97 protein-coding genes and 2 tRNA genes (1 of these 99 cut by a window edge) are annotated in these 115,343 nt (G+C 71.2%); 52 read left to right on the top strand and 47 right to left on the bottom strand.

What is annotated here, in order from left to right; all coding sequences use genetic code 11:
• The 3 genes in view from ettA to ABD366_RS34465 are tightly spaced (each overlapping or abutting the next) and all read left to right on the top strand, a layout consistent with a single transcriptional unit that may run on beyond the window.
• On the top strand, positions 1-631 hold the final stretch of the coding sequence (ettA, locus tag ABD366_RS34475) for an energy-dependent translational throttle protein EttA (RefSeq protein WP_324769387.1). The gene continues 1,034 nt to the left of window position 1, outside the view; 631 of the gene's 1,665 nt are visible here — the last part of the coding sequence; its start codon lies beyond the left edge, outside the window; the stop codon is at positions 629-631.
• On the top strand, positions 631-1,056 hold the full coding sequence (locus ABD366_RS34470; RefSeq protein ID WP_324769386.1) for an acyl-CoA thioesterase: 426 nt from the start codon (positions 631-633) through the stop codon (positions 1,054-1,056). The genes ettA and ABD366_RS34470 overlap by 1 nt, the downstream gene beginning before the upstream one ends.
• The gene (locus tag ABD366_RS34465) at positions 1,053-1,739 is read left to right on the top strand and encodes a DUF8010 domain-containing protein (protein WP_324769385.1); all 687 of its coding nucleotides are present in this window, start codon (positions 1,053-1,055) and stop codon (positions 1,737-1,739) included. Before ABD366_RS34470 ends, ABD366_RS34465 begins: the two co-directional genes overlap by 4 nt.
• A gap of 467 nt (positions 1,740-2,206) precedes the next feature.
• Here ABD366_RS34465 and ABD366_RS34460 read toward each other — a convergent pair whose 3' ends face one another.
• From ABD366_RS34460 to ABD366_RS34440, 5 genes are all read right to left on the bottom strand, one after another.
• The gene (locus ABD366_RS34460; RefSeq protein ID WP_324769384.1) at positions 2,207-3,169 is read right to left on the bottom strand and encodes an ABC transporter ATP-binding protein; all 963 of its coding nucleotides are present in this window, start codon (positions 3,167-3,169) and stop codon (positions 2,207-2,209) included.
• Positions 3,166-3,324 carry a hypothetical protein gene (locus tag ABD366_RS34455; RefSeq protein WP_324769383.1) on the bottom strand — a complete coding sequence of 53 codons (159 nt, stop codon included), beginning with the start codon at positions 3,322-3,324 and terminating at the stop codon, positions 3,166-3,168. The genes ABD366_RS34460 and ABD366_RS34455 overlap by 4 nt, the downstream gene beginning before the upstream one ends.
• Positions 3,321-6,050 (bottom strand): FtsX-like permease family protein, encoded by a 2,730-nt coding sequence (locus tag ABD366_RS34450; RefSeq protein WP_344443078.1) that lies wholly within the window; start codon positions 6,048-6,050, stop codon positions 3,321-3,323. The genes ABD366_RS34455 and ABD366_RS34450 overlap by 4 nt, the downstream gene beginning before the upstream one ends.
• A 1-nt stretch (position 6,051) precedes the next feature.
• On the bottom strand, positions 6,052-9,393 hold the full coding sequence (locus ABD366_RS34445) for an FtsX-like permease family protein (RefSeq protein ID WP_344443076.1): 3,342 nt from the start codon (positions 9,391-9,393) through the stop codon (positions 6,052-6,054).
• Between the two features lie 177 nt (positions 9,394-9,570).
• Positions 9,571-9,975: a globin gene (locus tag ABD366_RS34440; RefSeq protein ID WP_324769901.1), complete on the bottom strand. Its 405-nt coding sequence runs from the start codon at positions 9,973-9,975 to the stop codon at positions 9,571-9,573.
• A gap of 104 nt (positions 9,976-10,079) precedes the next feature.
• On the opposite strand from ABD366_RS34440, the gene ABD366_RS34435 reads away from it, so the two are divergent.
• Positions 10,080-11,087, top strand: a complete 1,008-nt coding sequence (locus tag ABD366_RS34435; protein ID WP_324769903.1) for a methyltransferase domain-containing protein — start codon at positions 10,080-10,082, stop codon at positions 11,085-11,087.
• 391 nt (positions 11,088-11,478) lie between these two features.
• Here the strand turns inward: ABD366_RS34435 and ABD366_RS34430 are convergent, their stop codons facing one another.
• From ABD366_RS34430 to ABD366_RS34415, 4 genes are all read right to left on the bottom strand, one after another.
• On the bottom strand, positions 11,479-12,753 hold the full coding sequence (locus ABD366_RS34430; protein WP_324769904.1) for an FHA domain-containing protein: 1,275 nt from the start codon (positions 12,751-12,753) through the stop codon (positions 11,479-11,481).
• Between the two features lie 58 nt (positions 12,754-12,811).
• The gene (locus ABD366_RS34425; protein ID WP_324769906.1) at positions 12,812-14,155 is read right to left on the bottom strand and encodes a vWA domain-containing protein; all 1,344 of its coding nucleotides are present in this window, start codon (positions 14,153-14,155) and stop codon (positions 12,812-12,814) included.
• Between the two features lie 102 nt (positions 14,156-14,257).
• Positions 14,258-15,556 (bottom strand): PP2C family protein-serine/threonine phosphatase, encoded by a 1,299-nt coding sequence (locus tag ABD366_RS34420; protein ID WP_324769908.1) that lies wholly within the window; start codon positions 15,554-15,556, stop codon positions 14,258-14,260.
• Positions 15,557-15,560: 4 nt separating this feature from the next.
• Entirely contained in the window at positions 15,561-17,807 is a 2,247-nt protein-coding gene (locus ABD366_RS34415) for a serine/threonine-protein kinase (protein ID WP_425577002.1), read from the bottom strand.
• Here ABD366_RS34415 and ABD366_RS43630 point away from each other — a divergent pair.
• Complete coding sequence (locus tag ABD366_RS43630) at positions 17,782-18,057, top strand: hypothetical protein (RefSeq protein WP_425577001.1); 276 nt, start codon at positions 17,782-17,784, stop codon at positions 18,055-18,057. The genes ABD366_RS34415 and ABD366_RS43630 overlap by 26 nt on opposite strands.
• A 175-nt stretch (positions 18,058-18,232) precedes the next feature.
• Here ABD366_RS43630 and ABD366_RS34410 read toward each other — a convergent pair whose 3' ends face one another.
• The 12 genes from ABD366_RS34410 to ABD366_RS34355 form a co-directional block, all read right to left on the bottom strand.
• Complete coding sequence (locus tag ABD366_RS34410; protein WP_324769910.1) at positions 18,233-19,555, bottom strand: coiled-coil domain-containing protein; 1,323 nt, start codon at positions 19,553-19,555, stop codon at positions 18,233-18,235.
• A 77-nt stretch (positions 19,556-19,632) separates the two neighbouring features.
• Entirely contained in the window at positions 19,633-20,673 is a 1,041-nt protein-coding gene (locus tag ABD366_RS34405; protein ID WP_324769911.1) for a glutamate ABC transporter substrate-binding protein, read from the bottom strand.
• A 14-nt stretch (positions 20,674-20,687) separates the two neighbouring features.
• On the bottom strand, positions 20,688-22,142 hold the full coding sequence (locus ABD366_RS34400) for a hypothetical protein (protein ID WP_324769912.1): 1,455 nt from the start codon (positions 22,140-22,142) through the stop codon (positions 20,688-20,690).
• A gap of 434 nt (positions 22,143-22,576) precedes the next feature.
• A complete protein-coding gene (locus ABD366_RS34395) occupies positions 22,577-23,551 on the bottom strand; it encodes an N-acetylglucosamine kinase (protein ID WP_324769914.1) in 975 nt (324 codons plus the stop codon).
• Entirely contained in the window at positions 23,548-24,813 is a 1,266-nt protein-coding gene (locus ABD366_RS34390) for a 6-phospho-beta-glucosidase (protein WP_324769915.1), read from the bottom strand. The genes ABD366_RS34395 and ABD366_RS34390 overlap by 4 nt, the downstream gene beginning before the upstream one ends.
• 29 nt (positions 24,814-24,842) lie before the next feature.
• Positions 24,843-25,742 (bottom strand): carbohydrate ABC transporter permease, encoded by a 900-nt coding sequence (locus ABD366_RS34385; protein WP_324769916.1) that lies wholly within the window; start codon positions 25,740-25,742, stop codon positions 24,843-24,845.
• A 3-nt stretch (positions 25,743-25,745) separates the two neighbouring features.
• Positions 25,746-26,681: a carbohydrate ABC transporter permease gene (locus ABD366_RS34380; protein WP_324769918.1), complete on the bottom strand. Its 936-nt coding sequence runs from the start codon at positions 26,679-26,681 to the stop codon at positions 25,746-25,748.
• A gap of 45 nt (positions 26,682-26,726) precedes the next feature.
• Positions 26,727-28,064, bottom strand: coding sequence for an ABC transporter substrate-binding protein (locus ABD366_RS34375; protein WP_324769919.1), 1,338 nt, complete (start codon positions 28,062-28,064; stop codon positions 26,727-26,729).
• Between the two features lie 50 nt (positions 28,065-28,114).
• Positions 28,115-29,281: an ROK family transcriptional regulator gene (locus ABD366_RS34370; RefSeq protein ID WP_324769920.1), complete on the bottom strand. Its 1,167-nt coding sequence runs from the start codon at positions 29,279-29,281 to the stop codon at positions 28,115-28,117.
• Between the two features lie 146 nt (positions 29,282-29,427).
• The gene (locus ABD366_RS34365) at positions 29,428-30,027 is read right to left on the bottom strand and encodes a Uma2 family endonuclease (RefSeq protein ID WP_324769921.1); all 600 of its coding nucleotides are present in this window, start codon (positions 30,025-30,027) and stop codon (positions 29,428-29,430) included.
• A 172-nt stretch (positions 30,028-30,199) separates the two neighbouring features.
• Positions 30,200-30,376 carry a DUF397 domain-containing protein gene (locus ABD366_RS34360; RefSeq protein ID WP_324769923.1) on the bottom strand — a complete coding sequence of 59 codons (177 nt, stop codon included), beginning with the start codon at positions 30,374-30,376 and terminating at the stop codon, positions 30,200-30,202.
• Between the two features lie 3 nt (positions 30,377-30,379).
• Complete coding sequence (locus tag ABD366_RS34355) at positions 30,380-31,228, bottom strand: helix-turn-helix domain-containing protein (protein ID WP_324769986.1); 849 nt, start codon at positions 31,226-31,228, stop codon at positions 30,380-30,382.
• Between the two features lie 248 nt (positions 31,229-31,476).
• On the opposite strand from ABD366_RS34355, the gene ABD366_RS34350 reads away from it, so the two are divergent.
• From ABD366_RS34350 to ABD366_RS34340, 3 genes are read left to right on the top strand one after another with little or no spacing between them, the layout of a single operon-like run.
• Positions 31,477-31,962 carry an ATP-binding protein gene (locus ABD366_RS34350; RefSeq protein WP_324769924.1) on the top strand — a complete coding sequence of 162 codons (486 nt, stop codon included), beginning with the start codon at positions 31,477-31,479 and terminating at the stop codon, positions 31,960-31,962.
• Positions 31,959-32,336: a type II toxin-antitoxin system RelE/ParE family toxin gene (locus ABD366_RS34345; protein ID WP_324769925.1), complete on the top strand. Its 378-nt coding sequence runs from the start codon at positions 31,959-31,961 to the stop codon at positions 32,334-32,336. Before ABD366_RS34350 ends, ABD366_RS34345 begins: the two co-directional genes overlap by 4 nt.
• Complete coding sequence (locus ABD366_RS34340; RefSeq protein ID WP_324769926.1) at positions 32,333-32,737, top strand: helix-turn-helix domain-containing protein; 405 nt, start codon at positions 32,333-32,335, stop codon at positions 32,735-32,737. Before ABD366_RS34345 ends, ABD366_RS34340 begins: the two co-directional genes overlap by 4 nt.
• 70 nt (positions 32,738-32,807) lie before the next feature.
• Here the strand turns inward: ABD366_RS34340 and ABD366_RS34335 are convergent, their stop codons facing one another.
• The gene (locus tag ABD366_RS34335; protein WP_324769927.1) at positions 32,808-33,344 is read right to left on the bottom strand and encodes an HNH endonuclease; all 537 of its coding nucleotides are present in this window, start codon (positions 33,342-33,344) and stop codon (positions 32,808-32,810) included.
• 274 nt (positions 33,345-33,618) lie between these two features.
• Between ABD366_RS34335 and ABD366_RS34330 the strand changes: the two genes are divergently transcribed.
• Positions 33,619-34,695, top strand: a complete 1,077-nt coding sequence (locus ABD366_RS34330; protein WP_324769928.1) for a mechanosensitive ion channel family protein — start codon at positions 33,619-33,621, stop codon at positions 34,693-34,695.
• A gap of 25 nt (positions 34,696-34,720) precedes the next feature.
• Here the strand turns inward: ABD366_RS34330 and ABD366_RS34325 are convergent, their stop codons facing one another.
• From ABD366_RS34325 to ABD366_RS34315, 3 genes are read right to left on the bottom strand one after another with little or no spacing between them, the layout of a single operon-like run.
• A complete protein-coding gene (locus tag ABD366_RS34325) occupies positions 34,721-36,088 on the bottom strand; it encodes an FtsX-like permease family protein (RefSeq protein ID WP_324769930.1) in 1,368 nt (455 codons plus the stop codon).
• Entirely contained in the window at positions 36,085-36,837 is a 753-nt protein-coding gene (locus ABD366_RS34320) for an ABC transporter ATP-binding protein (protein WP_324769931.1), read from the bottom strand. Before ABD366_RS34320 ends, ABD366_RS34325 begins: the two co-directional genes overlap by 4 nt.
• Positions 36,834-37,376 (bottom strand): PadR family transcriptional regulator, encoded by a 543-nt coding sequence (locus ABD366_RS34315; RefSeq protein WP_324769932.1) that lies wholly within the window; start codon positions 37,374-37,376, stop codon positions 36,834-36,836. Before ABD366_RS34315 ends, ABD366_RS34320 begins: the two co-directional genes overlap by 4 nt.
• Positions 37,377-37,647: 271 nt before the next feature.
• Here ABD366_RS34315 and ABD366_RS34310 point away from each other — a divergent pair, with 271 nt between their 5' ends.
• Genes ABD366_RS34310 through ABD366_RS34300 form a run of 3 tightly spaced genes read left to right on the top strand, consistent with a single transcriptional unit; the run spans position 37,648 to position 40,168 of the window.
• The gene (locus ABD366_RS34310; protein WP_324769934.1) at positions 37,648-37,860 is read left to right on the top strand and encodes a hypothetical protein; all 213 of its coding nucleotides are present in this window, start codon (positions 37,648-37,650) and stop codon (positions 37,858-37,860) included.
• The gene (gene malQ / locus ABD366_RS34305) at positions 37,857-39,908 is read left to right on the top strand and encodes a 4-alpha-glucanotransferase (RefSeq protein ID WP_324769935.1); all 2,052 of its coding nucleotides are present in this window, start codon (positions 37,857-37,859) and stop codon (positions 39,906-39,908) included. Before ABD366_RS34310 ends, malQ begins: the two co-directional genes overlap by 4 nt.
• A gap of 20 nt (positions 39,909-39,928) precedes the next feature.
• On the top strand, positions 39,929-40,168 hold the full coding sequence (locus ABD366_RS34300; RefSeq protein ID WP_324769936.1) for a hypothetical protein: 240 nt from the start codon (positions 39,929-39,931) through the stop codon (positions 40,166-40,168).
• Between the two features lie 67 nt (positions 40,169-40,235).
• Here ABD366_RS34300 and ABD366_RS34295 read toward each other — a convergent pair whose 3' ends face one another.
• Entirely contained in the window at positions 40,236-40,817 is a 582-nt protein-coding gene (locus tag ABD366_RS34295; protein WP_324769937.1) for a TetR/AcrR family transcriptional regulator, read from the bottom strand.
• A 127-nt stretch (positions 40,818-40,944) separates the two neighbouring features.
• Between ABD366_RS34295 and ABD366_RS34290 the strand changes: the two genes are divergently transcribed.
• The 4 genes from ABD366_RS34290 (at position 40,945) to ABD366_RS34275 (ending at position 45,430) form a co-directional block, all read left to right on the top strand.
• Positions 40,945-42,414, top strand: a complete 1,470-nt coding sequence (locus ABD366_RS34290) for an FAD-dependent monooxygenase (RefSeq protein ID WP_324769938.1) — start codon at positions 40,945-40,947, stop codon at positions 42,412-42,414.
• Positions 42,415-42,441: 27 nt separating this feature from the next.
• Positions 42,442-43,704, top strand: coding sequence for a sensor histidine kinase (locus ABD366_RS34285; RefSeq protein ID WP_324769940.1), 1,263 nt, complete (start codon positions 42,442-42,444; stop codon positions 43,702-43,704).
• Positions 43,668-44,312, top strand: coding sequence for a response regulator transcription factor (locus tag ABD366_RS34280; protein ID WP_324769941.1), 645 nt, complete (start codon positions 43,668-43,670; stop codon positions 44,310-44,312). Before ABD366_RS34285 ends, ABD366_RS34280 begins: the two co-directional genes overlap by 37 nt.
• Before the next feature lie 128 nt (positions 44,313-44,440).
• On the top strand, positions 44,441-45,430 hold the full coding sequence (locus tag ABD366_RS34275; protein ID WP_324769942.1) for an alpha/beta fold hydrolase: 990 nt from the start codon (positions 44,441-44,443) through the stop codon (positions 45,428-45,430).
• On the opposite strand, the gene ABD366_RS34270 is transcribed toward ABD366_RS34275, so the two are convergent.
• Positions 45,427-45,900 carry a GNAT family N-acetyltransferase gene (locus ABD366_RS34270; RefSeq protein WP_324769944.1) on the bottom strand — a complete coding sequence of 158 codons (474 nt, stop codon included), beginning with the start codon at positions 45,898-45,900 and terminating at the stop codon, positions 45,427-45,429. The genes ABD366_RS34275 and ABD366_RS34270 overlap by 4 nt on opposite strands.
• 33 nt (positions 45,901-45,933) lie before the next feature.
• Between ABD366_RS34270 and ABD366_RS34265 the strand changes: the two genes are divergently transcribed.
• Both ABD366_RS34265 and alc read left to right on the top strand, forming a co-directional pair.
• The gene (locus ABD366_RS34265; protein ID WP_324769946.1) at positions 45,934-46,839 is read left to right on the top strand and encodes a LysR family transcriptional regulator; all 906 of its coding nucleotides are present in this window, start codon (positions 45,934-45,936) and stop codon (positions 46,837-46,839) included.
• 85 nt (positions 46,840-46,924) lie between these two features.
• On the top strand, positions 46,925-48,067 hold the full coding sequence (alc, locus tag ABD366_RS34260; protein WP_324769947.1) for an allantoicase: 1,143 nt from the start codon (positions 46,925-46,927) through the stop codon (positions 48,065-48,067).
• Positions 48,068-48,499: 432 nt separating this feature from the next.
• Here the strand turns inward: alc and pepN (ABD366_RS34255) are convergent, their stop codons facing one another.
• Positions 48,500-51,073, bottom strand: coding sequence for an aminopeptidase N (pepN, locus tag ABD366_RS34255; protein ID WP_324769948.1), 2,574 nt, complete (start codon positions 51,071-51,073; stop codon positions 48,500-48,502).
• A gap of 131 nt (positions 51,074-51,204) precedes the next feature.
• Between pepN (ABD366_RS34255) and ABD366_RS34250 the strand changes: the two genes are divergently transcribed.
• Positions 51,205-51,717: a DUF1203 domain-containing protein gene (locus tag ABD366_RS34250; protein WP_324769949.1), complete on the top strand. Its 513-nt coding sequence runs from the start codon at positions 51,205-51,207 to the stop codon at positions 51,715-51,717.
• A 96-nt stretch (positions 51,718-51,813) separates the two neighbouring features.
• Here the strand turns inward: ABD366_RS34250 and ABD366_RS34245 are convergent, their stop codons facing one another.
• On the bottom strand, positions 51,814-52,833 hold the full coding sequence (locus ABD366_RS34245; protein WP_324769951.1) for an aspartate-semialdehyde dehydrogenase: 1,020 nt from the start codon (positions 52,831-52,833) through the stop codon (positions 51,814-51,816).
• Positions 52,834-53,017: 184 nt separating this feature from the next.
• Here ABD366_RS34245 and ABD366_RS34240 point away from each other — a divergent pair, with 184 nt between their 5' ends.
• Positions 53,018-53,533 carry a sigma-70 family RNA polymerase sigma factor gene (locus ABD366_RS34240; protein ID WP_324769952.1) on the top strand — a complete coding sequence of 172 codons (516 nt, stop codon included), beginning with the start codon at positions 53,018-53,020 and terminating at the stop codon, positions 53,531-53,533.
• 1 nt (position 53,534) lies between these two features.
• Complete coding sequence (locus tag ABD366_RS34235; protein ID WP_324769954.1) at positions 53,535-54,251, top strand: hypothetical protein; 717 nt, start codon at positions 53,535-53,537, stop codon at positions 54,249-54,251.
• A 72-nt stretch (positions 54,252-54,323) separates the two neighbouring features.
• Here the strand turns inward: ABD366_RS34235 and ABD366_RS34230 are convergent, their stop codons facing one another.
• On the bottom strand, positions 54,324-57,650 hold the full coding sequence (locus tag ABD366_RS34230; RefSeq protein WP_324769955.1) for a S8 family serine peptidase: 3,327 nt from the start codon (positions 57,648-57,650) through the stop codon (positions 54,324-54,326).
• Positions 57,651-57,997: 347 nt separating this feature from the next.
• Between ABD366_RS34230 and ABD366_RS34225 the strand changes: the two genes are divergently transcribed.
• Entirely contained in the window at positions 57,998-58,447 is a 450-nt protein-coding gene (locus ABD366_RS34225; RefSeq protein WP_324769956.1) for an NUDIX hydrolase, read from the top strand.
• A gap of 250 nt (positions 58,448-58,697) precedes the next feature.
• On the top strand, positions 58,698-60,455 hold the full coding sequence (locus ABD366_RS34220) for a TIGR03767 family metallophosphoesterase (protein WP_324769957.1): 1,758 nt from the start codon (positions 58,698-58,700) through the stop codon (positions 60,453-60,455).
• A gap of 7 nt (positions 60,456-60,462) precedes the next feature.
• Here the strand turns inward: ABD366_RS34220 and ABD366_RS34215 are convergent, their stop codons facing one another.
• Together ABD366_RS34215 and pepN (ABD366_RS34210) are read right to left on the bottom strand one after the other, a co-directional pair.
• Positions 60,463-61,530: a hypothetical protein gene (locus tag ABD366_RS34215; RefSeq protein ID WP_324769959.1), complete on the bottom strand. Its 1,068-nt coding sequence runs from the start codon at positions 61,528-61,530 to the stop codon at positions 60,463-60,465.
• 210 nt (positions 61,531-61,740) lie between these two features.
• The gene (gene pepN, locus ABD366_RS34210; RefSeq protein ID WP_324769960.1) at positions 61,741-64,320 is read right to left on the bottom strand and encodes an aminopeptidase N; all 2,580 of its coding nucleotides are present in this window, start codon (positions 64,318-64,320) and stop codon (positions 61,741-61,743) included.
• A 169-nt stretch (positions 64,321-64,489) separates the two neighbouring features.
• Here pepN (ABD366_RS34210) and ABD366_RS34205 point away from each other — a divergent pair, with 169 nt between their 5' ends.
• Complete coding sequence (locus ABD366_RS34205) at positions 64,490-65,131, top strand: mycothiol-dependent nitroreductase Rv2466c family protein (protein ID WP_324769961.1); 642 nt, start codon at positions 64,490-64,492, stop codon at positions 65,129-65,131.
• 2 nt (positions 65,132-65,133) lie between these two features.
• Here ABD366_RS34205 and ABD366_RS34200 read toward each other — a convergent pair whose 3' ends face one another.
• The 4 genes from ABD366_RS34200 to ABD366_RS34185 all read right to left on the bottom strand — a co-directional run bounded on the left by ABD366_RS34200 (position 65,134) and on the right by ABD366_RS34185 (position 69,233).
• The gene (locus tag ABD366_RS34200; protein WP_324769963.1) at positions 65,134-65,349 is read right to left on the bottom strand and encodes a hypothetical protein; all 216 of its coding nucleotides are present in this window, start codon (positions 65,347-65,349) and stop codon (positions 65,134-65,136) included.
• Positions 65,350-65,487: 138 nt separating this feature from the next.
• A complete protein-coding gene (locus ABD366_RS34195) occupies positions 65,488-66,138 on the bottom strand; it encodes a superoxide dismutase (RefSeq protein ID WP_324769964.1) in 651 nt (216 codons plus the stop codon).
• Between the two features lie 175 nt (positions 66,139-66,313).
• The gene (locus ABD366_RS34190) at positions 66,314-67,711 is read right to left on the bottom strand and encodes an amino acid permease (protein ID WP_324769965.1); all 1,398 of its coding nucleotides are present in this window, start codon (positions 67,709-67,711) and stop codon (positions 66,314-66,316) included.
• A 142-nt stretch (positions 67,712-67,853) separates the two neighbouring features.
• A complete protein-coding gene (locus tag ABD366_RS34185) occupies positions 67,854-69,233 on the bottom strand; it encodes an amino acid permease (RefSeq protein WP_324769967.1) in 1,380 nt (459 codons plus the stop codon).
• 282 nt (positions 69,234-69,515) lie between these two features.
• On the opposite strand from ABD366_RS34185, the gene ABD366_RS34180 reads away from it, so the two are divergent.
• A complete protein-coding gene (locus ABD366_RS34180; RefSeq protein ID WP_324769968.1) occupies positions 69,516-70,121 on the top strand; it encodes a biotin transporter BioY in 606 nt (201 codons plus the stop codon).
• A gap of 4 nt (positions 70,122-70,125) precedes the next feature.
• On the opposite strand, the gene ABD366_RS34175 is transcribed toward ABD366_RS34180, so the two are convergent.
• The gene (locus ABD366_RS34175) at positions 70,126-71,535 is read right to left on the bottom strand and encodes an FAD-binding oxidoreductase (RefSeq protein ID WP_324769969.1); all 1,410 of its coding nucleotides are present in this window, start codon (positions 71,533-71,535) and stop codon (positions 70,126-70,128) included.
• 57 nt (positions 71,536-71,592) lie between these two features.
• Positions 71,593-72,375: a hypothetical protein gene (locus ABD366_RS34170; protein WP_324769970.1), complete on the bottom strand. Its 783-nt coding sequence runs from the start codon at positions 72,373-72,375 to the stop codon at positions 71,593-71,595.
• Between the two features lie 149 nt (positions 72,376-72,524).
• Between ABD366_RS34170 and ABD366_RS34165 the strand changes: the two genes are divergently transcribed.
• Positions 72,525-74,918, top strand: a complete 2,394-nt coding sequence (locus tag ABD366_RS34165; RefSeq protein ID WP_324769971.1) for a serine/threonine protein kinase — start codon at positions 72,525-72,527, stop codon at positions 74,916-74,918.
• 92 nt (positions 74,919-75,010) lie between these two features.
• On the opposite strand, the gene ABD366_RS34160 is transcribed toward ABD366_RS34165, so the two are convergent.
• On the bottom strand, positions 75,011-76,435 hold the full coding sequence (locus ABD366_RS34160; RefSeq protein ID WP_324769972.1) for an amino acid permease: 1,425 nt from the start codon (positions 76,433-76,435) through the stop codon (positions 75,011-75,013).
• Between the two features lie 186 nt (positions 76,436-76,621).
• On the opposite strand from ABD366_RS34160, the gene ABD366_RS34155 reads away from it, so the two are divergent.
• The gene (locus ABD366_RS34155) at positions 76,622-77,104 is read left to right on the top strand and encodes a ribose-5-phosphate isomerase (protein ID WP_324769973.1); all 483 of its coding nucleotides are present in this window, start codon (positions 76,622-76,624) and stop codon (positions 77,102-77,104) included.
• Between the two features lie 116 nt (positions 77,105-77,220).
• On the top strand, positions 77,221-78,051 hold the full coding sequence (locus ABD366_RS34150; RefSeq protein ID WP_324769974.1) for an Fpg/Nei family DNA glycosylase: 831 nt from the start codon (positions 77,221-77,223) through the stop codon (positions 78,049-78,051).
• Here ABD366_RS34150 and ABD366_RS34145 read toward each other — a convergent pair.
• A complete protein-coding gene (locus tag ABD366_RS34145; protein WP_324769975.1) occupies positions 78,048-79,277 on the bottom strand; it encodes a GNAT family N-acetyltransferase in 1,230 nt (409 codons plus the stop codon). The genes ABD366_RS34150 and ABD366_RS34145 overlap by 4 nt on opposite strands.
• 140 nt (positions 79,278-79,417) lie before the next feature.
• Between ABD366_RS34145 and ABD366_RS34140 the strand changes: the two genes are divergently transcribed.
• Positions 79,418-80,590 carry a PP2C family protein-serine/threonine phosphatase gene (locus ABD366_RS34140; RefSeq protein ID WP_324769977.1) on the top strand — a complete coding sequence of 391 codons (1,173 nt, stop codon included), beginning with the start codon at positions 79,418-79,420 and terminating at the stop codon, positions 80,588-80,590.
• A 265-nt stretch (positions 80,591-80,855) separates the two neighbouring features.
• Here the strand turns inward: ABD366_RS34140 and ABD366_RS34135 are convergent, their stop codons facing one another.
• Positions 80,856-82,037, bottom strand: coding sequence for a cation:proton antiporter (locus ABD366_RS34135; protein WP_324769978.1), 1,182 nt, complete (start codon positions 82,035-82,037; stop codon positions 80,856-80,858).
• A 241-nt stretch (positions 82,038-82,278) separates the two neighbouring features.
• Between ABD366_RS34135 and ABD366_RS34130 the strand changes: the two genes are divergently transcribed.
• From ABD366_RS34130 to ABD366_RS34120, 3 genes are read left to right on the top strand one after another with little or no spacing between them, the layout of a single operon-like run.
• Positions 82,279-83,088 carry an ABC transporter ATP-binding protein gene (locus ABD366_RS34130; protein WP_324769979.1) on the top strand — a complete coding sequence of 270 codons (810 nt, stop codon included), beginning with the start codon at positions 82,279-82,281 and terminating at the stop codon, positions 83,086-83,088.
• Entirely contained in the window at positions 83,088-85,538 is a 2,451-nt protein-coding gene (locus ABD366_RS34125; protein WP_324769980.1) for an ABC transporter permease, read from the top strand. The genes ABD366_RS34130 and ABD366_RS34125 overlap by 1 nt, the downstream gene beginning before the upstream one ends.
• Before the next feature lie 27 nt (positions 85,539-85,565).
• Positions 85,566-86,006, top strand: a complete 441-nt coding sequence (locus ABD366_RS34120; RefSeq protein ID WP_324769981.1) for an HD domain-containing protein — start codon at positions 85,566-85,568, stop codon at positions 86,004-86,006.
• On the opposite strand, the gene ABD366_RS34115 is transcribed toward ABD366_RS34120, so the two are convergent.
• Positions 86,003-87,196 carry an acyltransferase family protein gene (locus tag ABD366_RS34115; protein ID WP_324769982.1) on the bottom strand — a complete coding sequence of 398 codons (1,194 nt, stop codon included), beginning with the start codon at positions 87,194-87,196 and terminating at the stop codon, positions 86,003-86,005. The genes ABD366_RS34120 and ABD366_RS34115 overlap by 4 nt on opposite strands.
• 668 nt (positions 87,197-87,864) lie before the next feature.
• Here ABD366_RS34115 and ABD366_RS34110 point away from each other — a divergent pair.
• Positions 87,865-88,059 (top strand): hypothetical protein, encoded by a 195-nt coding sequence (locus tag ABD366_RS34110; protein WP_324769983.1) that lies wholly within the window; start codon positions 87,865-87,867, stop codon positions 88,057-88,059.
• 88 nt (positions 88,060-88,147) lie between these two features.
• On the opposite strand, the gene ABD366_RS34105 is transcribed toward ABD366_RS34110, so the two are convergent.
• A tRNA-Gly gene (locus ABD366_RS34105) sits at positions 88,148-88,218 on the bottom strand.
• A 174-nt stretch (positions 88,219-88,392) separates the two neighbouring features.
• Between ABD366_RS34105 and ABD366_RS34100 the strand changes: the two genes are divergently transcribed.
• From ABD366_RS34100 to clpX, 5 genes are all read left to right on the top strand, one after another.
• Positions 88,393-88,469: transfer RNA gene (locus ABD366_RS34100), tRNA-Pro, on the top strand.
• A gap of 173 nt (positions 88,470-88,642) precedes the next feature.
• Positions 88,643-90,025 carry a trigger factor gene (gene tig, locus ABD366_RS34095; RefSeq protein WP_324769984.1) on the top strand — a complete coding sequence of 461 codons (1,383 nt, stop codon included), beginning with the start codon at positions 88,643-88,645 and terminating at the stop codon, positions 90,023-90,025.
• 336 nt (positions 90,026-90,361) lie between these two features.
• Positions 90,362-90,967 carry an ATP-dependent Clp protease proteolytic subunit gene (locus ABD366_RS34090; RefSeq protein ID WP_324766919.1) on the top strand — a complete coding sequence of 202 codons (606 nt, stop codon included), beginning with the start codon at positions 90,362-90,364 and terminating at the stop codon, positions 90,965-90,967.
• A gap of 70 nt (positions 90,968-91,037) precedes the next feature.
• Entirely contained in the window at positions 91,038-91,697 is a 660-nt protein-coding gene (locus tag ABD366_RS34085; RefSeq protein ID WP_164303251.1) for an ATP-dependent Clp protease proteolytic subunit, read from the top strand.
• Between the two features lie 156 nt (positions 91,698-91,853).
• Positions 91,854-93,140: an ATP-dependent Clp protease ATP-binding subunit ClpX gene (gene clpX, locus ABD366_RS34080; protein WP_324766896.1), complete on the top strand. Its 1,287-nt coding sequence runs from the start codon at positions 91,854-91,856 to the stop codon at positions 93,138-93,140.
• An 82-nt stretch (positions 93,141-93,222) separates the two neighbouring features.
• Here the strand turns inward: clpX and ABD366_RS34075 are convergent, their stop codons facing one another.
• Positions 93,223-94,191, bottom strand: coding sequence for a hypothetical protein (locus ABD366_RS34075; protein WP_324766897.1), 969 nt, complete (start codon positions 94,189-94,191; stop codon positions 93,223-93,225).
• Positions 94,192-94,306: 115 nt separating this feature from the next.
• On the opposite strand from ABD366_RS34075, the gene ABD366_RS34070 reads away from it, so the two are divergent.
• On the top strand, positions 94,307-96,964 hold the full coding sequence (locus tag ABD366_RS34070; protein WP_324766898.1) for a valine--tRNA ligase: 2,658 nt from the start codon (positions 94,307-94,309) through the stop codon (positions 96,962-96,964).
• Positions 96,965-97,035: 71 nt separating this feature from the next.
• Here the strand turns inward: ABD366_RS34070 and ABD366_RS34065 are convergent, their stop codons facing one another.
• Together ABD366_RS34065 and ABD366_RS34060 are read right to left on the bottom strand one after the other, a co-directional pair.
• On the bottom strand, positions 97,036-97,599 hold the full coding sequence (locus ABD366_RS34065) for a hypothetical protein (RefSeq protein ID WP_324766900.1): 564 nt from the start codon (positions 97,597-97,599) through the stop codon (positions 97,036-97,038).
• A gap of 79 nt (positions 97,600-97,678) precedes the next feature.
• Positions 97,679-98,686, bottom strand: coding sequence for a rod shape-determining protein (locus tag ABD366_RS34060; protein ID WP_324766902.1), 1,008 nt, complete (start codon positions 98,684-98,686; stop codon positions 97,679-97,681).
• A 65-nt stretch (positions 98,687-98,751) separates the two neighbouring features.
• Between ABD366_RS34060 and folC the strand changes: the two genes are divergently transcribed.
• From folC to ABD366_RS34010, 10 genes are all read left to right on the top strand, one after another.
• Positions 98,752-100,287: a bifunctional tetrahydrofolate synthase/dihydrofolate synthase gene (gene folC / locus ABD366_RS34055; protein WP_324766903.1), complete on the top strand. Its 1,536-nt coding sequence runs from the start codon at positions 98,752-98,754 to the stop codon at positions 100,285-100,287.
• A 6-nt stretch (positions 100,288-100,293) separates the two neighbouring features.
• Positions 100,294-100,638 carry a DUF4233 domain-containing protein gene (locus ABD366_RS34050; RefSeq protein WP_324766904.1) on the top strand — a complete coding sequence of 115 codons (345 nt, stop codon included), beginning with the start codon at positions 100,294-100,296 and terminating at the stop codon, positions 100,636-100,638.
• Positions 100,639-101,400: 762 nt separating this feature from the next.
• Entirely contained in the window at positions 101,401-101,814 is a 414-nt protein-coding gene (gene ndk, locus ABD366_RS34045) for a nucleoside-diphosphate kinase (protein WP_324766905.1), read from the top strand.
• 399 nt (positions 101,815-102,213) lie between these two features.
• Positions 102,214-103,233 carry a rod shape-determining protein gene (locus tag ABD366_RS34040; protein ID WP_111668333.1) on the top strand — a complete coding sequence of 340 codons (1,020 nt, stop codon included), beginning with the start codon at positions 102,214-102,216 and terminating at the stop codon, positions 103,231-103,233.
• 118 nt (positions 103,234-103,351) lie between these two features.
• Positions 103,352-104,302, top strand: coding sequence for a rod shape-determining protein MreC (gene mreC, locus ABD366_RS34035; RefSeq protein WP_324766907.1), 951 nt, complete (start codon positions 103,352-103,354; stop codon positions 104,300-104,302).
• A 19-nt stretch (positions 104,303-104,321) separates the two neighbouring features.
• On the top strand, positions 104,322-104,996 hold the full coding sequence (mreD, locus tag ABD366_RS34030; RefSeq protein WP_324766909.1) for a rod shape-determining protein MreD: 675 nt from the start codon (positions 104,322-104,324) through the stop codon (positions 104,994-104,996).
• 104 nt (positions 104,997-105,100) lie between these two features.
• A complete protein-coding gene (gene mrdA, locus ABD366_RS34025; protein ID WP_324766910.1) occupies positions 105,101-107,281 on the top strand; it encodes a penicillin-binding protein 2 in 2,181 nt (726 codons plus the stop codon).
• Positions 107,282-107,287: 6 nt separating this feature from the next.
• Positions 107,288-108,487, top strand: a complete 1,200-nt coding sequence (gene rodA, locus ABD366_RS34020) for a rod shape-determining protein RodA (RefSeq protein WP_324766911.1) — start codon at positions 107,288-107,290, stop codon at positions 108,485-108,487.
• 166 nt (positions 108,488-108,653) lie between these two features.
• A complete protein-coding gene (locus ABD366_RS34015) occupies positions 108,654-110,168 on the top strand; it encodes a CYTH and CHAD domain-containing protein (protein ID WP_324766912.1) in 1,515 nt (504 codons plus the stop codon).
• A 40-nt stretch (positions 110,169-110,208) separates the two neighbouring features.
• Entirely contained in the window at positions 110,209-112,191 is a 1,983-nt protein-coding gene (locus ABD366_RS34010) for a TIGR03960 family B12-binding radical SAM protein (protein ID WP_324766913.1), read from the top strand.
• Positions 112,192-112,263: 72 nt separating this feature from the next.
• On the opposite strand, the gene ABD366_RS34005 is transcribed toward ABD366_RS34010, so the two are convergent.
• Positions 112,264-112,851: a TerD family protein gene (locus ABD366_RS34005; protein WP_324766914.1), complete on the bottom strand. Its 588-nt coding sequence runs from the start codon at positions 112,849-112,851 to the stop codon at positions 112,264-112,266.
• Positions 112,852-112,979: 128 nt separating this feature from the next.
• On the opposite strand from ABD366_RS34005, the gene ABD366_RS34000 reads away from it, so the two are divergent.
• From ABD366_RS34000 to ABD366_RS33990, 3 genes are all read left to right on the top strand, one after another.
• Entirely contained in the window at positions 112,980-113,981 is a 1,002-nt protein-coding gene (locus ABD366_RS34000; RefSeq protein WP_324766916.1) for a hypothetical protein, read from the top strand.
• A gap of 46 nt (positions 113,982-114,027) precedes the next feature.
• The gene (locus tag ABD366_RS33995) at positions 114,028-114,810 is read left to right on the top strand and encodes a TIGR03936 family radical SAM-associated protein (RefSeq protein ID WP_324766917.1); all 783 of its coding nucleotides are present in this window, start codon (positions 114,028-114,030) and stop codon (positions 114,808-114,810) included.
• Positions 114,811-115,053: 243 nt separating this feature from the next.
• Positions 115,054-115,343: hypothetical protein (locus tag ABD366_RS33990; RefSeq protein WP_344443137.1), on the top strand; the 290-nt coding region annotated here is incomplete at its 3' end.

The raw sequence follows: 115,343 nt of genomic DNA, 5'->3' as shown, positions 1-115,343 counted from the left end.
GCGCAACGGCATCGTCGGTGTCATCGGCCCGAACGGTGCCGGCAAGACCACCCTGTTCAAGATGATCCAGGGCCTCGAGACGCCGGACTCCGGTGACATCAAGGTCGGCGACACCGTCAAGATCTCGTACGTCGACCAGAACCGCGCCAACATCGACCCGAAGAAGACTCTTTGGGCCGTGGTCAGCGATGAACTCGACTACATCAATGTCGGGCAGGTCGAGATGCCTTCGCGGGCGTACGTGTCCGCCTTCGGCTTCAAGGGCCCGGACCAGCAGAAGCCCGCGGGCGTGCTCTCCGGTGGTGAGCGCAACCGCCTCAACCTCGCGCTCACCCTCAAGCAGGGCGGCAACCTGCTGCTCCTCGACGAACCGACCAACGACCTCGACGTCGAGACCCTCAGCAGCCTGGAGAACGCGCTGTTGGAGTTCCCGGGTGCCGCGGTGGTCGTCTCTCACGACCGTTGGTTCCTCGACCGGGTCGCCACGCACATCCTCGCGTACGAGGGTGACTCCAAGTGGTTCTGGTTCGAGGGCAACTTCGAGTCCTACGAGAAGAACAAGATCGAGCGGCTGGGTGCCGACGCGGCCCGTCCGCACCGCGCCACCTACAAGAAGCTGACCCGCGGCTGATGGCTCGCCACGTATACGCCTGCCCCCTGCGCTGGGCGGACATGGATGCGTACGGCCACATCAACAACGTGGTCTTTCTTCGGTACCTCGAAGAAGCGCGGATCGACTTCCTGTTCCGGCCGGACAAGGACTTCCAGCAGGGGTCCGTCGTGGCGCGCCATGAGATCGACTACAAGCGGCAGCTGGTCCACCGGCACGCGCCGGTGGACATCGAGCTGTGGGTGTCCGAGATACGGGCCGCTTCGTTCACGCTCACGTACGAGGTGAAGGACGCGGACGTGGTGTATGTGCGGGCGTCGACGGTCGTCGTGCCGTTCGACTTCGAGGCACAGCGGCCGCGCCGGATCACCGCGGAGGAGCGGTCGTTCCTGGAGGAGTACCGGGACGACCGCGCCGACGGCGGTGCGGGGGCGCTCGCCGCATGAGTGCGCCCGTTCTGCATTTCGCCGACCGGGGGGAGGCGGCGGACGTCGCCGCCTTCCTCGGCCGGCTGCTGCACTACGACAAGGCGGCCGCCGTACGTCTCCAGGCGCAGGCCGGCGGGCAGGCGCTCGCCGTGTTCGGGCGGCCGCCGTCGTTCGAGGTGCTGGCGATCCGTACGGCACGGCTCCTCAAGCCGTACGAGAACGGGATCGACGACGCGCTCGATGTGACCGTGTCGGCGGGGGAGTTGCTCGACTCCGTCGACGAGGGCGCCGCCACCGCCGTGGTCCCGGCGGCCGTCACCGGTCCGCCGTGGGCCGGGGTCCTGCCGCCGCGCGGCGGATGGGAGCGGGTCTCCGGGTTTCCGGGGGCCGAGGCGCTGCGTGGCCTCGTGAAGGTCGCCGTGGGTGAATTCCGGGCGCGCGTCGAGGAGTTGGCGCCGGAGGCGCGGACCCGGGCCGGGCTCGACGGGATCGGGCGGGAGATCTGGTCCCGGGAGATCGGCGGCAGCGGGGTGCCTGTGCGGCTCGCGCATGCGGCGGCCTCGCTCGGCTTCCTTCGGGGTGACCTCGTCGATCTGCTGGCGGCGGGGGCGTGGGTGCGGTTGCGTACTCCGTACGGGTCTGTGGCGTTGCGGCGGGGTGCCTCCGGCGGTCTTGGGGGGCTTGCGGTCAGCCCCGTCTGAGCGGTTTGCCCCGGGTGGGGCGGGGCGGTTTCGCGGCCGCGGGTCCGGTGGGGCTTCTCGCGCAGTTCCCCGCGCCCCTGGGATGCGGTTTGTTGGCTGCGGGCCGGTGGGGGCTGGTCGCGCCGTTCCCCGCGCCCCTGAGATGCGCATTGCGTGCACCCTCTCATCGGACGCGCGCCCCCATGGGGCTGCGGCGAAGCCGCACGCTCCAGGGGCGCGGGGAACGGCGCGAGCAACCACGGCGGTGCCGCACTCGACGGTGGTCTCAGCGCTGCGGCGCAGCCGCGTGTTTCAGGGGCGCGGGGAACGGCGCGAGCAACCACGGCGGCGCCGCACCCGACGATGGCCTCAGTGCTGCGGCGAAGCCGCACGCTCCAGGGGCGCGGGGAACTGCGCGGCCAGACCCCACCGGCCCGCGGTCGGGGAACACCAGCCCTGCGCGGAGCGTCCCGGCGCGGAGCGCCCCGTCAGTGCTCCTGATCGTCCGGCCAGATCTGGATGTGGTCCTCCTCCAGTTCCAGCAGGACACGCTCCCGCATGCCCAGGGACCGCGTGTACTCCGCGGGGAGTTGGAGCCGCCCCGCGCGGTCCAGCATCGCGTACTCGCGGGAGATGAGGGACTCCTGGCCGGTCGCCGCGTCGACCTGGGTGCGGCGCAGCACCTCCGTAGAGGTGCGGCCGTCGCGGATGGCGACCGTGCGGCGGACCTCGGAGGCGACCGCCTGGTCGTGCGTGACGATGACGACGGTCGTGCCCAGCTCCTCGTTCGCCGTGCGGAACGCGGCGAAGATCTGCTCGCCGGTGTGCGAGTCGAGTTCGCCCGTGGGCTCGTCGGCGAGCAGTACCTTCGGCTCGTTGGCCAGGGCCACGGCGATGGCCACGCGTTGCTGCTGGCCGCCGGACATCTGCTGCGGGCGGCGGTCGCGGCAGTCGGCGACGCCGAGGAGGTCCAGGAGTTCCGTGGCGCGCTCCGCTTTTCTCGTGCGGCGCGTCTTTCCGCGCAACTGCATCGGTAGCGCCACGTTCTGAGCGGCCGTCAGGTAGGGGAGCAGGTTGCGGGACGTCTGCTGCCAGACGAACGCGACGGCCTCGCGCCGGTACCGCAGACGTTCCTTGGCGCCCATCGTGAGCAGGTCGTAGCCGGCGACCTTGGCCGCGCCCGCGGTCGGTTCGTCCAGGCCCGCCAGGATGTTCATCAGCGTCGACTTGCCGCTGCCCGACGCGCCGACCAGGGCCATCAACTCGCCCTCCTGCACCAGTAGATCGAGGCCCTGCAGGGCCTGGACCTCGACGCCGTCCGTCGTGAAGACGCGGACCAGGCGGTCGCAGCTGATCAGGGCGGAGTGGCCGAAGGCCGGGCGGTCCCGGTGGGCGGACGCCCGTGCCTCCAGCTCCGCGAGGGTCGGCGTGCCGGTGTGTTCGGTCGTCATGGGGTGCGCGCCTCCCGGGACGGAGCGGTGGTGGGTTCGTCTTCGGATTCCAGCAGGCGCAGGCGCAGGCGCAGGCCCAGGCTCAGACCCAGGCCCAGGCTCAGGCCCAGGCCCAGGCCCAGGCCCAGGCTCAGACCCAGGCGCGGCTGCCTCATGTCGGCTCACCCGCCCGCAACTCCCGTACGGAGCCCCGCCGTCCGGCCCACCACGCCTGGAGCGACGCGATGCCGACGGCGAGCACCACCACGCACACCGCGGGCAGTACCAGTGACAGCGGATCCGTGTTCAGATGACCGGCCCCGGCGCCCGCCGAGTCCGCGAGGGCCAGGCTGGTGAGGTCGAGGCCGGGGGAGAGGAGGCGGACCGCGGCCCAGCCGGTCAGGGTGCCGCCCGCCGCGGCGAGCGCCGCCTGCGGCAGGGCCTCCAGGATCAGCAGGCGGCGGCTCTGGCGGCGGGTGAGGCCCATGGTGCGCAGCCGAGCCAGGAGCGCGAGGCGTTCGGGGGCGGCCCGGCCCAGGGCGAGCAGCAGGGCCAGTCCGGCGAAGCCCGCGCCCGCGGCGACCGCCGCGACGTAGATGCCGGTGGCGCCGGTCTGGAGCGGGGAGTCGATGTAGCGGGCCCGTTCGACGGCGCGCAGCCGGACGGTCCGGCCCGGGCCCGCCGTTTCGTGGAGGGCGGCCGCGTCGATGCGGGTGCCGGTGAGGAGCAGGGTCGTGGGGCGGTTCGGGAGGCCGGTCGCGCGGGTCAGGGCCGCGGTGTCGACGACGAGGAAGTCGTCGGTGAGCGCGGGTGTCGTGGCGCGGACGACGGCGACGCGCAGTGTCACGTCCTCGCCGTTCATCCACAGGTCGAGGCGGCCGCCGGTGAACAGTTCGGCCATGGACGGGGAGACCAGGGCCGGGATCGTGCGGCCCGCCGCCTTCAGGTCGGAGGGGGAGAAGGCTCCGAGGCCGGTGTGGCGGGCCAAGCGCGCGTAGGCGGCCGGGTCCACCGCGGCGAGCGGCAGGCGGCGGGTGCCTTCCTTGACCTCGGCGTCGTCATGGATGGCGGCGAGGGTGACGGAGCCGGTGCCGGGTGTGGAGCGGATCCGGCTGACGAGGGCGGCGGAGAGCGGCCCGTCGATGCGGGGGTCACTGTCCACGCGGGCGTCCGCGCCGGTCGCGAGCAGCGCGGCCCGGTCGCGGGCGCCGTCGATCCCGGCGAGGACGCTGCCGCCGAACGCCGCCGTCGTCAGCGCCGTGAGCAGGGCGAGCAGCGGCAGGACGGTCGTGCCCGCGCCCGCTCTGGCCCGTGCCGCGCGGGCGAGCGACAGATGGCCGACGGCGCCGCGCAACCGCCCGGCGGGCCCGACCAGGCGGCGCAGCGGCAGCGGATAGACACGTACGAGGACGAAGGCCGCGACCACGCCGACCAGCACGGGAGCGAGTGCGACGAGGCCGTCGCCGCCGTCGGTGGCGCCGCGGCGGCGCAGCGCGACGATGGCGCCGACGGCCAGTACCAGGACGGTCAGTTCGGTGACCGTGCGGCGGGTGGAGGGGCGGGCCGTGGCCACGTCGTCGCGCGCGCTGTGCAGCCGCGCCCGGCGGTGGGCGGCCATCGCGCGGACCGGCAGCGCGGCGCACGCCACGACCACCACGGCGCCCGCCGCCGACGCGGCCTGCGACCAGCGGCTCCCCGGCACGGCCGCGAGCGCGAGCAGACAGCCGAGGACACCGGCCGGGACCGCGGGCAGCGCCGTCTCGGCGAGCAGCCGGCCGCCGATGCCGCGCAGCGAGCCGCCGCGCGAGCGCAGCAGGGCGAGTTCGCCGCGGCGCCGGTCCGCGGCCAGTCCGCCCGCCATGATCAGCACGATGCAGGCGACGGTGCCCGTGCCGTACGCGGCGACCGCCACCACCGGGGTGATACCGGAACGCAGCTCCTCGAAACGGGCGACGACGTCGTCGAGCCCGCTGGAGACGTCCGTGCCCGGGTCGCCCGACGCCTTGCGCACCTTCAGCAGCCCGGGTCCGTCCTTCATGTAGGCCAACCCGGCTTTCAGGGCGGGCAGTTGGCGTGCCGTGAACGCGGAGGTGTCCGGGGCGATGTGCCAGTACTGCTCGACAGGTCCGGTGTTGACGAGCGCGGGTGCGGCGTCCGGGTGCAGCAGCAGTCCGGCGGTCCAGTACCGCGACGGAGGCATGTCCTTCGTGGTGCGCAGCCGGGGCGTACGCAGCTGGGACGTCGCCGACCAGTACGCGCCGGAGGCGTTCTCCGGGGTGACGATCCCCGTGATGTGCACGGCGATCGGCCGCGCGTCGGCGCCCGGGACGTGGATGACCGACCCGGTTCGCAGGCGCAGGTGCCGCGCGGTTTCCCGGGTCACGACGGCTTCCATCCGCCTGGCCGTGTACGCGGCGCCCGGCAGCCTGCCCGCCGTCACCTTCGCGTGCTCGGCGAGCCCGTTCTGCGCGTACAGCGTGAACTGCGGCACCAGACCGTCCGGCCGGGGCAGCCCGTCGTCGTTGACGATCAGCCCTTCCGCCAGGGTGCGCAGCCCGTACGACGACTCGCGCGGATCCGCGGCGAACGGCTTCGGCAGGGCCGCGGCGATCTTCCGGTACGCGGTCTGCGCGACGCCGCTGGACAGCTTCTCGGCCCGCTCGTCAGGGGCGAGTTCGAGGCCGGGCTCGGACGTGGTGACGTCGAGGATCATGCGGCTCGGTGCCTCGTCGGTGACGGCCTGCCGCAGCCCTCGGTCCTCGTAGCGGTCCACGGCCCGCGGGAACGCCGCGGCCAGGCACGAGGTCAGCAGCACGAGCAGGAACAGGGCGGCCGCCGCCCCGGGCGCGGTCCGCAGCCGGGTGCGTACCCAGGGCGCCACCACTTTCGTAGCAGCGGCCATCTCACTCGCCTCCCTGGATGCGCAGCGTGGTCGCGGCGCGCGGCGGCCGGCGCAACGCGAGCCCCGCGGTGATCAGTACGGGGGTGACGGCCACGCCCGCGACGAGCAGCGCCACCTGGTGCAGGGGGAGCCGGACGAGGACATCGGGTACGGGCCGGGTCGCGTCGCCGGTCAGCACGGTCAGCGGCACCACCGCCCGGGTCAGGAACGTGCCGAGGCCCACCCCCACGAGGAGCGCCAGCGCCACGAGGATGCCCTGCTCGGCGGCGACCAGCCGGGCCAGGCGGCGGCGCGAGGTCCCGAGCGCGCCGAGGATCGCGAACTCGGCGCCGCGCTCCCGCAGCGAACCCGCCGTGTTCACCGCGAAGCCGACCGCCGCCAGCAGGGCCGCGGCGAGAGCGGCCGCGGCGAGCGCCGACTGCGGACCCGCGCCGAGCGGGTCGTCGCGCAGCTGCTCGCCGATCTCCGCGCGCACCACGACCTGCAAGGGGGCGGTGTCGGGGCGGGCCCGCAGCGCGGCCGCCGCCTTCGCGTCGCCGCCGGGGAGCGTGGACAGCCACCACTCGTTCGGGGCGACCGGGTCGGTGCCACCGTCGGCGAGGGCCCGGTTGAGGGCGCGCAGGTCGAGCAGGAGCGCGCCGCCGTCCTTCGCCCCACCGGAGCCGGAGCCGGAGCCGGGTGCCGAGCCGGAGCCCGAACCCGTCGTGGTGGCGCCCGCTTCCGGGCCGGTCGTCGGCAGCGCACGGACGCTGTCCACGATCCGCACCCGTACGGTCGCGATGCCCAGGTCCACGTCGACGCGCTGCCCGGTGCGCGTGCCCGACGAGGCGAGGTAGCGGTCGGTGGCCACCGCGGTGACGTCCCCGGCCTCGGGCCGGACGAGACCGAGGCTGACGTTCACGGTGGGCGGGGCGCCACCCGAGGCGAACTCCGGTGGCACGAAACCGGTTCCGTACACCACGGCCACCGTGTTGCCGGCCCGCTTCATGCCGGCCCGCTTCTTGTCGAGCTTCGGTGGGGTCGGATCGCTCTTGCCGCTCGCGGGAGGAGCGCCGCGCTCCCCCATCGACGTACTCCAACGGGTGCCTTCGAGGTCCAACTTCCGTGCGTGGTCGCCGTGTTCGACGGCAGTGATGCTCTCCAGGGCGATGCGGTGCCGTGCGCCCCGGCCGATGCGTACGTCCGTGTCGAAGTCGAGGCCCGTCACGGAGAGCGGACCGGCCGCCGGGCCGAGGTCCAGACCGAGTTGGTGGACCCGGCCGTCCAGCGGGAGGGAGCCCACCAGGAGGCGGTACGTGAGTCCGTACCGGTCCTGGAGCGTCGCGGAGACGGAGGTGGTCTCGTCGGGGCCGCGACTTCCCGCGCCGTCCAGGTTCGTCGCGCGCAGGCCGAACCGGACGCCTGCCGCCGTAGTGGGAAGCCGCAAGTTCACGGGTTCCGTCGCCTTCGGGGTGACGGCGGCGACGACCTGCCGCGGCGTGGAGTCCGTGAGGTCGTCACGCAGCAGCAGGTCGTCCTGGAGGTGCGCCGTGTCCAGGGCGAGGACCGTGGCTGTCCGGTTGCCGGCGAGCGGCACCTGGAGCCGGTAGCCGGGCGCCGCGTCCCGGACCCCGGGGACCTGCGCATACCGCGCGACCTGGTCCATGCCGGGCTCCGTCGCCAGGACACGGACCGGCGCGCCGGAGCGGAAGTCCGCCTGGTCCGTCTGCGAGTGGTCCCACGAGGCGCCCTGTCCGATCGCCAACATGCCCATGGCGACGGCCAGTACGAGCAGTAGTACGGGTCCGGTGCCGCGCCCCGGACGGCGGCTGAACTGCCAGCCGGCGAGCGCCGCGGGCAGCCCGCGCCCGCTCGCCGCCCGCCGCTCCGCGAGCCGCGCCGCCGGCGGCAGCAGCCGCAGCGTCAGGACGGTGCCCGCGAGCAGCGCGAGGGCCGGGGCCACCACCAGCAGCGGGTCGATGCCGAGGCTTCCCTCGCGGTCGGCGCTGATCGCGCCCGAGCCGCCGGTCTGCCGGTCCAGCTGCCAGTACGCGACACCGGCGATGACGAGCAGCCCGACATCGGCGCCGGCCCGCAGCGGCGCGGGCAGCGCGCGGGCCCGGCCGCGCTCCGGCCCCTGGACGGTCAGCGCGGGCACCGTCACCGCGAGCGCGCAGCCCACCGCGACCGCCGCGCCCACCAGCCACACCGGGCCGTCCGTACCTGCGTCGAGTCGCAGTCCGATCCGTGACAGGGCGCCCTGCGAGGCGACGAGCCGGGTCAGCGGGCCGGCGAGCAGCGGCGCGCACACCGCGGCGGGCAGCGCGAGCAGCAGCGCCTCGGCCGCGGCGAGCCCGGCGATACGGGCGCGGGAGGCACCGCGGGCCCGTAGCGTCCACGTTTCCCCGGCCCGTTCGGCGCTCAGCAGCCGCGCCACGAGGAGCAGCGCGTACGTGGCGAGCAGTACCAGTTGCAGCGCGACGATCAGCAGCGTCGAACGGGCCACGAGCAAGGCCCGCTCGGCCCGGTCGAGCACATCGGGCAGCGACGTGCCGACCGCGGTCGTACCCGCGAGTGCCTTGCTGTGCAGGAGTTCCCGGGGGCCGGCGCGGGCGGCGTCCCGCAGCGCGTCGATCCGGCCGGTCGTCATGGTGCGGAAGTCCGCGGTCGCCAGCCACGCCGACCTGCCGTCACTGACCCTGCCGCCCGCGAGGACCGACGGGTCGGCGAGCAGCGGTCCGTACGTCGTGAAGCTCAGCTTCTGCACGCCGCGCCCGCCGAGCTCGTCCAGCGTCCAGTACGGGGACTGCGGGCGGGCCGGGCGGTAGACGCCGGTCAGCTCGACGGTCACCTCGGGGCCGCCGAACCGGTCGGCGAGGGTGAGCCGGTCGCCCGGTTTCAGCTTCAGCTGCTCCGCGGCGACCTTGGGGAGCGCCGCCTCGATGACGGAGCCGCGGGGCGCGCGCGGCAGCCGGCCGGCGGTGACCTTCACCTCCGAGCGCTCGACCGCCGCGAACCTCGTCAGATCGGGCTGCTTGCCGCGCGGGGTGTGCGGCAGCCCGTACGGGCCCGAGGTGATCAGCGACGCGCGGTGCACGGGCAGCCCGTCGAAGGTGCGCCGGGCGCCCTTGTCGAGCGCGGCGACGGCCGCCTCACGCTCCTTCGCCGGGACGTCGGCGCGGACCACGAGCGCGGTCGTCGCCGCGTCCCGGGTGCGCAGCGAGTGCCGCAGCGAGGCGTCGCCGATCGCGGCGGAGAACGCGCTGAGCATGGCGAGCACCGAGGTCGTCAGCAGCACCGCGAGTACGGCCGCGGTCAGCAGCAGACGGTGCGCCCGCACTCGTAGGAGGACAAAACCCCACACCCGTGCCGCCCCCGAATCCCCGTACCGCGCCTCGCGCCCCCGAAAGTCTGTCCGGATGCTGTCAGAAGCGGGCTTGTTTGGGGAAGAGGTCTGGACCGGATACCGGGGTGGAGTGCTCGGTGAGCGGTGCTTCCCGGGGGTTCTCCAAGGGGTTCTCCGAGGGGCTCTCCGCGGAGGTCAGCCCTCGGTGTTGACCATCGACGCGGCCGCGTACGTCAGGTAGTTCCACAGCGTCCGCTCGTGCTCCTCGGACAGGCCGAGCTCGTCGACCGCGACCCGCATGTGCTTCAGCCACGCGTCGTGCGCCGCCCGGTCCACCTGGAACGGGGCGTGCCGCATCCGCAGCCGCGGATGGCCCCGGTTGTCGCTGTAGATGCGCGGGCCGCCCCAGTACTGCATCAGGAACAGGGCGAACCGCTCCTCGGCGGGGCCCAGGTCCTCCTCCGGGTACATGGGACGCAGCAGCGGGTCCTGTGCGACGCCCTCGTAGAAGCGGTGCACGAGGCGGCGGAAGGTCTCCTCGCCGCCCACCTGCTCGTAGAACGTCTGCTCCTGAAGCGTGTCGCGCGGGATCTCAGTCACCCGTCCATGCTCTCAGACGGGGTGACCGAGGACTTGAGGCTTAAGTCTCCTCAAGTGCCCGCGAGGGGCTCGCCGATCCGGCGTCGGCGCAGGACAGTGGACATATGGGCGCAGAGCACGTCGCGGAACACGTGGAAGAACCCGGAGACCTCGGGCTGCTCGCGGCACGGGCGCGGGCGTCGCTCGTACGGGAGATCGAGGAGAGCGGGGTGTGGGACGCGGACGCGCGGTGGCGGGAGGCGTTCGAGCAGGTGCCGCGCCATCTCTTCGTGCCGTACTACTTCGTCGGCGTGCCCGGCGGCTACGAACGGCTGTGGGGCGAGCACCCGGACCCCGAGCGGCGGCGACGCTGGCTGCGCGGTGCCTACGCGGACCAGCCCCTCGCCACCCGGTTGCGCGACGGGGAGCTGATCTCCTCCAGCAGCCAGCCGTCGCTGATGGCCCGCATGCTGGCCGACCTCGACGTACGCGACGGGGACCGGGTCCTGGAGGTCGGCGCGGGCACCGGCTACAACGCGGCGCTGCTCGCGCACCGGCTGGGCGACGAGGGTGTCACCACCGTCGACCTCGACCCCGAGATCACCGAGGCGGCCCGGACCCATCTCGCCGCCGCCGGGTACCGGCCGGCCGTCGTCACCGGGGACGGGGGGCGCGGGTGTGCCGAGCGGGCGCCTTACGACCGGATCATCGCTACGTGTGCGCTGCGGTCGATTCCGGTGGCGTGGCTGGGGCAGTGCCGGGCGGGGGCCCGGATTCTGGCGCCCGTGTCCACGGGGTTGCTGGCGTTGACCGTGCGGGATGCGGCGTATGCGGAGGGGCGGTTCCTTCACACCCCGGCGTACTTCGTCGCGCTGCGGGGGGATACGGAGGGGCGGGTGCCCGAGCAGCAGATCGGGGGGTTGCCGCGGCGGGCGCTTCAGGAGGAACTGTTCCGGTTCCTGCTCACCCTTACGGCTGGGGCGATGGATCCGCATGAGGCGCTTGCCCTGTGGGAGCGGGAGGGGCGGCCTGCGCGGGAGCGGTTCGGGGTGACGGTTTCCGGGGGCCGGGAGTGGGCGTGGCTGGATGATCCTGGGGGGCCGTATGTGTGGGGGCTGGGGGGTTGTCCGTAGCGAGTTCGCGGCTGCGGGCCGGTGGGGGCAGTTCGCGCAGTTCCCCGCGCCCCTTGAGGGGTTGTTTGTCTGTGCGGCCCGGTGGGGGCTGGTCGCGCAGTTCCCCGCGCCCCTTAATGGGTTGTTTGTTTGTGCGGCGCCGTCGTGGTTGCTCGCGCCGTTCCCCGCGCCCCTGAGATGCGCACTGCGTGCGCCATCTCATGGGGCAGCGGCGAAGCCGCACGCTCCAGGGGCGCGGGGAACGGCGCGAGAAGTTCCAGCGGCCCGCAGTCGGAAAACCCGCCAGGGGCGCGGGGAACTGCGTGATCGGTCACGGCGGTGCCGCAGCCGAGATACCCCCAGGGCCGCGGGGAACGGCGCGAGCTGCCCCCGCTGGACCGGGCCCCCGGACTCAGCCCCGGTGGATCGTGATCGTGGTCCACGCCCCGACATGCACCCGGTCGCCATCCTGAAGCGGAACAGGAACGAACGGCTGGATCGGCTCCTCGCCGCCGTTGACCGTCGTACCGTTCGTCGAGTTCTGGTCGACGACCGCCCACGTACCGTCCGGCTGCTGCACCAGCACCGCGTGCGAGTGCGAGACCCCCGGGTCCTCCGGCGGCACCGACAGATCGATGTCCGGGGTGTCGCCGGTGGAGTGGCGGCGGCGGCCGATCGTGATCTGGTTGCCGATGAGCTGACGCTGCTGCTCGGGCGAGTACGCGGGCAGGTTCAGACCCGAGGCCTCGGGACCGCTGCGGTGCATCATCGCCATGAAGTACTCGCGGTCGGGACCGATCGTCGCCGACCAGCTCACCGGCCCCTGCGGCTGCGGCGGCCCGGGAGGCTGCTGCCCGTACTGCTGCTGCTGGGGCGGCTGCTGCTGGTAGGGCGGCGCGGTCGTCGACGAGGCCGACGGCGGCGAGATCACCCAGTCGTCACCGTTCGTACCGCCACCGGGACCGCCCCCAGGACCGCCACCGGGTCCACCGGGACCGCCGAACGACGGGTTCGCCGGGCGCGGGGCGGCGTTCGGGTTCGGGTAGGCCGGCGGCGCGGGCGGTCCCGGCTGCGTCGGCGCGGGAGCCGGCGGCTGCTGCTGGAACGCCTGCGGGACGCCACCACCCGTCCCGTTCGGCCCCGGCGGGGGGAACGGGGACGGGCCCGACGGTTCGCCGCCCGGGCCGAACGGATTCGGCGGGATCGGCTCGGCCGGCCGGTTCATCTGCGAGGGGCGTGAGCCCTGGTACTCGTACGGGTCGGGCCCCTGCGGCGGCTGCTGGAAACGCAGCGCCGGGTTCGGCCCCTGAGCCCCACCGGGCCCACCGGGCCCACCGGGTCCGCCGGGACCCCCGAATCCGCCGGGTCCGCCCGGGCCACCGGGCCCGCCCTGGTTCGGCAGCGGCGGGTTCGGCGCCGCCGGGGTGTACGACGTCGCCGTGTTCGTGAGGAAGTTCCAGCGGCACTCCTCGCAGAACGGGGCACCGCCCTCACGCGGCGTCCGGCACTGCGGGCACAGCTCGGGCGCTCCGCCCGGGCTCCGCATGCCCTGGGGCGCGGACGGCCCGGGGTATCCGTAACCGGCGGCCGGAGGCGGCGGCGGGGGCACGGCACCGGCCATGCGGTGACCGCAGACCTCGCACCAGTCGTCGGAACCCGACTGGTGTCCGTTCGGGCAGGTCGGCATGTCGGCGCCTCCCCCTCTCCTTCGTACGTACGTGTCGTTGTACGTTCAGTCTGAGCTGCTACTTCTTCACACGAACCGTCTTGGTGGACCGGGTCTCGAGAGTCATCTCGTCGGCTTCCGCGACCTTCGCCTTCAATCGAACAGTACCTTCCGCGGCGTCGACCACGTCCACCACCTTCGAAAGCAGTTTCGCCGTATCGGCGTTCCCGGAGAGCGCCGCGAGCTGCACCGCGCGGCCGAGTTTCGCGGTCGCCCCGTCCGCGTCGCCCGCTTTGCGCGCGTCCAGGCCCTGCTGGATGACCTGCGCCAGTTCGGCCTGGCCCGTGTAGTGCGCGACCTGCGGGTTGATCGACGTAGAGGCCGCCATGTCGTCCGTCCACACCGCGCGGACGAGACCCTGCGACAGGGTCTGCGCCGTGCCGTCCGGCTGCGGGATCACCAGGGAGACGCGGGCGGCGAGCATCTCCTGGCCGAGCTCGGCGTTCGGGACCTGGACGCACACGTGGTAGTCGCGGGACTCGTCGCCCCACGAGCCGGTCGGGTAGTCGCCCGCGCGCGGGCCCGCCTCGGTGCGGCGGTCGGTCAACTCGCCGACGGTGGGAGCCACTTGCTTGACGAACTTGATCTCGGAGCCGAGCGGCGTCCACAGCCGCAGAGCCACGTCGGCGACCTCCTTGCCCATCGCCGTCTCCATCATCTGCGTGAAGTCGGACGCCAGGTGCGCCGGGTCGGCGACGATGTCGGCGGTGCCGAGGAGCGCCGAGGCGACGCCGGTGACCTCCTTCACCTCCCAGTCCGTGCCGACACCGCGGGCGTCGCAGGTGAAGCGGCCCGCGCACGCGTCGAGGGTGGCGCGCAGGTCCTCCGGCGACTCGTGCTCGTTGCGCCCGTCGGTGAGCAGGATGCCGTGCCGGATCCCCACGTCCGCGGAGGACAGGAGACGGTCGGCCAGGCGCAGCCACGTGCCGATCGCGGTGCCGCCGCCCGCGGAGAGCCCCCGCAGCGCCTGCTTGGCCTGGTCGCGGGTGGTCGGGTCGGCGACGGCGAGCCGCCCGGCACCCGGATAGACCTCCTTGGCGACGTGCGTGCCCGCGATCACCGCGAAGTGCACGCCGTCGCGCAGGGTGTCGATCGCCGCGGCCGAGGCGTCGCGGGCGCCGCGCATCTTCGTCGGCGGGTAGTCCATCGAACCGGAACAGTCCACCATCAGCGCCACCGCGGCGTCCGGGCCCCCGCCCGTGCCGTACAGCTGCGGGGCGCCGACGGAGGTGCCGATGGTGCCGCCGCCGGTGGACGTCACGGTGACGATCGCGTTGACCTCGCGGCCGCCCTCCGGCAGGAACTCGTTCTGATAGACCTCGACCGAGAACTGCGGAATGTTCGACTTAGAGAAGTTGGCCATGGTGACAAGTCCCCCCTGAACAAGACCATTCGTGGCATATGACGCGTTCCCCCGTGACACACGGCACGATGACATACGGCACGAGCCGGACGGACCGCCCGACTACGCCGATCCTGCCCCCTGCTGCGGCACGGGGAACGGCAGCACCGCCACTGTTACGTTGTCGTGGCCGCCGCCGTCGAGCGCGTGTCCGACGAGTACCTGGGCACAGTGCAGCGGGCGCAGCGCCGCGTCGGCGGGCACGATCCGCGCCATGTCGTGCGCGCCCTCCGCGTAGTTCCACAGTCCGTCGGTGCACACCACCACCACACCAGGCCGGTCCGGTTTGAAGGAAGCGGTGTGCGGCTCCAGTTCGTACGCGTCCGCGCCGAGCCAGCCCGTGATGGCGTGGGCCCGCTCGTCGGCGTACGCCTCCGCCTCGTTCATCAGACCCGCCGCGACCATCTGCGCGGCCCACGAGTCGTCCTCGGTGAGCCGGGCCGCGGGCGCCGTGCGGTCGTCGGGCACCCAGTAGGCGCGCGAATCGCCGACCCAGCCGACGATCAGCAGCTCACGCGTGATGATCGAACCAACGAAGGTGCACGCCGGCGCGTTCTGGTGCGGCTGGTGCTCGCGGGCCGTCTCGGGCTCCTGCGCCAGGGCGTTGACCGATTCGGCGGCGGCCACGATCGCCTCGTGCATGGCCTGCTGCGGGTGCGTGCCGCGGGGCAGCGAGTCGTGCAGCGCCTCGTTGGCGGCGCGGGACGCGGCGAGCGACGCGTCGTCGGGACGGGTCGCCGAGGACACCCCGTCGCAGACGACGGCGACGACCGCGGGGGAGCCGTCGGGCAGCGCGGCCGAGGAGATCGCGAACGCGTCCTCGTTCCGGTGGTGCCGCAGGCCCCGGTCGCTGACGGCGGCGACCGCGCCCAACTCCTGCTCCATGTGGTCGCGTTCGCGCGGCTGGGCGTGCCCGCAGTTCTCGCAGTAACCGTCCGCGTCGACCTGCCCGGCGCGGCACGCCACGCACAGCTTGGTGCCCGCGGGCGGCGTCGCGCTCTCCAGCTCCTCGGGCGGCACCGTCCGCGGATCGGGCGCGGCGAGCGGGAAGTCACCGTCCGCGGGGTCGTCGGTCCGCACGGCGGCGGGCAGCGCGGCCCCGTCGGACTCGGTGCCCACGAGGTCGGCCGGCAGATGCGTCGGCGCGGGTGTGTCCGAGCTGTCCAGCTCGGGAGCGTCCGGCCAGTCCACCGCGGCGGCCTCCTCCGCCGCCCCGGGGGCGGCCATGGTCAGTGTCGGCCGGTCGTCGGGCACGGACGGCTCCGACGACAGGTCGTATCCACAGGCCCCGCAGAAGCGGTCGCCCTCGTCGAGCGGCTCCTCGCAGCTGGGGCACGTGGCTAGCTGGTGCGTCTGTGACATCAACTCACACCCACGTCCGGGGGCGGTAGCGGTTGGCCCGCTCCACCAGTTCGATCCTCTCCTCGCCGCGCTGAGCGAGCCTGGCAAGTGTCCGGTACGAGCGCTCCAGGCCGAGGCGCAGGCCGCGCTCGTCCAGATCACTGCCGAGTACCACCGTGCGCCCGGGGCCCTGAGGCTGACCGGAACCCTGCCTACCGGAGAGTACCCAGTCCAGCGCCGTACCGAGGACCTCGGTGGACAACTCTTCGCGGCGCACCGCGTCGAGGCCGAACGAGTCGAGCGCCTCGACCTGTCCGGCCGCCGCCGTCAGATCGTTCAGCAGCGGGTCGCCTTGGGCCCCGTTCGCCCCGTTGACGCCTTCGGTCATACGTCCCCGAAGGCGCGCCCGCACCGAGGCGACGCGGGCCGCCGTGTAGTGGATCGACGACTCCGGGACCGATTCCAGGGTGCGCACCGCGCCGCCCCGGTCGCCGGCCGCGAGCTGTACCCGCGCCAGACCGAACGCGGCGCTCACATAGCTCGGGTCGGTGGACCACACGAGGCGGTAGTACTCCGCCGCGTTGTCCAGCTGGCCGAGCACCTCCGCGCAGACGCCGAGCGCCAGCTTCGGCGCGGGCTCGCCCGGGAACGCGTCGTAGATCGCGTCGAACGACAGCGCCGCGCTCTCGTGGTCGCCCGTCGTGAGCGCCGCGACACCCCGGTACCAGACCACCCGCCAGTCGTCCGGGTGGTCGGCCTCGAGCGCCGCGAGACCCCGTACCGCCGAGTCCAGGTCACCCATCTCCAGGCGGGCCCGCAGCTCGCGCAGGCGCAGCTCCAGGGAGCCGGTGGGCGCCGCGTGCAGCGCCGCGATCAGCTCGGCCGGCGCGGACGCCATCAGGCCCGCGAGGAACCCCGCGTTCGGATCGCCCGGATCCACCCGCGGCACCGGCAGGGCCAGCGCGGTGGCCTGCGCCTGGAGCCGCTTGACGAGCGCGGACGGGGACGGCGGCAGGACCGGCATCGGCGGGGCGGCGAGCGCGGCGGCCTTCTGGCGTACGCGCACGGGGATCACCCGCGCCCCCAGGTGCGAGACCTCGCCCGCCTGCCGGGCGAACAACTCGGTGTCGGTGACCTTCACCTCGGGCCCGAACAGTGTCGACAGGGCGGGCCGCGGCCGGTTCGTCTGGAGGGCCACGACCTCGCGCAGCACCCCGGTCAGCTGCTCGGTCATCTCCTGCGCGGAGGCGAACCGGCGGGCCGGGTCCGGATCGGTGGCGCGGACGAGGAGCCGGTAGAACGACTCGTAGCGGCGGAAGACCTCGATGTTGTCGGGGTCGGGCAGGGAGTCCACGTACACGTTCGTGTAGCCCTGGAAGTCGAAGGTCAGGACCGCGAGGGTGCGGGCGACCGTGTAGAGCTCGGAGGCGATGGACGGGCCGACCTCGGCGACCTCGGGCGCCTGATAGCCGACCGTGCCGTAGATCGCGGACTCGTCGTCGTCCATCCGCCGGACCGCGCCCATGTCGATGAGCTTGAGCTGGTCCTCGGTCTGGATCGCGTTGTCGACCTTGAAGTCGCAGTACAGCAGGTTGCGGCTGTGCAGATGCCCGAGAGCCTCCAGAGCCTCGATGCCGTACGCGCAGGCCTGCTCCACGGGCAGCGGGTCGCGCTTGCCGGCGGGCGTGCGCCGCTCGTTGGCGATCTCCTTGAGCGACTTGCCGCCGACGTACTCCATGACGATGTAGCCGTCCATGGAGCCGGTGCGCTGGTCGAGGTGCTCGACGAAGTTGTAGATGCGCACGATGTTGGAGTGCTCGATCTCCGCGAGGAAGCGCCGCTCCGATATGGCCGCCGCCATCGCGTCCTGGTCACCGGTGTCGAGCAGGCCCTTCAGGACCACCCAGCGGTCGGACACGGCCCGGTCGACGGCGAGGTAGACCCAGCCGAGACCACCGTGCGCGAGACAGCCCACGACCTCGTACTGGCCGTGCACGACGTCACCGGCGCCCAGCTTCGGCACGAACGAGTACGGGTGGCCGCACTTCGTGCAGAACCCCTCCGTGCGGCCGGGCCGGTCCCCGCGCGCCCGCCCCACGGGCGCCCCGCAGTCCGAACGTGAACAGAACCGCTTCCGCTCGGGCACCTCGGGGTTGTCCTGCACCATCACGCGCGGGTCGGGCCGCGGCACGTCCGGGACGCGCACCAGGCCCGCGCCGAGCCGCGCACGGCCCGAACTGCTCGCCGTGGAGCCGGAGCTGCGCACCGACACCGACCGGGACGTCGACCTGCCCGACAGCGAACGGGACAGCCGCCCCGACACCGACCGGCGCGACTGCGAGGACCGGGACGACATGCGCGCCGACCGCGCCGACCTGCCGGAGGACGCCGAGCTCTGCGAGCCCCGCGAACCGCCGCCCGCGATCCCGGTGGGCGGCGACGACACCAGACCGGTCGGCGACACCACCGGAGCAAGCCCGCAGGTGTCGCAGTACAGCTCGCCGCCGCCCATGTCCTCGTAGGAGCCGCCGCAGCCGGGGCGCTGGCAGCTCCGGTCCACCGCCCCGGACCGCGCGGGCGCGCTCACGGCGGCGGCGTCCGGCTTCAGCCCGCAGGTGTCGCAGTAAAGCTCCCCGCCCATGTCCTCGTACGACCCCGTGCAACCGGGCCGCGTGCACCTGTGCTCCTCGGCCATGCCTACGACTCCCCCCTACGGTCGGTGGGCGCGGCCCGCTCGGGCCCGCCCGCCGACAACACCTCGGCGGCCGCCCGCTGGTACCGCAGCACCGCCTGTTCCGCCACCCGCAGATCGCAGGGCGCGCTCCACAGCATGCGGCGCGCCGCGTCGTACCGCTCCACGAGGAACGGGTCCTCGGCGAAACCGAGACTCCCGACCTTCGCCTTGTACGCGTCGAGCCGCCCGCGCAGCTCGGCGCGGACGGCCAGGGGAGCGGTCACCGCGGTCAACGACTCGCGGGCACGCAGCAGTTCGTCGTCGGCCTTCGACTCCAGCGACTCGAGGAGCGGCGAGAGCCGGTGCCACTGGCCGTGTCTGCGGTACTCGGCGGCCCTCGCCAGCTGCTCCTGGAGGGCGATCGGCGGACCGGACACCGCGGGCACCTCCGACGCGGCGATCTTGGCGAGGACCTCGCCGCGCGCCGATCTCGCCTCGGCGAGCGTACGGTCCGCGCGCGAGAGCACGTCCCGCAGCCGGCCGAGCCGCGCCTCCGCGTCCTGGCGGACCGTGAGCACGGCCTCGATCTCGCGCCGCACCTCTTCCAGGGCGCGGGCCTGCCGGTCGTACGCCGTCGTGTCGGGCCGTCCGCCACCCGGGGCCGAACTCCCCTGTGCCTTCTGCCAGTACGTGAGCGGGTCCGACACCACCTGCTCGCGAAGCCGGGTCAGTGAGCTCGTGATCCGCTCCAGGTCGTCACCGGCCGGATGCTCCCCCGGCCGTACGCCCACGGAGTGCGCGAGCTGCCGGGTGCGGCCCAGCTCGGCGGCGAGCATGTCGATCCGGGCGGGCAGCGCCGACCACACCGCGTCGGCGGCCACGACCATGTCGAGGGACGACGCGTACAGGTCGTTCATCCGCTGCACGAGCGCGGCCAGCGTGAAGTGCTCGGACAGCTTCGCGGGACCGGTGATCGACTGTGCGCCGCCGGTGGTGCTCGCGCCCGAGGCGACCGTGACGGCCTCGCCGCGCAGCAGCTCCGTCAGCTCGCCGAGGTCGTCCCTGTTCGGCCACTTGCGCCGGGAGCGGACCTCGCGCGCGGTGCGCAGCGCGTGCGCGTACGCGTCGAAGTACGACCACAACAGCGTGATCGCCTGCTCGGCCGCCGCCCAGCGGTCCCGGGTCGCCCCGGTCAGCTGAGCCCCTTCGAGCAGGCGCCGTCCGGCGTGGTCCTGGAGCGCGAGCAGCGACGTCTCGATCGCCTCGTGCTCGGCACCGAGCCGGGCCAGGGCACGGTCCACCTCATCCCGGTCCATCACCGGACCAGGGGGTCCCGCGACGCCCATCGATCACCTCTCGCTTCTTCCGGATCCACAACCGACCGCAGACCGCCGCTACGATCTCTGCCCCACACGCCCTGCCGCTACTTGTACTTCGGTGCCGGCGGCCCCTCCGAGGCGCCCAGCGCCTGCTTCAGCCAGTGGTCGTACGACTTCTGCCAGCCGCCGGACTTGCGGTAGTCCTCCAGAATCCCGTTCACCCGGCGAACCAGCTCGTCCGAACCTTTCTTCATGGCGACGCCGTAGTACTCCTTGGTGAACGGCTCGCCCTTCAGCTGCACCGTCGGGTCCTGCGCGGCCTGGCTCGCCGCGAGCGCGCCGTCGGTGACCACCGCGTCGACCTCGCCGAGCTGGAGCCGCACCAGGCAGTCCAGCTGGTTGGGCACCGTCTCGGAGATGTCCGTGTCGGCCGGGATCTTCCGGTCCGTCCGGCCCTGCTTCAGCGCCGACTCCGCCGTCGAACCGGCCGCCGAACAGACCCGCTTGCCGCCCAGCGACTTGTCGAAACCGTCGATGTCCGAGGCCTTCGGGGCGAGCACCTGCTGGCCGGTCTGGAAGTACGCCGTGGAGAAGTCGACGTCCTTGAGCCGCTCACAGCTGATCGTCATCGTGCGCACCACCATGTCGACGTCGCCGCGCTGGATCGCGGGGATGCGCTGGTTGGTGGGGATGGCCTTGAAGCGGATCTTGTCCGGGCTGCCGAGGATCTCCCTGGCGATCTCATGGGCGAGATCGATGTCGAAGCCCTCCAGCTCACTGGACTCGTCCAGGTTGTTGGGGTCGCGGTACCCCCAGCGGTAGCTGTTCTGGTCGACGCCGACCGACACGTAGCCGCGGTCCATGATGGCCTGCACGGCGCCGCCGCTGTCGCTGCCGGACCGGCTCACGCTGCGCTCCGGCTCCTTGCCCTCCACGTCCGCGTCGCAGTCGTCCGCCCTGGCCTGCACCCCGGCGGCCACACCGCCCGGGCCGGCGCCCGTGCTCCCGTCGCCACCGACCGCCCCGCCGCGCTGCGTCAGGGGGAGCAGCAGCGCGAACACCACCGTCAGGGCGCACGCGACCGCCATCGTCGCCACGCCGCCCCAGCCGCGCAGACTCACCTTGCGGGTACCTCGCTCCTCCATGGCCGCACCCCCTCTCACCGGTACTCCGAAAGCCTGCGCCCGATGCCGAGCACCGCGCCCGCGGCGGCGAGCACGGCCAACAGCGCGGCACCGGCGGGCAGTCCGGTCATCGCGTCGCGTCCGCCGCCCGCGTCCGCGCTGAACTGACGCTGCTCGTGCGTGAGCGCCTTGTCGAGATTCTGGTCCACCAGATCGAAGCACTCACTCGTCGGCTTGGACTCCTTCGACCCGATGATCTTGTCGAGGGCGCGCTGGTAGTTGCCGTCGTCGTCCTCGTCGCGGGCCTCACCGTGCCGCTTGAGCCATTCCTTCATGCTCGCGTTCGCCCCGTTCACCGGGGTGCGGCCCGCGCTGTCGTCGGCCAGTGCGTCCGCCGCCGTCAGCTTCTTCGCCAGCAGGTCCATCTGCTTCTCGAAGTCGACGTCGTACTTGTCCTTGGACACGCCGTTGACGCTCGTCGTCTCGGCGCCGCGGCTGACCAGCGTCAGGTTCTCGTTCCCCCGCGCCTTCAGGGACGCGATGCTCGCGTCGTGCAGCACGTTCAGCGACCGGACGCCGTCGTCGTACGAGGAGTTGAGCCCGCTGCGCGCGACAGTGTGCCCCACGACGAGCCAGAGCAGGACGACGACGGAGGCGGCCGTGGCGGCGAGCATCCCGTGGTTGAACACCCGGTTCGTCAGCCGGTAGTTGCGGCGCTGGGCCCAGGCGAGCGCCGCGAGGGCGAGCACGCCGAACGCGATCGCGATCCACGGGTAGGGCGTCGCCGCGTCGTAGTCGTCCCGCAGCCGCTCGTTCTCCGTCGTGTAGAGGTTCTCCGCCTCGGGGAGCATCTCGGTCTGCATCTTCTCGTTCGCGTACCGCAGGTAGGCGCCGCCCAGCGGGAAACCCTGCCGGTTGTTGGCCCGGGCCCGCTCGATGAGGCCCTTGTACTGCGGCAGCAGCGTGTTCAGCTTCTTGATCGTCTCGGCAGAGCGGGTGCCCGGGTCGGTGCTGGCGGCGGCGGTCACGAGCTTCTGCGCGGCGGTACGGATGTTCCTCTCGTACCGGTCGCGCACGGCGGCGGGCTCCTCGCCGCCCGCCAGGAAGCCGCTGGACGCGGCCGTGTTGGCGTCGGCGAGGGAGCGGTAGATGTCGGCGGCGTCGGCGCTCAGCGGCTGGCTCGAGTGCAGTACGTCGTCGGCGGCGGCGGAACGGTCCGTCATCTGCCAGGCCGTCGTCGCCCCGAACGCGACGACGAGCAGGGCCAGTACCGCGCCGATGATGCGCAGCCGGCCCGGCTCGGTGGTGGCCGCCGCGCGCAGCCGGTCGACGCCCTCCGCCCAGGCGGTGCGGCGCGGGGGAGCGGGGGGTGCGGGTACGGGTGGTGCCGCGCCCCGCGTCTGCTGCGGTGGCACGCTCGGCCTCGTCGGCGCGGCGGGGTGCCCGGGGTGCCCCGGTGGCGCCGCGCTTCCGTTCGGCGGGTATGTCACTCGACCCTCCCCCATGGTCGTACGTCGGCCGCAAGTATCGCTGCCGCGACAGACATCCGCACAGCCATTGACTCGATCTTGTTTGCGAGCCCTTCTCCTGAACACGAGTGGGGGATGTGTTCGGTTCCCGAGTACGGACGGCTGCGGGCCGGTGGGGGCTGAGCGCGCAGTTCCCCGCGCCCCTTGCAAGCCTTCGGCTGCGGCGCCGTCGTGGTTGCTCGCGCAGTTCCCCGCGCCCCTGGAGCATGCGGCTTCGCCGCAGCCCCATGGGGGCGCGTCCCGCGCCCTTCCTGAGAGGGCGCACGAAGTGCGCATCTCAGGGGCGCGGGGAACGGCGCGAGAAGCCCCACCGGCCCGCAGCCGTAGAACTCACCTAGGGGCGCGGGGAACTGCGCGAGACGCCCCCACCGGCCCGCACCCGGCGACGGAACAGGTCAGCCCGCGTAAACGCGGCGCAGCCTCGCATGGACCTCCGGTGGAGCCCCGACCGAGTCGAGCCCCAACAGGCCCGCGCCCAGCACAGGCCGCTCCGCCACCACCCGGGGAACCGCCTTGGGGGCCCGCTCCGCCAACAACTCGGCGATGCGATCATCCAGCTGCGCATGGCGCGCAGCCAGCACGCTCCCCCCGAGCAGCACCGGAACCTCCTCGTCCAACAGGCCCAAGCGGCGCAGCGCCACCGTCGACATGGCCACCACCTCGTCCGCCATCCGGTCGACAAGGGCTCGGGCCACCGGATCGCCGTCCGCCGCCGTGGCGAAGAGAACGGGCGCGCATTCGTGGCGCCGGGCAGCGGACACCCGCCCCAGATGCAGCGCCTCGATCAGCGCGTACATGGAGGAGAGCCCGAAGTGGTCGGGCAGTGTGCGCATCAGGGCGGTGCGCTCCCCCCGGCCGTCCTCGGCCCGCGCCGCGTACCAGAGCGCCTCGTCCGCCAGGCCCCCGCCGCCGCCCCAGTCGCCGGATATCTTGCCGATCGCGGGGAAACGGGCGGTGCGGCCGTCGGGGAGCATGCCCGCGCAGTTGACGCCCGCGCCGCACACCACGGCGACCCCGCGCGGCTCCGCGTCCTCCAGGAGCCCGGCCCGCAGCACCGCGAACGTGTCGTTGCGTACGTCCACGCTCGCCGAGGACGCCCAGCCGCGGGCCCGTATGGCCTTCGCCAGCTCCCGCTCCTCCACGGGCAGATCGGCGTTGGCCAGGCACGCCGAGACGTGCCCGACCGTGTCGGTGCCCGCCTGGGCGAACGCCCGTCCGACCGCGTCCGCCAGGACGTCCACGGCTGTCTCGACGCCCACGAGGGGCGGTTGGAACCCGCCGCCGCGGGCCGCGCCGACGACACTGCCGTCGGCCGCGATCACCGCGACGTCGGTCTTGCTGTTCCCCGCGTCGATGGCAAGGACGGTCATGCCCACGCGAGGTGCTCCCGGTTGTGCGCGATCAGCTGGTCCGTGAGCTGCTCGGCGTACTCGATCTGGCCCACCAGCGGGTGCGCGAGCAGCGCCTTGAAGACGCGGTCGCGGCCGCCGCGCAGGGCGGCTTCCAGGGCCAGGTCCTCGTAGGCGGTGACGTTGGCGACGAGGCCCGCGTACAGCGGGTCGAGCCGCGGTACGGGCAGCGGGCGGGCGCCCTTGCCGTCGACCGTCGCCTGCACCTCGATGACCGCGTCGTCGGGGAGGAAGGGCAGGATGCCGTTGTTGTACGTGTTGACGACCTGGTGTGGTGAGCCGCCACCCCCGAGCAGCGACGCGGCCAGGTCCACGGCCGCCTCGCTGTAGAAGGCGCCGCCGCGCTTGGCGAGCAGCGCGGGCTTCTCGTCGAGCGTCGGGTCGCCGTACATCTTCAGCAGCTCGCGTTCCATCTCGGCGACTTGAGCGGCGCGGGACGGCTTGGTGCGCAGTTCCCGTACGACGGCGTCGTGCTGGTAGTAGTAGCGCAGGTAGTAGGAGGGCACGACGCCGAGGCGGTCGACGATCTCCCGAGGCATGTGCAGGTCCTCGGCGATCGCGTCGCCGTGCTCGGCGATGAGGCGCGGCAGCAGGTTCTCGCCGTCCGGGCCGCCGAGGCGCACGCCCAGCTCCCAGGTGAGGTGGTTGAGCCCGACATGGTCGAGGTGCACGTCGGCCGGCGCCACGTCGAGGAGCTTGGCGAACTTGCGCTGGAAGCCGATGGCCACGTTGCACAGACCGACGGCCTTGTGACCGGCCTGGAGGAGCGCCCGCGTCACGATGCCGACCGGGTTGGTGAAGTCGATGATCCAGGCGTCCGGGTTGGTCCGGCGCACGCGCTCGGCGATGTCGAGGACGACGGGCACGGTGCGCAGCGCCTTGGCGAGGCCGCCGGCGCCGGTCGTCTCCTGGCCGACGCAGCCGCACTCCAGGGGCCATGTCTCGTCCTGGTTGCGGGCGGCCTGGCCGCCGATGCGCAGCTGGAGCAGGACCGCGTCGGCGTCGGCGACGCCCGCGTCCACATCGGAGGTGGTACGTATGACCCCCGGGTGGCCCTGCTTGGCGAAGATCCGGCGGGCGAGGCCGCCGACCAGTTCCAGGCGGTCGGCGGCGGGGTCGACGAGCACCAGCTCCTCGATCGGCAGCGTGTCCCTCAGCCGCGCGAATCCGTCGATGAGTTCGGGGGTGTAGGTCGATCCTCCGCCGACCACTGCGAGCTTCATGAGCGAACAACCGTCCTTAATCCTTGGCCTTAGCCCTTGACCCCGGTGAGGGTGACGCCTTCGACGAAGGCTTTCTGTGCGAAGAAGAAGACGATGCAGACCGGCGCCATCACGAGGAGCGTCGCGGCCATCGTCAGGTTCCAGTTGACGCTGTGTGCGGACTTGAAGGATTCGAGGCCGTAGCTCAGCGTCCAGGAAGCCGGGTTCTGGGCCGCGTAGATCTGCGGCCCGAAGTAGTCGTTCCAGCAGTAGAAGAACTGGAACAGCGCGATCGCGGCGATGCCCGGCTTGGCCATCGGCACGACGATCTTCAGCAGGGTCCGCAGCTCACCGCAGCCGTCGACCTTCGCCGACTCGATGTACTCCTTCGGGATCGTCAGCAGGAACTGACGGAGCAGGAAGATCGAGTACGCGTCGCCGAACGCCATCGGGATGATCAGCGGCCACAACGTCCCCGCGAGGTGGAACTGCTGGGCCCAGACCAGGTACATCGGGATCACGATGACCTGCGGCGGGAGCATCATCGTCGAGATGACGAGGAGCATCGCCGTGCGGCGGCCGCGGAAACGGAACTTGGCGAGCGCGTAGGCGACGGGGACCGCCGAGCAGACGGTGAGGAGCGTCCCGACGGCCGCGTAGACGATCGAGTTCCGCCACCAGTCGAGGAAGCCGTCCGTCCTGAAGACGGCCGTGTAGTTCTCCCAGTGCCAGGAGCTGGGCCACAGGTCGCCGCTCATCGCCTGGTCGTCGCTCATGACGGAGGTCAGGAAGACGAAGACGAACGGCAGGACGAAGAGGAGTGCGACGGCGATCGCGATGCTGTGCACGGCGATCCAGTTCAGGATCCGCTTGCGGCGGGCGCGGGCGCCGGCCGGTCCTCTCTCGTGGGAGGTGTCGGCGGCCGCCGGGCGCAGGGTCGTGGTGGTCATGGATCAGTCCTCCGCCGAGAGCAGGCCCGAGCGCTTGCGCATGAGCAGCATGGTCACGGCCATCGCGATGACGAACAGGACGAGCGAGAGCACGCACGCCGCGCCGGTGTTGAAGTTCTGGAAGCCCATCGAGTAGACGAGCTGGGGGACCGTGAGGGTCGAGTGATCCGGGTAGCCGGGCTGGATCACGGAGCCCGGGCCGATGGAGACGCCGGAGGCGATCTTTCCGGCGACCAGGGCCTGGGTGTAGTACTGCATCGTCTGCACGACGCCCGTGACCACGGCGAACATCACGATCGGCGTGATCGACGGCCAGGTCACGTACCGGAACTTGCCCCAGGCGTCCGCCCCGTCGAGGTCGGCGGCCTCGTACTGCTCCTTGGGCACGTCGAGCAGCGCGGCCATGAAGATGACCATGAGGTCGCCGATGCCCCACAGGGAGAGCAGGACGAGGGAGGGCTTGGCCCAGGCCGCGTCGTTGAACCAGTTGGGGCCGTCGATACCGATCTTGCTCAGGATCTCGTTGACCGGCCCCGTCCCCGGGTTGAGCAGGAAGACGAAGGCGACCGTCGCGGCGACCGGCGGGGCGAGGTAGGGCAGGTAGAAGGCGGTACGGAAGAGGCCGACCCCGCTCTTGATCTTCGTGACGAGCAGTCCGAGGGAGAGCCCGAAGACGACGCGCAGCGCCACCATGACCACGACCAGCCACAGCGTGTTCCACAGGGCCGGGCCGAACAGCGGCATGTCCTGGAACACGTACTTCCAGTTCCGCAGCCCCACGAACGTGGGTGCCTTGATCTGGTTGTAGTGCATGAACGAGAAATAGACGGTGGCGAGCAGCGGATACGCGAAGAAGACGCTGAACCCGATCAGCCAGGGGGAGAGAAAGCCGAGCGTGCGCAGTCTGCGGCGCGCGGGCCGGGAAAGCGTGAGTGCCATGAGCGAATTCCTGATCCTCGGTTCCTGATCCTCGGTTCCCGGTCCTCAGTTCCGCGACTGCAGGGTGTCGGCGTCGATGAGCTTGTCGAGGCGTTTCAGCCCCTTCTTCAGGTCCGGGGCCTTGCCCGCTTCCCGTGTGTACGAGAAGTCCTGCAACTGCACGATGTACATGCCGCCGTTGGTCGACGAGGGCATCACCTGGCTGTACTTGTTCTTCGCGATGTCCAGGAACGTGCGGAACGTCGGATCGGCGTCCAGCTTCGGTGACTTGAGCGCGGCCTCGGTCGAAGGCACGTTGTGGATGGCGTTGGCGAACTGCACGACCTGGTCGGTGTCGGAGGTCAGGAACTTCACCAGTTCCCAGGCGGCGTTCTGGTGCTTGCTGCTGTGCGCGATCCCGGCGACGGTGCCGGTCAGATAGCCCCGGCCGTACGTCTCGGCCTGGTCGTCGGGGACGGGCATCGGCGCGACGCCCCAGTCGAACTCGGCCTTGGAGTCGTTCAGCATCAGCCCGCGCCACTCGCCGTCGAGATGCATCGCCAATTTGCCGCTGAGAAAGGCGTTCTGGTTCGACATCTCGTCACCGAACGACGTCCTGAATCGCTCCAGGGCGTCGTATCCGCCCTGCGCGTCCATCAGCTTCTTCGCTGTGTCGAAGAACTGGTACGTCGCCGGGTCCTTCGCGAGCCGCGACTTTCCGTCCTTGTCGAAGTACGTCGGCGCCCACTGGGCGAACAGGCGGTCGGGGCTGTTCTGGTAGAGCCGGAAGTTCGGCATGAAGCCGACGCGCTTGTACGCCTTCCCGTCCCTCTTGGTCAGCTTCTCGGAGTCGGCGATGAACTCGGACATGGTGCGCGGCGGCCGGGAGACCCCCGCCTCCTTGAACGCGTCCTTGTTGTAGTACATGCCGAAGGCGTCGGCGAGCAGCGGCAGGGCGCACTGATTGCCGTTGTAGCTCGAGTAATCGAGAAGGGACTGGGGGAACACCTTCTCTTTCTCGAGCCCGGTCTTCTTCATGAACGGGTCGAGGTCGACCCACATGCCGGAGTCGCAGTACTGGCCGACGTTGTTGGTGGTGAAGGACGAGACGACGTCGGGGGCTTCGTCGCCGCCCGCCCGCAGGGCCTGGTTGACCGTGGAGTCGGGCACGTTCCCGACGGACTTCACGTGGATGTTCGGGTGGAGCTTCTCGAAGCGGGCGATCGAGTCGTCGATCGCCTTGACCTCGCCCTCGGCCGACCAGCCGTGCCAGAACGTGATCGTGACCGGCTTCGTCGGATCGTCGGCGGCACTTCCGGTACTCGGGTTGGCGCAGCCGGCGAGCAGCAGTCCGGCCGCGGCGAGCACCATCGGGGCGCGCAGGGGTATGCGCCATCGCGGCATGGCGAACGTCCTTTACGTGTACGGGGGTTGGGGCGGGGTGTTGCTTCGGGTCAGGCGCCGCTGGTGTCGAAGACGCTGGAGCGGGCCTGGGTGAGGGCGGTGCGCAGGGCGCCGGTGAGGATGGGATCGCCGTCGAGCTCGCTGATCCTGAGCTGGGGGCGGGGCAGGGCGAGTCCGGTCAGCTCGGCCTCGACGCGCTCGCGCAGGGCGGAGCCGCCGGCCTTGGCGACCTGTCCGGACAGGACGACGAGCTCGGGGTCGACGACGGCGACGACGGCGGCGAGTCCGGTGGCGAGACGCCGGGCGACTTCGTCGAGGACGCCGTCCTGGGCGAACGCGCCGGCCAAGTCGGCTGCCTCGGGCGCGAGTTTGCGTACGGCCGGGGCGGCGACCAGGCTCTGGAATCCGCCGCCCGCGTCGGTGCGGGCGGCGACGGCGTCGCCGCCGTGGGCCAGCGGGGCGCCGGGCAGCGGCATGTAGCCGATCTCGCCGGCGCCGCCGGTGGCCCCCCGCAGCAGGACGCCACCGAGCACGATCGCGGCGCCGACGCCCTCGTCCACGTAGGCGAGGACGAAGTCGTCGTGGTCCTGGGCGGCGCCCTCGTACTGCTCGGCGACGGCGGCGAGGTTGACGTCGTTCTCGATGGAGACGGGGGTGCCGAGGACCTCGGCCAGCTCGGCGCGGAGCGTGCGGGAGTGCCAGCCCGGCAGGTGCGGGGCGTAGCGGAGCTGGCCGGTGCCCGGGTCGATGGCGCCCGGGGTGCCGATGACGGTGGCGGTCAGGTCGTCGTGCCCGAGTCCGGCGTGGCCGAGGGCCCCGTCGACGGCCTCGGTGACGAGCTGGGCCGTGCGGTTGCGGACGTCCTCGGCGACGGCGTGGGCCTCGATGCGGCACCGGCCGCGTTCGGTGCCGGTGATGTCGGCGACGACGGCGGTGATCCCGTTCGGGTCGGCGGAGAGTGCGGCCACGTGGGCGGCGCCGGGGTGGATCTCGTAGAGCACGGCGTTCGGTCCGGGGCGGCCGGTCTGGCTCCCGGTGGTCCGCACGAGCCCGGCGGCTTCGAGCCGCCCGAGGATCTGCGAGGTGGTCGGCTTGGACAGCCCCGTCAGCTCACCGATCCGGGTGCGGGTGAGGGGACCGTGGGCGACGAGGAGATCGAGCGCGGCCCGGTCGTTCATGACGCGCAGCACGCTGGGGGTGCCGGGGGTTGCCACCATCGCCGCTCTGCCTTTTCGCCGCACTGTTAGGAAACTTTCCTATCGGGTGCGAGGAACGTAAGTCCCGGGTGGCAAGGGCGTCAATAGGGAGAGGACGCGAGGGGGCCAAGTCGTTATGCAGGGTGGCGCGGCGCCGCGACTCGGCCTCAGTCCGTGAAGGGGGCCGTGTCCAGGGTCGGGTAGGGCTCAGGGAGGGGGAGCGGGCGGCCCAGGTCGACCTCGGTACGGGTCGTGTAGTGACCGTCGACCGGGACGGAGTGGCAGGTGGCCGTCTTTGCGTGCCGGTCGATCAGAACGTAGACGGGCACGTCGGCGGCGGCGTAGGTCCGCAGCTTGGGCCCGGTGTCCGTCTCATGGTTGCTGGAGGTGACCTCGCCGACGAGGGCCACCATGTCGATGGGGTACCAGCCCTTGTGGGCGCGTCGGTAGGACTCGTCGAGATCACTGGGGCGACGGCGACGCACGTAGAAGTCGGGGATGACGAGAGCCATGGTCCGGCCGTCTTTGTGCGCGGCGCGGTATCCGTTGTTCATACCGACCAAACGGATTCCGGCGACGCGGAACTGGTAGCTGAGCTCGAAGGCTCCGTCGTTGTGCTGGTCATTGGGCTGCGGAGGCACGCTGACGGCTCCCTCGATGTACTCGGGCCGAATCGGCGCCTGGGACGCCTCCTCAATCGCGATCAACAGATCGATGGGGTCCTGCTGCGGCTCCATGACCGGCTCCAAGATGGGTGCGGTGCTCATCGCTGGTCCTCCGTGTCGCTGCGGCCAGGCTACGCCGGTGCCGGGTGCCCCGCGCAGAACTGTGGGCCGTTCCGGGCGGTGCGGTCCGGGGTAAGCGCGTCCTTTCACTCGAACGAGCGTGCAGAAGCGTTCCGCTCCGCGGCGGGGCGGGTTCTGGCGGGCTCAGCGGAGGTCAGCGCAGGGATTTAGTGAAATGGGCCCAGCCCGTCGGGGATATGCGGAGTGTGGGGGCGCGGTCTGGCGTCTTCGAGTCGCGGACGGCGACGACGCCGGGGATGTTGCGGGCGACCTCGACGCACTCGTTGGCGACCGTGCTGTAGCTGGACTTCTCGAAGCGGAATTCTTGCATCGCTCACATTTCCTTGCGGAGGTCCTCGATGAGGGCGATCGAGTCGCGGGGCGCCAGGCTCAGACGGGCGGTGTGCTCGAAGTGGGCCCGGTACGTCGTGCTCGTCGCGGCGTCTTCGACCCAGACCATATCCGTCACGGTGTCGGACTGGACCACGTCCAGGGCGCCATCCTCGGCGAAGCTGATGATGCTGAACGGACCGGCCATGCTGGGGTGACTGCCCGCCCGGAACGGTAGAACCTGCAAGCGGACGTTGGGCAGCTCCGCCAGTTCCAGCATGCGCTCCAGCTGGGCGCGCATCACGTTTCGCCCGCCTACCTCTTGGCGCAGTGCGGCTTCCCAGACGATGCCGTAGAACTGGAGGGGGTTGTCGCTCAACAGGCGTTGCTGGCGCCGCCGTTTGACCTCCGCGTACCGGTCGATCTCGTCAGGGTCGTCCCAGTCCCCTTCGCCTACGGCGAGCGCGCGTGTGTACTCAAGCGTCTGAAGCAGCCCAGGGATGAGCGATACCTGCCAGTTGCGCACCAACATGGCAGCGTCTTCCATCGCCACGTACTCGGCCATCGTCCCTTCCGGCGGCGTCTGTCGCCACCAGCCCCGCGCCTTGCGCCGGTCGCGGTCGAGCCTGGCCAACTCGAGCAAATGACCGAGGACTTCGGGGCCGGTGGCGCCGTAGAACTCGTGGAGCGCCTTGATGTCCGGGTCCCGCATAGGAACCCAGCCCCGCTCCATCTTCACGATCTTCGAGTTGGTCGCGCTGATGGCTTCGGCGGCCTGCTGCTGCGTCTTGCCCGAGGCGTCGCGCAGCCGGAGCAGTTCTCCACCGAGGCGCCGTCCCAGGACAGTTGACATCCGATTGCCGAGTTGAGCTGGTCGCTTCACGGGCTCCATGGTGCCCCGAGTGCCGTCAACGGGGCGACCGATTCACCCGATGGGGACAATTGTCTCGGAGTTCATTGCGCCGGAAATCCGCGCACGGCTACGGTCCGTACACGACAAGCCACCCGGCGAACCCAGTTGGCGGAAGCGCACCGTGCTGCCCGATCGCAGACGCGGCAGAGCCACCGCCGGCTGCCCGACCGCACAGAGAGGTGCGAGTCATGGCCGAACTCCGGCCCGATGCCATCCGCCGCACGGACACCCTCGACCACACCCCCGCCGCACCCAGCGTCCCGCTCGCCCGGCGCCGAGCCGCCCGGCTCGTCACCGGCTGGGGTCACCCGGACCTGGCCGGCGACGTCGCCCTCGTCGTCTCCGAGCTGATGACGAACGCCCTTCTCCATGGCAGCGTCCAGGACCGCCTCATCCGCGTACGCCTCTACGCCACCGACGCCACGCTCCGCGTAGAGGTGAGCGACCCGCGCGCCGAGCGGCAACCAGAGGTGCGCGGGGCGCCGGACGACATGGACCAGTTCGGGCGCGGGCTGCTCCTGGTCGGGGCGCTGGCGGACCAGTGGGGCTGGGAGCCCTGGAGCGCGGGCAAGACGGTGTGGGCCCAGTGGGGCCTCGATCAAGACAGGGCGCGTACGTGCGCAGGCGATGGCCCGACTGGAACATACCGATTTCGATATACTGGAGACGTGTGAGCGAGCAGCGGCCCTGGATCATCGAGATCGAACCCGAGGTGCGCGACTGGCTCTCCTTGCTCTCCCACACCCAATGCGCGTTCGTGGAACGCGTCGCGGACAGATTGTTGCCCGACCCGCTCGCGGCATCGGGCCCGTATGCGAAGTCGCTCGGCGGCAACCTGCGCGAGCTGCGGTTTCATCTCGGCGACATTGCCGTACGGATCCCGTACTGGCTGGCTCCCGACCGGCGGATCGTGCTGCTGACGGTGTTCCGCAAGACGCGCATGAACGAACACGGCGAAGTGGAGCGCGCCAGAGTCGTGCAGAAGCTGCGCGAGAGCGAGCACGATGCCGCGACCCATGAATTCGACCGAAGCGGAGAGGACGCATGAACCACACGCAGTGGAAGACCACGCGCACCCGTCGACTCGCTGGCGAGAACGTCGAACCGTCGGCAGCGTACGTCGAAGCCGGATACGCGCTTGCGCTCGGCGAGGCACTCTATGGCCGGCGCACAGCGCTCGGGCTGACTCAAGGACAGGTCGCCGAGCGGGCCGGCATGTCGCAGCCGAAGGTGTCCATGATCGAGGGCGGCGGCCATGTGCCGACACTGCCGCTGCTCCAGCGCCTGGCGAAGGCCCTGGACTCCCGCCTCGCGATTGACCTCGACGAGGAGAGCCCGTCGTTCGACTTCCGGCCGCTCGATGACGGAGAACCGTCCGTGGGCACGGGGCACGGCTCCACCCCCGAGCCCACCCCCGAAGAGGGGACCGTGCGTAGAAGAGGCGCTTGAAGAGCAGAAGCGACGGCCGCACACCCACCGGCATGCGGCCGTCCGGAAAACACAGGGACCCGGATCGAGATCAGGCGGAGACGCCTTCGATCCGGGCCAGTGCCTCGTCCGCGCCGAACGGCTGCAAGTACGGCAGCCAGCGCGGATCCCTATGCCCGGTCCCGATGATGCGCCAGGCCAGACCCGACGGCGGAGCCGGTTTGTGGCGCAGGCGCCAGCCGATCTCCACGAGGTGGCGGTCGGCCTTGGTGTGATTGCAGCGGCGGCACGACGCCACCACGTTGTCCCAGGCGTGCAGACCCCCGCGGCTGCGCGGGATCACGTGGTCGACGCTGGTTGCGACGCCACCGCAGTACATGCACCGGCCGCCGTCACGGGCGAACAGTGCACGCCGGGTCAGAGGAACGGGACCCCGGTAGGGAACCCTGACGAACCGCTTGAGCCGGACCACGCTGGGAGCGGGGACGGTACGTGTCGCGCTGTGCATGAAGGCGCCGGACTCCTCGAGACAAGTGGCCTTGTTCTCCAGGACGAGTACGAGCGCGCGGCGGAGCGGTACGACGCCGAGTGGCTCGTACGACGCGTTGAGGACCAGGACATGCGGCACGGAGGCCTCCTTGTACGCCGGCGGCGCGTGGCTCGCGCCGGGACGATCTCGTAGCCAGTCTCCCCTCATGGCTGGTCGTGGCGCCACCATGTCCACGTAACGGGCTGGGAGTGTTTTCGACCACACAACCTTCATCCCCAGGTGAGCACGGTCTCTCCCTCGAACATGACAACGATCCACACACAATGCCCCGTTAGTGTGGTGTGCCTGCCCGCTCGCGTCCCCGAACGTGTCCCCAGCGGCGGGCGGATGGCTACGCCTGGAGGTACCTGCCGTGATCTTGTCCGTCCTGTCGGCCGCGGGGGCGAGCGACTCCTCGTCCGACACCCCGCAACCCACCCTCAAGGACGCCCAGGAACAGGCCGGTCAGGCCGCCAGCTGGGTCGAGCAGAACTGGTCCACCTGGCTGGGCATCGGCCTGCGGGTGCTGCTGATCGTCGTCATCGCCTGTGTGCTGCGCGTCGCGATCCGGCGGACCATAACCCGGCTGATCGACCGGATGAACCGCACGGCGCAGGCCGTCGACGGCACCGCGCTCGGCGGCCTGCTCGTGAACGTGGAGCGGCGGCGGCAGCGTTCGCACGCCATCGGCTCGGTACTCCGTTCGGTCGCCTCGTTCCTCATCATGGGCACGGCGGCGCTGATGATCCTCGGCACGTTCGAGATCAACCTGGCGCCGCTGCTGGCCTCCGCCGGTGTCGCCGGCGTCGCGATCGGCTTCGGCGCCCGCAACCTCGTCACCGACTTCCTCTCCGGCGTCTTCATGATCCTGGAGGACCAGTACGGGGTCGGGGACACCATCGACGCGGGCGTCGCCTCCGGCGAGGTCATCGAGGTGGGCCTGCGCGTCACCAAGCTGCGCGGCGACAAGGGCGAGATCTGGTACGTGCGCAACGGCGAGGTCAAGCGCATCGGCAACCTCTCCCAGGGCTGGGCCACCGCCGGCGTCGACGTCACCGTCCGCGCCGACGAGGACCTGGACCGGGTGAAGGCGGTGCTGTCCGAGGCCGGCGAGGCCATGAGCAAGACCGAGCCGTGGAACGAGATGCTGTGGGGCCCCATCGAGGTGCTCGGCCTGGACAGCGTGCTGCTCGACTCGATGGTGGTCCGCGTCACCGCCAAGACCATGCCCGGCAAGGCCCTGACCGTCGAGCGCGAACTGCGCTGGCGGATCAAGCGGGCCTTCGACGAGGCAGACATCCGGATCGTGGGCGGCGCCCCGGTACAGGTGGACGGCGAGGCGGCCGCGGACCCGGCGGCCGGCGTGTCGGCGCCGTCCGCGTACGCCTCGGCCACCTCGCCGCAGTCCCTCGCCGCGTCGCCGATACCGCCGGCGAACCTCGCCAAGTAGCCGCCCGACGCCGGAAAGCGGGCTCTCAGACCGTGCGCAGCAGCGCCGGGTGCACCGAGCGGCGCAGCAGGGGCAGCGCCGTGGCAGCGGCCAGGAGGCAGGCCGCGTAGACGGCTACCGGGACCAGCAGCGGCAGCGCCCAGGGGATGCTCTGGTCCGAGGAGACGGCGTACGCGATGTGGACCGCGGTGCCGCCGATGGTGGCCAGGACGAGCGCGGGCGCCAGCGGCAACGCCGTCTCCAGGAGCAGCGCCCGGGTCAGGACCCGGCGCGGCACACCCGCCGCGACCTGCGCGGCCAGCGCCCGGCGGCGCGTGGACAGTGCCTCGGCCGTGCCCACGGCGAGCGCGGCCAGGCTGATCAGGAGGGCGATCAGGACGCCCGTCGCGGTGAGGTCGAGGCCGAAGGTGTAGTAGTCCATCGGCGCGGCCGTGTCGCCCTCGCGCTGGATGGCGTGCAGGTCGTCGAGGAGGACACGGCGGATCCCGGCCAGGGCGACCCCGACGACGGTGACGAGCACGACCGCGGCGTGGCTGCGGGCCGCCGCCCACGGGTCCTCCTGGAGCCGGGCCGCGGCGATCAGCACGGCCGGGTCCTCGGTGCGGCCCGCGAGCCGCCGCCCGATCACCCGGGCCGAGGCGCCGGCGATCCAGATGGCGCCCGCGCCGGTCAGCACGACCGCGCCGAGCACGAACAACGGCAGCCCCGCGACGCCCGTACGGGAGCCGCCCGTCATGAGCAGCGCCACTCCGAGGACGACGACGAGCGCGGGCAGGAGCAGCGCGGTCACCGGCCGGGGCCCGCGCCGCGGCCGCTCCCGGCGGACGTACCCGAGCGGCGAGGCGATGACCCGGTGCAGCGCGACCTCGCTCACCAGCGCGGCGAGCACGGGGATCACCAGGACGACGAGGGCGAGGACCGGCCAGGCGGCGCCCGGCGGAGTCCAGCCCACCACCGGCAGCGCCGCGGCGAACACGGCGAACCCGGCGAGCGCCCCCGCCAGGCAGGCGAGCCCCGCCTCCAGCGCCCCGATCCGCCGCACCTGCTTCGGCCCGGCCCCGGCGAGCCGCAGGCCCGCGAGGCGCCGGTCGCGCTGGACGGCGCCGATCCGGGCGCACTGCCCGAGGAAGCCGAGCACGGGGACGAGCACGAGGAGCAGCCCGGCGACGATGCCGTGCCGCGTGCCCGGCTGGTTCAGCAGACCGTGCCCGTACGAGAAGGAGTACTGCCCCTCGACGCTCAGCAGCGCCACGGCCACCGAGGCGAAGCCCGTGGCCACGGCCGCGCCCACCGCGGTGAGCGCCGCCCGGCGCCGCTCCAGGCGGTCGGCCCCGCGGGTCAGCAGCCACGCGAGGCGCAGGTCGGAGGTGATGCGGCCCGCGACGGAACTCATCGCTTCACCTCCGACGACGGCGTGACCGGCGTGAGCGGCGTGCTCGACGCGATCTCCGCGGAACCGGGGGTCCCGAAGGGCCCGGAGATCTCCTGCACCACCCCGTCCCGCAGGCTCACCTCCCGGTCCGCGTATGCCGCCACCTGCGCCTCGTGCGTCACCAGCACCACGGCCGTGTGCGTCTCGCGCACGGTGTGGACCAGTGAGGTCAGGACCTGTTCGGTCGCCAGGGAGTCGAGCGCGCCGGTCGGCTCGTCGGCGAAGACGACCTTCGGCTCCGTCACCAGCGCCCGGGCCAGGGCGACCCGTTGGGTCTGGCCGCCGCTCATCTCGCCCGGCCGCAGCTCGCGCTGGCCGCGCACCCCGAAGCGCTCCAGCCACGCGTCGGCCTCGCTCTGCGCCGCCGCGCGCGGGCGGCCCGCGAGGAGCAGCGGCAGGGCGACGTTGTCCAGGGCCGTCAGCTCGGGGATGAGCTGGCCGAACTGGAAGACGACGCCGAAGTCCGTGCGGCGCAGTTCGCTCAGCCGCTCCTCACCGAGCCCGTCGAGCCGGGCACCGGCGTAGGTCACCGCGCCCTCGTCGGGGCGGACGATGCCGGCGAGGCAGTGCAGCAGTGTCGACTTGCCGCTGCCGCTCGCGCCGGTGACGGCGAGGATCTCGCCGGTGCGGACCTCGACGTCCGCGCCGCGCAGCGCGGGGGTGCTGCCGTACGACTTCGTGAGTCCTTCGGCGGCCAGGAGTGTGCTCATGCTGCGGTGACCTCCGCGGTCAGGGTTTCGAGCCGGGCCGCGGTGGTGGTCATCCAGCGCAGGTCGGCGTCGAGGTGGACGAGGGCGTAGTCGGCGGACAGGACGGCGGTGAGATCGGCGCCGGGGTCGCTCTTCACGGCGGTCAGCTCCCGCATCCGCGCCATGTGCGCGGCGCGCTGGGACAGCAGGTGGGCGGCGGGGTCGGTGCCGTCGCCGGCCAGCAGGATGGCGACGACGACCTTGGCGAAGATCTCGTTGGCCACGTGCGGCGCGGGCGGGGTGATCTCGCGTGCCCAGCCGAGGAGTTCGGCGCGGCCGTCCTTCGTGGCGCGGTAGAGCGTGCGCTCGGGGCCACCGTCGGAGTCGGTGCCCTCGACCTCTACGAAGCCGTCACGGACCAGGCGCTGAAGCGTCGTGTAGACCTGCGCGTAGGCGAGGGGGCGGGCCTGCGGGAACCGCTCGTCGTGGCGTCGCTTGAGGTCGTAGCCGTGGCGTGGACCGGAAGCGAGCAGCCCCAGCAGGACATGGCGGGTGCTCATGCGGCTCATTATGTACCGCGTATATGTACCGAGTACATAGTCGTCCGGCGGTGCGTGAGAAGTGAGAGGGATGGTTCCGGAAGTGAATGGCTGGTAGTCGGCTGAAGGTTCTCCGGTTTTCCCTCTCCTCTGATCAAGTTCTTTTCGTCGTCCACAATGTGAGCAGTAACACGTTGTCCGCCCGTACAGGTCTGCGTTCGCGTCGACTGGGTAGGACTTCCGACTCCCGACACGAACGAGACCTAGCAGCTCTCTGACGAAGGAGGCCTTCGTGGCCGCATCTGCTCACCTTCTGCTCTCGGCCCTTTCCAAACAGGCGGACACCGCGACGACCGGCGCGGACACCACCACGTCGTCCGCCGAGCCCCCGCTGACCAGCGAACCCTGCTTCGCCGACTACGCCCCGCTGACGTCCGAGCCGCCCCTCACGGACGCGGCCCCCCTGACTTCCGAGCCCACCCCGAGCGGCCTGGCCGCGGGATGAGCCTGGCCCGGCTCGCCGAGCTGTACGGCGTCGCCACCTCCTACTCCCCGTCGCCCGGGGAGACGGTCCGCGCCTCCGACGCGGCGGTCACGGCCGCGCTCGCCGCGTTCGGCGTGGACGCCGGCACCCCCGAGGCGGCCCGGGACGCGCTGGCCGCGCGGGAGGCCGAGACGGCGCGGCGGTTGCTGCCGCCGACGGTGGTGTGGTGGCTGCAGGGGCCGAGGCCGGGCTGGCTGGACGAACTCCCCGAGGGCACGCGCCTGTCCCTGGCGGGTGCGTCACTGGGCGACCATGACAGCCCCCCACCGGGGGTGCACACGCTCACGGCGCGAACCCCCGCCGGGGCCACAGCGACGGCCCATCTGATCGCCGCCCCGCGCAAGGCCCCGCTCCCGCCCACCCGTACGCACGGCCTCCTGGTCCAGCTCTACTCCCTGCTCTCCGCCCGCTCCTGGGGCATGGGCGACCTGGCCGACCTGGCGGACCTGGCCTCGTGGTCGGCCCGTACCCACGGCACCGGCTTCCTCCAGGTCAACCCGTTGCATGCGGCGGTCCCGGGCGGCCCGGAGCTCGGCACGGACCCTTCCCCGTACCGCCCCTCGTCGCGCCGGTTCCCCGACCCGATACATCTGCGGCTCGAGGACATCCCCGAGTACGCGTACGTCCCCTCGCGCGCCGGCGACGCCGCCCGGCTGCGTGAAGACGTACTGCGCGACGAGGGGTTGATCGACCGGGACGCGGTGTGGGCGCTGAAGCGGGAGACCCTCGAAGCCGTCCAGGCGGTTCCGCTGAGCCCCGGACGCCGGGCCGCCTACTGCGACTTCCTCGCCGAGCAGGGCACCGCCCTGGAGGACCACGCCACGTACAACGCGCTCGCCGAACGCCACGGCCCCGACCGGCACTCCTGGCCCGCCCCCCTCCAGGACCCGCGCTCGCCTGAGACGGCCCGCGCGCGCCGCGAGCTGGCGGACCGCGTCGACTTCCACAGCCGGCTCGCCTGGCTCACCGACACCCAAATGGCCGCGGCCCAGCGCACCGCGCGCGACGCGGGCATGCCCATCGGGCTCGTGCACGACCTCGCGGTCGGCGTGCACCCGGGCGGCGCCGACGCGTGGGCGCAGCGCGACGTCTTCGCGCAGGGCATGAGCGTGGGCGCGCCCCCGGACGCGTTCAACGCGCGCGGCCAGGACTGGGGCCTGCCCCCCTGGCGCCCCGACCGCCTCGCCGCGACCGGCTACGCGCCCTTCCGCGACCTCCTGCGCAACCTGATGCGGCACGCGGGCGCCGTCCGTATCGACCATGTGATGGGCCTGTTCCGGCTCTGGTGGATCCCCGAGGGCGAGGCCCCGACCGAGGGCACGTACGTCCACTACGACGCCGAGGCGATGCTGGCGGTACTGCTCCTGGAGGCGTCGCGCTCGGGCACGTACGTCATCGGGGAGGACCTGGGCACCGTGGAACCCGGTGTGCGGGAGCGGCTGCGCGAGGGCGGGGTGCTCGGCACATCCGTGCTGTGGTTCGAGCGGAGGTACCCGCCCGAGGGTGACGGCCGGCCGGTGCCGGCCGAGGAGTGGCGCACCGACTGCGTCGCCACGGCCACCACCCACGACCTGCCGTCCACCGCGGCCCGGCTCTCCGGCGACGACGTGCGGCTGCGCGAGCGGCTCGCCCTGTCCACGGCGACGCCCGCCGAGGCGGCGGCGGAGATCGCGGAGTGGCTCGACCTGTTCGCGCGGCTCGGCGTGCTGCCGCCCGGCAGCCACCACGACGAGGAGGAGGCGATCCGTGCGGTGCACCGCTTCCTGCTGCGCACCCCGGCCCGCATGGTGGGCCTCTGGCTGCCCGATCTGGTGGGCGACCGGCGCCCGCAGAACCTGCCCGGCACCTGGGCCGAGTACCCGAACTGGCGGCTGCCCGTAGCGGACGCCGCGGGCCGCCCCGTCACCCTGGAGGAACTGGCCGCCTCCCCCCGGGCGCACGCGCTCCTTCATGTGTTCGCGGGAACGGCCGTGCCCCTTATAGGCCCCCCGGACGCGCGCGGCGTTTAGGCGTTCGCTACGTTGGCACCGTGGACAAGAAGAACGCCCTGCGCGCCGGCGCCCTGGCCTCCGGTACGACGCTGATGATGCTGCTCATGTCGTCCCCCGCGCTCGCGCTGACGCGCGACGACGGCGACGACCCGGGTAAGGGCCTGAGCGTGATCGATACGCTCGGCCTCTACGTAGTGGCCCCGATCGTCATCTTCCTGGTGATCGCCGGTCTCGTGATGCTGGGCGACAAGTCGCGCAAGCACCCGAAGCAGGGCTGACCCGCAGAGTTTTCCCGTCGAGGGCACCCGCCGCGCATCCGTCGCGGTGGGTGCCCTCGACGCGTTCTCACGGTGTGTGCGGCAACTCGGCGGTCAGATAGCGCTGCAGGGTGGGGGCCAGCCAGTCCACGATCTCCTCGCCGCTCAGCGCCACACTCGCCGGGAAGCGCAGCACGTACCGGGTCAGCGCGAGCCCGAGCACCTGGGACGCGCACAACGCCGCCCGCGCGGGCGCCTGTTCCGGGTCGGGGCACACATGGCGGGCCACCGGGATCAACTGGTCGCGCAGTACGCCCTGCATCCGTTCGGCGGCGGCCGGATTGGTGACGCCGACCCGCAGCAGGGCCGTGAGCACCTCGTTCTCCTCCCACAGGTTCACGAAGTGGCGTACCAGGGTGCGGCCGAGCTCCTCGCGCGGGGCGTCCGCCGGATCAGGCAGTTCCAGATCCAGGGCGACGGCCGCCGCGAAGAGGCCTTCCTTGTTCGTGAAGTAGCGCATCACCATGGACGGATCGATACGGGCGTCGCGTGCGATGGCCCGGATCGTGGCCCGCTCGTACCCGTCCGCCGCGAACCGCTCACGGGCCGCGGCCAGAATCGAGGCCCGGGTGGTGTCGGAACGGCGCCCCGCCTGCTGCTCATCACTCATGCCAACAAACGTAGGCCAACACGTGTTGACAGTCCAGGGGTGCGGCCCTACGTTTGCCAACAAGCGTTGACCAACAGCCGTTGACCGACGGGCGTCGGCACGGTCACATACGGTCGTAGGAGGCCTCATGAACGGCACCGCGCACCACAGCACCCCGCACGACCGCTCCGTCATCGTCGTCGGCTCGGGCCCCACCGGCCTGCTGCTCGCCGGGGACCTCGCCGCCGCCGGTGTCCCCGTCACCCTCGTGGAGCGGCGCTCCCACCGGATCAGCAACCTCTCCCGCGCCTTCGTCGTCCACGCCCGGACCCTGGAGCAGCTCGACGCCCGCGGCCTGGCCGACGAGATCGAGGAGAAGGGCAGGACGCTCGACCGGCTCCGCCTCTTCGGCAGCCTCTCCGTCGACCTGTCCGGACTGCACTCCCGCTTCAACCACCTCCTCGTCGTCCCGCAGTACGAGGTCGAGAAGGCCCTGCGGCGGCGCGCGGACGAGGCCGGGGTCTCCTTCTCCTACGAGACGGAGGTGACGGGCCTGACCCAGGGCACGGACGGCGTCACCCTCCAGGTGCGGGACAAGGACGGGAAGCCGGCGGAGCTGAGCGCCTCCTACGTCGTCGGTACCGACGGCATGCGCAGCGCCGTACGGAACGCCGTGGGGCTGCCCTTCCCCGGCAAGTCCGTCATCCGCTCCGTCGTCCTCGCCGACGTCCGCCTCACCGAGCAGCCGGACAACCTGCTCACGGTGAACGCGGTCGGCGACGCGTTCGCCTTCATCGCGCCCTTCGGCGACGGGTACTACCGCGTCATCGGCTGGAACCGGTCCCGCGACGTGGCCGACAGCGAGCCCCTCGACCTCGACGAGGTCAAGGAGATCGCCCGGCTCGCCCTCGGCCGCGACTACGGCATGCACGACGCCCGCTGGATGTCCCGCTTTCACAGCGACGAACGCCAGGCCCCCCACTACCGGGTGGGCCGCGTCCTGCTCGCCGGCGACGCCGCGCACGTGCACACCCCCGCGGGCGGACAGGGCATGAACACGGGCCTCCAGGACGCCGCCAACCTGGGCTGGAAACTCGCGGCCGTCGTCAACGGGCGTGCCGCCGAAGCCCTGTTGGACACCTACGAGGCCGAGCGGCACCCCATCGGCAAGGCCGTCCTGCGCAGCAGCGGCGGCATCGTGCGGATGGCGATGGCCAAGCGCCCCTGGACGCTCGCCGGCCGCGCCGCCCTCACCGCGTTCCTCGGCCGGGTCCGCCCCGCCCGCACCCGCGCCGTCGGGCAGATCACCGGCATCGGCTTCGCCTACCCGGCCCCGAAGGGCGCGCACCCGCTCGTCGGCAAGCGGGTGCCCGACGTGACGCTGGCCGACGGCACCCGGCTCTACGAGGCTTTGCGCGGGGGCGAGTTCGTCCTGATCCTGCCCGAGGGGACCGCGTACAAGAGCGACGGGCTCCGCGTCGCCCACTGGGCGAGCGGCCGGCGGACCGCTCTGCTGGTGCGGCCCGACGGATACGCGGCGTGGGCGGCGCGGGACGCGGAAGGGGGAGTTAAGTCCACCGACTTCCCCCGGGAGTTCGTCACATACTCATTGCGGTAGGGCGGACGAACAGGGGAGCTGGGGGACATGAAGCGGATCGAGGCGCTGAAGCGCTGTCATCGGTTGTGGTGGCTCTCGGTGGTGGCGGTGCACTGGTCGACGATGGTCCACCTCGCGGTGTGGACACCGGTCCCGGGGTTGCTGCCGGGCGCCGCGGCCGGGATGCGCCGCATGGTGGACCGCGAGCGGGCGCTGGCCGCCGAGTGGTCGGGCATCACCGTCGAGGCGACGCCGAGCGCGCCCATCGGGCAGGAGAAGGAGAGCCGGGGCCTCCTCGCCCGCTACCGGTGGCTGTTCGGCGACGCGCAGCGGTTCCGCGAATGGCGCTGGACGACGATGTACTCGTTCGTCGGCGGCCTCATCGCCTGCGTCCCCGGCGCCCTCGTCCTGTTCGGCCTGTGGGGGCTGTTCCTCGCCGCGTTCGGCCCGTACCTGGCCAGGGACGCCGGCTGGGACGGCCTCTGGTACATGTTCGTGCCCGTCCGGAACCTGCCGACCGCCCTGATGGCGGGCCTGCTCGGCCTGGTCGTCGCCAAGACAGGTCTGTGGCTCGCACCCGGCACCGTGGACCGGCACGCCCGTTTCGTGCGGGCCACGCTCGCCCCCAGCGAGCAGGAGCTGATGGCCGCCCGCATCGCCCACCTGGCCGCGACCCGCTCCGACGCCGTCGACACCTCGGCCGCCGAACTGCGGCGCATCGAGCGGGACCTGCACGACGGCGCCCAGGCCCGCCTCGTCGCGATGGGCATGACGCTCGACGCGGCCGAGCACCGGCTCGCCGAGGACCCGGAGGCCGTGCGCGTCCTGCTCGCCGAGGCCCGCGCCTCCTCCGTCGCCGCGCTCCAGGAGCTGCGCGATCTCGTCCGCGGCATCCACCCGCCGGTCCTGGCCGACCGCGGACTCGCCGACGCCGTACGGTCGTTGGCGCTGCTGAGCCCCCTGGAGGCGGAGGTCACGGTCGACCTCGACGGCCGCCCGGACGCGCCCGTCGAGTCCGCCGTGTACTTCGCGGTCGCCGAGGCCGTGACCAACGCGGCCAAGCACGGCGACGCCGAACGGCTGTGGATCGACATCGGCTACGACACCGCCCGCTCGGCCCTTCGCGTGAGCGTCACCGACGACGGGCGCGGCGGCGCCGACCCCGCCCGGGGCAGCGGCCTGACCGGGATCGAGCGCCGCCTGGCCACCTTCGACGGCGTCCTCGCGGTCAACAGCCCGGCCGGCGGGCCGACCCAGATCTCGCTGGAGGTGCCGTGCGCGTTGTCGTCGCCGAAGACCACTTCCTGCTGAGGGACGGTCTCGTCCGGCTCCTCGGCGCCTACGGCCACGAGGTCGTCGCCGCCGTCGACAACGGGACCGAGCTGCGCAAGGTCCTCGTCGAGGAGCGGCCCGACGTCGCGGTGGTCGACGTACGCCTGCCGCCGGACTTCAGCGACGAGGGCCTGCGCGCGGCGCTCGCCGCCCGCGCCCAGGTGCCGGGGCTCCCCGTGCTGCTGCTCTCGCAGTACGTGGAGCCGCTGTACGCGCACGAGCTGCTGGCGGACGGCGCGGGCGCGGTCGGCTACGTCCTGAAGGACCGGGTCACGAACGGCGGCGAGTTCCTGCGCACCATCGGGCAGGTCGCGGACGGCGGGACCGTGATGGACCCGGAGGTCGTCTCGAAGCTGTTCGCCCGCAAGATCCGCGACCGCAAGCTCGGCTCGCTGACGGCCCGCGAACGCGAGGTCCTCGGCATGCTCGCGCAGGGGCGCTCCAACGCCGGTGTCGCGGAGGCCCTGTTCGTCTCCGAGAAGGCCGTGGCCAAGCACATCGGCAACATCTTCACCAAGCTCGGCCTGCTGCCCGGCGAGAGCGACAACCGCCGGGTACTGGCCGTGCTGGCGTACCTGGAGGGTTAGCCCCGTGGCCGGCAGCGGGATTTGCCGGTCCGGCAACAAGGCGCGGCGGTGTGGACCGGTGGGGGAGACGATCGAGGCACCGCGGCGCCGGGCAAGACCACACGGCGCCACCACTTCCGGAGGTCCCCATGACGCAGCAGCCGCCCGTCACCGCCGCCGTCCACCGCCTCGTCCCCACCCCCGCCGGCCGCACCCACCTCGTGGAGCAGGGCACGGGCCCGCTCGTCCTGCTCCTGCACGGCTTCCCGGAGTCCTGGTACTCCTGGCGCCGCCAGCTCCCGGCCCTGGCCGCCGCCGGATACCGGGCCGTCGCCATCGACGTACGCGGATACGGGCGCTCCTCCCGGCCGGCCGGAACCGAGTCCTACCGGATGACGGAGCTCGTCGAGGACAATGCCGCCGTGGTGCGCGCCCTCGGCGAGGAGTCCGCCGTCGTCGTCGGGCACGACTGGGGAGCGAACATCGCCGCGAACTCGGCGCTCCTGCGCCCCGACGTCTTCCGCGCCGTGGGCCTGCTGAGCGTGCCCTACGCGCCGCGCGGCGGCCCACGGCCCAACGAGGTGTTCGCCGGGATGGCGGGCGGGCCCGAGGAGTTCTACGTCTCGTACTTCCAGGAGCCCGGCCGCGCCGAGGCCGAGATCGAGCCCGACGTACGCGGCTGGCTGGCCGGGTTCTACGCGGCGCTGTCCGCCGACACGATGCCCGGACCCTCGGACCCCGACCCGCACTTCGTGGCGCACGGCGGCCGGCTGCGGGACCGTTTCCCCTCGCCCGGCCGCCTCCCCGCCTGGCTCGACGAGGCCGAACTCGACTCCTACGCGGGCGAGTTCGAACGTACCGGGCTCAGTGGCGCGCTCGCCCGCTACCGGAACATGGACCGCGACTGGGCCGACCTGGAACCGTACGACGGCGCCCCCGTCCCGCAGCCGTCCCTCTTCGTCGGCGGCGCGCTCGACGCGTCCACGACGTGGCTCGCCGACGCGATCGAGGCGTTCCCGAAGACCCTGCCGGGCCTCGTCGCCTCCCATGTCCTCGACGGGGCCGGGCACTGGATCCAGCAGGAACGGCCCGACGAGGTCAACCGCCTGCTGGTGGAGTGGCTGGCCGCCCTTCCCTAGCGGCCGCGCAGCTCCAGCTCCATCAGCGGCAGGACCCGGCCGGGGAGCGACCCCGACGGGACCGAGCCGACCCGGCGTCCGCCCATCGCCTCGTAGAACGGGACCGCGTTCGGGTCGGCGGCCCAGCCGAAGCGGGTGAAACCGGCGGCGCGTGCCGCCTCGCGCACATGGTCGAAGAGGAGCCGGCCCACGCCGCCGCCGATCGCGTCCGGGTCGACGAACATCAGGCCCAACTCGCCGCGCGGCGGCCGCCCTTCGAGCGTCGCGAGGCCCACGAGCCGCCCGTCCGGCGCCTCGGCCACCGCGGTCCGCCGCCGCGCGACCTCCTCCGCCCGCAGCGTCAGCTCGGCGACGCACGCCGCCAAGAACGCCTCGTCGTACCCCCAGTGCGCCTTCGACCGCAGGGCCAGCGCGCTCAGCTGCTCCGCCTCGTCGGGGCGGGCCGCCCGGATCCGTACCGTCTGGCTCATGCCGTCAGCGTAGGCCGGGTTACGTTGTGGCGTATGAGCGAGCGAGCGCCGAGGCCCGACCGGTGGGACATCAGGAAGCTGGTGATCCTGCGCACCCTGCGCGAGCGTGGCACGGTCACCGCCACCGCGCAGGCGCTCCTCATGACACCGTCCGCGGTGTCGCAGCAGCTCACCAATCTGGCGAAGCAGCTCGGGGTGCCGCTCCTGGAGGCGCAGGGGCGGCGGGTGCGGCTCACCGACGCGGCGCATCTCGTGCTGGTGCACGCGGACGCCGTCTTCGCCCAACTGGAGTGTGCCGACGCCGAGTTGGAGCAGCACGTGCAGGGGGACTCGGGGACGGTACGGGTCGCCGCGTTCTCCACCGCCGTGCCCGCCCTCGTCGTGCCCGCCGTACGGGCGCTGCGCGCCGCCCACCCCGGGATCACCGTCCGCGTGCGCGAGGCGGAGGCGGGCCAGGCCTACGAACTCCTCGCGTCCGGCGACGTCGACCTCGCCCTCTCGCTCGCTGTGCACGCGCCGACCGCCCGCGATCCGAAGTTCACCCGGGTACCGCTGCTCGCCGACCCCCTGGACGTGGCCCTGCCGGTCGGCCACCCGCTGGCGGAGGAACCGGGCCTGCGCCTCGCCGATCTCGCGGGCGAGCCGTGGATCTTCGGCGGCTCCGGCCCCTGGTCCGAGATCACCATCGCCGCCTGCGAGGCCGCCGGATTCGTGCCCGAGCAGGCGCACAGCGCGGCCGGGTGGACGGCGATCCTCGCCCTGGTCGAGGCGGGCATGGGCGTCGCGCTCGTACCGCGGATGGCGGCGGCCGGGCGGGACGGCGTCGCGATGTGCGCACTGGGCGCCGACCGCCCCGTACGGCATGTGGTGGCGGCCGTACGCAAGGGGGCGGAGGCGGGAGCGACGGTGCGGCGGGTCCTGGAGGCGCTGAGCCCTTGAGCGGCCCGATCATTCAGTTCTGCTGAACATGCACTCCAAAAACTTTCGATGGACCTGAGTGTTCGGCGTGCCCGACGCTACGTCCATGACGACGACCCCAACGCCCGAGGCCCCGCACACCGCCGACCCGCACGCCAATGACGCCGCCCCCTACGCCGGCGGCGACCCGTACGCCGACTACCGCGCCTTCGGTGACGCCACCGGCTTCGACCAGCTCGTCGACCTCGCCGACCGGCGGCTCGGAGCCGGCGTCGTCGCCGCCAACGACGAGTTCTTCGCCCAGCGCGAGAACCTCCTCGTGCGCGAACGGGCCGTCTTCGACCCCGAGCACTTCGGGCACAAGGGCAAGATCATGGACGGCTGGGAGACCCGGCGCCGCCGCGGCACGGCCGGCTCGCCGTTCCCGGCGCCCGAGGACCACGACTGGGCGATCGTGCGGCTCGGCGCGCCCGGCGTGATCCGCGGCATCGTCGTCGACACCGCGCACTTCCGCGGCAACTACCCGCAGGGCGTGAGCATCCAGGCCGCCGCCGTACCCGGGGCGCCCGGCCCCGAGGAGCTGCTCGCCGACGACGTGAAGTGGGAGGAGATCGTCCCGCGCGCCCAGGTCCGCGGCCACGCCGCCAACGCCTTCACCGTCACCTCCGAGCGGCGCTTCACCCACCTGCGGGTCTGCCAGCACCCCGACGGGGGCATCGCCCGGCTGCGCGTCCACGGCGAGGTGATACCCGACCCCGAGTGGCTCGGCCTGCTCGGCACGGTCGACCTGGTCTCCGTACTCAACGGGGGTGTGTACGAGGACGCGTCGGACCGGTTCTACTCCTCGCCGACGCAGATCATCCTGCCCGGTACCTCGCGCAAGATGGACGACGGCTGGGAGAACCGGCGCCGCCGCGTCCACGGCACCAACGACTGGGTCCGCTTCCGGCTCGCCGCGCAGGGATCGATCCGGGCGGTCGAGATCGACACGGCTTACTTGAAGGGCAATTCGGCGGGGTGGGCTGCGCTGAGCGGGCGGGACGGTGAGAGCGGGGAGTGGTTCGAGATCATCCCGCGTACGCGGCTTCAGCCGGATACGCTGCATCGCTTTGCGCTCGGCGCGGAGGTTGTGGCTACGCATGTCCGGCTGGACGCGTTCCCTGACGGGGGTGTGGCGCGGATGCGGGTGCACGGAGCTCTGACGGAAGCGGGTCGCGCGGAGCTGGTTACGCGGTTCCGCCGCGGGTGATTCCGGTGCGTGTGCGGCTGCGGCGCCGTCGTGGTTGCTCGCGCGGTTCCGCCGGAGGGATTGCGGTGCGTGTGCGGGTGCGCCGCCGTCGTGGTTGCTCGCGCGGTTCCGCCGGAGGGATTGCGGTGCGTGTGCGGGTGCGCCGCCGTCGTGGTTGCTCGCGCAGTTCCCCGCGCCCCTGAAATGCGCACTACGTGCGCCATTTCAAGGGGCAGCGGCGAAGCCGCAAGCCCCAGGGGCGCGGGGAACTGCGCGAGAACCCCCACCGCCCCGCAGCCGAAGAACTCCGCCAGGGGCGCGGGGAACTGCGCGATCAGCCCCCGCCGGCCCGCAGCCGAGTAACAACCTCTTCAGGGGCGCGGGGAACTGCGCAAAAGGACGGGCCGCCGGGGCATGGCCGGGGTACGACCACGGCCCGGCACACCCGGAGGGCTACGCGTCCGCCCCCTGCGCCCTAAGGGCCCGCTGAACCCCGGCCCGCGACTCCGACACCAGACGACGAAGCGCCGCACTGGGCGAGGCGGACGACAGCCACGCGTCCGTCCGGGCGAGCGTCGCCTCGGACACCTGCACCGCCGGGTACAGACCCACCACGATCTGCTGGGCCATCTCGTGGGACCGCGAGTCCCACACCCCCTTCAGCGCCTCGAAGTACTTCTCCGTGTACGGCGCCAGCAGCTCCCGCTGATCGGTCTGGACGAAACCGCCGATCACCGCTTCCTGCACCGCGTTCGGCAGCTTGTCCGACTCGACGACCGAGGCCCACGCCTCCGCCTTCGCCTCAGGAGTGGGCCGCGCCGCCCGGGCGGTCGCCGCGTGCCGCTCACCGGCGGCCGTGCGGTCCCGCTCGTACTCGGCCGCGATCTCCGACTCGTCGAACCGCCCGACCGCCGCGAGCCGCTGCACGAACGCCCAGCGAAGCTCCGTGTCGACGGCGAGGCCCTCGATGGTCTGCGAGCCTTCCAGCAACCCGTCCAGGACATCGAGCTGCTCCGGCGTACGGGCCGTCGCCGCGAACGCCCGTGCCCACGCGAGCTGGTGGTCGCTGCCCGCCGCCGCGGTACGCAGATGCGTCAGCGCCGCCTCGGTCCAGCGGGCCAGCAGCGTGTCCCGGTGCGCGGGGGCCGCGTACAGGTCGATGGCCAGCTTCACCTGCCGGTGCAGCGACTGCACCACACCGATGTCGGACTCCTTGGCGATGCCGGAGAGGACGAGGTCCAGGTAGGCGCTGGTGGACAGCTCCGCGTCGCGCGTCATGTCCCAGGCCGACGCCCAGCACAGCGCGCGCGGCAGCGAGGACTCGAAGTCACCGAGGTGCTCCGTGACGACGGCGAGGGACTGCTCGTCGAGGCGGACCTTCGCGTACGACAGGTCGTCGTCGTTGAGCAGAATCACGGCCGGGCGGCGCTTGCCGACGAGCTGCGGCACCTGCGTCGACTCACCCGCGGTGACGTCGAGTTCGACGCGCTCGCCGCGCACCAGCTTGCCGCTCGCGTCGTCGAGGTCGTACAGGCCGATCGCGATGCGGTGCGGCCGCAGCGTCGAGGTGCCCTTGGCGCCCTCGGGCAGGGCCGGCGCCTCCTGGCGGACCGCGAACGACCTGATGACGCCCTGGTCGTCGGTCTCGATCTCGGGACGGAGGACGTTGATGCCCGCCGTCTCCAGCCACGCCTTCGACCAGGCCTTCAGGTCGCGGCCGCTGGTCTCCTCAAGGGCGCCGAGCAGGTCGGACAGGCGCGTGTTCTTGAAGGCGTGCCGCTTGAAGTACGCCTGGACGCCCTGGAAGAACTCGTCCTCGCCGACGTAGGCGACCAGCTGCTTGAGGACCGAGGCCCCCTTCGCGTAGGTGATGCCGTCGAAGTTGACGAGCACGTCGTCGAGGTCGTTGATCTCGGCCATGATCGGGTGCGTGGAGGGCAGCTGGTCCTGCCGGTACGCCCACGTCTTCATGGAGTTGGCGAACGTCGTCCACGAGTGCGGCCACTTCGACCCGGGCGCGTACGCCTGGCAGGCGGCCTCCGCGTAGGTGGCGAACGACTCGTTCAGCCACAGGTCGTTCCACCACTCCATGGTGACGAGGTCGCCGAACCACATGTGGGCCAGCTCGTGCAGGATCGTCGCCGCCCGCACCTCGTACGCCGCGTCCGTCACCTTCGAGCGGAAGACGTACTGGTCGCGGATGGTGACCGCGCCCGCGTTCTCCATCGCGCCCGCGTTGAACTCCGGCACGAAGAGCTGGTCGTACTTGGCGAACGGGTACGCGTAGTCGAACTTCTCCTGGAACCAGTCGAAGCCCTGCCGCGTCACCTCGAAGATCGCGTCCGAGTCGAGGTGCTCGGCGAGCGAGGGCCGGCAGTAGATGCCGAGCGGCACGCTCTGCCCGGTCTCGGCGTTCTCGTAGGAGGAGTGCACCGAGTGGTACGGGCCGACGATGAGCGCCGTGATGTACGTCGACATGCGCGGCGTCGGCTCGAAGACCCAGATGTCGTCCTTGGGCTCCGGCGTCGGCGAGTTCGAGATCACGGTCCAGCCGCTGGGCGCCTTCACCGTGAACTGGAACGTGGCCTTCAGGTCCGGCTGCTCGAAGCTCGCGAAGACGCGCCGCGCGTCCGGCACCTCGAACTGCGTGTACAGGTACGCCTGTTCGTCGACCGGGTCGATGAAGCGGTGCAGGCCCTCGCCGGTGTTGGTGTACGCGCACGTGGCGACGACCCGCAGCTCGTTCGGCCCCTGCTCCAGGCCGCTCAGCGCGATGCGCGAGTCCTGGAAGACGGCGGCGGCGTCGAGGGAGCGGCCGTTGAGGACCACCTCCTGCACGGACGGCGCGACGAGGTCGATGAACGTCTCGGCGCCCGCCTCCGCGCTCTCGAAGCGCACGGTGGTCACGGACCGGTACGTGCCGCCCTCCTGCGCGCCGGAGAGGTCGAGATCGATCTCGTACGAGTCAACGGTGAGCAGCTTCGCCCGCTGCTGTGCCTCTACGCGGGTCAGATTGGTGCCAGGCACGCGGTCATCTCCTAGTGCGGTTACGTGTTCTGCGTTTGTGGAGTTTCCGGTCATCCTTCCACGCGGGGGCGCGCGAGCGCGATGTCCGTTTTCCGCCGGTGCGCACGTGCGCGCGGGGCCACCCTCGACCCATGACCCGGTACACCGCACGCCCCATCGAAGCCGCCGCCCTCAAGGAACTCAGGACCACCGACGACGCGGGCCGCCCCTGCGTCCCGTACACCGCCACGGACGACGACGCGGGCTCCCCGCTGCGCTGCTGTCTGCTGCCGATCCAGGCAGGTGAACGGATCGCTCTCGTCTCGTACGCGCCGCTGCGCCGCTGGGCCGCCGCTACGGGCGCGCGCCCGGGTGCGTACGACGAACAGGGCCCGGTCTTCCTGCACGCCGCCGCCGAGGACTGCGCGGGCTACGCGCCCGACCCCGGCCGCTACCCCTTCGACCGGCCCGGCGCCCTGCGCACACTGCGCCGCTACGACGCCCGCGGGCACATCGCGGGCGGCCGCCTCCTGGAGATCCCGGCGGACGCGACGGCCGGCTTCGACACGGCCCTCGACGAGGCGTTCACCGACCCGGACGTGACGCTGGTGCACGTCCGGGCGGTGGAGTACGGCTGCCTGCACTTCGAGGTGCGGCGGCCCTGAGAGGCGCACGGAGTGCGCCTTCCAGGGGCGCGGGGAACTGCGCGACCAGCCACGACGCACGCCGCACCCGACAACGGCGGAACCCCGCAGACGCGCCTACTTGGCGCTGAGCTCCCGCGCCACCAGCTCCGCGATCTGCACGGCGTTCAGCGCGGCGCCCTTGCGGAGGTTGTCGTTCGAGATGAACAGCGACAGGCCGTTGTCGACCGTCTCGTCGCCGCGGATACGGCCCACGAACGACGCGTCCTTGCCCGCGGCCTGGAGCGGCGTCGGGATCTCGGACAGCTCGACGCCGGGCGCGCCGGCGAGCAGCTCCGTGGCGCGCTCGACGGAGAGCGGGCGGGCGAAGCGGGCGTTCACCTGGAGGGAGTGGCCGGAAAAGACCGGTACGCGCACGCAGGTGCCGGAGACCTTGAGCTCCGGGATCTCCAGGATCTTGCGGGACTCGTTGCGGAGCTTCTGCTCCTCGTCCGTCTCGTTCAGACCGTCGTCGACGATGTTGCCGGCCAGCGGCAGCACGTTGAACGCGATCGGGCGCTTGTAGACGGCCGGCTCGGGGAAGTCGACGGCCCCGCCGTCGTGCGTGAGCTTGTCGGCGTCGGCGACGACCTTCTGCGTCTGGCCGTGCAGCTCGGCGACACCGGCCAGGCCCGAACCCGAGACGGCCTGGTACGTGGCGACGATCAGCGCTTCGAGACCGGCCTCGTCGTGCAGCGGGCGAAGGACCGGCATCGCGGCCATCGTCGTGCAGTTCGGGTTGGCGATGATGCCCTTGGGGCGGTTCGCGATCGCGTGCGGGTTGACCTCGGAGACGACCAGCGGCACCTCGGGGTCCTTGCGCCAGGCCGAGGAGTTGTCGATGACGACGGCGCCCTGCGAGGCGACCTTCTCGGCGAGGGCCTTGGAGGTGGCGCCGCCGGCGGAGAACAGCACGATGTCCAGGCCCGTGTAGTCGGCCGTCGAGGCGTCCTCGACCGTCACCCCGTCCAGCACCGAGCCGGCGCTGCGCGCCGACGCGAACAGGCGCAGCTCGTCGGCGGGGAACGCACGCTCGACGAGGATCTTGCGCATGACCGTGCCGACCTGACCGGTGGCTCCGACGATTCCGACCTTCACAGGGGTTCCTCCGTGCTTGCGTGCGGCCATCCGGCCTGGCGGGTGCGTCCATCATGTGTCTGTCCAGACCCGCCTTGTCCAATCGATTGTCCGAGGTACGGGACACGTGGGGTTCACCACAGGCGGAGTCGAACGTTCCGGCTCCCTGCCGCGTCGTAGGTCACACGCGGGGAGGGGAGAGGCAGTGCTGCGCAGAAAACCCGGGGGTCGGCCGGACGACCCCCTGGACGCCGCCGTCGAGGACCGGGTGCGGGCCGTCCTGTCACTGGGCGGGATGCCGTACGCCGATCTGCCCGACGGGGTCCAGCAGGTGCGGCTACGGCTCCTGGAGCGGGCGGCGAAGGGGCAGGAGGCGCCGCGGGACGTGTCGGCGTGGGCGGCGGTCGTCGCCTCGAACCTCGCCATGGACTGGCACCGGGCGCGCCGCCGCCAGGAACGCCTCGGGGAGCGCCTCGCCGCGCTGCGCCAGGAGGACACCCGGGACGCCGCCGACACCCGTGTCCTCTCGCTCGCGGTGGCCCAGGGCCTCGACGGGCTCCCCGACGAGCAGCGGCAGGTGGTCGTGCTGCGTTTCTACGCGGATCTGCCGGTCCGGGAGATCGCGGCCGAGCTCGGTGTGCCCGAGGGCACCGTCAAGAGCCGGCTGCACACGGCCGTCCGCGTGCTGCGGACCCGGCTGCACGAGCAGGAGGTGGTGTGACGTGGAGGACAGTGCACGGGAGGACCGGCTCCTGATGCTCGCCCTCACCGGGGAGCCGTTGCCCGGTGACGACCCGGACGCCCCGGCCGTCGCGGCGGATGTCGCGCTGCTCCGGGACCAGATCCGTGGCCTCGGCGACGCGCTGGCGGCCCCCCGCGACCCCGAGCCCGTACCCGTCGTACGCGCACCCGCGCCGGTGCGCCGTCGCAGGCCGCTGCGGATCGCGCTCGGCGGGCTCGTCGCCGCCTGCGCCGCCGGGCTGGTCGGCGGCATGGTGTGGCTCGCGGTGAGCGCGCCGGGCACGGGCGACAGCAACTCGGTGTCCGACAAGGCCGCGGCCGGCTCCGACTCCGGCGCCGGCTCCGGCAAGTCCGGCTACTCGCCCGAGATGCACCTCGCCTGTTCCCGGGTCCTGGTGGAGGGGACCGTGGTCAGCGTCACGCCGCGGGCGGACGGGGACGTACGGGTCGTCCTGGACGTCGAGCGCTACTACCGCCCCGAACGCTCGGCGAAGCAGCACCCCACGTTCGCCGTGACCCTCGACGGCTCGGCACGGCAGGATCTCAGGCCCGGCGTCTACACCCTGGTCCGTACGCCCGTGCGTGCCGGGGACCGGCAGGACTGGGAGACGGGACCGGGCGTCGGCGACGCGCGCGAGGAGATCCTCGGGGCGCTGCCCGGCGCCGAGGGCCTGAACTGCGAGGGCCCGCACCGCTGAGAACCTGTCCCGGCAGCGCGAAGGGGCGGACGCCCGCCGGCGTCCGCCCCCGCGCTCAAGCCACCCCGGGTACTACGGGGTGACCTTCTCGATCTTCACGCTGCCGACGCCCGCGGCGACGCCGCGCTCGTTGAGCAGCTGCACCTCGCCGAAGAACTCGCGGCCCTCCGGAGCGGCGGCCGCGGCGGTGACCTCGGCGGCCACGTCCGTGGACGCGCCGTTGGCCAGCGTCACGGTCTTCGTGTCGTCGACCTTCACCGTGCCGAGCGACGGCGAGAAGAAGACGTCGACATAGTCGTACGCGGTCGAACCGGACGGGATCGAGTAGCCCGCGACCTCGACCGTGTACGTGCCGGCGGCCGGCTTGGCGATGCTGACGGCCTCCTCGGAGTCACCGTCTGCGGACTGCGCGACCTGGTTGCCGGCCGCGTCGTAGACCGTCAGGTCCAGGTCGGCGGCCTGGTCGGAGACGTTGCCGATGGAGACGTCGAGCTTGTCGGCGCCCGCGGGCACCTCGATCGTCGAGGTCTGCGTGGCACCGTCCGCGAGGGTCGGCCGGGCCGACTTGGACGAGCCGAGCGGGCCGCCCTGGAGCTTGCCGCCCTTGATGGCGGCGAAGTCGTTCGTCACCTTCCAGTCGACGGCGGCCGGCGTGCCGACCTTCGCCTCGGGCAGCGTCCGCACCGCCGGGTCGAAGGACGCCCCGAGCACGGACGCGTCCAGCGTGTACGGGTTGTCGAGCAGCGGCGACGTACGGCGCGACTCGACCTCGATCTCCCAGACACCGGCCTGCGGGTCCGCGTACGAACGCAGGTCCGGGCGGCAGGTGTTGGCCGGGTTCTCGTAGTTCGGGTAGCAGTCCGGCGTCGACGTGCTGTCGACCGGGACCCCGTACGGGTGGATGGAGATGAAGCGGGTCTGGCTCGTGGCCTTGAGGCCGCTCATCCGCACCTGGAGCGCCTTGGCGCCCTCGGGGACCGTCAGGAAGTAGGACTTGGTGCTGTTGCGCTGCACCGAGCCCTTGTCGCTGAAGGAGTACGACGGCTTGGCCAGCGGCGCGGCGACGACGACGGTCGCCATGATCTGCTGGTCGACGCCCTCGGTCCTCGGGTCGTTCACCTCGAGGACAGCGCTGCGCAGCCCGGCCGAGTCCGGCCTGGCCTGCACCTTCACGGTGACGGCCTTGTTCAGCGGCAGCAGCACGTAGCTGGATCCGGCGATGCGGAAGGTGTCACCGGAGTTGTTCTTCAGCGACAGCTTGTGCAGCACCGGCTTCGACGAGCCCGACGTACGCGTGATCGTCACGTCGTAGGTCTTCTTCTGCCCGGCCTTCAGGCCGCCCTCGCGGTCGTAGATGCCGGTGCCGAAGCCCGGCGTCTTGAGCGCGTAGTCGATCGCGGTGTCGACGGGCGCCTTCACGGTGTACGTGTGCGCGCTCGCGCCGTGGCGGATCGAGCGCCAGGCGTCCTCGATGGAGATGAGGCCGGAGCCCTCGGCGTACGCCTGCTCGCCCTTGATGTGCTTGGCGGTCGAGGTCAGCGCGGTGCGCAGCTTCGCGGGGGTCAGGTCGATGTGCTTCTGCTTGGCGGCGGAGAGCAGCAGCGCGGAGGCGCCGGCGGCCTGCGGGGACGCCATCGAGGTGCCCTGGAGCATGGAGTAGCCGGCCGGGAGCGAATAGCCCGCCTCGGCGACCGGACCGCCGGGCAGCCAGGTCTGCGTCGTGTTGATCGCCGCGCCGGGCGCCGTGATCGTCGGCGCGAAGCCGCCGTCCTCACGCGGGCCGCGCGAGGAGAACGGCATCATCGCGTACGACTTCTCGACCTTGGAGCCGTAGTTGGCGGCCCAGGTGTCCTTGGAGATGGAGGCGCCGACCGAGAGGACCTTGTCCGCGAGGCCGGGGTCGCCGATGGTGTTGGCGCCGGGACCGGAGTTGCCGGCGGAGATCACGAGCTGCACGCCGTACTGGTCGATGAGGCGCGTGTACAGCTCGGAGCGCGCGTTGTTGCCGTCGTTCAGCGCGGGCAGGCCGCCGATCGACATGTTCACGATGTCCACGCCGCGCTCGGTGACGAGGTCGATCATGCCCTCGGTGAGCGCGACGTTGGTGCAGCCGCCGCTCCAGGTGCAGGCGCGCGAGGAGACGAGCTTGGCGCCGGGCGCGGCACCGTTCATCTTCTTGTTGCCGAACAGCGCGTTGGCCGCGGTGATGCCCGCGACGTGCGTGCCGTGCTCGGACTCGATGACGCCGATGTTGACGAAGTCGAGCTTCTTGCCGACCCAGTCACCGCCGTAGGGGTCCATGGGGACGTCCTTGCGGATCTCCACCACGAACGGCACGCGCTCGACGACGTCCGTCTTCGGGTCGTCCTTGCCGAAGTACCCGATCTGGTAGCCGTCCTTGTACGGCTTCATCGGGGTGTCGTCGGTGAAGTCGCCGTTGTCGTTCAGGTCGACGGTGACGGTGCCGGCCTCGGCGTCGTAGAGGACGCCCCACTTGTCGGTGGTGTCGCCGTCCCGGTTCAGGTCGCCCTTGGCGTCGCCGCCGGTGGTCGTGGACTCGGCGAACGTGCTGAAGCCGAAGGTCCCCGAACCCGCCTTGTACGTACGGCCGTTGACGGAGAACGTCGGGCCGCTCACCGAGGTGGCCATCGGGCGCCAGGTGGCGTCGGCGTCCACGATCGGGTCGGTCGAGGTGACCCAGTCGACGATCTTGCGCTCGCCGGTCGTGGTCTTCTGCAGCGCGGGGTGGCCCAGGTCGACGCCGGAGTCGAGGATGCCGATGGTGACGCCGCGGCCGTCGGCCTTCGGGTTGTCCTGCACGAAGTCGACGGCGCCCGTCTCGAAGGACGGGTTGTACGGGTTCTTGGCCGGCGTGTTCTTGCCCGGGGCGCCGTAGGAGCCGCTGCCCTTCTTGGCCGCGCCCTTGGCGGTGTCGCCCGCCGGGGTCGGGTCGTCGAGCTGGATCTCCTGGCGCAGGTCGATGCCGTGCACGGAGGTGAGCTTCTCGGCGGCCTTGATGGCGGCGTCGGCCCGGCCGGTCGGCAGGGTCGCCCGGACGTAGCCGAGCTTGTCGTCGGAGCGGCCCACGGAGCCGCCCTTGACGGCGTCGAGCTGCTTCGCGACCTGCTCGGTGGCGCCCGGGGCGGTCGCGACCATGAGGGTCACGTTCTTCTCGCCGTCGGCCTTCGCGTCGGCGAGGAGCTGCGCGTCGTGCGCGCCGAGCTTCTCACTGGCGGACTTGACGGCGGGGTCCGCGGACGGAGTGGTGTCCGTCTCGGCGGCGAAGGCCATGGGTATCGGCCCGGCCGCGGTGAGCGCGGCCACCAGGCCTGCGGCGGCCGCGAGCCGGGCCGCGCGTCTCGCGCCGGATATGGGTGCGCGCTGGGGATCGGGGGTCATCAGCATCCCTGTACGTGAAGGTGGGACAACAGGTGGTGTTCAAAGGGCTCCGGAATTCGGTGCCGGATGACCGCTCAGCTTTACTTAAGAGGCCATAGTTTGGGGAGAGTTGTCCGGGGCGGGTTGAGGCCATGGCGCACTTCCGCCATACGCCATCCGGCGCGGACCGGGTCTTATCGGGGTTTATCGGCGCCCTCTTCTGGACGATGCGTGGAGATCTCGCACTCTTCGTGGTCGACCGGTGGCTCGGCCGAAGTCACGAGGCTCCGCCCCGGGCCCCGCTCCTCAAATGCCGGAGGGGCTGAAATGGGCCGCACGCGGCCCCCGGGTACCTCTAGCGTCAGGGGATGCACAAAGAGCTGAGGGTGGCGGCGTACGCCGTGTGCGTGCGTGACGGACAGATCCTGCTCGCCCGCTGGGTCGCCGGTGACGGCACCAAGCGCTGGACCCTGCCCGGCGGCGGCATGGACCACGGCGAGGACCCCTACGACACGGTCATCCGCGAGGTGGACGAGGAGACCGGCTACACCGTCGACCCCGTCACGTTCCTCGGCGTCCACTCCGTCCTGCGCCGCTACCCGCGCAGGCTCGGCACGGTCGCCGACTTCCACGGCCTGCGCCTCGTCTACGAAGGCACCGTCACCGCCGGCACCCTGCGCCACGAACAGCACGGCTCCACCGACATGGCGGCCTGGCACGACCTCACCGCCGTCGAGGAGCTGCCGCGCGTCGAACTCGTCGACGTCGGACTGCGGCTCTGGCGCGAGCGCCCGCCCACCGGGCACGTCCTTCCCTGAAAGATGAACACGGAGTGACGGTGAGGGGGGTGAGTTCCCCCTCGCACATGACAAGACGGGCCGCCGGTCACCGGCCCGCCACGGCACGGTGATCCACGTACCGTGATCGGCGCTGCGCGTTGCGTCGCCGTTAACGCGCAGGCCACTCCCGATGCCAACGATCCAGGAGGAGCGGGCAGCCCGGCCCCGGCCCTCGGTGCCGCCGGCCCGCCGTCACTGTCGACGCGTTCGCACCCGGGGAGACCGCGCCATGCCGCGCACACGCTCTGTCACCAAAGCCGCCGCACTCGACCGCCGTACGCTCCTTGCCGCGACCGGCGCGGTGACCCTGTCCGCCGGACTCGGCTACGCCCTCGCCCCAGGCGGCTCCGCGGCCGCCGCGGGCCCCGCCCCGGCCCGTACCCTCGCCTCCCGCAAGGGCCCCGCGGCCCCGCTCGCCCCCTACACCCGCGGCACCACCCTCGATTCGGTCGCCGCCGCCCCTGCCGGACCGGCCTACCGCCGCCTCGGCGCGGGACCCGCCTGGCAGCGCGTCGTCCGCTCCGACCTGAGAACACCCCGCCCGGGCCGGGAGGCCCGGCGCACCGCGCTCGCCGCCTTCGTGCAATTCACCGACCTGCACCTGGTCGACGTACAGCACCCGCTGCGCTACGAGTACCTGCGCTCGGAGACGGCCAGCGCCTGGCGGCCGCAGGAGGCGCTCTCCGTGGCCGGGGCCGTGGCGCTCGTCGAGCGGGTCAACGCGCTGCGGGGCGCCCCCGTCACCGCGTCCCCGCTGCACTTCGTCATGACGACCGGCGACAACACGGACAACAACGCCCGCTCCGAACTCGACTGGTTCCTCAAGACGATGAGCGGCGGCCGCATCGCCCCCAACACCGGCGACCCGCGCCACTACGAAGGAGTCCAGAACAGCGGACTGCCGCTCTACTGGCAGCCGGACGCGCCCCTGCGCGACTCCGACAAGCAGCGCCACGGCTTCCCCCGCATCCCCGGCTTCCTGCAAGCGGCGATCGCCGAACTGCGCAGCCCGGGCCTGAACCTCCCCTGGTACTCCACGGTCGGCAACCACGACTCCCTGCCCGGCGGCTGCTACGCGCCCGGCGACTCCTTCTTCGCCGAGTTCGCGGTCGGCGGGCGCAAGCTGATGGAGCTGCCCGGCTCGGAGTCCAAGGCGATCTGGGACAACGTGGAGAACGGCGGCGACCCCAAGGGCGCCGCCTTCCGGGACCTCCTGAGCCGGCACGCCCGCTCCATGCGCGCGGTCACCCCGGACGAGGCCCGCGCCCCGTTCACCCCCGCCGAATACCTCGCCGCGCACCTCGACCCGGCCCACACGGGCCCAGGACCCGTCGGCCACGGCTACACCCAGGCCAACCTCGCCGCCGTCACCCAGTACTACGCCTTCCGGGTCTCCGACGACGTCCTCGGCATCAGCCTCGACACGACCGACCCCGGCGGCCACTACGAGGGTTCGATCGGAGCGGAACAACTCCGCTGGCTGATAGCCGAGTTGGAGGACGCCGAAAAGCGCGGCGACCACGTGATCGTCTTCTCGCACCACACCAGCAAGAGCATGCGCAACCTGCGCGAGGACCCCCGCCGCCCCGGCGAGCGGCGCCACGGCGGCAAGGAACTCGCCGCCCTGCTGGCCCGCCACCGCCCGGTCCTCGCCTGGATCAACGGGCACAGCCACAAGAACCGCATCACCCCGCACTCCGGCGAGGACGGCACCGGCGGCTACTGGGAGATCTCCACCGCCTCCCACGTCGACTTCCCGCAGCTGGCCCGCGTCATCGAGATCGCCGACAACCACGACGGCACGCTCTCCCTCTTCACCACCTGCATCGAGTCGTCCGCCCCCCACCGCACGGACTTCACCGACCTCAGCCAGCCGGGCCTCGCCGCCCTCTACCGCGAACTCTCCTTCAACGCCCCGGGCGCCCGGACGACCCTCTCCGGCGCCCCGGACGACCGCAACACCGAACTCGTCCTGCGCAAGGGATAGTTCACGATCACCGCGGCAGGACGACGAGGTACGCCGCCGGATCCCGGTCGCCGGACGCCATCAGCGCGGTCCGCACCACGGCGGCCTGCTGTTCCAGGGACTCGCGCAGCTTCTTCGGCGTGAGGTGCACGACGGTGACCCCGAGCCGCTCCAGGTGCTCGCGCTTACGGACGTACTCGCTGTACACGGCGGGCTCGTCCTGCCGCGGCGTCCGCGTGTCCAGCTCCACGGCGACGGCCTGGTCGGGCCAGAACGCGTCGACGCCCCCGAGGTGCGGGCCGCCGGGCAGCCGCAGATCCACGTTCCACAGCGGGTCCGGCAGCCCGAACTCCCGCACCATCGCGTACAGCCGGTCCTCGGCGATCGCCCGCCCCTCCGCGAGCAGCGAGTCCACGGCGTCCACCACATGCGGCCGGGTGAGCAGCCGGGCCTGCGTCAGCTCCCGCACGACAGCGGCAGGTTCGCAGTGCCCGCCCCGCACCGCCTCGGTCAGCAGCCGGCGCACCGCACCCGCCTCGGCGAGCTGCCCGATCGCGTCCGCGAGCGCCCGAGGCACCGGCGCGACCGGAACTCCGTCCAGCTGTACGGGAGTCGGCAGGCCCGTCGTGCGCACCAGCCGGGCGAAGTCGGTGGACCGCAGCCGCCGGGTGCGCGGCACGAGGACGTCGATGTGGTCGAGCGAGAGCAGCGGGGGAGGGGACACGAACCCGTGCAGCGTCAGCGCCGCGAGCCCGGTGACCAGGGCGTCCGTGTACGGCACGACGGGCGCGCCGTGCGCGTCACCGGCGGCGGGCTGCGCCGGTACGCCGTCCGTCGCGCGCCGCGTGTCCGCGGTCCGGCCGGCGTACAGCAGCACCGCGTGCAGCCGCTCCTCGCTGGTCGGCGGCCCCGGGTGGAGCAGGAACACCCCGGGCAGCACCTGCTGCCAGGGCCCGCCGGGCCGGCACTGCTCGTGCACCGCGGCGGCGGCGACCCCGTGCGCCTTCAGCTGCGCGCCGCTCATGACACGCCGCTGAGCCTCGACGAGGTGGCGGAGGGGGCGGGGGGACAGGGGAGCGGGGGTGTTGTGGTTCATGACCCGGACCTTCCCGGACGGATCACCCCCGCTAACCGCTGTTACAGGTTCGTCGCACAAACCGGACAAGTTCGCCCTAAAGCCCAGCCGTTCGTCTGCCGAAAAGGCCAGGCGGCAGACGGGTTACGGCCAGTCATACCCACATTCCGTAACACCCGTCACACGCGCCCGGCGCCGGGCCCACGTCAACCCGGCGCCACGCTCGTCCCTCTACCGTGCGGCGGTCGCGTCGCAGGCCTGCCCGCGCAGCGCCCGCGCCAGATCGTCCCGGGCCTCCAGGACCAGCCGCCGCAGCGCGGGCGCGGCCCCCTCGTGCGCGGAGAGCCACGCGTCCGTCTGCTCCAGCGTCTCGGGCGAGTCCTGGAGCGACGGGAAGAGGCCCCGCACGACGTCCATGCCGATCTGGATCGACCGCTCCTGCCACACGCGCTCGATCACCGCGAAGTACTTCTGCGCGTACGGCGCCACGAGCTCGCGCTGGGACGGCTGCTGGAACCCGGCGATCACCGCCTCCACCAGCGCGTTCGACAGTGCGTCGGACTCCACGACCTGCGCCCACGCCTGCGCCTTCACGGCCTCCGACGGCCGGGCCGCGAGGCAGCGCACCTGGTGCCGCTTGCCGGACGCGGTGTCGTCGCGCGCCAGCTCCGCGCCGAGCACCGCCTCGTCGGCGGCGCCGTACGCGGCGAGCGTGTCCAGGAACGCCCAGCGCAGCTCCTGGTCGACCTCCAGGCCGTCGATCTTCGCGCTGCCCGCCAGCAGGCCCTGCAGCAGTTGCAGATCGGCCGGGCCCGACGCGACGGAGGTGAAGAACCGCGCCCACGTCAGCTGGTGCTGGCTGCCGGGCTCGGCGAGCCGCAGCTCCCGCAGCGCGCCCTCGGCGAGCAGCCGCCCGCCCTCCTCGCGCCACTCGGGAGCCGCGTAGTGCCCGAGCGCGGAGCGCGCCCACGCGTGCAGCATCTGGAGCACGCCGATGTCCGACTCGCGCCCCGCGAACCGCAGCACGAGGTTGATGAAGTCGCGGGCCGGCATGAGCGCGTCCCGCGTCATATTCCACAGCGCGGACCAGCACAGGGCGCGGGCCAGCGGGTCGGAGATGTCGCCGAGCTGCTCGCGCAGCGTCGCGAGGGAGTTCTCGTCGAAGCGGATCTTGCAGTACGTGAGGTCGTCGTCGTTGACGAGCACCAGCTCCGGCGCCTCTTCCCCGGCCAGCTCGGCGACGACGGTCCGCGGCCCGTCCACATCGACCTCGGCCCGCGCGTACCGCTCCAGGGCACCCTCCGTCGTACGCCGGTACAGGCCCACCGCGACCCGGTGCGGGCGCAGCTCGGGGTGCGACTCGGCGGCTTCCTGGAGCACGGCCAGCTCCGTGATCCGCCCGTCGCTGTTCAGTACGGCCTGCGGGGTGAGCGAGTTGACCCCGGCCGTCTGGAGCCACGATCGCGACCACGACGCCATGTCGCGCCCGCTGGTCTCCTCCAGGACCGACAGCAGATCACCGAGCTGCGTGTTCCCGTACGCGTGCCGCTTGAAGTAGCGCCGCGCGCCTTCGAGGAACGCGTCCCGGCCCACGTAGGCGACGAGCTGCTTGAGCACGCTCGCGCCCTTGGCGTACGTGATGCCGTCGAAGTTGAGCTTCGCGTCCTCCAGGTCCCGGATGTCGGCGGTGATCGGGTGCGTGCTCGGCAGCTGGTCCGCGCGGTACGCCCACGACTTGCGGTTGTTGGCGAACGTGATCCAGCCGTTGGTGAACCGCGTCGCCTCCACCATCGAGAACGACCCCATGAAGTCCGCGAAGGACTCCTTCAGCCACAGGTCGTCCCACCACTGCATGGTGACGAGGTCGCCGAACCACATGTGGGCCATCTCGTGCAGGATCACGTTCGCCCGGCGCTCGTACGACGCCTGCGTGACCTTGCCGCGGAAGATGAACTCCTCGCGGAAGGTGACCATGCCCGGGTTCTCCATGGCGCCGAGGTTGTACTCGGGCACGAACGCCTGGTCGTACTTGCCGAACGGGTACGGGTAGTCGAAGTGCTCGTGGAAGAAGTCGAGGCCCTGCTTAGTCACGAGGAAGACGTCGTCGGCGTCGAAGTACGGGGCGAGCCCCTTGCGGCACATGGCGCCCAGCGGCACGACGAGCTTCGAACCGTCGTCGAGCGTGCGCTCGTAGGAGTCCGTCACGTAGTGGTACGGGCCGGCCACGACAGCGGTGATGTACGTGGAGATCGGCTTGGTCTCCGCGAACTGCCAGACGCCGTCGACGAGTTCACCGACCCCGTTCGACCAGACCGTCCACCCCTCGGGTGCCTGCGCGCTGAACCGGTAGGGCGCCTTCAGATCGGGCTGCTCGAAGTTGGCGAAGACGCGTCGCGCGTCGGCGGGCTCGTACTGCGTGTACAGATAGACCTCGCCGTCCTCCGGGTCGACGAAGCGGTGCATGCCCTCACCCGTACGCGAGTAGGCGCACTGGGCGTCGACCACCAGCTCGTTGTCCTCGGCCAGGCCCTCCAGGTGGATGCGGCTGCCGTCGAACACGGCCGCCGGGTCCAGGTCCTCGCCGTTCAGGGACACCGCCGTCACCGACGGCGCGATCAGGTCGACGAACGTGGCCGCCCCCGGCTCGTTCGCCCGGAACCGGATCGTGGTCACGGAGCGGAACGTGCGCGGGCCCTCGCCGGCCGTCTCACCGACCGCCGAGCGCAGGTCGAGCGCGACGTCGTACCCCTCGACGGACAGCAGCCCCGCTCGCTCGCGGGCCTCGTCGCGGGACAGGTTCTCTCCGGGCACGGCGGCACTCCTTCGTGACGATCTCATATGGCCTGCTCCAGGCCCTTGTGGGGCCGTTCGAACGCCTACGATCCTCGCACGCGGCCCCCCTGCCCGACATCGGGGAATGCACGTGGTGCCCCTCGCGTTGCCGCAGGCGGCACCACCCGTGACTTCTGAGGAGAGAGCCATGTCCACCGTGGATGAGAAGACCCCCGTCGACTTCTGGTTCGACCCGCTCTGCCCCTGGGCCTGGATGACGTCGCGCTGGGTCCTGGAGGTCGAGAAGGTCCGCGACATCAAGGTCCGCTGGCACCTGATGAGCCTCGCCGTACTGAACGAGCCGCGCCTGGACGAGCTCCCCGAGGAGTACCGGGAGATGATGCGCACCCAGGCCTGGGGCCCGGTCCGCGTCGTCATCGCCGCCCAGCAGGAGCACGGCGCCGAGGTCCTCGGTGACCTGTACACGGCGCTCGGCACCCGGATCCACAACCGCGGCGAGGGCTTCACGAAGGAGGCCGTCGCCGGCGCCCTCGACGAGGTCGGCCTGCCCGCCTCCCTCCTCGACCACTGGGACGGCACCAAGTACGAGGACGAGCTGCGCGCCTCCCACAAGGAGGGCATCGACCTGGTCGGCCAGGACGTCGGCACCCCGGTCATCGCGGTCCCCGGCGCGGACGGCAACCAGATCGCGTTCTTCGGCCCCGTGGTCACCCCCGCCCCCAAGGGCGAAGAGGCGGCCAAGCTCTGGGACGGCACGCTGCTCGTCGCCTCGGTTCCGGGCTTCTACGAGATCAAGCGCACGCGGACGCAGGGGCCGATCTTCGACTGAGGTCAGGCGATGTCCGGGGGGAACTGCACGCTTTTCCCCTCGCTGGCATAGGGCCGAGCAGTGAGACAGCCGGTCTCGGCGCACTTCCACCAGTCGTCCGTGTATTTGACGTCCGTGTTCTTGCGCAGCCAGTCCTTCTGCTCCGCGGTCAGGGACGTGTGCGGCCGGGAGCGGTGGGGCCGGCAGGTCTTGCATGGGAGATTTATCGACTTAGGCATCTCCCTACGGTCCACCGGAACCCCGTATACCGACAGACCCCGCGAGTCACGTCCTCGCGGGGTCTGTCGTTTCCTGCCGCCCGCCGGCGTGAAGGTTGAGAAGACGATCACGAGGCGGGGCGTATGTGGTGCCGCCCCTCAGGGGGCGAGCAGCAACGAATTCACCCGCTCCTTCGCGGCCGCGTACCGCTTCGAGACGTCCTGCCAGTTGACGACCTGCCACATGGCCTCGATGAAGTCGACCTTCTGGTTCTTGTACTGGAGATAGAAGGCGTGCTCCCAGGCGTCGAAGACCAGGATCGGCGTCGAGCCCTGGCCGACGTTGCCCTGGTGGTCGTAGACCTGCTCGACGATGAGCCGGCCGCTGAGCGGCTCGTAGGCGAGTACGCCCCAGCCCGAGCCCTGCGTCGTCGCGGAGGCCTTGGTCAGCTGGGCCTTGAACTTGGCGAAGGAGCCGAACGACTCGGTGATCGCGTCCGCGAGGTCACCGACACCGTCCGCGGCGAGCGGCTCACCGCCGCCACCGTCCTTCGGGCTGTTCATGTTGTGCCAGTAGATGCTGTGCAGGATGTGGCCGGAAAGGTGGAAGGCCAGGTTCTTCTCCAGGCCGTTGATGGCGCCCCAGGTCTCCTTGTCGCGCGCCTCGGCCAGCTGCTCCAGGGTGTCGTTCGCGCCCTTCACGTACGCCGCGTGGTGCTTGTCGTGGTGCAGCTCGATGATCTGCGGGTTGATGACCGGCTCGAGCGCCGCGTAGTCGTACGGGAGTTCAGGAAGCGTGTAGATCGCCATGTCGTCCGAGTCCTCCGGCTGCAGGGTGCTGCTGTGCAGAGCTTATTGCAATCAATGTGCAAGTGCAGGCTAACAGCAGCAAGGTCCGGAGTTGATCAGCCCTTCGACCTAGGTCGCGCCGCATGCGAAGGGCCCCCGGAGCGGTGCTCCGGGGGCCCTTCGGGAAAGTGCCGGGTTACTTCTTCTCGGCCAGCCTCTGCCGCACGTAACCGACGATCGCGAGGATCACGGTCAGGCCGCCCGCGTAGTAGAGCTGCTCGCGCGTGCCTTCCTCGCGGGCCATCAGGACGAAGACGACCGCCATGCCGGCCAGCGCCACCCAGGTCAGATACGGGTAGGCCCACATCTTCACGACGAGCTTCTCGGGCGCCTCGCGCTCCAGCCTGCGCCGCAGGAGCAGTTGCGAGGCGGCGATGAAGAACCAGACGACGAGGATGATCGCGCCGATCGTCTTCAGCAGCCACTGGAAGATGTCGTCGGGGCGCCAGTAGCTGAGCAGGACGCAGACGAACCCGAACACCGCGGACATCAGGACGGCGATCCGCGGCACCCCGCCGTGGATCTTCCCGATGACCTTGGGGCCCTGGCCGCGCGCGACCAGCGAACCCGCCATGCGGGACGCGCCGTAGATGTTGGCGTTCATCGCCGAGAGCAGGGCGACGAAGACGACGATCTTCATGATGAGACCGGCGGCCGGCAGGTCCAGGTACTCGAGGGTGGCGACGTAGGAGCCCTTGTCCGGGTCGACCAGCGCCTTGTCGGACCAGGGGATGAGCGCGACGACCACGACCATCGAGCCGACGTAGAACAGCGCGATCCGCCACATCGCCGTACGGACGGCCTTCGCGACGCCCTGCACCGGATGCTCGGACTCGGCGGCGGCGATGGTGACGGTCTCCAGGCCGCCGTACGCGAAGACGGAGGCGAGCAGTCCGGCGATGAGCCCCTCGGTCCCGTTGGGCATGAAGCCCCCGTGCCCGGTGAGGTTCTCGGTGCCCGGCGCGTCGTTGCCGAGCAGCCCCGCGATGGCCAGGACGCCGATGACCAGGAACGCGACGATCGCGGCGACCTTCAGCGTCGCGAACCAGAACTCGAACTCGCCGAAGTTCTTCACGGCCGAGACATTGGTGCCGGTGAACACGAGCATGAACAGCGCGACCCAGAGCCACTCGGGCACGCCGGGGACCCAGCCGTGCGCGATCTGCGCCGCGCCGATCCCCTCGAGGCCCACCGCCACGCACAGCAGGAACCAGAACGCCCAGCCCGCCGTGAACCCGGCCCACGGGCCGATCGCCCGCTCGGAGTGCACGGAGAACGAGCCGGAGGCCGGATACGCGGCCGCCATCTCGCCCAGCATCCGCATCACGAGCATCACGAGGGCGCCCGAGATCGCGTAGGCGAGGATGATCGACGGTCCGGCGGCCGCGATGGCGGTGCCGGAGCCGACGAAGAGACCGGCGCCGATCACGCCACCGAGCGCGATCATCGACAGATGCCGCTGCTTGAGGCCGGGCGAGAGCGACGGCGCGTCGTCCGGCGCGTCGACGGGTGGCTGCACGGACGTCCGAGACATGGGAATGCCCTGTTCAGTAGCGTAAGGGTGAGGTAAAACGGCCCACAGTCTGAGCGGGCGGCCCGCTCAGTGGGAATACGTTTCCGCTATACGGACACGACGCTCACACCCCGCGACGCTCGAGTCGACGTTCCGTGAAGGATCAGGCACGCCGCGCGCGCAGCTCCCGCACACCCGCGACCGCGAGCACCGCGGCCGTCGCCCCCGTCGACCAGAGCAGCTGCGGGCGCGCCGCGTCGTCGGTCAGCATCAGTCCGAACACGACGGCCATCGCGGCGAGCGCCGCCCAGGTCAGCCACGGGAACGCCCACATCTTCAGCACGAGCCGCTCGGGCGCCTCGGCCTCCAGGCGTCGCCGCAGACGCAGTTGCGACGCCGCGATCAGCGCCCAGACGAACAGGAGCACGGCGCCGACCGAGTTGAGCATGTAGAGGAAGACCGTGTCCGGCCACTCCAGATTGAGCAGGACGGAGACGAAGCCGAACGCCACCGACGCGAGGACCGCCCGGCGCGGCACCCCGCCGTCCACCTTCAGCAGCGCCTTCGGTGCCTCGTCCCGCTCGGCCAGCGAGAAGACCATGCGGGAGGAGCCGTAGAGGTTGGCGTTCAGGGCCGACAGCAGCGCCACGAAGACGACGATGTTCATGATCTGGCCCGCCGACGGGACACCGATGGAGTCCAGGACGGTGACGTACGGACTGATGCCCGCCTTCTGCGCCGTCCAGGGCAGCACCGTCACGATGACCAGCATCGAGCCGACGTAGAAGAACAGGATCCGGAACACGGCGCTGCGTACGGCCCGCGCCACCGAGCGCACCGGATCCTCGGACTCCGCCGCCGCGATGGTGACGACCTCCAGGCCGCCGAACGCGAAGATCACCGCGAGGACTCCGGAGATGACGCCCTGCCAGCCGCGCGGCAGGAAACCGCCGTCGCCGGTGAGATGGGTGAGGCCGACGGGATCGGTGTCGGGAAGCAGACCGAAGACCGCCAGCGTGCCGAGCGCCAGGAACGCGATGATCGCGACGACCTTGAGCGTCGCGAACCAGAACTCGAACTCGCCGAAGTTCTTCACGGCCGCCAGGTTCGTCGCCGTGAACACCACCATGAACAGCAGCACCCACGCCCACTGCGGCACACCCGGCACCCAGCCGTTCGCGATCTGCGCGGCGCCCGTCGCCTCCACGGCGAGCACCACCACCAGCAGGAACCAGTACAGCCACCCCACGCTGAAGCCGGCCCACCGGCCGAGCGCCCGCTCCGCGTGCACCGAGAACGAACCGGACGCGGGCATCGCCGCCGACATCTCGCCCAGCATCCGCATCACCGACATCGCGAGCGCGCCCGCGATCAGATACGACACGACGATTCCAGGACCGGCGACCGCGATCCCGGCCCCCGAACCGACGAAGAGCCCGGCGCCGATGACACCGCCGAGCCCGAGCATGGTCAGATGGCGCTGCTTGAGCCCGCCCGAAAGAGGTTCGTCCAGAGCTTCGTCGGACGTGGCGTGGTCGTGCATAAGGTGATCGGCCGGCTCTCGGGACTCACAGACGAATTGGCGGGAACCTACAGTCTCCCCGCCGGGCGCCCCTCACCGCAAAATGGCCCCTGACTGCCCGTGTCGTCAGTGACGAGCATCACCCCGTACGAGGTGTACAGCCGCATCTTTGTACGGAGCCCACCAAGTCGCCGCCCCAGCCTTTGTCGACCGGTGACCGTGATCGGCTCGACCGCCCTGGGATAGCGTCACGGAGTCCCACCCTGCCCGCCCGCAAGGCGCCTCTCAGAACGCGGAGTCCCCATGAGCACCGCCACCGCCACCGCAGCAGTCGCCCGCCCGGGCAAGGTCCTGGCCGACCTCCTCCCCGCTTCCCGCACCAAGTCCGCCGTCGTTGCGAAAAGCGCGGCCCTGGTCGTCGGCGGCGCCGTGCTCACCGGCATCGCCGCGCAGATAGCGATCCCCGTGCCGGGCTCCCCGGTGCCGGTCACCGGCCAGACCTTCGCCGCGCTCCTCGTCGGCACCGCGCTCGGCGCCCGCCGCGGCTTCCTGTCGATCGCCCTGTACGCGCTCGCGGGCATGGCCGGCATGCCGTGGTTCGCCGAGGGCGGCTCGGGCTACTCGATGCCGTCGTTCGGCTACGTGCTCGGCATGCTGCTCGCCGCGACCGTCGTCGGCTCCCTCGCCCGCCGCGGCGGCGACCGCTCGGCGCTGCGCACCGTGGGCACGATGCTGGTCGGCGAGGCGATCATCTACGCGATCGGCGTCCCCTACCTGGCGCTGTCCACCGGCATGAGCCTGACGGCGGCGATCGCGGCGGGCCTCACCCCGTTCCTGATCGGCGACGCCCTGAAGGCGGCCCTGGCGATGGGCGCGCTGCCCACCGCCTGGAAGTACGCCGACAAGTAGGCGGCTAGCTCAGGTTGTAGTTCCTCCGGAAGAGGTTCGCCGGGTCGTACGCGGCCTTCAGACCGGCGAGCCTCTTTCGCGTTCCGGCGTCGTACAGCCCCTCCGTACGGTCCCCGCCGCCGAAGGCGAAGTTGAGCGACCTTCCGAGCGTGTGCCCGGCGACGGTGCCGAACGCCCGCGCGTGATGGGCCCGCGCGGTGTCCTTCGAGGACCCGTCGAGCGGCGACAGGATCCGCACCAGCCAGCCCGCGTCCCGATAGGGCACCGCGTTCGGCGCGGGCCGCGACAGGGCGCCGCCCAGGTGGTTGAGCTGGACCACGTGCATCGCGTCGGCGGCGGGCCCGCACAGCGCGAACAGTTCACCGGCAGCGGCGACGTCCAGCTCGTCCAGGAACACGCTGTCCCCGTAGTACGCGTGCGGGAACTCGGGGTCGTTGTGGATCGTGCGGCTCTCCTCGTACGGCAGCTCGCGCAGCGTGTCCGTGACGGTGGGGCCGAGCGCGGCGCGCAGGGGAGCCACCAGCCGCTCGCCCTCCTCGGCGCCGCCGGTGAACGCGACCCGCACCGAGACCACGTACTGCCCGCGCAGGTGCGGCGGCAGCATCGGCAGGTCCGGATAGACGAGCGCGGCCACCGACGAGGTGAGCGCGTCCGGGACGGTCGCCGTCCACTCCTCGTACGCGCGCAGGATGTCCGCCGGATCGGTCGCCCGCCCGTCGTAGGCGAGGAAACCCCCGTACAGCCGGGTCACCGGCACGAGGCCCACCTCCAGCGCGGTCACCACGCCGAGGTTGGCGCCGCCGCCGAGCAGACCCCAGAACAGCTCGGGGTCGCCGTCGGCGGTGACGTGGCGGACCGTGACGCGCTGGACGGGGCCGTGCGGGGCCGTGCCGTGGTGGGTCTCGCCGTGCTGGGCCGGGCCGTCGGCGGTCACCACGTCGACGGACCGTACGTGATCTGCGGTGTAGCCGAACTCCCTGCCCAGGATGCCGAGCCCGCCGCCGAGGATGTAGCCGACCGCGCCGACGCTCGGTGCCGAGCCGTTGAGCGGGGCGAGGCCGTGCTTCGCGGCCGCCTCGGCCACGGTGCCCCAGGAGGCCCCCGCGCCGATCCGCGCGGTGCGGGCCGCCGGGTCCACGGTGACCTCGTCCATCCGGCGCGTGCTGATGAGGACCCCGCCCTCGGCGTCGCCCGGCAGGCCGTGGCCGGTGGCCTGGACGCCGACCGGGAGCTGCCGGGCCGCCGCGTACCGCACGGCGGCCACCACGTCGTCCGCGGTGACCGCCGCGTAGATCACGTCCGGCCGCTGGGTGAACCCGGTCTGGAATCCGGCGAGTTCGTCGTCGTAGCCGGCCTCGCCGGGGCGGAACACGGCGCTGTCGGAGCGCGGGGAACTGTCGTCATGCGTAGTCATGGCACGTACTGTCCCCGCATAACCTGACAGGTGCCGTCAGGTTATGCCGCGGCCTTTTCAGCGGGTGGCGGACGGCTTCCGCGTCGACCACCACAGCCCGGCCCCGCCGGCGGCGAGCAGTGCGGCCCCGGCCGCGCCGAGCGGCAGCGCGTCGTCCCGGACACCGGTCGACGGCAGGGTCTCCTTGTCGCCGCTCTTGTCACCGCCCTTGCCGTCACCGCCGGTGTCGCCGCCCTGGTCCCCGGCCGGAGCGGCGGGCTTGTTCTCCGTGCCGAGCAACAGTGGGGTCACGGGTGCGTTCGGTGAGGGACTGGTCGTGCCGAACGGTACGGGCCCCTGCTGCCAGAACGTCTTCTTGCCGTCCGCGCTCGTCACGGGAAGGCAGATTTTTCCGGTCTTTCCGAGATCGAAAGTCGCGGAAACCTTGTAGGACGCAGATTTCCCGGCCGCCAGATTGTCGATCGCGCAGGTGAATGCGCTGTTCGAACCCTTGGGCAGATCGGCCTTGGTGATCGCGGTGCAGCCCGGCACATCCTTGATCGTCATTCCGTCGAAACCGGCCACGAGCAGATTGACCTTGCCACTGTCCTTGCTGCCCTGATTGCTCACGCCGACGACGAGGTTCTCGGTTTTCCCGCTCGAGTTGTCGACGGAGATCTTCTCGGAAAGACCCGTGGTCAGCTCCACACCCGAAGGCGCCTTGTCCATGGCCTTGCCACCCTTGCTGCTGCCCGGGCCGGGCCCGTCGTCACCGGCTGCGGTGAAAGGCAGGATCATTACCGTCGAGATCGTCGCGGTAAGCAGTGAAGCGGCGATTTTGGCCTGTCGTCCAGAACTCATGTTCGTCCCCCTAGGTCATTCCCGTGCATCCCCGACTGCATCCGAATTCGCAGTACTTGAAGAGGTACCACAAGATTTCTCCCCACTATGCTGGGACGGCGCGAAGTGTCGATTTCGTGTTTCGGGGGTGCAGTCGATTGCAAGGGAATATGAGCGGAGGCGTCCGGGGGCTGGTGGTGTCAGCGCGCTACCGCCTGGACGAACACATAGGCCAGGGCGGTATGGGGCGCGTGTGGCGCGCGGTCGACGAAATACTCGACCGGCCCGTGGCCGTGAAGGAGATGCGCATCGACGGACTCGACCCCGAGGACGCGCGCACCCGCCGCGAGCGCACCCTGCGCGAGGCCCGCGCGACGGCCCGGATCGACCATCCCAATGTGGTGCGCGTGTACGACGTGGTGGACGAGGGCGAACGTCTGTGGATCGTCATGGAGCTGGTCGACGGCCGCTCCCTGGAGCAGGTCCTCGTCGAGGACGGCCCGCTGGGCGTCGACGCGGTCGCCGGGATCGGCCGGGGCCTGGCGGAGGCGCTGCGCCCGGTGCACGGCGGCGGTGTCCTGCACCGGGACATCAAACCGGGCAACGTCATGCTCGAACGGGCCGGGCGGCGCCGCGTCATGCTCACCGACTTCGGTATCGCCGCGATCCAGGACACCACGGCGCTCACCATGGTCGGCATGCTCGTCGGCTCGCCCGACTACATGGCGCCCGAGCGGGTCGCGGGCCGCCCGCAGGGCCCGCCCTCCGACCTGTGGTCGCTGGGGACGACCCTGTGCGCGGCACTGGGCGGCCGCTCCCCGTTCAGCCGCGACACGACGCTCGCGACACTGCACGCCGTCCTGTACGAGGAGCCGCAACTGCCGCCCGAAGCAGACTGGTTGACCCCGCTCCTGACCCGCCTCCTGGCGAAGGAGCCGGAGGACCGCCCCGACCTCGACGCGATCCTGGAGGCCCTCGCCCGGCCGGCCCCGACACCCGCCCCCGCCCCGGTCCCGAACCAGCACCCCAGGACCCCCACGCTCGACATCGGCCTGCACCGCCCGCCCGCACATCCACCGGAGCCCGCCGACGCACCACCGCAACGGCCGGCTGCGACCCCGCCCTCCACGCCGCCGGCTGCGCCCCCGTCTTCCACCCCGCCGAGGGCGACCCCGTCTTCCACGCCGCCGAGGGCGACCCCGCCCTCCACGCCGCCGAGGGTGACCTCGTCTTCCACGCCGCCGAGGGCGACCCCGCCCGTACTGCCCTCGGTCGTGGCCCCTTCCGAGGGCCCGACGAGAATCCCGTCCGGGCGTGCGTCGGCGTCCCCGTCCGAGCGGGCACCGGCGAGCCCGGGGGAGCGTGCACCGGCGAGCCCGGGGGAGCGTGCATCGGGGAGCACGTCGAGGAGCCGATCGGTGGGCCGGTCGGAGGGCTGGACGGAAGGCCGGTCAGAGGGCCGGACAGAAGGCCGGTCGGAAGGCCGGTCGGAGGGCCTGTCAAAGAGCCCACCGGGAGGCCTGTCAGAGGGCCGCGAAGAGGGCCGCGAAGAGGACCGGGCAGGAGGCTGGCCCGAGGGCCGGTACGGGGGTCGGGCCAAAAGTTCGTCGGAGGGTCGGACCCGAAGCCCGTCGGAGGGTCGGGCCCAAAGCTCGTCGGAGGGCCGGACCCAAAGCTCGTCGGAGGGCCGGACCCAAAGCTCGTCGGAAGGCTGGCCCAAAAGCTCGTCGGAAGGCCGGACCCAAAGCTCGTCGGAGGGCCGGCCCAAAAGCTCGTCCGGGAGTCGGCCGAACGGATCGTTCGGGTCGTTCGAGCGCCGGTCCGAGTATGTGTCCGAGACGCCGGCCGGGCGCCCGTCCGCGATCCCCTCCGAGGCGCCGACGGAGCCCTCGGCGCCCCGCGGGAACGATCTCCTGGGCCCGCCCGCCCCGGCGGCCGGCCCCCGGCCGAAGCGCCGCCGCGTCACACTGCTCGCCGCAGGAGGGGCACTGGCCGCGGGCCTCGCCGTGGCGCTCGCGCTCACCCTGCCGGGCAACGATTCACCCGGCGGCGCCCCGACGGCCACGTCCCGCCCGCCCACGGTCGAGGGCACCTCGCGTCCGCCGGCCACCGAGCAGACCCTGCCGCCCGGATCGCGCCGGGAGGCGGGGTACGCCTGGGTGCCGCCGAAAGGCTGGGAACGCGTGGTGAAGACGGCGTCCGAGGTGCACTACACGTCACCGGACGGCACGCAGGAGCTGGTGGCCCAGTCGGCGCTGGCGAAGGACGACCTCCTGGCGACCTGGAAGAAGGCGGAACGCGACGCGCACCAGGGCCAGGACTACGAGAAGATCCGCCTCGGCCGCACGACGTTCCGGGGCCGCCCGGCGGTGGTCTGGGAGTACCTGTTCACGCTCAAGGGCGCCCGCTGGCACGCGGAACTCCTGGGCTTCGAACAGGGCACGCAGTCCTACCAGATAGGCACGTGGTACCAGCCACAGACGGAGACGAGGGCCCGCAAGACGTACGAACAGGTGAAGAAGACGTTCACGGTGCTCCAGAGGAGCCCCTCCGGCACCAACTAAGCCCCTCCGGCACCAACTGAGCCCCGCTGTCGTACGAGAGGCAGCGGGGCCCGGGGCAGAGCCCCGAGACCCCAGCTGCAAGCGGCCTCAGGTCACCGAACCCGCTGCACCCGCTCCCGTACGAACGAAACACCCACCACAAGCACAGCCACCAGCAAAGACAGCAGCACCTGCTCCCGCCCCGCGTCATCCGTCAACATATAGACGAGCACGAACGAGATCATCGCGATCGTCGCCCACGTCAGATACGGGAACAGCCACATCTTCACGACGAGCTTCTCCGGCTGCTCCCGCAGGATGATCCCGCGCATCTTCAACTGCGTGAAGCAGATGACGAGCCACACGAACAACGCGACCGCTCCGGAGGAGTTCAGCAGGAAGTCGAAGACGGTGTCCGGCCACTGGTAGTTGAACCAGACGGCGAGGAACCCGAACACCACGGAACCGAGGATCGCGGTGCGCGGCACACCCCGCGACGTGGTCTTCGCGAACGCCTTCGGCGCGTCCCCGCGCTGCCCGAGCGAGAAGGCCATGCGGGAGGCGGTGTAGAGCCCGGAGTTGAGACAGGACAGGACGGCGGTCAGCACGATGACGTCCATGACCTGACCGGCGTGCGGGATGCCGATGGAGTTGAGCGCGGCGACGTACGACCCGTCCTTCAGGATCGAGGCGTCGTTCCAGGGCAGCAGGGTCAGCACGACGAAGATCGAGCCGAGGTAGAAGATGCCGATGCGCCAGATCACCGAGTTCGTGGCGCGGGTGACGGCCTTCTGCGGGTCCTCGGACTCACCGGCGGCGAGCGTGACGATCTCGCTGCCCATGAAGGAGAAGACGACCATCAGCACACCGGTCAGGATCGCGCCGGGCCCTTCGGGGAAGAAGCCGCCGGAATCGGTCAGATGCCCGAACCCGTTGCCCGGGTTGTCGGAGCCCGGCAGTACACCGAAGACGGCGAGCAGACCGACGATCACGAACGCGCCGATGGCGACGACCTTGATCCCGGCGAACCAGAACTCGAACTCGCCGTAGCTGCCGACGGCCGCCAGGTTCACGGCCGTGAGCACGATCATGACGATCAGCGCCCAGCCCCACTGGGGCACGCCCGGTATCCAGCCGTTGAGGATCTTGGCTCCGGCGGTCGCCTCCACGGCGAGCACCACGACCCAGAAGAACCAGTACAGCCAGCCGATGGAGAACCCGGCCCAGCGCCCGAGCGCCTGGTCGGCGTAGGCGGAGAAGGACCCGGAGGTCGGCCGGGCCGCGGCCATCTCGCCCAGCATCCGCATCACGAGCACGACCATCGCGCCGACGAGGGCGTACGAGATCAGGATGGCGGGGCCCGCCGCGGCGATACCGGAGCCGGACCCGACGAACAGTCCGGCGCCGATGACACCGCCGATGGCGATCATCGAAAGATGCCGGTTCTTCAGCCCGGCCTGGAGGCCGCTGCCACCGCCCGGATTTTCGGGGCCACCGGGCGGAGTGTCTTCCGTCGCAAGGGATGACTGCGAAGTCATGAACGGATCCTTAGGTTCTCGGGGTGCGAGCCCTGGCATTCAAAGCGCAGAAGGGACCGGGGCGGAAGACCTGACTCCGGATTGTTGTCTTCGTTACCTGTGCCTCACGTGCGCTCCACTTCCGGATGACCATGGTTCTGCCCCCGGACGCGGCTACCCGGCCCGTGGCGTGCCACACTCGGACCCATGCGCGTGTACCTCGGCTCGGATCATGCCGGCTACGAACTCAAGAACCACCTGGTCGAATGGCTCAAGGCCCATGGCCACGAGCCCGTCGACTGCGGACCCCACATCTACGACGCCCAGGACGACTACCCCCCGTTCTGCCTCCGCGCCGCGGAGAGGACGGCGGCGGACCCGGACGCCCTCGGCATCGTGATCGGCGGCTCGGGCAACGGTGAGCAGATCGCCGCGAACAAGGTCAAGGGCGTCCGTGCGGCCCTCGCCTGGAGCGAGCAGACCGCGGCGCTCGGCCGCGAGCACAACAACGCGAACGTGATCTCCATCGGCGGCCGGATGCACACGGAGGAGGAGGCGACGAAGTTCGTCGAGATCTTCCTCGGCACCCCGTACTCGAACGAGCCCCGCCACCAGCGCCGCATCGACATGCTGTCGGCCTACGAGGAGACCGGCGAGCTCCCGGAGATCCCGCCGCACCACCCCAAGTAAGCCCCTCCGGCGCTTGCTAGCAAGCCCCTCCGGCGCTTGAGGAGCGGGGGCCGGGGCAGAGCCCCGTGCCCCGCACCACAGGCGCCGTACCTGTGCCCGCCCCGAGAGGAACACCCGTGCCCGAGGGCCACACGATCCACCGCCTGGCCCAGGACCACGCCGAACGCTTCGCAGGCCGGAAAACCCAGGTCGCCAGCCCCCAGGGCAAATTCTCCGACGCGGCAGCCCTCCTCACCGGCCAGGAACTGATCGGCACAGAGGCCCACGGCAAACACCTCTTCCTCCAGTTCGGCGGAGCCTCCTGGGTCCACATCCACCTGGGCCTCTTCGGCAAGTACACCCTCGGCGAGACCCCGCCCCCGCCCCCCACGGACACGGTCCGCCTGCGCCTGCGCAACGACGCGTACTACTCGGACCTGCGCGGCCCCACGACCTGCGCCCTGATCACCGACGCCGAGAAGCAGGCGATACACGACCGCCTCGGCCCGGACCCGCTGCGCACGGACGCCGACCCGGCGAAGGCGTACGCGCGCATCTCCCGCAGCCGTACGTCGATCGCCGCTCTCCTGATGGACCAGAAGGTCATCGCGGGCGTCGGCAACGTCTACCGGGCCGAGGTCCTCTTCCGCCACGGCATCGACCCGTACACCCCCGGCCGCAGCCTCACCGAAGCCCGGTTCAAGGCCATCTGGGACGACTTGGTGGCGCTCATGCGTGAGGGCGTCCGCCTCAACCGCATCGACACGGTCCGCCCCGAGCACACCCCCGAGGCGATGAACCGCCCGCCGCGCGTCGACGACCACGGCGGCGAGGTCTACGTCTACCGCCGGGCGCCCCGGCCCTGCCACCTGTGCGGCACCGAGATCCGCACGGCGGAGCTGGCGGCCCGCAACCTCTTCTGGTGCCCGACCTGCCAGCCGCCCGCCACCGACACAGGCACTTACTAGAACCCGTGCTGCAACCAGGGCTTGACCGGCGACCCGAAGGCCAACGCCGCCTCGGCGAGCGCCCCCTGCCGCACCTCGCGTACCCGCCCCGCCCCGGCCAGCTCGGCCAGTGACACGTCACCGAGGTAGGCCGCGCCCAACTCCCGTACGGACAGGGTGAGATCGGCTGGCTCCTCGGTCCGCTTGCAGGACGCGCCCGTCGCATCCCCGGACAGCCGCCAACGCCCCTCGTTCCAGGGGCAGAAGGCGTCCTCGACCTCGAACACGACGTCCACGGGCGTGAGATACGTACGCGCTTCGAGGGCGGTGCCCACATCCACCAGACGTACGTGCATCGAGTCCCGCACCCGGACCCCGCACCGCCGGATGTCGGAGACCATCGACAACAGCGGATCGTCCACCGGACGGTTGCGCGCCTCCACCGTGGACGTCAGGTCGATGTCACAGAGGAACCGCCACAGCGCCGCGTACGCCGCCGGGTCGAGCGCGGTGACGTCCCGCGCCTGGATACGGCCGTGCGGCACCGCCCACTCCGACTCCGGCTTGTTGTGGAACCGGGTGAAGCCGACCGTCTCCCCGCCCCGCTCGGCGACGACGCACTGCAACGGCGACGCCCCGTTCCGCTCCTCCGGCTCGTCGAGCAGCGGCAGCCGCTCCCAGCCGGGCGAGCGCGCCAGCATCCCCGGCCGGGTGCCGATCGTGCGCAGATACACCGCCTCGCACCGCTCGGCCGCCTCGGCGGCGTCGACGAACCGCAGCCGTACGTCATCGGTCCCGGCCGGGGCGTCGATCCTGACCCGGGAGGAGTCGATGCTCACGTACGCCTGCCGCGTACCGATGCCGTATCCGAACCGGCCGTAGATCGCCGGCTCGGACGCGGTCAGCACCGCGAGGGGCTCGCCCCAGTCCCGTACGTCGTCGAGCTGGCGGCGCATCATCGACGTGAGGATGCCGCGCCTGCGATGCGTCGCGGCGACACTCACCATCGTCACGCCCGCGGCGTCCACGAACGCGCCGCCGGGCACCGACACCCGGAACGAGAAGGCTCCCGCGGTACCCACGCAGTCCGCGCCGTCCCACACCCCGACCGAGCGGTCGAGCTCCGTCAGGTCGTCCCACAGCCGCCGCTCCTGCGGCGGTTCGGCCACCCCGCCGAAGGCCACCTCGAGCCGGGCGTACCAGCGCTCCCACTCGTCCTGGCGCAGCACGCGTACGTCAGTCGTCATAGGCCATGCCTAGCAGGGCAAGCGGGACATGAGCGAGCGAATTCACCCTTGGCGGACCCTGGCCGGGCGTGCCCGAAAAGGGGGGACAAGTGGGACCACCCGTGCACAGGTCCAGGCCCGATGGATAAGGTCCACGAGCAATGGCCCTACGACGAGAGCGGCGCCCGCGCGAGCAGCGCGCGGCCGCCGAGACGTTTTCGGCCCGGATGAAGATGCGCGTGCACCGGGTCCGCACCGCCGTGCGCAAATCCGGGGTGGACTACTTCCGGGGCGACGGCTCGGACTGGATCGCGCTCGCCGGGCTGCTGCTCACGATCCCGCTGATCACCTGCTTCACGATCCTCAACCCGGTCTGGTGCACGCCCACCGTTCTCGTCCTGCCGATCGTCGCGGGCGGCCTGGTGCTGCGCCCGGCCAGCCTGCTCGGCCTGTACGCGGCCGCCGCCGCGGCGCTGATCGTGGAGTCCGTACAGCTCGGCCCGTACTCGCAGCGCGCGGCGGGCGTCACGCCGGGCACCGTCCTCACGGTCGCCGCCTGCGGTTTCTTCGGCCTCCTGATAGCGCAGTTCCGCAGCCGTGTCGGGGTGCCCTGGCGGCGCGGCGGCACGATGCTCTTCGACCTGCGCGAGCGCATCCGTACGCAGTCCCGGCTGCCGAAGCTGCCGCAGGGCTGGCACCGGGAGATGGCGTTGCGGCCGGCCGGCGGGCAGTCGTTCTCCGGTGACTTCGTGGTCGCGGCCCGTACGAACAACGGCCGGACCCTGGAAGTCGTCCTCACCGACGTGTCCGGCAAGGGCATGGACGCGGCGTCGCGGGCGCTGCTCCTTGCCGGGGCCTTCAGCGGCCTCCTCGGCTCGCTGCCGCCGCACGCGTTCCTGCCCGCGGCCAACGGTTATCTCCTCCGCCAGGACTGGGACGAGGGCTTCGCGACCTCCATCCATCTCGTCCTCGACCTGGAGTCCGGGGACTACGAGCTGTACTCGGCCGGGCATCCGCCGGGCCTCCAGCTCAGTGCCGGTACCGGCCGCTGGGAGGAGAAGGCCGCGGAGGGTCCGCTCCTCGGGGTCTACGACGGCGCGGAGTTCGACGCCACGAAGGGGACGCTCCGTCCCGGTGACGTGCTGATGCTCTTCACCGACGGCCTGGTGGAGACGTCCGACCGGGACATCACCGAGGGCATCGACCGGCTCACGGGTGAGGCCGATCGCTATGTCCCCGGCGGTTTCCACGGTGCGGCGTGGCATCTCATCGAGGCGGTGGCCAAGGACGTCAACGACGACAGGGCGCTCCTCCTGCTCTGCCGCGACACCTGACCCGGGGTCCCCTGAGCGTCTCCCGTCCGGGGCTCGGCGGGTTTCACGCGTGCGGCCCGGTGGGACGCCCCGGACACCCGCACTTCGTCTGCGGCCCGGTGGGGCTTCTCGCGCAGTTCCCCGCGCCCCTGAGATGCGCACTACGTGCGCCATCTCAGGGGCGCGGGGGCAGCGGCGAAGCCGCCCGCCCTAGGGGCGCGGGGAACTGCGCGAACAGCCACGACGCACCCGCACCCTTCACGGAACGCCCCCGCCCAGGGCCCCGTCACACCCCGGCCCCCACCCGCCGCTCCTCCTCGACGGCCACCGACGACCCCCCGGGCAGAAGACGGGCCAGCCAAGAGGACCGCCCCGCTGCCAGCGGCCCAAGCACGGCCAGCAGCAGCACATACCCCGCGATGAACGGAGAGAGCCGCTCATCGAGCCCCGCCCCCGCGGCCATCGTGGCCAGGATCAGCGCGAACTCCCCCCGGGCCAGCAGCGTCGTAGAGATGTTCGCCGCGGGCCCGGCCCCGAACCCGTACACTCGCGCAGCCCCGAGACCCGCCAGCACATTCATCACCAGCGTCACCGCGACAGCGGCAAGTACGGGCCAGAGCACGGTCGGCAGATCCCCGGGATCGATGGACAGCCCGAACGCGAAGAAGAAGATCGCGCCGAAGGCGTCCCGCAACGGATGCACCAGCTTGAGGATCCGCTCACCGGACGTCGTGGACCCGAGCATCAGACCGACCATGAACGCCCCGATGGCGTCCGCGACCCCGAACCACTCGGAGACCCCCGCCACGAACACGGCCGCGCCGAGGAAGGAGATGACGAGGAGCTCGTCGTCCCTGGTGTTGAAGAGCTTGCCGACGACCCGCGTACCGAACCGCGCGGCCAGCGCGAGCAGCAGCAGGAACCCGAAGGCCTTCCCGCCGTCCAGGACCGCGGCGGCCAGCGAGTCGGCGCCGGACAGGATCGGTTGCAGCGCGGCGAGATACAGGGCCAGGAAGATGTCCTCGACCACGATGATGCCGAGGATCGGCTTGGTCTCGGGGTTGCCGAGCCGCCCGGTGTCCACGAGCACCTTGGTGACGATGGCGGACGAGGAGATGCCGAGCACCCCGGCGAGGACCAGAGCTTCGGAGGTGCCCCAGCCGAGGGCGAATCCGAAACCGAGGCCGGCGCCGACGTTCAGCACGAGGTAGGTCGCTCCGGCGACGGCCATCTTGCGGCCGCCCGCCTTGAGGTCGTCCAGATGGAACTCGAGGCCCAGGTAGAAGAGCAGCAGCACCAGCCCGAGCGCGGAGAGCATCTCCAGCTCGTGCGGGTCGGAGACGAGCACGACGCCCGGCGTGTGCGGGCCGAGGAGGATCCCGGCCAGGATGAACAAGGGAATGGTGGGGAGTCCGATGCGCCCGCCGAGGCGGGCGAGGACGGCGGCGGCGAGAAAGGCGCCACCCATGGCGATCAAGGTGTCTGCGTGTCCGATGGGCCCGGTCCTCTCGGTAAAGAGATCGTCAAGAAAGCGTCAATAGTTAGCTTACCAAAGGAGTGCGGCGGGGTCCCGGGCGATCGCGGGCGGGGGTTCTCCCCACCCCCGATCCGCCAGCCGCCCTCATGGTCGCCGGACCCCTCGGATCCGTACGTTCGATGCATCGAGGCAGGGGCCTCGACAACCCGGCGACGTACGAAGGGCGGACCCCATGGGCCTGCGCAAGAAGCGGCAGCACGACCGGAGCGCGGCACCCGTCGCCGCGCCCACCGGGGACTGGGCCGTCGAACTGCGCGGCGTACGGCGCAGCTACGGCCGCGGCGGCTCCACCGTGCACGCCCTGCGCGGTATCGAACTCGCCCTGCCCAGCGGCACGTTCACCGCCGTGATGGGCCCCTCCGGCTCCGGCAAATCCACCTTCCTGCAGTGCGCGGCCGGGCTCGACCGCCCCACCGACGGGACCGTCGCCCTCGGCGGCACCACCATCACCGGCATGAGCGAGAACAAGCTCACGGCCCTGCGCCGCACCCGCCTCGGCTTCGTCTTCCAGGCCTTCAACCTGCTGCCCTCGCTCACCGTCGAGCAGAACGTGCTGCTCCCGATGCGCCTGGCCGGCGCGCGCCCGGACCGGCGTCGCGCCGCCGAGGTCCTCGCCCAGGTCGGCCTCGCCGACAAGGGGCGGCGCCGCCCCGGCCAGCTCTCCGGCGGCCAGCAGCAGCGCGTCGCCATCGCCCGCGCCCTGGTCACGAACCCGGACGTGATCTTCGCCGACGAGCCGACCGGCGCCCTGGACACCACCACCGCCGCCGAGATCCTCGGACTGCTCCGCTCCGCCGTCGACGGCATGGGCGCCACCGTCGTCATGGTCACGCACGACCCGGCGGCCGCCGCCTACGCCGACCGCGTCCTGTTCCTCGCCGACGGCTCGATCGTCGACCACCTGGAGGGCGCCGGAGCCGACCGCATCGCCGCCCGCATGCGCACCCTGACCGCGCCCGCACCCGTCAGGGCGGCCGCCTGATGTCCCGCCCCAACGGACTGGCCCGCGCCGCGCTCCGTTTCAAGCCCGCGGCCTTCGCCGGCACGTTCGTCGCCCTGATGATGTCCGCCCTGATCGTCGCGGCCTGCGGCATCCTCCTGGAGACGGGCCTACGCGCCTCGGTCCCGGCCGAGCGGTACGCGGGCGCCCCCGTCGTGGCCGCCGCCGACCAGCGCGCCCACTTCGTCACCGGATCCGGCGAGGACCGCGAGGACGACGCCGTCCCGCTGCCGGACCGCGCCCGGCTCTCCGACTCCCTCGTGACGAAAGCGGCCTCGGCGGTGGGCGCGCGTACCGCGATCGCCGACGTCACTTTCCGGGTCCGGCTCGAAGGCGCCTCCCTCACCGCCCACAACTGGGGCTCCACCGCCTTCACCGGCGAGCACCTGACAGAAGGCCGCGCCCCGCGAGCCGGCGAGATCGTCATGGGCGGGCCCGGTGCCCGGGTCGGCGACCGCACCACGCTCACCACGCCGAAGGGCCCGCACACCTACCGCGTCTCCGGCACCACCGAGGCACCCGCCGTCTGGTTCACGGACACCGAGGCCATCGGCGTCTCCGGACACCCGGGCCGGATCGACGCGATCGCCGTGCTCCCGAAGGACGGCGTCTCCGCGGACACCCTCAAGTCCCAAGTGGCGCACGCCCTTTCGGGCACACCCGCGGTCCAGGTGCACACCGGCGACGACCGCGGCGCCGCCGAGAGCGGCACGCTCGCCTACGCCAAGGAGACCCTGATCGCCCTCGGCGGTTCCTTCGGCGGCATCGCCACCGCCGTCGCCGTGTTCACCGCGGCCGGCACGGTCGCCCTCTCCGTCGGCCAGCGCGCCCGCGAGTACGCCCTGCTGCGCGCCATCGGCACCACCCCCCGCCAGATCCGCCGCTCCATCGCCACCGAGACCCTCCTGGTCGCCCCGCTCGCCGGCGCCCTCGGCTGCCTGCCCGGCATCGCGCTGGCCCGCTGGTGGTTCGGCCAGCTCCAGGACAAGGGCGCGGTCCCCGAAGCCGTCCAGCTCTCCGTCTCGTACATCCCGCTGCTCACCGCCGTCGGCACGGCCGTCCTCACCGGCCTCCTCGCCGGGTACATGGCGGCCCGCCGCCCCTCCCGCATCAAGCCGGGCCAGGCCCTCGCCGAGGCGTCCGTCGAGCGGCTGCGCCCCGGCTGGATCCGTACGCCGCTGGGCATCGCGGCAGCCGTCGGCGGCATCGTCCTCACGGGGCTCGCCGCGCACCTCAGCGGTGACGACGCGGCCAACACGGCGCTCGGCATCGTCATGTGCTTCATGCTCGCCGTGGCGCTCCTCGGCCCGCTCGTGGCCCGCCTCGCCGCCACGCTCTTCGGTCTCCCGCTGCGCGGCGCCGGTGCGTCCGCCTCGCTCGCGGCCGCCAACTCCCGCAGCAACGCCCGCCGCCTCGCCTCCGCGATCACCCCGATCGTCCTCGCGATGTCCTTCTCCTCGGTGCTGGTCTTCATGCACACGAGCGAGGACCACGCCGCGGCGAACCAGCAGAAGGCGGGCATCACGGCCGACCACATCGTCACGGCCGACGCGGGCCTGGACCCCGGCTCGGTCGCCCGGGCCGCCACGGCGCCCGGCGTCTCCGCCTCCGTCGGCCTGCTCAAGACCTCGCTCCTCGTCCCCGCGGGCTCCGGCGGCGACCGCTGGCTGGAGTCGGCGTCGGCGCAGGCCGTCACCGGTACGGCGAAGGACCTCGCCCGGGTCCAGGACCTGAAGGTCACCCGCGGCGCGATCGACCTCACCGACCCGGACACCCTCGCCATGGACGCGGCCCTGGCCCGTTCCGCCCACGTGAAGGTCGGCGAGCGCGTCGCCCTGCGCCTGCCCGACGGCACGAAGGCGTCCCCGACGCTCTCGGCCACGTACGAACGCGGCCTCGGCCTCTCCCAGATCACCCTGCCGCGCGCGGCGCTGACGGGCCACGTCACGAACCCCTACGACAGCGAAGTGTGGACGAAGGGCGGCACGACACGCTCCCTGTCCGCCCTCGGCACCCCGCTCGCGCGCGCCGACTACACCACCGCCCAGTCCCTCGACCGCGAACTGAACGCCTGGGCCAACACCACCATGGCCGTGGTCCTCGGCGGCTTCGCGGCGCTCGCCGCTGTCAACACCCTGGTCATGACGGTCCTGGACCGTCGCCGTGAACTCGGCACGCTCCGCCTGATCGGCTCCACCCGCCGCCAGGTGCTCCGCATGATCCGCTGGGAGGCGCTCCTCGTGGCCTGCGCGGGCATCGTCCTCGGCACGGCCATCGCCTTCGCGACGCTGATCCCGATGATGAACGGCCTCACCGGCGAGAACCCCTACATCCCGCCCCTGCTCTACGGCTCCTTCGCGGGCGCGGCGCTCCTCCTCGGCCTGCTCTCGACGGCCCTGCCCGCGCGCATGGCGATGAGGGAAGCGCCGTAGTCCCGTACGTACGTCTAGGGTCGGCCCATGATGACGCTCCGGGAGATCGAGGCCCTGGCCCGCCGGGCCCACGGCGGTCAGCGGGACAAGGCGGGGCGGCCCTACGCGGAGCACCTCGGCACCGTGGCCGCGGGGGTCGCGGCGCGGGGCGGTACGGACGAGCAGGTGGCGGCGGCGTGGCTGCACGACGCGGTCGAGGACGACGCCCTCACCGAGGAGTGGCTGGCGGCGGCCGCGCTGACCGAGCCGACCAAGGAGATCGTGCGCGCCCTGACGAAGCGGCCGGGCGAGCCCCCGGAGGCGTACGCGCACCGCATCCTGTCGACGCCCGGCGCCCTGCTGGTCAAAGAGGCGGACCTGGCCCACAACGCGGACCCGGCCCGCCTCGCGGTCCTGGACGAGCCGACCCGGGCCCGCCTCACCCAGAAGTACGCGACGATGCGCGCACTTCTGGGCCTGCCGCGCTAGGGCCTGTTGCGCGCCCGGGCCAGCTGAGTGGCGTCCTTCTTGAAGGCCCACTCCATCTTCGGCTCCATGGCGAACCGGAAGATCCGCTGTACGGGCGGCGTGCACAGCACGGTGACGACCGCCGCGGCGATGACGGTGACGGCGATCTGCCCGTACGGCTCGTGCACCCAGTCCGCGTCGAACCAGCCCCAGAACCGGGACCCCTTCGCCAGGAATCCGTGCAGCAGATAGCCGTACAAGGTCCCCGCGCCGAGCACGGTGAACCACATCTTGCGCCTCGGCACCCACGCGAAGAAGCACGCGGTCAGCACCAGCGAGCAGCCGAGCAGGGCGAGCGTCATGACGACACCGGCCCACCAGGGAGCACCCAGCTCCTGCGCGCTGTCGCGGTGGTAGAACCACGCGGACGTCATCCGCGGAGCCGCCCAGTACGCCAGCACGAGCGCGGCCGCCACGATCGGCACGGACAGGATCCGCACCTCACGCCGCCGCACCAGCTGGAAGTGCTCCGGCTTCATGAAGAGCCCGAGCACGAAGAAGGGCAGGAACTGCAGGACGCGCTGCAGGTCCAGGTCGTCACCGATGTCGGGCGAGACCGACGCGAGCACGGCGACGGCCAGGGCGACCGGCACCGGCCAGCGGATGATCTTCCACAGGGGAGTGGTGAGCCGCCACACGAAGAGCGCGACCAGGAACCAGGTCAGGAACCACGGGTCGAGCAGGCTGAACGGATGGTCCGGGTCGCCGCCCGCGGTCCGCTTGAAGAGCGTGTACGCGATCTCGAAGAGGATGTACGGCACGGCGACGCCGGTGATCAGACGCCTGAGCCGGTCCGGCCGCATGTCGAAGCTGCGCGAGAAGTAGCCGGAAATGATGATGAACGCCGGCATGTGGAACGTGTAGACGAACATGTACAGCGCTTCGGCGCTGCGGCTGCCGTCCGTCAGGGGCTCCCAGCAGTGGCCCATCGCGACGAAGACGATGGCCAGGTACTTGGCGTTGTCGAAGAACGCGTCCCGCTGCCCGGGCTTGCCTGCGCCGGCCCGAGCGGAGGCCTGCCCGGTGGCCGGGGGCGTGGCGGCGGCGGGAGCGGATGCGGGGGACGGGGCGGCGGTGTCCTGGAGCGACGTGACCGCGGCCGGGGGGAGCGGGGTGCGACGCGAGCCGTGCGGGTACAGGGAGTTGGTCACAGGCCCTCCCACCAGGAGCTCGGGGAGACGATCCGGGACCGCACTGCACCGGCGGGGATCATGGCAGTGTGGAACATCTGAGGCACCCTAGTAGCGCCCGAACGATTTCGTAAAACCCTCAACGCGAGTCCTCCTTATCGGTCCCGGCTACCCCGGATTCGAAGAAGTCCGCATGACGGCGTACGACATCGAGCCAATGCCGATCTGTCCGCTATCGCACTGCTAATCCGCCTTAAACACCGCATAACGCCGCCGAGCGGCTCCGGTCGTTTGTCCGATTGATCATCAATTGTCACTTCGGGTGGGAGGGCGGATAAAGGGGCAGGAATTCAGCCGCCGCGACGCTCCGCTTATCCGTGTGCAGACCGGATGGAATATGCGGGAAAACCATGCGTGGCATGCGACGGGCATGTGTGGGCCGCATGTGCGCCGATGGAAACGATCAAGCCGAATTCCGTACCCCCGCGTACCCCCCGGCACCCCCGCCGACGTGCACCGCTCATGCGCCCCAAGGCCCCTCGGCCACCGCGCTCCCACGCGCGCGTGGCCGACGATGCGTCACCGGCCGCATATGGACGCCGCGTTGGTGGCACGATGGCTCTGACGGGGGGTGTGCGGGGCTGTGCCCCCCGGGCCGGGAGAGCGGACCGACCTAGGGTGTGATCAGTGTGGCCATTTCGCTGTCAGTTGTGCTGTTGTTGGCGATCGTCCTCGTTGTGCTGATGCGCGGCGGCTCGCTCAAGGCGGGGCCCGCCATCGTGGCAGTGCTCTTCGGCTTCTTCCTGGCATCGACCGGAATGGCCCCTGCCATCAACAACTTCCTCAACTCCGTCGCGAGCAGCATCAGCGCGATAAATTTCTGAACACCGGCGAGCACATCGCAGGCCGGGGCGCGAAAAAGCCCCCGGCCCGGTACCGCCTGAGCGGAACCGGGCCGGAGGCCTCATCAAGAGCGGGCGACGGGAATCGAACCCGCGTAGCTAGTTTGGAAGACTAGGGCTCTACCATTGAGCTACGCCCGCACAGCTTGCGCCCCAGGTCACCGACCGCGGCACGGAAGGCATCGTAGCGGGTCCCGGGCCCCGCTCGCACACCCTATTGCCGTGCACCGTCCACGCCCCGTCCGCACTCCACCGCGCGCCCCGCAATGCGGGAGCCGCACTGCCTGCGGGCATGTACCCTACGTGTCGCACCGACGGGGTGTGGCGCAGCTTGGTAGCGCGTCCGCTTTGGGAGCGGAAGGCCGTGGGTTCAAATCCCGCCACCCCGACCAGCGTTGCCGCGGCGACACGACGACCGCGGATCCTCCACGGGCGTCCTCGCCGGACCGAACCCCAAGATCGCATTGTGGGTGTGCTCCGGCGTGCCGTTACTATGCAAGCTGCATGCCCGTGTGTCTCTAAGCCGGGCACGATCCCTAAAGTCAGCCCCCAAGGAGACCGAACCGTGAAGAGCGCCGTCGAGACCCTGAACCCGACCCGGGTTCGGCTCAGCATTGAGGTGCCCTTCGAGGAGCTCAAGGACAGCCTCGACGCGGCGTACAAGAAGATCAACCAGCAGGTCACGGTGAAGGGCTTCCGCAAGGGCAAGATCCCCGCCCGCGTCATCGACCAGCGGTTCGGCCGCGGTGCGGTCCTGGAGGAGGCTGTCAACGACGCCCTCCCGAAGTTCTACACCGACGCCGTCAACGAGGCGGAGCTCAACGTACTGGGCCAGCCCGAGGTCGACATCACGGAGCTGAAGGACGGCGAGACGCTGAACTTCACCGCCGAGGTCGACATCCGCCCGGCCATCGAGATCCCGGACTACTCCGGTATCGAGGTTGAGGTGGACGCCGTAGAGGTCACCGACGAGGACGTCGACAAGTCCGTGGAGCAGCTCCAGGAGCGCTTCGCCTCGACCTCCCCGGTCGAGCGCGCCGCCGAGGACGGCGACGTCGTGACCATCGACCTGGAGGCCAAGGTCGAGGGCGAGGTCCTCGAGGACGGCGTCGCTTCCGGCGTCTCCTACACCATCGGTTCCGGCGAGCTCCTCGACGGCATCGACGAGGCCGTGAAGGGCCTGGAGGCCGGTGGCGAGGCCACCTTCACCTCCGAGCTCAAGGGCGGCTCCGCCGAGGGCAAGGAGGCCGAGGTCACCGTCAAGGTCACCCAGGTCGCCGCCCGTGAGCTGCCTGCCCTGGACGACGAGTTCGCCCAGCTCGCCTCGGAGTTCGACACCCTCGACGAGCTGAAGGCCGACAGCCGCAAGCGCCTCGAGAACATGAAGCAGTACGACCAGGCCACGCAGGCCCAGGAGCGCGTCCTGGAGAAGCTGCTCGAGCTGGTCGAGGTCCCCGTTCCCGAGAAGCTGCTCGAGGACGAGGTCCAGACCCGCAAGCACAACCTCGAGCACCACCAGCTCGGCCAGATGGGCCTCGACATCGAGAAGTACCTCGAGATCCAGGGCAAGACGGTCGAGGAGTTCGACGCCGAGACCCGCGAGCAGGCGGTCAAGGGCATCAAGACGCAGTTCGTCCTCGACGAGCTCGTCAACAAGGAGAAGCTGAACGTGAACCAGGAGGAGCTCACCGAGCACCTCATGCGTCGCGCCGCCTCCTCCAACATGTCCCCCGACCAGTTCGCCCAGGCGGTCGTCGAAGGCGGCCAGGTCCCGATGCTGGTCGGCGAGGTCGCCCGCGGCAAGGCCCTGGCCGTCGTGGTCGAGGCCGCCACGGTGAAGGACACCAACGGCGAGGTCGTCGACCTCGAGGACGACGAGGAGGAGACGGAGGCCACCGAGGCCGCCGCCGAGACCTCCGGTGAGGACCAGGAGAAGACCGAGGCCTGATCCCTCCCAGCAGTAGACGCGGCAGGCCCCCGGGACACGTGTCCCGGGGNNNNCGCGCCCCGTAGGGGCGCGGGGAACTGCGCGAGCAACCACACGCGTCCTGCGCCCGCCGACCGGCGTCGCGGGGCAGGCGCCCCTGCGGTCCCGGCCTCGAGCGGAGCGAACCTGCGCTCACAGCGAACAGTCGACTTCGCGGGATTCCCCGAAGGGACCTGCGCGTTAGGGTCCATGAATACGAGGGCAGGGGAGTCTCCGAGCGAGGGCCCCGGCCTCAGTAAGAGACGCAAGACGGCACGTGGCCGTCAGAGACGAGCAGGTGGATACGTGACGAATCTGATGCCCTCCGCCGCCGGCGAGCCGTCCATCGGTGGTGGCCTCGGCGACCATGTCTACAACCGGCTGCTCGGCGAGCGGATCATCTTCCTCGGCCAGCAGGTCGACGACGACATCGCCAACAAGATCACCGCGCAGATGCTGCTCCTTGCCGCCGACCCGGACAAGGACATCTACCTCTACATCAACAGCCCCGGTGGCTCGGTGACGGCCGGCATGGCGATCTACGACACCATGCAGTACATCCCGAACGATGTCATCACCATCGGCATGGGCATGGCGGCCTCGATGGGCCAGTTCCTGCTCACCGGCGGCACGGCGGGCAAGCGCTTCGCGCTCCCGAACACCGACATCCTGATGCACCAGGGCTCCGCCGGCATCGGCGGTACGGCCTCGGACGTCAAGATCCAGGCCGAGTACCTGCTGCGTACGAAGCACCGCATGGCGAGGATCACGGCCGAGCACTCCGGCCAGACGGTCGAGACGATCATCCGTGACGGAGACCGCGACCGCTGGTACACCGCCGAGGAGGCCAAGGAGTACGGCCTCATCGACGAGATCATCTCTGCCGCTACGGGTGTTCCGGGCGGCGGCGGCACCGGCGCCTGATCGGTTCGCACCGACTCAGCGCCGGCCCCAAGCCCTCTGCCTCCCTCACCAGGACGGAACACCGACGATCATGAACAACATCCCCGGCAGCGGCCTCTACACCGGCCCGCAGGTCGACAACCGCTACGTGATCCCGCGCTTCGTCGAGCGCACCTCGCAGGGCGTGCGTGAGTACGACCCGTACGCGAAGCTCTTCGAGGAGCGCGTGATCTTCCTCGGCGTGCAGATCGACGACGCCTCGGCCAACGACGTCATGGCGCAGCTGCTGTGCCTGGAGTCGATGGACCCGGACCGCGACATCTCCATCTACATCAACAGCCCCGGTGGCTCGTTCACGGCCCTCACGGCCATCTACGACACGATGCAGTTCGTGAAGCCGGACATCCAGACGGTCTGCATGGGCCAGGCCGCCTCGGCCGCCGCCGTGCTGCTCGCCGCGGGCACCCCCGGCAAGCGCATGGCCCTGCCGAACGCGCGCGTGCTGATCCACCAGCCCTCCGGCGGCACCGGCCGCGAGCAGCTCTCCGACCTGGAGATCGCGGCCAACGAGATCCTCCGGATGCGTACGCAGCTGGAAGAGATGCTGGCCAAGCACTCGACGACCCCGCTGGAGAAGATCAGCGAGGACATCGAGCGTGACAAGATCCTCACGGCCGAGGACGCACTCGCGTACGGCCTGGTCGACCAGATCATCTCGACGCGCAAGATGAACAACGAGGCAATCGCCTGACAAGGCGTTGTATCGTCTGCCACTCCCCGGCACGGTTCACGGAAGAAGTGAACCGTGCCAAGGGGGGCCCGAACGGGGGGCCCGGCAAGGTACCGTCGGATACAGGCACCAGGAGCCGCTGAACGTGGCGTCTCCCAGGCGAAGGGGAAGCACCTCGTGGCACGCATCGGTGACGGCGGCGATCTGCTCAAGTGCTCGTTCTGCGGAAAGAGCCAGAAGCAGGTCAAGAAGCTCATCGCAGGCCCCGGTGTATACATCTGCGACGAGTGCATCGACCTCTGCAACGAGATCATCGAGGAAGAGCTCGCGGAGACCAGCGAAGTGCGGTGGGAAGAACTTCCCAAGCCTCGCGAGATCTACGAGTTCCTCGAGGGCTACGTCGTAGGCCAGGAGGCCGCCAAGAAGGCGCTCTCCGTGGCGGTCTACAACCACTACAAGCGCGTCCAGGCCGGTGAGAACGGCGGGGCGGCGGGCCGCGACGACGCGATCGAACTCGCGAAGTCCAACATCCTGCTCCTCGGCCCGACCGGCTCGGGCAAGACGCTGCTCGCCCAGACGCTCGCCCGGATGCTGAACGTGCCGTTCGCCATCGCCGACGCGACGGCGCTCACGGAGGCCGGGTACGTCGGCGAGGACGTCGAGAACATCCTGCTGAAGCTCATCCAGGCCGCCGACTACGACGTCAAGAAGGCCGAGACGGGCATCATCTACATCGACGAGATCGACAAGGTGGCCCGCAAGTCGGAGAACCCGTCGATCACGCGCGACGTGAGCGGCGAGGGTGTCCAGCAGGCTCTTCTGAAGATCCTCGAGGGCACGACGGCCTCGGTCCCGCCGCAGGGCGGCCGCAAGCACCCGCACCAGGAGTTCATCCAGATCGACACGACGAACGTGCTGTTCATCGTGGGCGGCGCCTTCGCCGGTCTGGAGAAGATCATCGAGTCGCGGGCCGGCGCCAAGGGCATCGGCTTCGGCGCGACGATCCACTCCAAGCGGGAGCTCGAGGAGAAGGACCAGTTCCAGGAGGTCATGCCGGAGGACCTGGTGAAGTTCGGGATGATCCCGGAGTTCATCGGCCGCCTCCCCGTGATCACGAGCGTGCACAACCTCGACCGCGAGGCGCTGCTCCAGATCCTGGTCGAGCCGCGCAACGCCCTGGTCAAGCAGTACCAGCGCCTCTTCGAACTCGACGGGGTGGAGCTGGACTTCGAGCGCGAGGCCCTGGAGGCCATCGCCGACCAGGCGATCCTGCGCCGCACGGGCGCGCGAGGACTGCGCGCCATCATGGAGGAGGTCCTCCAGTCGGTGATGTACGAGGTCCCGTCCCGCAAGGACGTGGCCCGAGTGGTCATCACCGCGGAGGCAGTCCACTCGAACGTGAACCCGACGCTGATCCCGCGCGATTCCCGGGGCCCGGGCGCGGGGGAGCAGAAGTCGGCGTAGCCGCACAGCGGTCGTCGTACGGACACAGGAGAGGGGCCCGGTCGGACATCCGACCGGGCCCCTCTTCCGTGTCCCTGCGTCATCACGCCTTGACGCGGATCTCCTGGCGGAGCTTCGAGGCGATGTCCGAAGCCGCCTTGAGGTCGGGTGACTTGCCGGCCATCATGTCCGCGATCTCCATCGACATGACCATCGCGACCGTGCTGTGGTCACCCCAGATGCAGACCGGCATGTGCATGACCTTGGGCGTACCCGCGGCGGCCGAGCTGTCGTTGTTCTCGATCTTCACGTCCTGGCACTTCAGGACGACGTCGTCGGTGCTGTAGTCGGTGGGGTCACCGACGAGCGATCCCTTGGTCTTGCTGTCGCCGTCGTCCTCGAGCGCGGCGGTGGCCGCCTTGGCGAACATGCCGTCGACGAGCTTGCCCGGGTCGTCGATCTCGCCGTACGCGCCCTGGAACTGCAGCACCTTGCTGCCCAGCGGGTTGGCGGTGTCCTTGACCTCGTAACCGGCGCTGACGGGCTTGCCGTTCTTCAGGCCGTCCTTCTCGGCGTCCTTCATGTCCTCGTCGCTGAAGCCGTCGGACGCGGCCTCCTGCTTCTTGTACTCGTTGAGAACCGTCGCCGGCGCGGTCAGCTTGTGCGCGCCGTCGTCGGCGACCGAGACGCTGCCGCCTCCGCCGAACACGAAGTACGCGCCCACGCCGATCGCGGCGACCACGGCGACCGCCGCGATGATCAGGCCCGTCTTCTTCTTGCCGCCGCCCTGCGGGGGAGCCGGCGGGTACTGGCCGTACGGGGCCTGGGGCTGCTGCCCGTAGGGGCCCGGCTGCTGCGGCTGGCTGTAGGGCTGCTGCGGCGGAACCCCGGGCGGGCCCTGCTGCGGGTAGCCGTAGCCGGGCTGCGGCGCCTGCTGGGGGTACCCGTAGCCGGGCTGCGGGGCCTGGGGCTGCTGGCCGTAAGGCCCCGGCTGCTGCGGCTGGCCGTACGGCCCGGGCTGCTGGGGCTGCTGCGGCTGGCCTCCGTACGGGCCCGGCTGGTTGTGGCTCATTGCTTGGGTTCCTCCCCGCTGTTTATGTGCTCCCGACATCCTGACGTACGCACGTGCGGTTCGTTCCCCCGGAATCGGTTTCAGTACGGACCTGTGACCCCTCTAAACTGACCCCGTGACCGAGAACTCTCAGCAGCAGAACCCAGCGCCCACCTCCGAACTGCCGACCCAGTACGCGCCGGCCGAGGTAGAGGGGGCGCTGTACGAGCGCTGGGTGGAACGGGGCTACTTCACCGCTGACGCCAAGAGCGAGAAGGAGCCGTACACGATCGTCATCCCGCCGCCGAACGTGACGGGCGCCCTGCACCTGGGCCACGCGTTCCAGGTCACGCTCATGGACGCCCTCACGCGCCGCAAGCGCATGCAGGGGTACGAGACCCTGTGGCTGCCCGGCATGGACCACGCGGGTATCGCGACGCAGAACAAGGTGGAGCAGCAGCTTGCCGAGGAGGGCAAGTCGCGGCAGGACATCGGCCGCGAGGCCTTCGTCGAGAAGACGTGGCAGTGGAAGAGCGAGTACGGCGGCCGGATCCTCGGCCAGCTCAAGCGCCTCGGTGCCGGCCTGGACTGGTCCCGTGAGCGGTTCACCATGGACGAGGGGCTGTCCCGCGCCGTCCAGAAGATCTTCAAGGATCTCTTCGACGACGGCCTGATCTACCGCGCCGAGCGCATCATCAACTGGTGCCCGCGCTGTCTGACGGCCATCTCGGACATCGAGGTCGACTACCAGGACGACGACGGCGAGCTCGTCTCGCTGAAGTACGGCGACGGGGACGAGACCGTCGTCGTCGCCACGACCCGCGTCGAGACGATGCTCGGTGACACCGCGGTCGCCGTGCACCCGGACGACGAGCGGTACGCGCACCTGATCGGCAAGCGGATCAGGCTGCCGCTCACGAACCGGACGATTCCCGTCGTCGCGGACACGCACGTCGACCCGGAGTTCGGGACCGGCGCCGTGAAGGTGACCCCGGCGCACGACCCGAACGACTTCGCGATCGGGCAGCGGCACGACCTCGAGACCCTGACGATCATGGACGAGCGGGCGGTCATCACCGTGCCCGGCCCGTTCCAGGGGCTCGACCGGTTCGAGGCGCGCTCGGCGATCGTCGCCGCGCTGCGCGAGCAGGGCCGGATCGTCGCCGAGAAGCGCCCGTACGTGCACTCCGTCGGGCACTGCTCGCGCTGCAAGACCACCATCGAGCCGCGGCTGTCCCTGCAGTGGTGGGTCAAGGTCGAGACGCTTGCCAAGGCCGCGGGTGACGCCGTCCGTGACGGGCGCGTCGCGCTCCACCCGAAGGACATGGAGAAGCGGTACTTCGACTGGGTCGACAACCTCAACGACTGGTGCATCTCGCGCCAGTTGTGGTGGGGCCACCGCATCCCCGTCTGGTACGGCCCGGACGGCGAGGTCGTCTGCGTCGGCCCCGACGACCAGGCGCCGGGCACGGAGGCCGAGGGCTGGACGCAGGACGAGGACGTGCTCGACACGTGGTTCTCGTCCGGCCTGTGGCCGTTCTCGACTCTGGGCTGGCCGGAGGAGACCGAGGACCTCAAGAAGTTCTATCCGACCGACGTCCTGCTGACCGGGCACGACATCATCTTCTTCTGGGTCGTCCGGATGATGATGTTCGGCCTGTACGCGATGGAGGACCAGGTCCCGTTCAAGACGGTCGCCCTGACCGGTCTGGTCCGCGACGAGTTCGGCAAGAAGATGTCGAAGTCGAACCCGAACGCGGTGGACCCGATCGACTGGATGGACGCGTACGGCTCGGACGCGGTGCGCTTCACGCTCGCTCGCGGCGCCAACCCCGGCGCGGACGTGCCGATCGGCGAGGACTGGGTCCAGGCCTCCCGCAACTTCGCGAACAAGATCTGGAACGCCACGCGCTTCGCGCTGATGAACGGCGCGACGATCGAGGGCCCGCTGCCCGGGCCGGAGCAGATGACGGCCACCGACCGGTGGATCCTCTCCCGGCTCAACAAGACGGTGGCCGAGGTCGACGCGTTCTACGACGACTTCCAGTTCGCCAAGGTCTCCGACTCGCTGTTCCACTACGCGTGGGACGAGGTCTTCGACTGGTACGTCGAGCTGTCGAAGACGACGTTCATGGCGGGCGGCGAGCCGGCGAAGGTGTCGGGCCGGGTCCTCGGCGAGGTCCTGGACGTGACGCTGCGCCTGCTGCACCCGATCGTCCCGTTCGTCACCGAGTCGCTGTGGACCACGCTGACCGGCGGCGAGTCCGTCGTGGTCGCCGACTGGCCCAAGGCTGTGTCTGTTCCTGGTGCGGACGCTCCGGGTGGCTTCCGTGACGACGCCGCCGAGCGTGAGATCGAGACGCTGAAGCAGGTCGTCACCGAGGTCCGCCGCTTCAAGGGCGAGCAGGGTCTCAAGGCGGGCCAGCGCGTCCCGGCCCGGCTCACCCTGGACGGCACGGCGCTCGCCTCGCACGAGGCGGCCATCCGCCAGCTGCTGAAGCTCCAGCCGGAGGGCGGGGAGTTCCACGCGACGGCGACGCTGCCGGTGGCCGGCGCCGAGGTGGCGCTCGACCTGTCCGGCGCGATCGACGTGGCCGCCGAGCGCAAGCGTCTCGCCAAGGACCTCGCCGCCGCCGAGAAGGACAAGGCGCAGGCCGAGGGCAAGCTGGGCAACGAGAAGTTCCTGGGCAAGGCCCCGGAGAACGTCGTGGAGGGCATCCGCGCCCGCCTCGCCAAGGCGGACGAGGACATCGCCCGTATCCAGGCGCAGCTGGAGCGACTGCCGCAGGCGTAAGCACTGCCGCTACGTGACGGAAGGCCCCGGAACCCATCGGTTCCGGGGCCTTCCGCCTTGAGCGGCGTACGTCAGGACCGGGACGTGCTCAGTCCCAGATGCCGCAACTCGACGTCGGCCAGGGCCTCCAGGACCGCCGGGTCGGCCTCCCGCCAGCCCTCGGCGAGGCGGCCGGGCCCCGCGTCGGTGAAACGGGCGAGTTCGTCGAGGGGGCGGACCAGGGCGCGCAGGGCGAGCAGTTCGCGCCCGTCCTCGGTGGCGGCCAGCTCGCGCGCGGCGGCGGCCTGCCGGGTCCAGCGGATGCGGCGCGGCAGCCACAGGGCGAACAGCAGCCCGACCGGGACGACGAACAGGGCGACCGCGGCCAGCACGGCAAGGGCCTGGAGAGGCGCCTGCCCGGTGGGCGCGGCATCGGCGAGCCGGTCGCCGGCCCGGGCGACGTCGTGCAGGGTGCCGGTCATCCGCGGCCCGAGCAGCGGCAGCCGGGTGCGGGGGTGCGGGGCGGACCGGGCCGCGAGGTTGATGAGCCGGTGCGCGACCACCGCGGCCCCCGCCCACAGGGCGATCCACAGCAGGGCCGCGCCGTCACCGATGATCTGCCGTGCGCGGCGGCCGGGTTGTTGTGCGTACCACATGACCCGATGGGTACACCGCGCGTGCGGGCCGAACGGGTCACCGCGCCGGGCACCCCCGCGAAGATCCGTCGGAAGGGCGCTACGCCGCGCTCATCACCCGCTGCAACTCGTCGAAGTCGTCCACGCACTTGCCGCATCCCAGGGCGACGCTGTGCAGCGGATCCTCGGCCGCGAACACCGGGATGCCCGTGGCGGACGTCAGCCGCAGATCGAGGCCGGGCAGCAGCGCGCCGCCGCCGGTCAGCACGATCCCGTGCTCCATGACGTCGCCCGACAGCTCGGGCGGGCACTCCTCCAGCGTCGCCCGTACGGCGGCGATGATCGCCTCTATGGGCTCGTCCAGCGCGGCGCGCACCTCACCTACCGTCAGTTCGACCGTCTTCGGCAGCCCGGCGACCTTCTCGCGCCCCCGCACGGTGAACGCCCGCATCTCGAAGGCCTCCTCGCCGGGCACGGGCCACGCCGAGCCGATGGCGACCTTGACGTCCTCCGCGGTCCGTTCCCCGATGAGCAGCCCGTGCTCCTTGCGTACGTGGTCGGTGATGGCCTCGTCGAGCCGGTCGCCGCCGACCCGCAGCGACTGCGCGGTGACCACGCCGCCCAGCGAGATGACGGCGACCTCGGTCGTGCCGCCGCCGATGTCGACGACCATCGACCCGCGCGGCTCGGACACCGGGAGGCCCGCGCCGATCGCCGCGGCCATCGGCTCCTCGATCAGGTGCACGGCCCGCGCGCCCGCGCGCTGGGCCGCGTGCACGATGGCCCGCCGCTCCACGGGCGTGACCCCGCTGGGTACGCACACGACCATGCGCGTACGGGGCCGCCGTCCGGGCACGGCCTTGCGCACGAAGTGCCGGATCATCTCCTCGGCCGCCTCGTAGTCGCTGATGACGCCGCCGCGCAGCGGCCGGATCGCGGTGATGGAGCCGGGGGTGCGGCCGATGGTCTCCTTCGCCTCGCTGCCGACGGCGAGCGCGGTGCTGCTGCCTGCCTTGACGGCGACGACGGAGGGTTCGTTCAGCACGATGCCCTGACCGCGTACGTAGAGAAGAGTGTTGGCGGTGCCGAGATCAATGCCTATGTCCATGATCGCCAAGTTTGCCATGGGTGGTGCCGTCGGTGCTGCCGGAGGGTCTCCGTAGACTGGCGTACGTGAGTGACCTCCCTCCGCGCGACAGCAGCGACGACGAGCCCGCCGGCCAGCCCGACTCCGACGCCTTCGAGGAGATCGTGGGCGCCGAGACCGAGCGCGACCCCGACCTCGCGGTGATCGAGGCGGGCAGCCGCACCCTGCGCACCCGGGGCGGCGCGCCGAGCGGTGACGACATTCCCGCGCGCCCGCAGGACCCGGAGGTGGAGAAGGCGCTGCGCGCGGTGGAGGCCGATCTGGCCTCGCGCTGGGGCGAGACGAAGATGGAGCCGTCCGTCAGTCGTATCGCCGCGCTGATGGACGTCCTGGGCGAGCCGCAGCGCGCGTACCCCTCGATCCACATCACGGGGACGAACGGGAAGACGTCCACGGCCCGCATGATCGAGGCACTCCTGGCGGCCTTCGACCTGCGCACCGGCCGCTACACCTCACCCCACGTCCAGTCGGTCACCGAGCGCATCAGCCTGGACGGCGCCCCGATCGCCCACGAGCGTTTCATCGAGACGTACGACGACATCAAGCCGTACGTCGAGATGGTCGACGCGCAGCAGGAGTTCCGCCTCTCCTTCTTCGAGGTGCTGACCGGTATGGCCTACGCGGCCTTCGCCGATGCCCCGGTGGACGTCGCGGTCGTCGAGGTCGGCATGGGCGGCAGCTGGGACGCGACGAACGTGATCGACGGCTCGGTCGCCGTCATCACGCCCATCGACCTCGACCACACGGACCGGCTCGGCTCCACGCCCGGTGAGATCGCGGGCGAGAAGTCCGGGATCATCAAGCAGGACGCGACCGTGATCATGGCGCAGCAGCCGGTGGACGCGGCGCAGGTGATCCTGAAGAAGGCCGTGGAGACGGACGCGACCGTCGCGCGCGAGGGCCTGGAGTTCGGGCTCGTGGGGCGCCAGGTCGCCGTCGGCGGCCAGCTCGTGACGCTGCGCGGCCTGGGCGGCGAGTACGAGGAGATCTTCCTGCCGCTGCACGGCGCGCACCAGGCGCACAACGCGGCGGTGGCGCTCGCCGCCGTCGAGGCGTTCTTCGGCATCGGCTCGGAGCACGCGCGGCCGCTCGACATCGACACGATCCGCACCGCGTTCGCGTCGGTCACCTCGCCGGGGCGCCTCGAAGTCGTCCGCCGCTCGCCGACCGTCGTCCTGGACGCCGCGCACAATCCGGCGGGTGCGCGGGTCACCGCCGAGGCGATCAGTGAGGTCTTCGACTTCAGCCGGCTCATCGGGGTCGTCGGAGCGAGCGCCGACAAGAACGTACGGGGGCTGCTCGAGGCCTTCGAGCCGATCTTCGCGGAGATCGTCGTCACGCAGAACTCCAGCCACCGGGCGATGGACGCCGATGAGCTGGCGGCCGTCGCGGTGGAGGTCTTCGGCGACGAGCGGGTGCAGGTCGAGCCGCGGCTCGACGACGCGCTGGAAGCCGCGATCACTCTTGCCGAGGAGGAGGGCGAGTTCGCGGGTGGGGGAGTGCTCGTCACCGGGTCCGTGATCACGGTCGGCGAGGCCAGGCTGTTGCTGGGGAAGGGCTGATCCGCTGTGCGTACGTTGTGTTCCTCGACCCTGATCGGTGAGTTCTTCGTCATCGGTTTCGCCGGGCTCGTGGCGATGAAGGACCCCGATCTGTCCAGCGGTCTGGTGTGGACGGTGTGCGGTGTCGCGATGCTGCTCAGCGTGCTGCTGTGCGGGGTGCTGTCGCGGCCGGGCGGTGTCCAGCTGGGCTGGGCCCTGCAGATCGCGCTGATCGTGAGCGGGTTCTGGGTGCCGCTGATGTTCTTCCTGGGGGCGTGCTTCGCGGCGCTGTGGTGGGCCTCGATCCACTTCGGCCGCAAGATCGACGAGGCGAAGGCCCGCTGGGCGCAGCAGGAATCCAGCGCGGCGTAAGTCTTTTACGGTGGTGCGGCGTGGCGTGGCGGGGCGCGATGCCGGCTGCGGCTGTCGTCGTGGCTGGTCGCGCAGTACCCCGCGCCCCTGAAGCATGCGGCTCCGCCGCAGCTACATGGATCGCGTCAGCAAGCGCCCAACGAGATGACGCACGAAGTGCGAATCAGGGGCGCGGGGAACTGCGCGCTTAGCTCCCACCGGGCCCGCGGACGCGATGCTCCTCTCGGGGGCGCGGGGAACGGCGCGCTTAGCCCCCACCGGGCCCGCGGACGCGATGCTCCTTTCAGGGGCGCGGGGTACTGCGCGCTTAGCTCCCACCGGGCCGCGGACGCAATACCCCCTAGGGGCGCGGGGAACTGCGCGACCAGCCCCCACCGGGCCCGCGGACGCGATGCTCCTTTCAGGGGCGCGGGGAACGGCGCGCTCAGCTCCCACTGGGTCGCGGACGCAATACCTCCTAGGGGCGCGGGGAACTGCGCGCTCAGCCCCCACCGGGCCCGCGGACGCAACGCACCCCCAGGGGCGCGGGGAACTGCGCGCTCAGCCCCCACCGGCCCCGCGGACGCAACGCACCCCCAGGGGCGCGGGGAACTGCGCGCTCAGCCCCCACCGGCCCCGCAGACGCAACGCACCCCCAAAGGCGCGGGGAACTGCGCGACCAGCCCCACCGAACCCGCACCCGCCCCGCGGCAAGCGAACGTGGTGACCCCCTGTAACCTCGGGCCCACCGCACATCCAGGCCGCACAAGGAGTCCAGCCAACATGACCCAGCGCACGCTCGTCCTGCTCAAGCCCGACGCAGTCCGCCGTGGCCTGATCGGCGAGATCATCGGCCGCATCGAGCGCAAGGCCGGCTGGACCATCAGCGCTCTGGAGCTGCGCAGCCTGAGCCAGGAGACGCTGGAGCAGCACTACGGCGAGCACAAGGGCAAGCCGTTCTACGAGCCGCTGGTCGCCTTCATGTCGTCCGGGCCGGTCGTCGCCCTGGTCGTCGACGGCGAGCGCGTGATCGAGGGCATCCGCCAGCTGGCCGGTCCGACCGACCCGATCGCCGCCGCCCCGGGTTCGATCCGCGGAGACTTCGGCGTCATCGTCCGGGAGAACCTGATCCACGCCTCGGACTCGGAGGAGTCCGCCGAGCGCGAGCTGAAGATCTTCTTCCCGAACCTGGTCTGAGGCCACGCCCGAAGCCCGACCCGAAGCGCGACCCGAGGCCCGACCCGAGGCTCGACCCAAAGCCCGGAGGGGCCGGCGGTCTCGTCAGGTGAGACCTCGCAAAAAATGTTTTCTGACGCTATGTCAGGCGCCCGGTGCGACTGACCTGGAGCGGCCCGAGAAATTGGGCCGCTCTTTGGCATATGCGGCCCGATTGGGGGAACGCAACCCTCCGTCGGCACGTCCCCATTAGCGGGGCGGGGGTTCATCTGCTGACAATGGCGAAGACCCTCGCGCCGTGATCGTGCAGGCGAGACTACGATGGAAGCCTCCACGCCACACGCGTCCACCTCTCGCCTACCTGACAAGCAATCAAACGCTCCACTTGGGAAGGCCAGACGAATCCTGATGGGGAACTCAATGTCGTTCATCGGCCGTGACATGGCTGTCGACCTCGGGACCGCCAACACGCTGGTGTACGTCAGGGGTCGTGGGATCGTGCTCAATGAGCCGTCCGTGGTCGCGATCAACACCAACACCGGTGGCATCCTCGCGGTCGGCGCCGAGGCCAAGAAGATGATCGGGCGCACGCCGGGCAACATCGTGGCGGTGCGTCCCCTCAAGGACGGCGTGATCGCCGACTTCGAGATCACCGAGCGCATGCTCCGCTACTTCATCCTGAAGATCCACAAGCGGCGCTACCTGGCCCGCCCCCGCGTCGTCGTCTGCGTACCCTCCGGCATCACCGGAGTCGAGCGCCGCGCCGTCATCGAGGCCTCCTCGCAGGCCGGTGCCCGCCAGGTGCACATCATCGAGGAGCCCATGGCCGCGGCCATCGGATCCGGCCTCCCGGTCCACGAGGCCACGGGCAACATGGTGGTGGACATCGGCGGCGGCACCACCGAGGTCGCGGTGATCTCGCTCGGCGGAATCGTCACAGCACAGTCGATCCGGGTGGCCGGCGACGAGCTGGACAACGCGATCATCCAGCACATCAAGAAGGAGTACTCGCTCCTCCTCGGTGAGCGCACCGCCGAACAGATCAAGATCACGATCGGTTCCGCGTACGACCTCGACAACGACGAGCACACCGAGATCCGGGGCCGCGACCTCGTGTCCGGCCTGCCGAAGACCGTCGTCATCTCGGCGGCGGAGGTCCGCAAGGCCATCGAGGAACCGGTCAACGCGATCGTCGACGCGGTCAAGACCACCCTCGACAAGTGCCCGCCCGAGCTCTCCGGCGACGTCATGGACCGCGGCATCGTCCTGACCGGCGGCGGCGCCCTGCTGCGCGGCCTCGACGAGCGGCTGCGCCGCGAGACCGGCATGCCGATCCACATCGCCGAGGACCCGCTGGACAGCGTGGCGCTCGGCTCCGGCAAGTGCGTCGAGGAGTTCGAGGCGCTCCAGCAGGTGCTGGACGCTTCGCCCCGCAGATGAGATGACGCGATAACGTCCGCCGTACGAGTGGCTGCCACTTCGTGCGGCGGATCGTTGATATATAGGCAAGGCATAAGAATTCCCCTTATTCCGACTCAGGAAGGCACGGCCGCCGTACGTGAGGGACACACGAGAGAGCCGGCTGCTCCTGGTGCTGCTGATCGCCATCGCGTTCGCACTGATCACGGTGGACATCCGCGGCGGTGAGGACTCGCCGGTCGACGGTGCCCGCCAGGCCGCCGCGAAGGTCTTCGGCCCGGTGGAAAGCGGCGTCTCCGGCGCCGTCGACCCCATCGGCAACGCCATCGGCGCGGTCCGCGACTCCGGCAACCGGCACGACCGCATCGGTCAACTGGAGCGCGAGAACGCGGCGTTGAAGGCCAAGCTCGGCAGCGACGACCGCAACCGCAGCAAGATCCGCCAGCTCGACACCATGCTGAAGACCGCAGGCGCGGGCCAGTACGGCATCAAGGGAGCCCAGGTCATCGCCATAGGGTCCGCGCAAGGGTTCTCCTGGACCGTCACCATCGACGCGGGCGCGAACGACGGCCTCGAGCGCGACATGACGGTACTGAACGGGGACGGCCTTGTCGGCCGCGTCACCACCGTCGGCCCGAACACCGCGACGGTGCTGCTGGCCAACGACCCCGACTTCACCGTCGGCACCCGGATGGAGAAGACCGACGAGCTCGGCTTCACCTCCGGGCAGGGCGACCGCCCGCTCCGCGTCCAGCTGCTCAACGGCAAGGCCAAGGTCGAGAAGGGCGACCGGCTCGTCACCTTCGGCTCGCAGGCCGACAAGCCGTTCGTGCCCGGCGTCCCGGTCGGCAGGGTCGTCCGCGTCGACCCCTCCGGCGGCGACCTGACCCGCACCGTCTACGTCCAGCCGTACGTCGGCTTCACCAAGCTCGACATCGTCGGCATCGTCGTACAGCCCCCGCGCACCGACCCGCGCGACGAGGTCCTGCCGTCCAAGCCCGCCAAACCCAAGCCGGCCCCGACCGTGACCGTCACCGTCACCCCGTCCGCACCCGCGGACGGCGCCGCCGACAACGGCTACGAGCAGTAGTGAAGGAGGAGCATTAACCATGCGCTTCAACCGGGTGCTGCTCTCCGTCAGCCTCGTCGTCGTCGCCCTGGTCGTCCAGGTCTGCATCCTGGCGCGACTCCAACTCCCCGGCGCGGTACCGGACTTGCTGCTCCTGACCGTCCTGGGCCTGGCCCTGGTCTACGGTCACGTGGGCGGCGCCTTCGTCGGCTTCGGGGCCGGTCTGCTGGCCGACCTCGCCCCGCCCGCCGACCACGCGGCGGGCCGCTACGCCCTCGTGCTCTGCCTCATCGGCTACCTCGCGGGCCTCGCCAAGCCGGAGAACGGGCGACTGCGTTCGGCCTCCGGCCCCATGATCGTGGTCGTCGCCGCGGCCGTCGGCACCACCCTGCTGTACGCGGGCGTGGGCGCCCTCGTCGGCGACACCGCCGCCCGCCACGTCGGCCTCGGCAGCCTGCTCTTCACGGCCGCGCTCTACGACCTGCTGCTCGCGCCGTTCGTCGTACCCGGCGTGATGGCGCTCGCCAGACGCGCGGACAACGATCCACTGGCCGAGACCTCCACCGGCTCCGGCAAGACCGCCGACGTGTCCGCCGGCTGGCTCTCCGCCGGCACCGGCCTGCGCATCGGCAACCAGCGCGGCGGTCTGCGCATGAAGACCGCCAAGGCCCGCGCCGCCCGCGCCGGCCGTATCAAGGGGGTCAAGCGCCTGTGACCGCCGGTCAGTTGACGCACAGCTCCCGGGTGTACACGTACAAGTACACGTACATGTGCACGCACTCGTATCTGTACTCGTACTGAGAGGGGGAGCCCACCGCCGTGACCAACATTCCCGAGACGGGCCGGACGCCGCGCGTCCAGATCCGGCTCATCGTCCTGCAGATCCTCGTCCTCTCCCTCCTGCTGACCCTCGGCGGCCGCCTCTGGTACCTCCAGATCCGCAACGGGGACGAGTACGCCAAGGAAGCCTCCGGCAACCACGTGCAGCAGGTCGTCACGCCCGCCGTGCGCGGCTCGATCCTCGACGCCCGCGGCGTGCCCATCGCGGACAACGAGACCCGGCTCGTGGTCTCCGCCTCCCGCACCGACCTCATGAAGATGAAGGACGACGGCAAGGGCGTCCTCGCCAAGCTCGCCGCCGTCCTCGGCATGAAGCCCAAGGAGGTGGAGGAGAAGGTCCGGCTGTGCGACGCCAAGACGCCGCAGCCCTGCTGGAACGGATCGCCGTACCAGCCCATCCCCATCACCGACGAGGCCACGCCCAAGCAGGCCCTCCAGATCCGTGAGCGCGGCGAGGACTTCCCCGGCATCACCGCCGAGCCGACCGCCGTGCGCCGCTACGCGGGCCCCGGCGGCTCCAACAGCGCGCAGGTCCTCGGCTACCTCTCCCCGGTCACCGACGCGGAGATCGAGAAGGCCAAGGACTCCGACTCGCCGTACCTCCGCTCCGACCAGGTCGGCCGCTCCGGCCTCGAGCGCACGTACGACAAGGAGCTGCGCGGCAAGGCCGGCGTCACCCGCTACGAGGTCGACAACCTCGGCCGCGTCATCGGCCGCGCCGACAGCGACAAGGCCGAGTCCGGCGCCAACGTCGTCACGTCGATAGACGCACGCGTGCAGTCCGTCGCCGAGTACGAGCTGAACGAGGCGATGAAGACCGCCCGCAAGGAGCACGACAGGAACACCGGGACCAACTACAAGGCCGACTCCGGCGCCGTCGTGGTCCTGGAGGCCAAGACCGGCCGCGTCGTCGCCATGGCGTCCAACCCGGCCTACGACCCGAACGCCTGGGTCGGCGGCATCTCCGGCAAGGACTACGCGAACCTCACCGGCAAGAAGTCCAACTACCCGCTGCTGAACCGGGCGATCCAGGGCCAGGCCGCCCCGGGCTCGATCTTCAAGGTCGTCTCCACGGCGGCCGCGGTCAAGGCGGGCTACGAGTTCAACGGCCGCTACCCCTGCACCAGCTCGTACTCCATCGGCAACCAGGTCTTCAAGAACTTCGAGTCGGCGAACCACGGCCCGATCAGCCTGGGCCGCGCACTCGAGGTCTCCTGCGACACCGTCTTCTACGGGCTCGCCCACAACGAGTGGAAGAAGGACGGCGGGCTCAAGGGCAACAAGGACACCCAGGACTGGTTCTACAAGACGGCCCACCAGTTCGGTCTCGGCAAGGAGACCGGCATCGACCTGCCCAACGAGGTCACCGGCCGGGTCCCGGACCGTCAGTGGAAGCAGCAGTTCTGGAAGGCCAACAAGGACTCCTGGTGCAAGTCCGGCAAGAAGGACGGCGACTACGTCCAGAAGCTGAACTACGAGAACTGCCTCGAAGGCAACCTCATGCGCGCCGGTGACTCCGTCAACTACTCCATCGGCCAGGGCGACACGCTCGTCACGCCGATACAGATGGCGTCGATCTACGCGGCGATCTCCAACGGCGGCACCCTCCACGCGCCCGAGGTCGGCAAGGCCGTCGTCAGCGCCGACGGCAAGCAGGTCTCCGAGATCCAGCCGAAGACCAACGGCAAGCTGCCGATGACCGGCAAGACGCGCGACGAGATAGACCAGGCACTGGCGGGAGTGGCGACCCGCGGAACGGCCGCCTGGCGCTTCCAGAACTGGCCGCAGGACAAGATCCCGATGCACGCCAAGACCGGTACGGCCGAGGTCTACGGCAAGCAGACGACGTCCTGGTTCGCGACGTACACGAAGGACTACGCGGTCGTCATGACGATCGCCCAGGGCGGTACCGGTTCCGGCGCCTCCGGACCGGCCGTCCGCAAGATCTACGACGCGATGTACGGGCTCGACAGCAACGGCAAGCAGGACCTGAAGAAGGCGCTGCTGCCCGAGCCGGAGAAGGCCCTGCCGAAGATCGGCACCGACGGCTCGATCGACGCCCCGGAGATCAAGCCGTACGAGCCGCAGAAGGAAGTGCCGCCCGGTCAGCAGGAGCTGGCGGCGACCCTGCCCACCTCCACACTCAGCAGGAGGGACTGACCCAGCATGGCCGGCACCAATGGCTTCTCCGTCTCCGGGTACGGTCCCGAGCGCTCCACCATGTCGCGGCTCATGGCCCGCGACTCGGTGGTGCGGCGCCTCGACTGGCCGATACTCCTGTCGGCGCTCGCGCTGTCGATGATCGGCGCCGCCCTCGTCTACTCGGCCACCAGGAACCGCACCGAGCTCAACCAGGGCGACCCGTACTACTTCCTCTTCCGGCACATGCTCAACACCGGCATCGGCCTCGCGCTGATGGTGGGGACGATCTGGCTGGGCCACCGGACGCTGCGCACCGCGGTCCCGATCCTGTACGGGATCTCCGTCCTTCTGGTGCTGCTCGTCCTCACCCCGCTCGGCGCGACGGTGAACGGCGCGCACGCCTGGATCATCATCGGCGGCGGCTTCTCCCTCCAGCCCTCCGAGTTCGTGAAGATCACGATCATCCTGGGCATGTCGATGCTGCTCGCCGCGCGTGTCGACGCCGGCGACCGGGACCACCCCGACCACCGGACGGTCCTGCAAGCCCTCGGGCTCGCCGCCGTGCCGATGGCCGTCGTCATGCTGATGCCTGACCTCGGTTCCGTCATGGTCATGGTGATGATCGTGCTCGGCGTGCTGCTCTCCTCGGGCGCGTCCAACCGGTGGATCCTCGGACTCATCGGCGTCGGCGCGGCCGGAGCCGTCGCCGTGTGGCAGCTCGGGGTCCTCGACGACTACCAGATCGCCCGGTTCGCCGCGTTCGCCAACCCCGCGCTCGACCCGGCGGGCGTCGGCTACAACACCAACCAGGCGCGCATCGCGATCGGTTCGGGCGGACTGTCCGGCGCGGGCCTCTTCCACGGCTCGCAGACCACCGGCCAGTTCGTGCCCGAGCAGCAGACGGACTTCGTGTTCACGGTGGCCGGCGAGGAGCTCGGCTTCGTGGGCGCCGGGGCGATCGTGCTGCTGCTCGGCGTGCTGCTGTGGCGGGCCTGCCGGATCGCCCGGGAGACGACGGAGCTGTACGGCACGATCGTCGCCGCCGGGATCATCGCCTGGTTCGCGTTCCAGGCGTTCGAGAACATCGGGATGACCCTCGGAATCATGCCGGTGGCCGGCCTCCCACTGCCGTTCGTGTCCTACGGAGGATCATCGATGTTCGCGGTGTGGGTGGCGGTGGGCCTGCTCCAGTCGATCAGGGTGCAACGCCCCATGTCGGCGTAGGCATCCGCCCCGCTCAAGCCCCTCCGGTCGACCCCTCAAGCCCCTCCGGCGATTGAGGAGCGGGGTCCGGGGCGGAGCCCCGGGGCCTCCGCCCCTCTGCCGGGTACCGATTCGTCAGGCGGCGCTGCCCCTATCGGCGTGCAGATGTGACGTCTAGATTCAATGTATGGCGGAGACAAAACGCGAGATCGAGCGGAAGTACGACGCCCCTGCCGACCCCTTCGAGCTGCCCGACCTGCACAAGGTCCCCGGCGTCTCGGACGTCATCGACAAAGGCGTCGTGGAGCTCGACGCCGTCTACTACGACACCGACGACCAGCGGCTGGCCGCCCAGCAGATCACCCTGCGCCGGCGCACCGGCGGCGACGACGCGGGCTGGCACCTCAAGCTGCCGGTCGCCGTGAGCGAAGGCGTCCGGGACGAGGTACGCGCCCCGCTCTCCGACGAGGTGCCGCGGGCGCTCGCCGGACTCGTGCGCTCCCGGATCCGCGAGACCCCGCTCGTCCCCGTGGTCCGGCTGCGGTCCTCCCGCGACGTGTCCCATCTGACCGACGCCGACGGCACGCTGCTCGCCGAGGTGTGCGTGGACGCCGTGCGCGCCGAGCGGATCGGCGGCGAGCAGGCCACCGCGTGGACCGAGATCGAGGTCGAGCTGGCCGACGACGGCGACCCGGAGTTCCTCGCCAAGGTCGAGAAGCGGCTGCGCAAGGCCGGCGTCGAGCGGGCCGCCGCCACCTCCAAGCTGGCCCGCGCCCTGGACGAGACCGGGGCCGTGGCGCCCGGGAAGGCCGCCGCGCAGGAGCCCGTCACCGCCGGGGACCACGTCCTCGCCCGGCTGCGGGAGCAGCGCGACGCCCTGGTCGCGCTCGACCCCGCCGTGCGCCGGGAGCTGCCGGACGCCGTGCACCAGATGCGGGTCGCGACCCGCCGGCTGCGCAGCGCCTTCAAGACGTACAAGAAGGTCCTGGACCCGGCCGTGACGGAGCCGGTCGGCGCGGAGCTCAAATGGCTCGCGGGGGAGCTCGGCATCGACCGGGACCGGGAGGTGCTGACCGCCCGGCTCACCGCGCGGATCGACGCCGTGCCGCGCACCCTGCTCCTCGGGCCCGTGCGGGGCCGGCTGCGGATCTGGGCCGTGGCCCGCCGCCTCGGCTCGCGCCGGCACACCGTCGCCGTGCTCGACGGCAAGCGGTACCTGGCCCTCCTGGAGGCACTGGACGCGCTGCTCGCCGATCCGCCGCTGCGGCCCGCCGCCGGGCGCCCCGCCGCCGAGGTGCTGGTGAAGGCGGCCCTGAAGGATCACGCCCGGCTCGCGGCCCGTATCGACCGCGCCCTCTCCCTCGCCCCCGGCACCGACCGCGATCACGCGCTGCACGACGCCCGCAAGGCCGCCAAGCGCGCCCGCTACGCCGGGGAGACGGGCGTACCCGCCCTCGGCAAGAAGTCCAAGAAGTTCGCCAAGCGGGTGAAGAAGGTGCAGTCGCTGCTCGGCGACCACCAGGATTCCGTCGTCGCCCGCGAGGCGCTGCGGGACCTGGCCATCCAGGCACACGCGGCGGGCGAGACCGCCTTCGCCTGGGGTCTGCTGTACGGGCAGGAGCAGGCGGCCGCGGCGGAAGCGGAGCGGGAACTGCCGAAGGTGTGGAAACGGGCGGCGGAGCCGGGCCTCCCGGCGGGTTAGCCTTGAGGGTCACCCTGTCAGCTCACAAAGGTCCACGGTTATGCCTGCCGAAGCCGCCGCCGCGGCGCCCCAAGTGGTCGAGTCTGTGTTTCCGCAGCTCGAAGCGCTGCTCCCGCATGTGCAGAAGCCGATCCAGTACGTCGGCGGAGAGCTCAACTCCACGGTGAAGCCGTGGGAGTCCTCCGACGTCCGCTGGGCGCTGATGTACCCGGACGCGTACGAGGTCGGTCTGCCCAACCAGGGCGTCATGATCCTCTACGAGGTCCTCAACGAGCGCGAGGGCGTCCTCGCCGAGCGCACCTACAGCGTCTGGCCGGACCTGGAAGCGCTGATGCGCGAGCACAAGGTCCCGCAGTTCACCGTCGACTCGCACCGCCCGGTCAAGGCGTTCGACGTCTTCGGCCTGAGCTTCTCCACCGAGCTCGGCTACACGAACATGCTGACGGCGCTCGACCTGGCCGGCATCCCGCTGGAGTCCAAGGACCGCACGCTCGACGACCCGATCGTCCTCGCGGGCGGCCACGCGGCCTTCAACCCGGAGCCGATCGCCGACTTCATCGACGCCGCGGTCATCGGTGACGGCGAGCAGGCCGTGCTCGACATGACCGAGATCATCCGCGCCTGGAAGGCCGAGGGCCGCCCCGGCGGCCGCGAGGAGGTGCTGTTCCGTCTCGCGAGGACGGGCAACATCTACATCCCCGCCTTCTACGACGTCGAGTACCTGCCCGACGGGCGCATCAGCCGCGTCGTACCGAACAGGTCGGGCGTGCCGTGGCGGGTCTCCAAGCACACCGTCATGGACCTCGACGAGTGGCCGTACCCGAAGCAGCCGCTGGTGCCGCTCGCCGAGACGGTCCACGAGCGGATGTCCGTCGAGATCTTCCGCGGTTGCACCCGCGGCTGCCGTTTCTGCCAGGCCGGCATGATCACGCGCCCCGTGCGGGAGCGAAGCATCACCGGCATCGGCGAGATGGTCGAGAAGGGTCTCAAGGCGACCGGCTTCGAGGAGGTCGGCCTGCTCTCGCTCTCCTCCGCCGACCACACCGAGATCGGCGACATCGCCAAGGGCCTCGCGGACCGGTACGAGGAGGACAAGATCGGTCTGTCCCTCCCCTCCACCCGCGTCGACGCCTTCAACGTGGACCTGGCCAACGAGCTGACGCGCAACGGCCGCCGGTCGGGCCTCACCTTCGCCCCCGAGGGCGGCAGTGAGCGCATGCGCAAGGTCATCAACAAGATGGTGAGCGAAGAGGACCTGATCAGGACCGTCGCCACCGCGTACGGCAACGGCTGGCGTCAGGTGAAGCTGTACTTCATGTGCGGCCTGCCGACGGAGACCGACGACGACGTCCTGCAGATCGCCGACATGGCGACGAGCGTGATCCAGAAGGGCCGCGAGGTCTCCGGCGCCAACGACATCCGCTGCACGGTGTCGATCGGCGGGTTCGTGCCCAAGCCGCACACCCCGTTCCAGTGGGCCCCGCAGCTCTCCGCCGAGGAGACGGACGCCCGGCTCACGAAGCTGCGCGACAAGATCCGCGGCGACAAGAAGTACGGCCGCTCGATCGGCTTCCGCTACCACGACGGCAAGCCCGGCATCGTCGAGGGCCTGCTCTCCCGCGGTGACCGCCGCATCGGCTCCGTCATCCGCGCGGTCTACGAGGACGGCGGCCGCTTCGACGGCTGGCGCGAGCACTTCAGCTACGACCGCTGGATGGCGTGCGCCGACAAGACGCTGCCCGCCCAGGGCGTCGACGTCGACTGGTACACGACGCGCGAGCGCACGTACGAGGAGGTCCTGCCCTGGGACCACCTGGACTCCGGTCTCGACAAGGACTGGCTCTGGGAGGACTGGCAGGACTCGCTCGACGAGACCGAGGTCGACGACTGCCGCTGGACGCCGTGCTTCGACTGCGGTGTCTGCCCGGCGATGGACACGACCATCCAGGTCGGCCCGACCGGCAAGAAGCTGCTGCCGCTGACGGTCAAGAAGCCCGCGGGCGCGGAGCAGCACACGCACTGAGGTGTGAGTACGCGAAGGGGCGGCCGGTTGACCAACCGGCCGCCCCTTTCACGTATCCGCGGTACGCGGTGCCTACTTGCTGACGGCGAACCGCATCAGAGCGACCTCGTCGCCCTGCTTGATCTTGCCCGTCGTGTTGATGACCTCGAGCTTCCAGCTGCCGCCCGGGGCGCGGACCGCCTTGGCCACCGCGCAGCCGTTGTCCGTGCTGAGCATGGAGGGCCAGATGTCGGCGACCTGCTGGCTGCTGCCGCCCGTGGCGTCGTACACCTTGATGCTGACGTTGCGCGCCTTCTGGAAGGAGCTGCCCTTCTTGAACGCGGCCGCGATGAACACGATCGCCGTGATGTTCTGCGGGATCCGCGCGAACTCGACGGTGACCGTCTCGTCGTCGCCGTCGCCCTTGCCCGTCTGGTTGTCACCGGAGTGCACCATCGAGCCGTTGCCCAGCGGGTCCAGCGAGTCGAGGCCTGCCAGGCGCACCGGGTCCGCGCCCTGCATGGCGATGGCGATCAGATCCAGGTCGGTGCCCTGCTTGCGGCGCAGGGCGCCCATGACGCCACCGCTGCTCCCGGAGGTGGGGTCCCACGAGACCCCGATGGACAGGTGCGTCACCCCGTCCAGGTCCGCCGGGCCGTCTTCCTTCGTGAGCGTGATCATGCGGGGAGCCCCCTGGTAGTAGCCGATTACTGCGCAAAGTCTGCCTATACAAGGGGGTCAACGTCCACGAGGGCCACAGAGTGCCCGGGAAATGGATCCAGATCGCCCCTTCCGGCGTCCTGACATGCATGGACCTGGAGAAGCGCCCCGAGCCCGAGGGCTGTCTCGTCGTGGCGGTACGGCTGCCGGTGCGGATCGTCGCACTCGTCCTCGTGGTGCCCGTCCGGCTCGCGTGGGACGCCCTCACGGTCGTGGGCCGCGTGCTGTACGAGCGTGTCCTCGTACCCTTGGCGCGGGTGCTGATCGTGGCGCCGGCACGCTGGTTGTACGCGTATCTGCTGACGCCGCTCGGGCACGCAATTGCCGTACTGGGTAAGGGAGTTGGGGTTGTCCTCCGCTGGCTGGCCATGGCTGTGTTCGTGTGGCCGTGGGTGGCGCTGTGGCGGTACGTGCTGGTGCCGGTCGGGCTGGCCCTGGCGTGGCTGGCGCGGGTCCTGATCGCGATACCGGCGGGCTGGCTCTACACGTATCTGCTGACGCCGCTCGGACGCGCGCTTGCCTGGCTCGTACGGGTGCTCGTCGTGGTGCCCTGCGCCTGGTTCTACGTGTCCCTGCTCACGCCCCTCGGGCACGCGCTCCGGTGGACGCTGCTCGCGCTGGGCCGCGCTGTGGGAACACTCTTTCGGTGGGTCTTCGTGGTCCCCGTGCTGACCCTGTGGCGCTGGGTGCTCGTCCCCGCCGGCCGGGCCCTCGGCGTCCTCGCCCGGGAGACCGGCGCGGCTCTCGTACATGCCTGGCGCGTGGCCGGGTATGTGTCGCTCGCGGTCGGACGCTTCCTCGGCCGGGTGCTGCGGTGGCTGCTCGTCGACCCCGCGCGCTGGATCTACCGTCACCTGCTGACCCCGGTCGGGCACGTCGTACGCGACCAGGTGTGGCGACCTGTGGTCCGGGTCGCCCGGGAGGTCCGCGCCAGTGTCCGCCAGGCCCGCGCCGAGCTCCGCCGCGCCCTGTTCGGCACCCCGAGCCCCGCCGAGACCCGACCGGAACCGCAGGTCAGGGCCCTGCGGGAACCGGAAGCCGCACACACACGTAGTCTGGGTAAGAGCACGACCGCACTCACGAAGGACTAGGACACTGGGCAAGCGACAGCCCGTAGGCCCGCCGCCCGCACCCGCGGTGCAGCGCATCCGACTGCGCTACACCAAGCGCGGCCGCCTCCGGTTCACCAGCCACCGAGACTTCCAGCGCGCCTTCGAGCGTGCGCTGCGCCGCGCCGAGGTGCCCATGGCGTACTCGGCGGGGTTCACGCCGCATCCGAAGGTGTCGTACGCCAATGCCGCACCCACCGGCACGGGCAGTGAGGCCGAGTACCTGGAGATCGCGCTCACCGCACCGCGCGACCCGGAGAAGCTCAAGGACCTGCTCGACGAGTCGATGCCGGTCGGCCTCGACATCATCGACGCCGTCGAGGCCCGCACCTCGGGCCTGGCCGACCGGCTCGCCGCCTCCGTGTGGGAGCTGAGGCTCGACGGAGTGACGGTCGAGGATGCCTCGCGCGCCGCCGAGGCGTTCCGGGCCGCCGAGACCGTGGAGGTCCAGCGCAGGACGAAGAACGGCATCCGTACATTCGACGCCCGCGAGGCCGTCGCGAGCCTGGAGGCCGTCGAAGCGCCGGCCGATAGGCCCGGTGACAAGGCCTGTGCGATACTGCGCCTGGTTGTTCGGCACGTGACGCCTGCCGTACGACCCGACGACGTCCTGTCCGGTCTCCGCGCCGTGGCTGACCTGGCGCCGCCGGTCCCCGCAGCGGTGACCAGGCTGGCGCAGGGGCCTTTCGATGAAGAGACCGGCACGGTGACCGACCCGCTCGCGCCCGACCGCGAGGCAGACCAGGCCCCCCATTCGGAGGCCGCGGGATCTGCCGCCGCGACGGCGTCTGCCGTGGAAGGTTCCGCGTAAGGCGGTCGTCGTAGCGCCGCCCTCGTACTCGGGAGCCACCTGGGTCGGGCAGCGCACCCACCCAAGGACTTTCGCCAGGCCGTACGTACATCGCGTACCGGAACCGGCGAGAACAGACAGAGAGCCCCCGTGCGGCGCCCGCGCCCCGGACCGGCGGCACCGCGCGATTCGCGCGAGCCGCAGGCGTCACCGGTCATCCGGATGAGGCGCGGCGCCCGGGGGCCCGACGGGAGATACACCCGCATGCCCGAGCAGACCGAACCGAACGACCCCACCGCCTCCGCCGTGGGCGACACCCCCAGCGACACCCTGCCCCCGCGCCGTCGGCGCCGGGCCGCGTCGCGACCCGCCGGCCCGCCCGCGGGCAAGGCCGCCGCACAGACCGCGCAGGCCGCCGCCGCGGACGCCGAGCCCGAGCTCGACACCGCCGAAGAGGCCCAGGTCACCACCCCCGAGCCCACCCCGGCCGCCGAGGCACCGGCGCAGGACGCCGCGCCCGCCGGCCGCCCGCGCCGCCGCGCCACGCGCCGCGC

It is taken from the genome of Streptomyces kunmingensis (assembly GCF_039533535.1).
In the GTDB taxonomy this organism is placed as follows: domain Bacteria; phylum Actinomycetota; class Actinomycetes; order Streptomycetales; family Streptomycetaceae; genus Streptomyces; species Streptomyces kunmingensis.
This window is presented reverse-complemented; position numbering and strand designations above follow the sequence as displayed.

Excerpts from the sequence above, each read along its gene's own strand:
- ABD366_RS34470 (WP_324769386.1), top strand. The coding sequence starts at position 631 with ATGGCTCGCCACGTATACGCCTGCCCCCTGCGCTGGGCGGACATGGAT.
- ABD366_RS34465 (WP_324769385.1), top strand. The coding sequence starts at position 1,053 with ATGAGTGCGCCCGTTCTGCATTTCGCCGACCGGGGGGAGGCGGCGGAC.
- ABD366_RS34460 (WP_324769384.1), bottom strand. The coding sequence starts at position 3,169 with ATGACGACCGAACACACCGGCACGCCGACCCTCGCGGAGCTGGAGGCA.
- ABD366_RS34455 (WP_324769383.1), bottom strand. The coding sequence starts at position 3,324 with ATGAGGCAGCCGCGCCTGGGTCTGAGCCTGGGCCTGGGCCTGGGCCTG.
- ABD366_RS34450 (WP_344443078.1), bottom strand. The coding sequence starts at position 6,050 with ATGGCCGCTGCTACGAAAGTGGTGGCGCCCTGGGTACGCACCCGGCTG.
- ABD366_RS34435 (WP_324769903.1), top strand. The coding sequence starts at position 10,080 with ATGGGCGCAGAGCACGTCGCGGAACACGTGGAAGAACCCGGAGACCTC.
- ABD366_RS34430 (WP_324769904.1), bottom strand. The coding sequence starts at position 12,753 with ATGCCGACCTGCCCGAACGGACACCAGTCGGGTTCCGACGACTGGTGC.
- ABD366_RS34425 (WP_324769906.1), bottom strand. The coding sequence starts at position 14,155 with ATGGCCAACTTCTCTAAGTCGAACATTCCGCAGTTCTCGGTCGAGGTC.
- ABD366_RS34420 (WP_324769908.1), bottom strand. The coding sequence starts at position 15,556 with ATGTCACAGACGCACCAGCTAGCCACGTGCCCCAGCTGCGAGGAGCCG.
- ABD366_RS34410 (WP_324769910.1), bottom strand. The coding sequence starts at position 19,555 with ATGGGCGTCGCGGGACCCCCTGGTCCGGTGATGGACCGGGATGAGGTG.
- ABD366_RS34405 (WP_324769911.1), bottom strand. The coding sequence starts at position 20,673 with ATGGAGGAGCGAGGTACCCGCAAGGTGAGTCTGCGCGGCTGGGGCGGC.
- ABD366_RS34395 (WP_324769914.1), bottom strand. The coding sequence starts at position 23,551 with ATGACCGTCCTTGCCATCGACGCGGGGAACAGCAAGACCGACGTCGCG.
- ABD366_RS34390 (WP_324769915.1), bottom strand. The coding sequence starts at position 24,813 with ATGAAGCTCGCAGTGGTCGGCGGAGGATCGACCTACACCCCCGAACTC.
- ABD366_RS34385 (WP_324769916.1), bottom strand. The coding sequence starts at position 25,742 with ATGACCACCACGACCCTGCGCCCGGCGGCCGCCGACACCTCCCACGAG.
- ABD366_RS34380 (WP_324769918.1), bottom strand. The coding sequence starts at position 26,681 with ATGGCACTCACGCTTTCCCGGCCCGCGCGCCGCAGACTGCGCACGCTC.
- ABD366_RS34375 (WP_324769919.1), bottom strand. The coding sequence starts at position 28,064 with ATGCCGCGATGGCGCATACCCCTGCGCGCCCCGATGGTGCTCGCCGCG.
- ABD366_RS34370 (WP_324769920.1), bottom strand. The coding sequence starts at position 29,281 with ATGGTGGCAACCCCCGGCACCCCCAGCGTGCTGCGCGTCATGAACGAC.
- ABD366_RS34365 (WP_324769921.1), bottom strand. The coding sequence starts at position 30,027 with ATGAGCACCGCACCCATCTTGGAGCCGGTCATGGAGCCGCAGCAGGAC.
- ABD366_RS34360 (WP_324769923.1), bottom strand. The coding sequence starts at position 30,376 with ATGCAAGAATTCCGCTTCGAGAAGTCCAGCTACAGCACGGTCGCCAAC.
- ABD366_RS34355 (WP_324769986.1), bottom strand. The coding sequence starts at position 31,228 with ATGTCAACTGTCCTGGGACGGCGCCTCGGTGGAGAACTGCTCCGGCTG.
- ABD366_RS34350 (WP_324769924.1), top strand. The coding sequence starts at position 31,477 with ATGGCCGAACTCCGGCCCGATGCCATCCGCCGCACGGACACCCTCGAC.
- ABD366_RS34340 (WP_324769926.1), top strand. The coding sequence starts at position 32,333 with ATGAACCACACGCAGTGGAAGACCACGCGCACCCGTCGACTCGCTGGC.
- ABD366_RS34325 (WP_324769930.1), bottom strand. The coding sequence starts at position 36,088 with ATGAGTTCCGTCGCGGGCCGCATCACCTCCGACCTGCGCCTCGCGTGG.
- ABD366_RS34320 (WP_324769931.1), bottom strand. The coding sequence starts at position 36,837 with ATGAGCACACTCCTGGCCGCCGAAGGACTCACGAAGTCGTACGGCAGC.
- ABD366_RS34315 (WP_324769932.1), bottom strand. The coding sequence starts at position 37,376 with ATGAGCACCCGCCATGTCCTGCTGGGGCTGCTCGCTTCCGGTCCACGC.
- malQ (WP_324769935.1), top strand. The coding sequence starts at position 37,857 with ATGAGCCTGGCCCGGCTCGCCGAGCTGTACGGCGTCGCCACCTCCTAC.
- ABD366_RS34295 (WP_324769937.1), bottom strand. The coding sequence starts at position 40,817 with ATGAGTGATGAGCAGCAGGCGGGGCGCCGTTCCGACACCACCCGGGCC.
- ABD366_RS34290 (WP_324769938.1), top strand. The coding sequence starts at position 40,945 with ATGAACGGCACCGCGCACCACAGCACCCCGCACGACCGCTCCGTCATC.
- ABD366_RS34285 (WP_324769940.1), top strand. The coding sequence starts at position 42,442 with ATGAAGCGGATCGAGGCGCTGAAGCGCTGTCATCGGTTGTGGTGGCTC.
- ABD366_RS34275 (WP_324769942.1), top strand. The coding sequence starts at position 44,441 with ATGACGCAGCAGCCGCCCGTCACCGCCGCCGTCCACCGCCTCGTCCCC.
- ABD366_RS34270 (WP_324769944.1), bottom strand. The coding sequence starts at position 45,900 with ATGAGCCAGACGGTACGGATCCGGGCGGCCCGCCCCGACGAGGCGGAG.
- ABD366_RS34265 (WP_324769946.1), top strand. The coding sequence starts at position 45,934 with ATGAGCGAGCGAGCGCCGAGGCCCGACCGGTGGGACATCAGGAAGCTG.
- alc (WP_324769947.1), top strand. The coding sequence starts at position 46,925 with ATGACGACGACCCCAACGCCCGAGGCCCCGCACACCGCCGACCCGCAC.
- ABD366_RS34250 (WP_324769949.1), top strand. The coding sequence starts at position 51,205 with ATGACCCGGTACACCGCACGCCCCATCGAAGCCGCCGCCCTCAAGGAA.
- ABD366_RS34230 (WP_324769955.1), bottom strand. The coding sequence starts at position 57,650 with ATGACCCCCGATCCCCAGCGCGCACCCATATCCGGCGCGAGACGCGCG.
- ABD366_RS34225 (WP_324769956.1), top strand. The coding sequence starts at position 57,998 with ATGCACAAAGAGCTGAGGGTGGCGGCGTACGCCGTGTGCGTGCGTGAC.
- ABD366_RS34220 (WP_324769957.1), top strand. The coding sequence starts at position 58,698 with ATGCCGCGCACACGCTCTGTCACCAAAGCCGCCGCACTCGACCGCCGT.
- ABD366_RS34215 (WP_324769959.1), bottom strand. The coding sequence starts at position 61,530 with ATGAACCACAACACCCCCGCTCCCCTGTCCCCCCGCCCCCTCCGCCAC.
- ABD366_RS34205 (WP_324769961.1), top strand. The coding sequence starts at position 64,490 with ATGTCCACCGTGGATGAGAAGACCCCCGTCGACTTCTGGTTCGACCCG.
- ABD366_RS34200 (WP_324769963.1), bottom strand. The coding sequence starts at position 65,349 with ATGCCTAAGTCGATAAATCTCCCATGCAAGACCTGCCGGCCCCACCGC.
- ABD366_RS34195 (WP_324769964.1), bottom strand. The coding sequence starts at position 66,138 with ATGGCGATCTACACGCTTCCTGAACTCCCGTACGACTACGCGGCGCTC.
- ABD366_RS34190 (WP_324769965.1), bottom strand. The coding sequence starts at position 67,711 with ATGTCTCGGACGTCCGTGCAGCCACCCGTCGACGCGCCGGACGACGCG.
- ABD366_RS34185 (WP_324769967.1), bottom strand. The coding sequence starts at position 69,233 with ATGCACGACCACGCCACGTCCGACGAAGCTCTGGACGAACCTCTTTCG.
- ABD366_RS34180 (WP_324769968.1), top strand. The coding sequence starts at position 69,516 with ATGAGCACCGCCACCGCCACCGCAGCAGTCGCCCGCCCGGGCAAGGTC.
- ABD366_RS34175 (WP_324769969.1), bottom strand. The coding sequence starts at position 71,535 with ATGACTACGCATGACGACAGTTCCCCGCGCTCCGACAGCGCCGTGTTC.
- ABD366_RS34170 (WP_324769970.1), bottom strand. The coding sequence starts at position 72,375 with ATGAGTTCTGGACGACAGGCCAAAATCGCCGCTTCACTGCTTACCGCG.
- ABD366_RS34165 (WP_324769971.1), top strand. The coding sequence starts at position 72,525 with ATGAGCGGAGGCGTCCGGGGGCTGGTGGTGTCAGCGCGCTACCGCCTG.
- ABD366_RS34160 (WP_324769972.1), bottom strand. The coding sequence starts at position 76,435 with ATGACTTCGCAGTCATCCCTTGCGACGGAAGACACTCCGCCCGGTGGC.
- ABD366_RS34155 (WP_324769973.1), top strand. The coding sequence starts at position 76,622 with ATGCGCGTGTACCTCGGCTCGGATCATGCCGGCTACGAACTCAAGAAC.
- ABD366_RS34145 (WP_324769975.1), bottom strand. The coding sequence starts at position 79,277 with ATGACGACTGACGTACGCGTGCTGCGCCAGGACGAGTGGGAGCGCTGG.
- ABD366_RS34140 (WP_324769977.1), top strand. The coding sequence starts at position 79,418 with ATGGCCCTACGACGAGAGCGGCGCCCGCGCGAGCAGCGCGCGGCCGCC.
- ABD366_RS34135 (WP_324769978.1), bottom strand. The coding sequence starts at position 82,037 with ATGGGTGGCGCCTTTCTCGCCGCCGCCGTCCTCGCCCGCCTCGGCGGG.
- ABD366_RS34130 (WP_324769979.1), top strand. The coding sequence starts at position 82,279 with ATGGGCCTGCGCAAGAAGCGGCAGCACGACCGGAGCGCGGCACCCGTC.
- ABD366_RS34125 (WP_324769980.1), top strand. The coding sequence starts at position 83,088 with ATGTCCCGCCCCAACGGACTGGCCCGCGCCGCGCTCCGTTTCAAGCCC.
- ABD366_RS34120 (WP_324769981.1), top strand. The coding sequence starts at position 85,566 with ATGATGACGCTCCGGGAGATCGAGGCCCTGGCCCGCCGGGCCCACGGC.
- ABD366_RS34090 (WP_324766919.1), top strand. The coding sequence starts at position 90,362 with ATGCCCTCCGCCGCCGGCGAGCCGTCCATCGGTGGTGGCCTCGGCGAC.
- ABD366_RS34085 (WP_164303251.1), top strand. The coding sequence starts at position 91,038 with ATGAACAACATCCCCGGCAGCGGCCTCTACACCGGCCCGCAGGTCGAC.
- ABD366_RS34075 (WP_324766897.1), bottom strand. The coding sequence starts at position 94,191 with ATGAGCCACAACCAGCCGGGCCCGTACGGAGGCCAGCCGCAGCAGCCC.
- ABD366_RS34065 (WP_324766900.1), bottom strand. The coding sequence starts at position 97,599 with ATGTGGTACGCACAACAACCCGGCCGCCGCGCACGGCAGATCATCGGT.
- ABD366_RS34060 (WP_324766902.1), bottom strand. The coding sequence starts at position 98,686 with ATGGACATAGGCATTGATCTCGGCACCGCCAACACTCTTCTCTACGTA.
- ndk (WP_324766905.1), top strand. The coding sequence starts at position 101,401 with ATGACCCAGCGCACGCTCGTCCTGCTCAAGCCCGACGCAGTCCGCCGT.
- ABD366_RS34040 (WP_111668333.1), top strand. The coding sequence starts at position 102,214 with ATGTCGTTCATCGGCCGTGACATGGCTGTCGACCTCGGGACCGCCAAC.
- mreD (WP_324766909.1), top strand. The coding sequence starts at position 104,322 with ATGCGCTTCAACCGGGTGCTGCTCTCCGTCAGCCTCGTCGTCGTCGCC.
- rodA (WP_324766911.1), top strand. The coding sequence starts at position 107,288 with ATGGCCGGCACCAATGGCTTCTCCGTCTCCGGGTACGGTCCCGAGCGC.
- ABD366_RS34015 (WP_324766912.1), top strand. The coding sequence starts at position 108,654 with ATGGCGGAGACAAAACGCGAGATCGAGCGGAAGTACGACGCCCCTGCC.
- ABD366_RS34010 (WP_324766913.1), top strand. The coding sequence starts at position 110,209 with ATGCCTGCCGAAGCCGCCGCCGCGGCGCCCCAAGTGGTCGAGTCTGTG.
- ABD366_RS34005 (WP_324766914.1), bottom strand. The coding sequence starts at position 112,851 with ATGATCACGCTCACGAAGGAAGACGGCCCGGCGGACCTGGACGGGGTG.
- ABD366_RS34000 (WP_324766916.1), top strand. The coding sequence starts at position 112,980 with ATGGACCTGGAGAAGCGCCCCGAGCCCGAGGGCTGTCTCGTCGTGGCG.